Below are 94373 nucleotides of genomic sequence, written 5' to 3' on the forward strand. Positions count from 1 at the left end.
CCCGACACCTGAGCCTCTCAGTGGGCGCGGAAGCCTTCTCGTGGGGGCGCGTCGACGTGGACGGTCGCGTGGCGGTTCAGCTCTTCGAGCGTGCCCTGGAAGTGGCCGTGAAGGGCCTCGCCGTCGGTGCGGGCAAGCCGGGGGCGCGTTACCTCGGGTCGGCGGAGGTTCGCTGGAGGTTCCTGGGCGGCAAGCTCTACGCGATGGGGACGGGTGGCACGCTGCTGTTCCCCACGGCGGACGGAACGTTGCGACCGGGTGCGTTCGCCTCGGTGGGCCTGGGGGTGGACAATGCGCGCTGACGCCTTGCTCTTGGCCGTGGCGTTGCTGGCCACTGGATGCGCCTCGATGACGCCAGCCTCGGGTCGTCGGGGGCTGGTGCGCCACCTGCCGGGCGTTGCTCGTGGGGAGCTGCCGCACGACCCCCGACTTCTGGGGCAGCTCCATGCGCTGGCCGGGTCTTCGGACGGCGACCGGAATCGTCACCACCAAACGTTTCGCTCGGACACGTCGAACAGCGCCACGGGCGGGAGCGTCCGGAGCGGGGACGTGTGGGAAGAGCTGCTGACGAACGCCGGGCTGGAGGACCGGGACGAGCGACCGATTCCAGGCGCCTCGCTCACGCCTGCACAGGCCGCGCGATTGATGTCGGAGCTGCTGCGCAAGCCCGTGACGTTGGGGCAGTTCCCTGCGCGGCTCGCGGTGGGCCGTGTGCTTCGCGTCGTGCTGGAGCGCGGGGAACTGTCGCGGCCTGAGTTGGTGCGCCAGGTCGAGCGCTTCTCTCAACTGGCGGTGCTCCGTCCTGACGGCTGCATGGCGTGGGTACTGAGTGGGAGGACGCAGCAACGGGTCGCGCCCGTCGAGTGGAAGGACGGTGCCTTCCGCGCGCACCGCTTCGAGCTGGGGCGCTTCTACTCGGGACACTCGGGCGTCTACCGGCTGCTGGATGACGAGCTGCGGGAAGTGGATGGGCGCCCAGTGGCGGAGGTCTACGACGACGCGGATTACGTGGGCCGCGCGTTGGATGGGGCCGAGTCGGCGGTCGTGAAGCTGGCGCTCTCCATCGGCCACTTCTTCACCTACCCGCTGGACAGCATCGCCTCCCTGAAGAACCTGCCGGCAGGCGTGGCCGCGCTCATCGAGTCGTCGCCCGCCTACTTCGAGCGCTTCCGGTACATGACGCGCGGGGAGCAAATCGAGGCGGTCGCCGAACTGACGACGAACCTTCTCCTCACGACAGGGACGGCCGGGGCCACGACACGAGCGGTGACGGGAGCCCTCGCGGGAGCGGAAGTCTCGGTGCCCGCGCTGGCTCTATCCGCCCAGGGGGCCCTGACCATCGAACGTGTGGCGGTGCCCGTGGGGCGGGCGGCTGCGGTGCTCGGGGGCGGTCCCGGAGCAGCCAGCATCCTCCAGCGGGCGAGTACGGCAGCTAACGAGGGAGCACCGCAAGAGGAGCCCGGCAAGTGGGGGCCTGCTAACGAGAAGATGTCCCCTCGTGCACGGCGCTACCAGGAACAGATCTCCGGGCACTCGGCGGACGAGGCATACTGGGTTAGAGGCGTAAAGTTCGATGGGTTCGAGAGGGGCGTGCTGCTTGAGGCGAAGGGGCCGGGCTACGCCAAGTTCTTCGAGGGGCTCGACCCGAAATCCTGGTTCAATAACTCAGGGGCGAGGTCGCTCGTTGCGCAGGCCGACCGCCAGTTTCGCGCGGCGAGGGGAGCGACCATCAGGTGGCATGTCGCTGAAGAGAGTGCCGCCAGAGCCATTCAGAAGTTGCTGAGCGATAACGATCTTCGGGGTGTAGAGGTCGTCTTCACTCCGCCCAAGCCGTGAAGGTGAATGTTCGTGAGTGAGACTTATTACGCTGGTGGTTACTGGGGGCCACGAAAGGAAGGCCCAGAGGACTGCGCACAACGGTTGGAGCGCTTTCTAAAGGGGCTCCCGACCGCAGATCCATCTTTGGCGCGCTGGTACGAGACGGCAAAGACCATGGAAGCGTCGTTGAAGCGTCCACTTCGGCCGGCTCATGACGAGCTGACCCGGTTCATCCGGAAGAACAGGGACCCTGTCTTCGAGGACATTGGGTTCCACATCGGTGGATGGAACGGCGAAGCCAAGGCCCATGAGGATTGTGGATTCCTAATTAGGTGCGGGAGCTACGATGCTCGAACGGTCAATCGATGCGTGTTCAATCTGCCTCGTCCCGGCACGAGTGCGGCCCACGTTCTGAGCGCGTCCGTCTTGTCGAACATGCTGCGAGAAACCGCCGCGGCATGGGAGCCTGATTGGGGCGTGGCGATGTCCCACGAACACCGCGACAAGGTCGAAGCTGGGCGTATCGCGAGGTCGCCCTACGTCGGCTGGGTGACCTATCTCGCCCAACACCGGGGCACCGTGCCCCCCCTACCCGCCCCGGTGCGCATCGAGAAGGTGGAGGACAAGGGCACGCTGATTGTCCTCACCCCCGAGCGCTTCACGGCCAGCAACCCGGAGCATCTGGCGCTAGCTGAGCGAGTGCGGGAGCTGCTGGACGGAGCAGGGCTGTTGAATCCGCTCCACGTCGAACCGTAGGAACGAAGAGGGGCCGGGTTACCGTCGCTCGGCCCCTCGCTCCGTAACAACGAAATGACAACGACAAGTGGCCGGGGGCGAACTTGGGTGAACACTTGGGGCGTTGTAACCCCGCGAACACTCAGGAGTTCGACGGAGCGAATCTCCTTTACATCGCATATTTGAAGCGGTGGATGGCGCGCGCCACCGGCCCCTCGTGGACGAAGGGCGCCCAGGCCCGGGTGAACGGAGGGGGCGCGGCGCGGCACCGCGGGCACGTGTCCCCCGGGAACCGTCCCGGCTCCGAACAGCCGCGGCAGCGGACCGGCGGCAGTCGCTCCAGCGCGGTGTCACAGGTTTCACAGAAGGAGGCGGCGCCTGGCAGCACCCGCGCGCACGCGACGCAGGCGGGGGGATACAGCAGCTCGAGGAGGGCTTGCAGCACGCGTCCGGGCCTGATGCATCCGACGGGCCGCCTGGGATGGGCGCGGGTCTCACCTCGGCGCGCAGCGTCCGACCGGCGTCCACGGGGTGGGATGCGTGTCGCGCCATGAGACACACAACGCAGGCGCGGGCTTCCCGTCGCATTTCCCGGGCCCGGAGCGCGCTGCGGGCAAGTGTCTGGTGTCCGGGGAGGGATTTGTCAGGGGCGCTTCAGCAACTTGTTTACAGTAGATTCGCCGTCCACACTTCTTTGGGCGGCGCCCCCCGAATGCGGGATTCACCGCAGGAGCAACCACCATGAAGAAGCACTTCCTCCTCATCGCCGCGCTGTCCATGCCCTTCCTCGCGGGCGCCTCCGAGCAGTCCGCCTCCGCCGAGGCGAGCTACGAGGCACAGCTCGTCAGCGAGGACCCGGCTGCCAGCGCGCGGCTCATCCCGCCGCTGCTCCAGTACTGCTGGGACCTGGACCAGGACGCGTGCACCAGCGTGGGCTCCACGCAGAACTGCACGGACGGCATCTGGACGGACTACGTCTGCACCTGTCGCTCGTACTCGGTGTTCCCCACCGGGACCAAGCGCATCTGGGACTGCCCCGAGGTCCGCTAGTCGAGCGGATGCCAGGGCGGGCTCGCGAAGTGGCCTCCCGCCCTCGTCGCTCCAAGGCCACCCGCGCCGCGTGTCGGCGCGGGGGCCTGTCTCGTCAGGGCAGCACGCCCTGCCGGTTCATCTCCTTCGACTGGGGCAGGTTCATCACCTTGCACAGCGTGGGCGCGATGTCCGCGAGGATGCCGGGCCGCAGCTTCTGTCCCCGGAAGGCCGGGTGGATGAGGTGGAAGGGCACCGGGTTGAGCGTGTGCGCGGTGTGCGGCTCGCCCGTCACCGGGTCCACCATCTGCTCGCAGTTGCCGTGGTCGGCGGAGATGGCCATCACCCAGCCGTTGCGCTCGCACGCCTTGCCGAGCACGCCCAGGCACTCGTCCACCACGCGCACCGCCTGCATCGCCGCGTCCAGCCGGCCGCTGTGGCCCACCATGTCCGGGTTGGCGAAGTTCACCAGCGCGAAGTCGTAGGCGCCGGAGTCCAGCCGCCGCACCAGCTCCGCCGTCACCTCGCGCGCGGACATCTCCGGCTTCAGGTCGTACGTCTTCACGTCGCGCGGGCTCTGGACCAGGTGCCGGTCCTCGCCCGGGTAGACGACCTCGCGGCCGCCGTTGAAGAAGAACGTGACGTGCGCGTACTTCTCCGTCTCCGCGGTGCGGAGCTGGCGCAGCCCCTGGCGCGACAGCAGCTCCGGGAAGATGTCCTGCGGCTGGTCCGGCGCGAAGGCCACCGGCAGGTCGAACGTCTCGTCGTACCGGGTCATGCAGACGTAGCGGCCCAGCCGCAGCCCGCCCCGGTCGAACTCCTTGAACTCCGGGTGCGCCAGCGCCTGCGTCATCTCCCGCGCGCGGTCCGCGCGGAAGTTGAAGAAGAGGACGGTGTCGCCATCCTGGATGCGGCCCACCGGCGTGCCGTCGCCGCTGGCAATCACCGTGGGCTTCACGAACTCGTCCGTCACCTTCTCCGCGTAGGACGCGCGGATGGCGGACAGCGCGTCCGGCGCCCGGGGGCCCTTGCCGAACACCAGGGCCTCGTAGGCCAGCTGCACGCGGTCCCACCGCTTGTCGCGGTCCATGGCGTAGTAGCGCCCGCCCACCGTGGCGATGCGGCCCGCGTGGGTCTCGTGGAGGAAGCGCTCCAGCTCCTCCACGTAGCCCAGCGCGCTCTGCGGCGGCGTGTCGCGCCCGTCGAGGAAGGCGTGGACGTAGACGTGCGGCAGGCCCTTCTCGCGCGCGGCGCGCAGCAGGGCGAACAGGTGCTCCATGGACGAGTGCACGCCGCCGGGCGACACCAGCCCCAACAGGTGCAGCGCCTTGCCGTCCGCCTTCACGCCCTCCATGGCGGCGCGCAGCACCGGGTTCTGCGCCAGCTCACCGGACTCGGCCGCGCGGTTGATGCGCACCAGGTCCTGGTAGACGATGCGGCCCGCGCCGATGTTGGTGTGCCCCACCTCCGAGTTGCCCATCTGCCCCTCGGGCAGGCCCACGGCCAGGCCCGCGGTCTGCAACTCGGTGAACGGGTAGGGGCCCGTCAGCTTGTCGAGGTTCGGGGTGCCGGCCAGGAGGATGGCGTTGGACTCACGCTCCTGGCGGAGACCCCAGCCATCCAGGATGCACAGCAGGACCTTGTGCGCGGGTTTCATGCCCGAACCCTAACCACGCGGGCGTCGGACGGGAGAGCACAAAAAGCAGGGCGGGGACCCCTGGTTCCCGGGGTGGGGAGCGCGTCATTCCTCGTGGGAGCGCGTCTTGTACGTCAGCACCGGCGCCAGCGTGGCCACCACCCGCGCCAGCCCCGCCTCGACCAGGTCCGTCACCACGCGGTCGATGGGCTTGTACGCCGGGGGGGCCTCCTCGAAGAGCAGGTCCTTGTTCTCGCAGACCACGTGGCTCTTGAAGGACGTGCGCGTCAGGGACTCCGCGGTGAAGCGCTCCCGCATGCGCTCGCGGGCGGAGGTGCGCGTCCATTTGCGCCCCGCGCCGTGCGCCAGGCTGTGCGCGCTGCCGGCGCCGTCCCCCTGGGGGAGCACCAGGTAGCTGAGCGCGCCGCGGCTGCCGGGAATCACCACCGGGCCCTCGTCCGCGGGGGCCGCGCCCTTGCGGTGCAGCCACTGCCGCGCGCCGGGGCCGTGTCTGGGGGTGACGCTGTTGTGGCAGACATCCAACACCCGGCGGCCCGGCGCCCCGATTCCGTCCAGGACCCGACGCGCCACCAGCGCCCGGTTGGCGCGGGCCCACGCCACCGCGTGGTCGTGACGCGTGAGGTACTCCCGCGCCTCGTCCGAGTCCTCCACCAGCCCGCCCGCCGCGTGGCGGTCCACGTGGGCCCGGAGGACGGCCTCGCCCAGCCCGCGCGAGCCCGAGTGGACCAGGAGGAGCATCCGGTCCGCCGCCAGGCCCAGTGACGCGAAGGCCTCCGCGTCGTGGACCGCCTCCACCCGCTGCACCTCCGCGAAGTGGTTGCCGCCGCCCACCGTGCCCAGCGCCGCCTCGAAGCCGGTGGGCTTCACCCCGTGCTCGTCGAGGAATCCGTCGACGTCGCCGTGCCAGCTCCCCTCGATGTCCAGCTTCGCCGCCCACCGCTCCGCCCGCGCCTTGCGCGCCGGCAACCCCACGTCCCACAGCCCCATCCCACAGCCGATGTCGTTGCCCACCAGGTAGGGATAGAAGCGGCCCTCGGAGGTGAAGGCCGCGCCCACCGGCGCGCCCTTGCCGGGGTGCAGGTCCGGCAGTCCCACCGCCAGGCGCATGCCGGGCAGCCGCGCCACGGCCTCGAGTTGTCGTACCGCCTCTCCCTCCATCCACGACTGGGACGACGCGATGATGCGCACCTGGGCGTGCGCGGCGGGGGCGGTGGACTCGGAGGAGGGGGCGGTGCTCATGATTTTTGCGCAGACGCCCCCTGTGCGCGGCGCCTGACGCCCCACCCCGGTGCCCGCCGCGGCGAGGCCGCCTACTTGTGGTACGGCTCGCCCTTCAGGATGGTGAACGCGCGGTAGAGCTGCTCCACGAGCACCACGCGCGCCAGCCGGTGGGGCAGCGTCATCTTCGACAGCGACAGCGTCAGGTTCGCCGCGTCGCGCACGCGCGTGTCCAGGCCCTCGTCGCCGCCGATGACGAACAGCAGGTCCTTGGCGCCCACCTGGGCCTTGGCGACGTAGCGGCTGAGCTCCACGGAGTCGAGCAGCGCGCCGCGCTCGTCCAGCGCCACCACCAGGTCCTGGGGCTTGCGCTTGTCGAGGATGGCGTCGGCCTCGGCGGACTTCGCGTCACCGGGCTTGAGCTTGCGACCGCTCGCCTCCGACAGCTCCACCAGCTCGAAGCGGGTGTAGTGCGAGAGGCGGCGGGCGTACTCCTGGACCGCCGGCTCGTACAGGCCCGAGCGGTCCTTGCCGATGGAGAGCAGGCGGACCTTCAGGAGAGCTTCTCCCGCGCCGCGTCCGCCCAGAGCCCCTCGAAGTCGTAGTGGGAGCGCATGTCCGTGAGGAACAGGTGCGCCACCACCTCGCCGTAGTCGAGCAGCACCCAGCGGCCCGTCTCCAGGCCCTCCGTGCTGATGGCGCGCACCGGCGCGTCGCCCTTCTTGAGCTCCACCTGGACGTTGTCCGCCATGGCGAGCACCTGACGGTCCGTCTCCGCCGACGTGACGACGATGTAGTCCGTGTAGGACGTCTTGCCCCGCACGTCGAGGACGACGACCTCCTCGCCCTTCTTGTCCACCAGCAGCTGGCCGATGCGGTGCGCCAGCGCCTTCGCCTGCGGATTCTCCTCCGGGCCCGCCTTCTGCTGCGGGACGACCGGGAGCTTCGCCTTCTTGCGCGCCGGAGCCCGGCCCGCCGTCTTCTTCCTCGCCGGGGCCTTCGCGGCCGGCGCCTTGCCCTTGCCCTTGCCCTTGCCCTTGGGGGCGGGGGACTTCTTGGCGCGGGGGCTGCTCGTCTTCCGGGTGCCTGTCTTCTTCTTCGTGGCCATGTGCGGCGCACCCTACCGCACCCTTGGCAACGCGCCATGGGTCCTCTAAGGGGGTGTCCATGAGCGACGCCCGGCTGGAACAGTTCAAGAAGATGGTGGCGGACTTCCCGGACTCCCCCATGAGCCATTTCTCGTTGGGGAAGCTCTACCTGGAGCGCAAGCAGTACGCCGAGGCGGCCGCCGCCCTGGAGAGCGCGGTGCGCCTGGATGCGACCTACGCCGCCGCGCTGGTGGCGTTCGGGGACGCGCTGGCGGGGGCCGGGCGCCCGGAGCGGGCGCGCGAGGTGCTCACCCAGGCGCGCGAGCACGCGCTCGCCCAGAACCACCCCGGGCTCGCCGAGGAGATCGACGAGCGCATCGCCGACCTGGGCTGAAGGGCCCTCAGTCGCGCCAGGTGAAGCCCACGCCGAACACCTGGCGCGTGTAGGAGAGGTCGTTGCGCGGCAGGCGGGTGCTCCACAGGCCCCACGTCACCTCCAGGTCGACGTGGTCCGACACCGGCCGGGCCAGCTTGAGGGACAGGGAGTTCTGCCCCTCGTCCTCCTCGACCAGGATGATCTCCGGCGAGAGGAAGATGCCGTCCGGGTAGCGGGTGAACCCCAGCGAGCCCTGCGCCAGCAGCGTCACCCGCCAGGGCAGGCGCACCCCCGCGTTGCCCGTGACGCGGTGGCGCAGCAGCGTCTCGCCGAAGCTGTTGGAGGACGACTCCTGGTACGAGTACGTCAGCCCCAGCGACACCGGGCCCCGGTAGGCGTACGTGACGCCCGCGGTGAGCGCGCCGTCCTCGCGCCGTCCGACCCGGGAGCCCAGGGCCCCTGGCCGGGCGCGCGCCTCGATGCCGAAGCGGCGCGTGCCGAAGTCCCCGAAGAGCGACAGGCTGTGGCGCCGGTCGAAGCGGTAGCGCCCCAGCACCCCCAGCTCCGGGCCGCCGAAGTTGGCCGTGGCGTCCGGGCGGTACACGAAGCGCCGGGCCCCCGCGCGCAGCCGCAGCGCCAGGCGCACGTCCGGCGCGTACTCGGCGAAGACGCTCGTCCCCAGGTCGGAGTAGTCCCGGGAGCCGCCGCGGCGGTCCTTGGCGTGGCCCTCCACGCCCACGCCGAACTCGGTGCCCAGGGCCAGCGAGCCCTCCAGCGCGCCGGCCTGGATGAGCGTGTCCTCGTCCGCGAAGTCCAGGTACTTGCGCGCCCCCAGCTCGTAGCGGCCCACCACCTGGGTGCGCTCGAAGGTGGCGCGGCCCTCGGCGGAGCCCAGCACGCTGAGCGCCGTGTCCGCGCCGGGCGCGCGGTTGCTGGTGTCGACGAAGTCCCGGGGCGCGTTGGTGTCCACCATCAACCGCGCGGTGCCCTTGAGGGTGCCCTCCCATTCGACCGCGGACGCACCCCGGGCCGCGAGGAGCAGCGCGAGCAGCAGCGGCAGTGGGGGGCGGGAGCGATGCACGACGGTCGGACCATAGCCGGCCTCGTGCCTGCATGCCCCACTCGCGGGAGGGCGGGCCCGGCCGCCCGCCAGGCGACGGTGACGCGGCGGCGTCCTCCCGGTACATTGGTGGAATGCGCCCTGCCTTCCTGCTCGCGGCGGTGGTCGGCCTCGGGCTGGCCGCCTGCGCCCAGTCCTCGTTCACCACGGAGGTGACGGGCGAGACGACCATCCCGGCCAGCCAGCCGGGCGGCAGCACCGAGCTCAACGCCTTCCCCGCCATCAGCAGCCTGGCGGGCATGGACTTCGACCAGAACCAGGACTTCAAGAACCAGGGCATCACCAAGGGCGAGGTGACGTCCGCCCGGGTCGACTCGCTGACGCTCCAGGTCCTCTCCCCCAACGACCAGGACTTCACCTTCCTGGACACCGTGGAGTTCTACATCCGCGCGGGGGACCGGGAGACGCGCATCGCCTGGAAGCAGGACGTCGCGCGCGCCAGCCCCAGGCCGCCCCACCCCACGCTGTCCCTGAACGTGGCGGACACGGAGCTGCAGCCCTACGTGGCCACGCCCTCGGTGAGCATCATCATCCGCGGCAAGGGCCGCACGCCGGAGCGCGAGGTGCGCCTGCGCGCGGTGGTGCGGCTGGAAGTGGAGACGGGCCTGCTCTGAGGCGCCGCGGCGCTCAGGGCGCCGTCAGCTCCTTCGCGCGGCGCTCCAGGGCGCCCGCCCGTCCGTCCAGCTCGCCCGCCAGCGACTCCAGCCGCTTCGCCTCCGCCTCCATCTGCGCCAGGTCCGCCGGGCCACCCGCCGCCAGCGCCTGGGCCCGCACGCCGTCGAACTGGGGCCGCCGGTCCGTGGCGCGGGCGGGAGGAGGCGGGGACGGGAGGGAGGGCTCCGACGGGTTGCCGCCGACGCCCGGGCTGGTGGGGTTGGGGCCGCCCGACATGGGGGGCGAATCGTCCGACATCACCTCGCCGCCGAACATGCCGCCGGAGCGCTGGGTGGGCTCCACCTGGAGCGTCGCGTCCGAGCTCAGCCGCAGCCGCAGCCGCCGGTCCTGCTCGTCGAACATCGACTCCTCGCCGAGGAAGTCGTTCATCCGGCGATCCAGGTCCTTCTCCTCGCGCGCCTCGGTGATTCGCGAGCGCAGGAGCTTGAGCCGCTCGCGCACCTTGTCCTCGGCGTCGCGCAGCGTGTCCGCCTGCTCCAGCAGGTCCTCCGGGTCGTCGCCGCCGGGGGCCGCCCGCTCCAGCGTGGGCAGGCGCGAGGCCGGCAGCGCCGCGCGCACCGCGTCGCGCTCCTCGCGCGTGGCGCGCATCACCTCCAGCAGCCGCGCGCGCGCCTGTCGCTCCTGGGTGTCGTCCCACGCGGCGCGCAGCCGCGCCAGCTCCTCCGACAGGGCCTGGTGCAGCGCCAGGTGCGCGCGCTCCGACTCGCCCTCCGCCGTCGCCACCGCCTGGGCCAGCCCGGTGAGCTTGCCGGACAGCTCCTGCGAGCGCCGCAGCGCCGTCTCCAGCTCGGAGCCCGTCGTCAGCCGCCCCTGTCGCTCCGCCTTCAGCGTCTCGATGCGCGACGCCAGCGCGTTCAGCTCGTCGCGCAGCGCCTGCTGCTGACCCCGCAGGCCCCGCGCCTCCGTCCGGACCGCCTGCGCCCGCACCCGCGCGGCCTCCACCCCGGACGCACCCCATGCGGGTGCGCCCAGCACCACGCACAGCAGGAGGATGGCGGAGCGGAGGTTCATCAGCGGCGCTCCCGGAGCAAGGCGGATGCCAGCCCGCTCGCCGCTCCACTCCGCCCCGTCGCCGGAAAAGCACTGCGATTCCGGGCCCCTGCGGTCAGGAGGTGGGACAAGGTGCGTGGCCGAGGGTGTTGGAAAGTCATGGGAGCGGGGAGGGGATCACGAATTTCCGAGGCTACCCCTCCTCGGGTGGCGTGCCCTTGGGGAGGAAGCCGTACTTCTCCAGCTTGTAGTACAGCGCGGAGGTCTTGATGCCCAGCAGGCGGGCGGTCTCCGTCTTGACCCCGGCGGCCTTCTCGTAGGCGCGGGCGATGAGCTGCCGCTCCAGGTCCTCGAGGATGTCGGGGAGCGGACGGTCGCCGTGGGGCACGGGCAGGCCCGCGTCCATGCGCGGCGCGGCGCCGGTGAGGTGGGGGGGCAGGTCGGCGGTGGTGAGCACGTCGCCCTCGGCGAAGACGAGCGCCTGCTCCACCACGTTCTCCAGCTCGCGCACGTTGCCGGGCCAGGCGTGGCGGGTGAGGGCGCGCAGGGCCTCGTCGTCCAGCCCCGTCACGCGGCGGTTGACCCGGGGGGCGTGCTTGGCGACGAAGTGGCGGGCCAGCAGGGTGAGGTCCTCCGGGCGCTCGCGCAGGGGCGGCAGCAGGAGCGGGACGATGTGCAGCCGGTAGTAGAGGTCCTCGCGGAACCGCCCGGCCTTCACCTCCGCGGCGAGGTCGCGGTGGGTGGCGCTCACCACGCGCACGTCCACCTTGAGCGTCTCCTCGCCGCCCACGCGTTGGATCTCCTTCTCCTGGAGCACGCGCAACAGCTTGGTCTGCACCGACGGGGGAATCTCCCCGATTTCGTCGAGGAAGAGGGTGCCGCCGTCGGCCAGCTCGAAGCGGCCCAGCTTGCGCTTCACCGCGCCGGTGAAGGCGCCGCGCTCGTGGCCGAACAGCTCGCTCTCCAGCAGCGTCTCCGCCAGCGCCGCGCAGTGCACCACGACGAAGGGCCCGTCCTTCCGGGGGGACTGCTGGTGCAGCATGCGCGCGACCAGCTCCTTGCCGGTGCCGCTCTCGCCGCGCACCAGCACGGTGGCGTCGCTCTGGGCGGCGCGGCGCGTCTGGGACAGGAGCTTCTGCATGGGCTCGCTGTCGCCCACCAGGCTCGTGCCGTGGGAGCGCGCCGCGTCCGCGTCGTGCGCCGCGGTGCGCGCCTCCAGCTTCTCCACCCGCTTGCGCGTGCTGGCCAGCTCCAGCCCCTTGTCCACCTTGGCGCGCAGCACGTCCGGGGTGAAGGGCTTGGTGATGAAGTCGAAGGCGCCCTCCTGCATGGCGCGCACCGCCGTCTCGATGGTGCCGAACGCCGTCACCACCAGGACCACGGCGCCGGCGTCCAGCGCCTTGAGCGCCTGGGTGACGGCGATGCCGTCCATCCCGTCCATCTTCAGGTCCGTCACCACCAGGTCGAAGGGCGCCTTGCGGTACGCGGCCAGGGCGTCCTGGCCGCCCCGCACCGCCGACACGGCGTGGCCGGCGCGCGTGAGGGTGACGGTCATTCCCTCGCGCAGGGTGTCGTGGTCGTCGATGACGAGGATGCGCGCCATGGTGGGCCCGGGTCTCCATGCGCCACCTCGGGGCCGGCCGCCCCGGGTGGGCGGCGGGAGTGTACACCCGGGACGAAACCGTACACGTCCCCGCGGGCGCGAAGTCGCTGGCGCCCCGGGGGGCTCCGGGGATACGTGGGCACGCATGCACTCCCCTCCCGCCGCCGCCCTCCAGGCCCTCCTGTCGCGCCACGTCCCCGCGGACGACAAGGAGCGCGAGGACCTGGCGCGCATGCGGCACCACGCCGGGACGCTCGCCGAACCCTTCTCCCGCGCGCAGGCCGGGGCGCACTTCACCGGCAGTGCCGTGGTGGTGGACCCCACGGGCGCGCGCGTGGTGATGGTGTTGCACGGCAAGCTGCGCCGCTGGCTGCAGCCGGGCGGGCACGCGGACGCGGCGGACGGCGGCGACATGGGGGCCACCGCGCTGCGCGAGGCGCGCGAGGAGACCGGCTGCCGTGTCGCGCCGCACCCCTCCGCGCCCCTGCCGCTGGACGTGGACATCCACACCATCCCCGCGCGCAAGGACGAGCCCGAGCACCAGCACCTCGACGTGCGCTTCCTGGTGGTGGCCGAGGACCCGGAGTCGCTCGCCTTCGACCCCGCGGAGTCCACCGGGGCACAGTGGCTGTCCTGGGACGACGCGCTCGCGCGCGCGGACGAGGCGCCCCTGCGGCGGCTGTTGGAGAAGGCGCGGGACGTGGCGGTGCGCGCGGGGGCGTGAAGGCGTCGTGTCGTCAACGGCGCGGCGCTCGTGTCGCGCCCGAGGTGGCCTTCCGGACGCAAGCCGCACAGCGTGGTGAGAAAAATGTCTCACCCTTGCGGACAGCCTGCCGGGCAGTGGCCCCGCCATCAGCTTGGGCGGGCTCCGTGCGGGTGGCATGGCTGGGCCCCGTCGGGTCCACCGCCGCCGGAGCGGAAAGCGAGCCATGTCGACGCCCGGCAATGTCGTGAGTGGTCCGAGGTTCGAGTCCCGTGTCCGCCGTTACGCGCCCCCGCCGCTCGTCGTCACGCCCCATCCTCCCTGGGTGGAGGCGATGCGGGCCTCCCTGCGCGAGGACTGGGAGGTGGCGTGCTGGCCGCGCCTGTTCCGCGACACCGCGGACGGCCGCCGGCCGCCGTTGAGACACTGGCGCCGCGTGCTGTCGGGCTTCTTCGCCATCGTCGAGGCGTTCCCCAAGTACATGGGGCTGTCGCTGGCGAAGACGACGTACGGCCTGCGCCGGGGGGACGCCAGCATCCGCCGGTGGCTCCTGCAGAACATGGCGGTCGAGGCGAAGCACGCCGAGTGGTACCTCGACTGGGTGCGGGGAATCGGCGTCGAGCCGGAGGCCGTCTTCGCGCGGCCCCTGTCTCCACACCTGCGCGCCCTGCACGCGCACCTCCTGCGCACCTGCGCGCAAGGGTCGCTGGCGGAGGGCGTCGCCGCGTCCAACTGGGCCATCGAGGGCATCACCGGCGTGTGGACCCGGGACGTGGTGGAGCCCTTCCGCGCGTACGCCGCCGAGGGCGCGCGCATCGACGCCGCGTCGATGATGTGGCTCAAGGCCCACGCGCGGTACGACGACGCCCACCCACACGAGGCGCTCGAAATCATCAAGCTGGCCACCGCCCCGGACGGCGACGCACCCGCACGCGTGGAGGCCGCCGCGCGCACCTCGCTGCGCCTGTATTCGGCCGCCATCCGCGCGTGTTGTGAAGATTGAGACACACGCCGCTCGCCCGCTCGCCCAGGTCTTCTGGATGTCTTTGTTTTGCTGGGTTTGTATGTCTTTCGACAGGGGCGGGTGTGTCTTGTGTCGTATCGGCGGGAAGAGGTCGGGGGTGACTCGCTTTCCCAGCGCGGCCGTGCGGAAATCAGCGGCTCAGGTCCCAGTGACCGAGATGTGTCTGATACGTGGCCGCACGGCACGGGAAGGCGACCCGCATGCATTCCGAGGACCTGGTTGTTCGTGAATACCGCTGGCGCGCGCTCGGGGTCTTCATGGCCTGGGTGGTGCCGGCGGCGCCCATCGCCGCGTACCTCAATGGCATGTCCATGGGCGTCTCCGGGTGGGAAGGGGTGCGCGCGGTGGCGTGGGTGCTGCCGCCCATCCTCATCGGGTTGGGGGTCCTGTATCCGTGGCTGTTCTTGCGCTGGCTGGTGCGGGACGCGTTGCGGGTGGACGCGGAGGACCGGCCGGGGGCGCGGCTGGAGCGCATCCTCCGGTTGCCGTGGCGGGCCGCGGTGGGGACGTCGTGTGTCGGGTGGACGCTGGGGGGCTTCTGGTTCAGCCTCCACGTGTGCCTGACGTGGCAGAAGGACGTGTCGCAGGTGGTGCTGGGCACCGTCATCGGCGTGTGCTGCGGCGTGCTGCTGGGCTTCCCCATCGGCGTGTCCCTGGAGCGGCTGTTCCTGCCGCTGGCGCTGGAGGAGCGGCGTCGCCATCCGGACACGGCGCTCGTGGGGCGGGGGCCCACCTGGCCCCGGCAGGCCTGGTTCCTGCCGTTCACCTTCGGCAGCTCCATCGTCTCCGCGCTCGTGCTCAGCGGGTGCGTGGTGATGGTGAAGCTGACCTCGCTGCGCGACGAGCTGCACGGGGAGCTGGTGGGGGAAGGGGCGCTGCGGTCGGCGCGGCTGTTGATGGACCTGGGCGGGGTGCTCGCGGGGGACCTGGCCTTCAGCCTGATGTGGGTGGGCGGGCTGCTGCTGCTGCCGGGCATCACCACGTGGATGCTGGCGCGCCGTCAGGCCCGCGCGGCGCGGGCGGTGGGTGAGGCCATCGAGGCGCTGGCGGCGGGGCGCGTGACGGCGCCCGCGTGGGTGTCCACGGACGAGATGGGAGACCTGGCGGCGGGGATGGACGCGGTGCTGGCGCGGCTGCGGCAACTGCCCCTGGCGTTGCAGGCGGCCGCGGCGCGGCTGGGCGAGGCGAGCGAGCAGCTCCGCACGGCCCAGGTCGAGCAGCAGCAGAGCCTGGAGCGGCAGGCCGCGGCGCTGCACGAGGCGCAGACGACGTCGGAGGAGATTCGCCGCACCTCGCTGCTGGCGGCGGAGCGGGCGGAGGCGGTGCTGCAGGTGGCGCGGCGCTCGGAGGAGCTGGGCGTGGCGGGCGAGGCGTCCGTGGGGCACAGCATGGCGGGGCTGGCGGACATCCGGGGCGCGGTGGACGGCATCCAGCAGCGGCTGGCGCGGCTGGCCGAGCGCGCGTCGCAGATTGGCGACATCACCCAGACGGTGAAGGACCTGGCGTCGCAGTCCCACCTGCTCGCCATCAACGCGGCCATCGAGGCGGCGCGCTCCGGGGAGCACGGCAAGGGCTTCGCGGTGGTGGCGCGAGAGGTGCGCGCGCTGTCGGACCAGTCCCTCCAGTCCACGCGCCGCATCCACCTCATCCTCCAGGACGTCACGGAGGGCATCCGCGACGCGGCCTCCATGGGCGAGCAGGGCGTGCGCATCATCGGCACGGGGCTGGAGCAGATGCGCGCGTCGGGCGAGTCGCTGCGGGGGCTGTCCGTCATGTCGCGGGAGAACTCGTCGGCGGCCCGGCAGATCGCCGCGGCGGTGACGCAGCAGAACGCGGGCATCTCGCAGATCTCCACCGCCATCGTGGACCTGGCGTACGTCATGGACGTGACGATGAAGCACCTGGAGTCCACCCAGGAGGCCACCCGGACGCTGACCCACGTCTCCGGCGAGGTGGGGCAGATGTCGCGCCAGTTCAACGTGGGGGCGGAGGGTGCCCCAGAGGCAGCGTGAGGGTGAAGGTGGTGTCGCCCGGCGTGGAGTCCAGGCGCAGCTCGCCGCCGTGCGCGCGGGCGATCTTCCGCGCCAGGGGCAGCCCCAGCCCGGTGCCCTTCTCGCGGGTGGTGAAGAAGGGCTCGAAGACGCGCTCGTGCTCGGCGGGAGGGACGCCGCCGCCCGTGTCGTGCACGCGGATGGCGTAGCCACCGTCCTGGGGCAGGCCCCGGACGTGTACGCGCCCGCCCCGGGGCGAGGCCTGCACGGCGTTCTTCACCAGGTTGAGCACGGCGGCGGTGAGCAGGCTGCCGTCCGCCTCCAGCACCGCGGGGGCGGCCTCCACGTCCACCGCCACGTCGCGGGCGCTGGCGTCCGCGGACAGCAGCTCCCGCACGGTGGACAGCAGCGCGGGGGCCTCCACCGGCGCCCGGGCCAGGGGCTGCTCGCGGGCGAAGGCGAGGAAGTCCTCGACGATGCGCTGGAGGAAGGCCACCTCGCGCTGGATGCGCTGGACGTGTTCGCCCGCCTCCGCGTGCGCGCCGGCCTTCAGGTCCTCGTCGAGGAGGCCGGAGAACAGGGCGATGCCGCCCAGGGGGTTGCGCACCTCGTGGGCCACGCCCGCGAGCATCATCTTCAACTGCCGGTCGCGGCTCTCCAGCGCGCCACGCATCACCTCCAGCTCGCCCGCGAGCACGCCGATTTCACGCGTGGGCTCCGGCGGCACCGGCGTGGTGAGGTCCCCCCGGCCGATGCGCAGCGCGGAGTCCATCAACCGGCGCAGCGGACGGGCGAGCCCGCGCGCGGTGAGCAGGGCGATGACGGCGAGCGCCGCGAGCGCGAGCGCGCCCAGGAGCAGGAACGTGTGCCACAACTGCTGGAGCGGGCCGAAGAAGGCCGCGCTGCCCTCCACGCCCACCGCGCCCACCACGCGCCCCGCGTCGAGGATGGGGGCGTAGCCCGTCTTGTACAGCTGGCCGTCGGAGCCGGCGAAGAGCACCTGGCTGGCCGCGCGCTCGCCTGCGAAGACGCGCGCCAGCTCCAGCCGGTCCCGGGCCAGCTCCGGCACCTCCGCGCCCACGGGCAGCCCTCCACCCACGTCCAGGCGCACGCGGCCGTTCACGTCCACCGCGTAGACGCGGCGCACGCCGCTGGCCTCGCGCATCGCCTCGAACAGCCGCACCCCGTTGCGCCACGTGCGGGTGGCGTCCACGTCGTCCCCCGGTTCGATGGTGAGCATGCGCTCGCCGTTGACCTGGCTGGCCACCGCGGCGGCGATGGCGGACAGGCTGGTGCCCAGCTCCTCCTCGAGGATGGCGTGCGCCCGCTGGTACACGGCGGTGCCCGTCACCGCCAGGAAGAGCAGGGTGGGCAGGAGGAACGCCGCCAGCAGCCGCGCCGACAGCAGGCTGGGAACCTCCCTCCACCGGAAGCTGGGTCGTCGCGCCTCGGCCATGCGTGGCGCGGACTGTAGACCACGCCCGCGCGCGCCGTCAGGCGGCGTCGGGGGCGAGCAGCCGGGGCAGGACGTCCTCGGCGCGCCCCAGCAGCTCCGTGTCGAAGTCCGGGTGTCGGGGCTCCATGGGCGTGAGGTTCACCATCACCGTCCACGCCCCCGCGTACTTCGCGCCCCGGACGAAGTTCGCCGCCGGCGTCACCTGTCCGGACGTCCCCACGGCGAGGAAGAGGTCGCAGTCGCGCAGCGCCCGCTTCGCCGTGTGCTCGGCGTCCACCGGCAGGGGCTCCCCGAAGAGGACGACGTCCGGCCGCAGGGGGGACTCGCAGCGAGGACAGCCGGGCGCGTGCTCCGGCGTGGTGGTGTCCACGTAGGCCTCCAGCGCGCAGTCCGGGGCGCCGCAGCGGGTGTGTCGCAGCGAGCCGTGCAGCTCCACGACCCGCCGGCTGCCGGCGCGTGAGTGCAGCCCGTCCACGTTCTGGGTGAGCAGCGTGAAGCGCGCCTCCGGCGACAGCCGCCGCTCCCAGTCCGCCAGCGCCACGTGCGCGGCGTTGGGGCGCGCCGCCTCCACCTGGCGGCGCAGCGGCCCGAACAGGGACCAGAGGCGGGACGGGGCGTTGGCGAACGTCTCCGCGTCCGGCACGGCCCGCGTCCCCGGGAGCGTCCACAGGCCGCCGGGGCCCCGGTAGGTGGGCAGTCCAGAGGCCACGGAGATGCCCGCGCCGGTCAGCACCACGATGTCCCGCCACGTCCCGCCGTGGAGCCGGCGTCGGCACTCCTCCAGTCGCGCCTCGGGGCTCACGCTCGGCATGCCCGACAGCCTACCGCGGCGGGCGCATCCCGGATATTCCAGCCAACCCCGTTCCACCGCGCGGGCGCGACCCGGTGAAACGCACCGGGCCGCGAGTTCGGGTGACGACCTCCGGGGGGGATGTCCTCTAGCATCCAGTGCATCCCCGCCGCTGAAAGCCGACTCCGCTGAACACCACCGAACCGCGTCACCTCGCCGGCCTGGACCTGCTCCGGGGGCTGGCCATCTTCATCGTCGTCCTCTTCCACTACCCGCGTCCCGAAGGGCACGAGGCGTACCGGACGCTCGCCAACTTCGGATGGACGGGCGTGGAGCTGTTCTTCGTGCTGAGCGGCTTCCTCATCGGCTCGCAGCTCCTGGAGCAGGTGGCCCGGGGCGAGGAGCCGTCCTTCAAGCGCTTCTACCTGCGGCGCTCGCTGCGCATCCTGCCGCCCTACCTCATCGTGGTGGCCCTGTACGTCTTCGTCCCCGCGTGGAGCGAGAGTCCCCTGGAGACGCCCGCGTGGCGCTTCCTCACCTTCACGCAGAACTTCGGACTGCGCCGCAACGGCTTCTCCCACGCGTGGTCGCTGTGCGTGGAGGAGCACTTCTACCTGGCGCTGCCGCTCCTGGTGCTCGCGCTGCGCGGACGCGTCCGGGCTGCGCACCTCCTCGTGGGCGCGGCGGGACTGGTGGCGGCGGGCATGCTCCTGCGGGGTGTCCTGTGGCAGCGCCACTTTTCGATGTTCGGACCGGATGACATCGGGTGGCGCGGCTACGACACGCTCCTGTACTACCCGACGTATGCGCGGCTCGACGGGTTGACGTTCGGCGTGCTGCTCGCGGCGCTGCGTGTCTTCCGGCCCGCGGTCTGGGAGCGCTGGACGCGAGGGCCGCGCGCGGGCGCCCTGGCGGTGGTGGGGCTCGCGTGTCTGGGCGGGGTGCTCTGGCTGAACGAGGCGTACTTCCGGAACCTGCCCTACACGATGATTGCCTTCCCCCTGACGTCGCTGGGCTACGGGGCGCTGCTCGTGGCCGTGTCGGGCCCCACCGCCTCGCGCGTGTGCGCCCGCGTCCCCGGCGCGAAGACCTTCGCGCTGCTGAGCTTCACCCTCTACCTCACCCACAAGGCCGTGCAGCACAACGTCCGCGTCGCGCTGGAGCCGTATGGCCTGGACGCCTTCCACCCCGTCACGCTGCTGGGAGGCGCGGTGGCGGTGCTGCTCGCGTCGCTCGCGCTGCACCACGGCGTGGAGCGGCCCGCGCTGAAGTGGCGCTCGCGACTGGAGGCGCGGCTCGTCCGCGCGCCTTCGCCCCGGCCCTCCGTCGCCGGCTGAGCCGGGCTCGGGCTCGGGCCCGTGTCCGGGCCCGAGGGGAGGCGTGAGCGGTGGTCCACCCGCGCGGCCGGTGTCGCGCGGGGGCTCATGCCGGAGCTACTGGCACGCGAAGGTGTACGTGCCCGGCGTGCTCCAGGTGCCATCCGGGTTGATGTTGCGCACGGTGTAGCCGCTGACCGGATAGGCGGTGCTCCAGCAGTCGCGGGCGCGCACGTCGTTGCGCACGGCGGCGGACAGGTCCCAGTTGCCCTTGCGGCGCAGCTTCTCGTAGGCGGCCACGCGGTCGATGGCGTCGACCCAGGTGGAGTCCGCGGCCAGCACGTCGCGGCGCTTCTCCAGGAACCGCTGGAGCCAGGCCGTCTCCGTGATGCCGTTGTAGCCCACCACCGGCGCCACCTGGCCGCTGTTGCCCACGGCGGTGTTGGCCGCGCGAATCATGCTCTTCGCGCCGGACTCGCCGTGGTTGATGTACGCGTCGTAGAGCGCCATGCGCGACAGCGCGGTGGCCAGGCCCCACTTGCGCGCCTCCGCCATGGCCGGCGCGTAGTACAGCGCGTCGCTCACCTGGTCCTGGCATGCCTTGAAGTCCGCGCGCGTGGTCGTGTTCGTGTCACTGGCCGCCCAGTCCGCCCGCCAGTCGCCGAGCACGTCCAGCTCCGACGTGGACGCCTGCGACTGGCCCGTGGACAGGAAGCGGTTGTTGATGGTGGTGAGCCCCGGCATGTATTTGGCCAGCAGGTTGCCGTTGCCCGCGCTGCGCAGGTTCACATAGCACTGCACCACCTGGATGGCGTCCCCGGTGCCCGTGCAGAACCCCGCGCGCCCGTTGGTGTAGCCGCGCCCGTCCTGGATGTTCTCCGAGTAGGCGTAGTCGAGCGTGGGCGTGTCGTTCTCCCAGATGCTGGTGAGCGCCTCGGCCACCTTCTTCTGGTTCGCCGTCAGCCCCGGCTCGGGCGTGGTGCCGCCACAGCTCGGGTCGGTGATTCCCACGTTGCCCGCCGTCCACGACGTGTTCGAGTTCGTCGAGTAATAGAACGTGTACGACGCGTTGACCGCCACCGTCAGGCCCGACGTGCGCGAGTAGACACACGTGCTGCCCGTCTGCGTGTGCGTCCAGCCCGGCTCGTCGTGGTCGCACGTCACGCCGCCCGGCACGCCGAACGAAATCGTCGGCGACGTCATCGCGCTCGTCCCCGTGTTCTTGAACACCAGCGTGCCCCAGTAGTCCGGGCCGTCGTACGTGTTCGTCGTCACCGTGTACGAACAGGCGGCCAGCGCCCGCGGGCCCTCCACCTCCGCCGCCGGCTCCTCGCTCGCGTCCGCCGCACAGCCGGTGAACGCGGCTGTGAGCCCCGCCAGCACCCATGCGCGATATTTCATTCCGGATGCATCATTCCGACCGTATTCCATGCGTGTCCTCCCGCGGGATGGCTGTCATTGCTATAGTGGAAAAACGAGGAAAAGCAGTCGAATCTTCCGATGCCTGCCTGCCCGCCGTTCGGACGTGGCGGCTTCCGGCCGGGCGTGAACCGGAGTGCATACCCTTCGTCGAGAACACATCGCGCCGAGGAGGGATGAGATGTCATTGGAAACGATTCTGGTCTGGGCGGTCATCGGCCTCATCGCCGGGTGGTTGGCGTCGGCCGTGGTCGGCGGAGGCTATGGCCTGATTGGCGACATCGTGGTGGGCGTGGTGGGCGCCTTCCTGGGTGGCTTCATCTTCCGGGCGCTGGGGGCGGGGCAGCCCTTCGGTGGACTGGCGGGGACCATCTTCGTGGCCTTCATCGGGGCGGTGGTGTTGCTCCTCCTCTTGAGAGCCATCCACTCGGCATCCGCCAGGCGGGTCTGAGTGACGGCCGGAGGAGGGCTCAGGCGCCGCGCCAGCCCTCCACGGCCGTCACGAGCGCGGCGAGCATCATGAGCGCGCCCACCACGCGGGCCGCGTGCAGGCTGGCGGAGGGTCGAGCCTCCAGCCAGCCGCGCGCGCGGGCCGCGGCCAGGGCGATGGCGCCGTACACCGCCACCTGGGTCACCGCGATGATGGCCCCCATCACCAGCGCCTGGAGCCACAGCGGGCCGTACTCCTCGCGCAGGAACTGGGGGAACACGGCCAGCATGAAGACGTAGGCCTTGGGGTTGAGCAGGTTGGTGACGGCTCCCCGCCGGAAGGTCGACAGGGAGGAGCGGGGGGCCTCCAGCGGCGAGGGCTGGAACGCGGCCCCGCCGCGCCACAGCGACAGCCCCATCCACGCCACGTACAGCGCGCCCGCCCACAGGAGCGCGTTGAAGGCCAGGGGCAGGACGGTGAGCAGCACCGCCACGCCCGTGGCGCCCACGACGACGTGGCAGGCGCCCCCCGCGACGATGCCGCCCACCGCGCACAAGCCCGCGCGCCGCCCTCCGACCAGCGAGCTGGCCAGCACGAAGGCCATGTCCAGCCCGGGCAGGAGGACGATGCCGAACACCAGGACGAAGAACAGCCAGAGGTGGGGGGTGTGAGTCATGGGGCTCCGTGTGCCTTCCGCCCGGAAAGGGCCATGGGCCCCGGCGCGTCTTCACCGGAGCACGTGGCGGACCCTACGGAGCATCTAGGGCGGAACCGGTCCTCATTCGGACGTGGGCGCCGCGTGGCCTCCCGGCCCGCTCAGGCCTCCGGCAGGCCGCACGTCGCGTAGGACTGCTGCGAGTAGTAGCCGCCGCGCGAGCCGGACGCGGTCTCCACGCCGTCGCAGCAGAAGTCCCACCCGGTGACGAGGGTCTTCGCCGCGTTGGAATACCAGGTGCGCACCCAGCGGTCGTTCGGTTCGCACAACCAGATGATGCGCTGCTCGGACGACTCCAGCGCGTCCGGCGCCGTCTCGTCCTGTGTTCCCCCACCACACCCGACCCCGAGCCATGCCGCTGCGACACACGCCACTGCCAGGAGCTTCTGGAGCATGCGAGCCTCAATCACGACGGGTGGTGTACGGCGCGAGGGATTGTACGCGAAGCGGCGCGCCACGCATTAGGCTGCGCGCCATGTCCCGCCCCACGACGCGTGTGCTCACCGTGCTCGAGCTGCTCCAGACGCACGGGCGGATGACCGGCTCGGAGCTGGCGCGGCGGCTCGACGTGGACCGGCGCACGGTGCGCCGCTACATCGTCCAGCTGGAGGAGCTGGGCATCCCCGTCACCGCGGAGCGGGGGCGCGACGGCGCCTACCTGTTGGTCGCGGGCTTCAAGCTGCCGCCCATGGTGTTCACGGACGACGAGGCGCTGGCGCTGTCGGTGGGCCTGCTGGCCGCGCGGGGCCTGGGCCTGTCGGAGGCCGCGCCCGCGGTGGCCAGCGCCCAGGCCAAGCTGGAGCGGGTGATGCCCGCGCCGCTCAAGCGCCGGGTGCGCGCGGTGGACGAGACGGTGACGCTGGACTTCTCCCGCTCGCGCGAGACGCTCGACAACACCGCCCTCGTCTCCTTGAGCGCGGCGGCCCAGGCCCGCCAGCGCGTGCGGATGCGCTACCAGGCGGCCCGCGACGAGGTGAGCGAGCGCGACTTCGACCCGTACGGGCTCGCCTGGCGCGCGGGGCGCTGGTACGTGGTGGGCGTGTGCCACCTGCGCCACGGGCTGCGCACCTTCCGGTTGGACCGGGTGCGCGCGGTGGCGCCGCTCGACCTCCACTTCGAGCGCCCCGAGGACTTCGACGCGCTGGCCCACGTGACGCTGTCGGTGGCCACGCTGCCGCGCGCCTTCGCGGTGGAGGTGCTGCTCCACACGCGGCTCGACGTCGCCCGGCGGGAGCTGTTCGCCACGCTGGGGGTGCTGGAGGTCGTGCCGGAGGGCGTGGTGCTGCGCGGCCAGACGGACGACCTGGACTGGTTCGCCCGCGAGCTGGCGCGGCTGCCCTTCGCCTTCCAGGTGCGTCGGCCAGACGCGCTGCGCGAGGCGCTGGACGCCCACGCCCGGAAGCTGCTGGAGCGGGCGCGGTCGTGAACGGCGGGGACGCGCCCGCGGTCCGCCCGGCGGTGGCGGGACGCTAGCGCGTGCGCTTGCGCTGGGGCGCGGGGGGCGCCTTCGGCGCCTGCTTCCTCGCGGTCTTGTTCGCGCAGGCCGTCTTTCCGCAGAAGCGGCGCTTGCCCGCGGTCGACGTGTCCAGGAAGACGGTGCCGCAGCCGTCCTGGGGACACGCGCGCACGCGCTCGGAGCGCGGTCCACCCAACAGCTCCGCGGCCTCGCGCGCCACCGCCGAGAGCTGTCCGCGCACGCCCGCGCCGGCCCACATCAAGCCCCGGGGGCCGAGCTGCGGCGCGGGAGGCGGCTCCGCCGCCCAGCGGTTGACGATGGCGCGGTCCCTCGCGGAGAAGCTCTCCCCGCGCGTGCGCGCCACCGCGAGCCGGTAGATGCCCTCGCGCAGCTCGCGCGCCGCGACCAGCTCCTCCGGCGACGCCTGCTGCGGCTGCTCCGTCAGGCCCGCGGCCACCAGCCAACGACTCAGGTCGTTCGTCGTCTGGAGCTGGTCCGCGGGGGAGGTGAAGCGCCCCGGGAGCGTCGCCGCCAGGTCCAGCGCCAGCCGCCCCGCGCCGAACTTGAAGCCATCTCGGAGCTCTCCCTTGGGAGCAGGGGATTGGGGGGATGCGGCGCGGTGTCGGACGGGCATGAAGGCTCTCTGAGGGGGATTGGTGGTACGCAAAACAAGGTACCTCGGACCGGTCTCCTTGTCCGGGGAATGTCGGTGACGACATGTTGCGACACACCCGACCTCACGGGTTCCAGACCACGTCGAACAACACCGCGTAGTGCGCCGTGGCCGCGGCGATGACCATGAGATGGAAGACCTCGTGGTAACCGAAGAATGCGGGGATCGGGTCCGGCCACCGTCGCGCGTAGACGACGGCGCCGAGCGCGTAGCAGAGCCCGCCGGCCAGCAGCCACGCGGCGCGTGCGGCGCCAATCACTTCTGGCAGTCGCAGCATCACGGGCGCGGCCAGCGCGCCCAGCAGGACGTAGAGCACGGAGCGCACGCCGCGCGACCCGGAGATGCCCGCCAGCGACAGCCCCGCCCCCGTGAGGGCGCAGGGCCACATGAGCCACAGCAGATGTCGCGTCCAGGCGCCCGCCGCGTCCAGCGTGGCCAGGGGTGTGAAGGTCCCCGCGATGAGCAGGTAGATGGCTGCGTGGTCCAGCCGGCGCAGGCGCTGGTGCGCCGCGGGGCTCCAGTCCGGGCAGTGATACGTCGCGCTCGTCCCGAACATCAGCACCAGCGCCGCGCCGAAGACGCCGTCCGCCCAGCGCTGCGTCCCCTGCACCGGCGCCGCCAGCAACACCCCGCTCCCGGCGAGCGCCGCCAGGAAGGCGAGCGCATGGGAGAGTCCTCGCAGCCGGGGTTTCACCTCGGCGTCGAGCGCGGGGGACGGGAGCGGGGCAGGGGACGGCATGCCCCCGTGGTAGCCCCGGCGCGTCACGGCCGCGTCAGCGACGCGGACTCCCCGTCCGACCGTGGACGTCTACGCGCCGCGGCATCATCGGCCGGACGACAGCGGCGTGTCTCCCGTGTCACATCCGTGACGGCGTGAAATTCCAGACACGGCGGCCGGATGGCTGTCTGGATTTATCGCGCCCGCCTGCCCCCGCTGTGAGTCTTTGACGCTGCGTCCGGGGCTGGCAAAGCTTCCAGATGTATCACGGTTCCCACGGGGAGCGGTGTATCATCCGGGTCTCGTCCCACCCATTTGAAGCGGTGTGAGGGTTTGGGCATATCGTCTCCCATCCCGGTCTGGACGCCTCTTCCCCTGTCACCCCTGTTTCAGCGTCCGGCCCGTGCGCGCCCATGACTCAGCCGCAGACGCAGTCCCAGGTCATCGAAGTCAACCTCGAGCGCCTCGAGCGCATCCGTGACGTGCTGGCCATGATTTCCCTGGGGGAGTTCGACCCGGACCAGCACCTCATCCCGGTGGAGGGGCACGACACGTTCGCGTCCTTCGAGGACACCATCAACCTCTTCGCGCGCCAGCTCCACGCCTCCGTGAAGGAGAACGAGCAGTCCATCCGCAAGCTGGACTCCACGCGCCGCGAGCTGGAGGAGAAGCTCTCCACCATCGAGAAGCAGCGGCTGGCCATCCGCGACCTGTCCACGCCCATCATCGAGCTGTGGGAGGACGTGCTCACGCTGCCCATCGTCGGCGTGGTGGACACGCAGCGCTCGCTGGAGATGACGGAGCGGCTCCTGCACCGCATCTCCCAGGGGAAGGCCCGCTGCGTCATCATCGACATCACGGGCGTGGAGGTGGTGGACACCTCCACCGCGAACCACTTCGTGAAGATGGTGAACGCGGCCCGGCTCCTGGGCACCTACTGCGTCGTCACCGGCATCAGCCCGGTCATCGCGCAGACGCTGACCCAGATCGGCGTGGACCTGCGCGACGTGAAGACGCTGGGCAGCCTGCGCGACGGCCTGAAGGAGTGCTTCCTGTACCTGCGCAACCACACCGCCTACCGCGCCTTCGACTCCAACGGTCGTCAGGGCTGAGACCGCTCTTCCGGCGGCTCCAGGAGAGCCGCCCCCAGGACCTTCGAGCAATGAGCCAGTCGTCCCAGTTCCCCATCGAGCCCGGCGTCACCGTGACGGGCGCCAGCGTCTACTCCATCGTGGAGGCCATCCAGTCCTTCTCCGTCCTGGTCGACGCGCTGCTGGACGTGATGAAGGTCGTGCCCCGCGCGGACGGCACGCGCACCATCGACCAGAGCCACTGGTACCCCATCGAGGACTACCTGTTGGCGTACAAGAAGATCGACACCCTGCTGGGCGGCCGTGGCCTGGAGAAGGTGGGGTCGATGATTCCGAAGAACGCGGTGTTCCCGCCCAACGTCGCGGACATCCACGCCGCGCTCGGCTCCATCGACGTGGCCTTCCACATGAACCACCGGAAGCACGGCAAGGAGATGTTCAACCCGGCCACCGGGGAGATGGTGGAGGGCATCGGTCACTACTCCTACACGCCCACCGCCGGGAAGAAGGAGGGCGTCCTGGTGGCGGCCAACCCGTACCCGTGCCGGTTCGACCAGGGCCTCATCAAGGGCATGGCGCAGCGCTTCGCGCCGGACGCCGCCGTGACCCATGACCCGGCCCACGGCTGCCGTCAGAAGGGCGGCGGCTCCTGCACCTACGTCATCACCTGGTAGTCCTCCCGCCGCGCGCATCGCGCCCCCGCCGAGCCGCACGGGGCGCGATGTGCCGCGACGGAGGGCGTCCGTCAGCGCAGCTTGCGCAGCGGCAGCAGCGCGCGCAGGCGCGGGTCGCGCAGGAACAGGCTGCCCCAGGCGAGCACGCCCAGGAGGACGGGGAACACGAAGCTGTCGCCCTGGCGCACGTGCGTCTCCGTGGCGCCGCCCAGGTAGCCGGTGACCAGGATGGCGCCGAGCACCGCCGTCTGGGGGATGGCGAAGAGCACCGCGGAGACGACCTCCGCCACGCCGATGCCGATGATGGTCGAGGACGAGAAGCCGCCCTTCTGCATGCCCTCCAGCACCTGGGGCGACAGGGTGAGCTTCATCGACGCGCTGAAGCCCAGCATGGCCACGACGACGAACGCGAAGACGCGGCCCACCCACAGCATCCAGGGCTTGGGGGCGGCGGGGGACTGCTCCACGGGGAGCGAGGCGGGGGACGGGGAGGCCGACATGGGGGGCACCTGCGGGGGCTGCGATGGGGTGGGTTCTGCGGGGGTCCTCGGTTACAACCCGGAACCGGCGCACCTGTAACGAGCTGGTGCCGCGCGCACAAGGAGGCACACCCATGACACCAGCCCTCAGCCGGGTCCCCTCCGCCACGTCCGAGTCCTGTCTGGCCGTGCGGGACGTGCTGGACCGGGTGGGAGACACCTGGAGCGTCAACGTGGTGGGCCACCTGGGGGCGGGCCCCCGGCGCTTCAACGACCTGAGGCGCTCCATCGAGGGCATCAGCCAGCGCATGCTCACCCTCACCCTGCGGGGGCTGGAGCGGGACGGGCTGGTGAGCCGCACCGTCCACGCCACGCTCCCGCCCCAGGTGGAGTACGCGCTGACGCCGCTGGGCCAGACGCTGCTGGAGCCCGTCAGCGCCCTGTTCCAGTGGGCATCGCGCCACCGCCCGGCCATCCAGGAGGCGCGCCGGCGCTACGACGCGCGCACCCCGGCCGAGCCGGCGACGGCCGACAAGCGGGCCCGGTAGGCCCGCCCGCCTCAGTCGAACATCGCGGCGAGGGCCTCGCCCAGGGTCTCCACGCCCACCACGCGCAGCTTCGTGGCCTCCATGCGCCGGGCGCTGCCCGCGGGCATCACCACGCGCTGGAAGCCCATCTTCGCGGCCTCCGCCAGCCGGGGCTCCACCTGGCCCACCGCGCGCACCTCGCCCGCGAGGCCCACCTCGCCCAGCACCAGCGTGTGCGGGTCCAACGGGCGGTTCTGGAGGCTGCTCACCAGCGCCGCGCAGACGGCCAGGTCGCAGGCGGGCTCGTTGAGCTGCATGCCGCCCGCCACGTTGACGAACAGGTCGCAGCCCACCAGCGGAATCTCCTCCTTCTTCTCCAGCACCGCGGCCAGCAGCGCCACGCGGTTGCCGTCCACGCCGATGGCGGTGCGCCGCGCGGTGCCGTAGCCGGTGGGCGCCACCAGCGCCTGCACCTCCACCAGCAGGGGGCGGGTGCCGTTGAGGGTGCTGGTGACGACGCTGCCGGACTTGCCCACCGGGCGCTCGGACAGGAAGAGGGCGGAGGGGTCCGTGACCTCCACCAGCCCCGCGCCCTTCATCTCGAAGACGCCGATTTCATTGGTGGAGCCGAAGCGGTTCTTGTGCGCGCGGAGGATGCGGAAGGGGTGGCCGCGCTCGCCCTCGAAGTAGAGGACGGTGTCCACCATGTGCTCGAGCACGCGCGGGCCCGCGATGGAGCCCTCCTTCGTGACGTGGCCCACGATGAAGGTGGGCACGCCCGTGCGCTTGGCGTACGCCATCATCCGCCCGGCCACCTCGCGCACCTGGGTGATGCTGCCCGGCGCGTTGCCCAGCTCCGGCAGGTACATGGTCTGGATGGAGTCCACCACCAGCGCCTGGGGCTTGAGCGCCTCCGCCGCGGCCAGCACCCGCTCCGCGTCCGTCTCCGCGAACAGGTGGATGGCGTCCGCCTCCACGCGCAGCCGCTCCGCCCGCATCTTCGTCTGCCGCAGGCTCTCCTCGCCGGAGACGTAGAGCACCGGCCCGTGCCGCGCCAGCCGGTCCAGCGCCGCCAGCAGCAGCGTGGACTTGCCGATGCCCGGGTCGCCGCCCAGCAGCACCACGCTGCCGGCCACCACGCCGCCGCCCAGCACCCGGTCGAACTCCGCGATGCCCGTGCGCCGCCGCGCCTCCGCGTCGCCGCTGACGTCCCTGAGCAGCGTGGGCTTCGCCGCGCCCCCGGACGCGCCCCACGCCGGGCGCTTCTCGTCGTCCTTCGCCCCCGCCTCCTCCAGCAGCGAGCTCCACGCCCCGCAGTCCGGGCACTTCCCCAGCCACTTCGCCGTCTGGTACCCGCACGCCTGGCAGGTGTAGTGCGTCTTCGCCTTCGCCATGGGTCGGGTGTGTATCGCGGAACCCTGACGTCGCGGCGCCTGGTCGCGAAGGGATGTCCGCAGGGCAGGCAGGCTGGGTGTCAACCCCCGGGGCGTCGAGTTGTACGCCGGGGTGGGGGGACCCAGCTTCATTCCCACGGGCGGCACGGCGGCGTGCCGCCTCCCGCACCAGACAGGTGGGCGCCGCGTCGGGCGTCCGCCCCAACACTCACAGTGAGGTCGTCATGGGTATCATCGCCTTCCTCGTCATTGGCCTTCTCGCGGGTCTGCTGGCGCGCGCCATCATGCCGGGCAACCAGTCCATGGGGCTGCTGGCCACCACGCTCCTGGGCATCGTCGGCTCGTTCGTGGGCGGCTTCATCGGGTCGCTGCTCAGCAGCAACGGCCGCGTCTTCGACCTGCAGCCGTCCGGTCTGCTGTTCTCCGTGCTCGGCGCCCTCCTCGTCCTCTTCCTGGTCGGCTTCGCGGGCCGGCGCCGCGTCCACGTCTGACGCGCCGTTCCCCTCCTGACTCCGGGCGGGCGCCCACGGGGCGCCGCCGGGCCTTCCGCCGGGCGGTGGGAAGTCGTCAACCTGTTCGCGCGACAGCGTTGACAACTTCCCGCCGCCCGCGCACCTTGGCGCTCCCGAGTCTCCCGAGGAGCCCATGTCCGACACCGCCTCCAGTGAGTCCTTCCACGGCCACGCGCACCACGCCTCGCCTCCGCCCGCGGGCGTCGAGGTCCGGCACGACTGGGCGCTGGCGGAGGTCCGCGCGCTCTACGGGATGCCGCTGCTGGACCTGGTGCACCGCGCGCAGACGGTCCACCGCGCCGTGTTCCAGGACAACAAGGTGCAGTTGTGCTCGCTGCTCTCCATCAAGACGGGGGGCTGTTCGGAGGACTGCGCGTACTGCCCGCAGGCGGCCCGCTACAAGACGGGCGTGAAGGCGGAGAAGCTGATGGCGGTGGCGGACGTGCTGTCCGCGGCGTCCAAGGCCCGCTCGGCGGGGGCCACGCGCTTCTGCATGGGCGCGGCGTGGCGCGAGGTGAAGGACGGGCCGCAGTTCGACAGCGTGCTGGAGATGGTGCGCGGGGTGCGCGCGCTGGGCATGGAGGCGTGCGCCACGCTGGGCATGCTGACGGAGGGCCAGGCGAAGCGGCTGAAGGAGGCCGGCCTGGACGCGTACAACCACAACCTGGACACGTCCCCGGAGCACTACGGCGACATCATCTCCACGCGCCTGTACGAGGACCGGCTGCGCACGTTGGACCGCGTGCGCGGCGCGGGCATCTCCGTGTGCTGCGGCGGCATCATCGGCCTGGGCGAGTCCGTGGACGACCGGTGCAACCTGCTGCGCACGCTGGCCAACCAGGACCACCACCCGGAGTCGGTGCCCATCAACGCGCTGGTCGCCGTGGAGGGCACGCCGCTGGAGGACCAGCCCCGCGTGGAGACGGTGGACATGGTGCGCACCATCGCCACCGCGCGCATCCTCATGCCCCAGTCCATGGTGCGCCTGTCCGCGGGCCGCCAGCAGATGAACGAGGAGGCGCAGCTGCTGTGCATGATGGCGGGCGCCAACTCGCTCTTCTTCGGGGAGAAGCTGCTGACCACCGGCAACCCGGAGTACACCCAGGACATGGCGCTGTTGGAGAAGGCCGGCATCCGCCCGCTGGAGCCCCGGCGGGAGCGGTAGGGAGTCCATCGTGAGCGAGGTGACGGAGGCGGGAGCGCCCCCGCCGGGAACGCCGGAGGGGCGCGTCGCCTCCGGCTGGGCCGCGGAGGAGCTGGCCGCGCTGCAGGCGAGGGGCTTGCGCCGGTACCTGGAGCCGCTCGACTCGCCGCAGGGCCCGGTGGTGCGCATCGGCGGCGAGACGCTCGTCAACTTCTCGTCCAACGACTACCTGGGGCTGGCGGCGTCCGCGCCCGTGCTCGCCGCCGCCGTGGCCGCGGTGGAGCGTCACGGGCTGGGCTCCGGCGCCAGCCGGCTGGTGGTGGGCGACACGACGGCGCACCACCGGCTGGAGGCGCGGCTGGCGGCCTTCGAGCGCGCGGAGGCGGTGCTGCTGTTCAACAGCGGCTACGCGGCCAACACCGGCGTCATCCCCGCGCTGGTGGGCGCCGGCGACGCCGTCTTCTCCGACGCGCTCAACCACGCCTCGCTGGTGGACGGCTGCCGCCTGTCGCGCGCGCGCGTCGTCGTCTACCCGCACGCGGACGTGGAGACGCTCGCGCTCGAGCTCGAGCGCACGCCCGCGCGGCGCAAGCTGGTCGTCACGGACACGGTGTTCTCCATGGACGGGGACGTGGCGCCGCTCGGGGCCATCGTCGACGTGTGCCGGGCGCACGGGGCCGCGCTGATGGTGGACGAGGCCCACGCCACGGGCGTGCTGGGCCCGCGCGGCGCGGGGCTGTGCGAGGAGCTGGGGCTGGAGGCGCGGGTGGACGTGCGCATGGGCACGCTGAGCAAGGCGCTGGGCGGCCTGGGCGCGTACGTGGCCACGTCGCGGGCGGTGGCGGACCTGCTGGTCAGCCGGGCGCGGCCGTTCGTGTTCTCCACGGCGCTGCCGGCGGCGGTGTGCGCGGCGGCGGAGGCCGCGGTGGACGCGGTGGAGCGGGACGTGGAGCTGCGCGAGCGACTGTGGCGCAACATCCGCCGCTTCGCGCGGGGGCTCCAGGCGCTGGGCCTGCGCGCGGAGGCCCGCAGCGCGGTGTTCCCCGTGGTGCTCGGCGAGCCCGAGCGGGCGCTGGAGGCCGCCGGGCGCCTGCGCGAGGCGGGGGTTTTGGTGAAGGCCATCCGCCCGCCCACCGTGCCGGAGGGCACCAGCCGGCTGCGCTTCTGCCTCTCCGCCGGCCACACCCTGGGACACGTGGACCTGGCGCTGGACGCGCTGTCCCGCGTGGGAGTGCATCGCCGTGACTGACTCCAGGCCCTTCCAGGTCTTCGTCACCGGCACCGACACGGGCGTGGGCAAGACGCAGGTGTCGCGCGCGCTCGTGTCGCTGCTGGCCGACGCGGGCCTGTCCCCCCAGGGCTTCAAGCCCTACGAGAGCGGCTGCCCGACCCTGAAGGCCCCGGCGGACGCGCTGGCGCTGCGGGAGGCGGCGCGCAGCACGCTGCCGCTGGACGTGCTGTGCCCGCACCGCTTCCGCGCGCCCGTGGCGCCGGGGGTGGCCGCCGCGCGCCTGGGGCGGGAGCCGGACTTCCGCGTCACGCTGGCCGCCTGGGAGGAGTTGCGCCACGGCCCGGTGGTGGTGGAGGGGGCGGGCGGGCTGTTCGTGCCCCTGGACTCGCGGCGCGACGTCATCGACCTCATCCAGGCGCTGCGGCTGCCGGTGGTGCTGGTGGCGCGCGCGGGCCTGGGGACCCTCAACCACACGGCGCTGTCGCTGGAGGCGCTCGCCGCGCGCCGCATCCCCGTGAAGGCCGTGGTGCTCTCTCGCGGCGTGCCCCAGAAGGACGCGTCCGAGCGCGACAACCGCGCGCGGCTGGAGGCGCGGCACGGCGTGCGGGTGCTCGGGCCGGTGCCGTTCGAGGCCGACGCGCGCCGCCGCCACGCCGCGTTCCGGCGGGCCCTGCGCCCTCTGGTGCCGTGAGCGCTGAGGCCGGAAATTCGGCCTCCGGCGCGTTCGCGGCGCAGGGCGGGTGCTACAGGTCGCGCAAGTTTTCGGGTGTCGCGGCCGTGAAATGGACGGGCCGATTTTTCCGCGCGAGAAAGCCGTCACGAATGGCGGACATCATCGACCTCACGTTCCTCGCGGACGTCCGACGCTTCTTCAACAAGCTCATCGATCAGAGGGGGCTGTCCTACTTCCTGCAGAAGGAAGGGGCCCGGCTTTTCCACATCGAGCCGTCCAAGGTGGAGCTTGTGTTGCGGACGGCCCTGCGTGCCCGTAACCCCGAGCTGCCCCGACCCCACGAGCAGGCCATCGAGCACTGTCGTCGGGAGGTGCGCCGCGAGCTCATCCGCCGCGTCGCCAACGCCATGCTGCAGACGGGGCTGTGAGCCGCTTCTCCCCGCGCTCCGACTTCTCCCGCACGCCCAACGCTCTGGCGGAGGCGCTCACCCGGCGCCGCGCCAGCCAGCTCCCCCTGCTGGACCTCACCGACTCCAACCCCACCCGCGTGGGGCTCCCCTCTCCGGACGTCGGCCTCCTCCGGACTCCTGGCGCCATGGGCTATGCGCCAGAGCCCGCGGGGCTGTCCTCCGCCCGCGAGGCGCTCGCCGCCCACCTCTCCCGGCGCGGCGGGGCCCTGCTCCCGGAGCACCTGGTGCTGTCGGCCAGCACCAGCGAGGCCTACGGGTGGCTCTTCAAGCTCCTGTGCGAGCCCGGGGACGACGTCCTCGTCCCCGCCCCCTGCTACCCCCTCTTCGAGCACCTGGCGCGCCTGGAGGGTGTCCAGACGCGTCCCTATCGCCTCCCGCTCGCGCATGGCTTCGGCCTGGACGTGGCGGAGGTGGAGGCCACGCTCGGCCCGCGCACCCGCGCCGTGCTGGTGGTGAACCCCGGCAACCCCACCGGCCACTTCCTGCACGAGGGTGAGCTCGCGGCGCTCGCGGACGTGTGCGCGCGGCGCGAGGTGGCGCTCGTCGTCGACGAGGTGTTCTCCGACTTCCCCTGGGACGTGGAGGAGGGGCGGGTGGACACGGTGGCGGGGCGCGCGCTGCCCGCGCTCACCTTCACCCTCTCCGGCCTCTCCAAGGTGGTGGGGCTGCCCGGCCTGAAGCTGGGCTGGACGCACGTGGGCGGACCGGCCGCGGCGCGCGACGAGGCCCTGGCGCGCCTGGAGTGGGTGGCGGACGCGTACCTGTCCGTGGGCACGCCGGTGCAACTGGCGCTGCCGTCGCTCCTCGCGCACGCGGCGGACTTCCAGGCGGCGGCGGTGGCGCGCGTGCGGGAGAACAGAAAGCGCCTGTCGGCCGCGCGTCCCGCGGGCGCGTGCTGGGACGTGGTGCCGGCGCACGGCGGGTGGAGCACGGTGCTGCGGATTCCGAGGGAGCCGGGTGAGGAGGCGACGTGCCTGGCGCTGCTCGACGCGGGCGTGCTCGTCCAACCGGGCTACTTCTACGACTTCACGGGTGGCGCGTTCCTGGTGCTGTCGCTGCTGACGCCACCCGGAGACTTCGCCGCCGCCCTGGCGCCGCTCACGCGGGTGCTCGGGGCGGCGGGGGAGGGCGGCCCGGGCCCCTCCGTGTGACGGGAGGCCCGGGTGCGCGCGAGGACGTCAGTCCTCCGTCGGGGTGATGAGCTCCACCGTCTTGAACGCACCACCCTCGATGCGGAACAGCTCGTACTCGGACGGGGCCTCGCCGTTGGCGTCGAAGTCCAGCTCGCCGCTGGCGCCCCGCACGTTGATGTACTTGCCGGCGCTGATCTCACCCCGGGCCTGGGAGAAGCCCGCGATGCCCAGCGCGAAGATGGTGGCCGCCTCGCCCTCCGGCGGCGTCACGTGCGCCAGGCCCTTGGCGATGCCCGCGCCGTCGATGGTCCGGGGCGCGTTGGCGTCCGGTCCCGCCGCGTACGCGGCACCGAGCGCCACCAGGTACATGGCGTCGTACGCGTGAGCGGTGAAGGAGTACTGGCCGGGGTCCGTGTTGTTGTAGGTGGACCGGAAGCGCTGGTTGAACGTGTTGTACACCGGGTCGCCAGGGCGGGCCTGCGCGGGCGCGGTGCCGTAGGCTCCCTCCACCAGCGGGCTGTTGGTCTTCAGCGTGGTGATGAGGGTCGGGTCCTTGCTGGCGTCGGTGAAGAACCACTTCTGGGTGGTGTTCCCGCGCGAGGCCACCTGCTCGATGAGCCGCGCGTTGTCCTCGGAGAAGCCCGCCAGCACGCCCACGCTCGGCGGCGCCCCCGTCTGCGGGACGAAGAGATCCCGCGCGGAGGAGATGTCGCCGTTGCGCGGGTACTTCGCGGAGGTCACCGTGCGGTCGGTCCCGATGCGGGTGAGGAGCTGGTCGAAGAGGCCCTGGCCGTAGACGTCGTCCACGTACGCGATGCCCACCGACGTCGCCGTCGCGTAGGGGCGCGAGGTGTCCGCCAGCGGCCGGGCGTTGCGCACCAGGTCGCCGATGATGCGGCCCTGCAGCGTGTCCGAGGGCGCCGTGCGCCACACCGTGCCCACGGTGGGGTCGTCCGGCAGCTTGTCGCTCAGGTTGGCGATGTCCGGGCTGGTCGCCGTATGGGAGATGAGCAGCACCTTGGCCTTGATGGTCTCGCTGCTGATGGCCACCGTCTGGCCGCTGCCGGACGAGAAGATGGCGGGCACCTTCTTGTCGTTCACCAGCCACGCGGCCTGCGTGCGCGCGCGGTCCGGGTTGGAGGCCGTGTCACAGATGAGCAGGTTGAACAGCCGTCCGCCCACGCCCTGGCGGTCGTTGATCTCGCTCAGGGCCATCTTGATGGCGTTGAGCGCCTGCTCCTCCGACGCGTCCTGCCCGGCGGACGTCGACAGCGGCAGCGCCGCGCCCAGGACGATGGGGTTGCTCGCCGTGGGGCCGTAGACCTCGCCGCAGCCCTCCGGCTGGGGCAGGCAGTAGCCCTGCGTACAGACCTGGTTGGAGCTGCAGTCGGAGCTGGTCTCACACTCGGTGAGCCCGCCCGCGGTGGTGAAGCTGCAGCCGGTCATCGTCAGCACCGCGCAGCACGTCAGGAATCCGAGCGTTTTCATCAGAAGCTCACCTCGGCGCCGGCGCCCACGCCACGCGGAGCCAGCGTCATTCGGACCTCGCCCTCCACCGGGGGGCCGTCCTTGGGATAGAGGATGATGGCGGTGATGGCGCCGGCCAGGCCCACGCCGAAGCCGATGTCCGCGAGCAGCGCCTTGCTCTTCGTGTCGTCGGAGAAGGACTGCTTGGTCTCCAGCGTCGTCGCCGCGTCGAACTTGTCGCGCGAGTCCTTGGCCTGCATGCCGAAGAGGATGCCGGCGCCCACGCCCAGCACGCCCACGCCGCCGACGGCGAAGGCCGCGATGCGCTGCGTCTTGTAGGACTTGAGCGCGCGGTCGAACTCGGCCTTCTTCTGCCGCTGGTTCTCCTCCTCGGCGCGCCGCGTGGCCAGCTGCTCCTCGTCCGCGCGCTTCTTCGCGACCTCGGCCTCCTCCTGGAGCTTCTGCTTCTCCGCGTCCGCGCTGGCCTGGGCCTGCGTCTCCTTGTCCAGGAGCAGCCGCAGCTTGTCGATGCTGCGCGCGCTGCGCTTGAGCAGCGTCGGGTCCGTGCCCTCCGTGGCGCCGACGTACTGTTGATACCAGGACAGCGCCTCGCGCAGGTCGCCCGCGTTCTCCAGCGCCACCGCGATGTTGAAGATGAGCCGCGGGTTGGGCTGGGCCTCGTGGGCCTTCTTCAGCACGTCCGCGGACTCCCGGAACTTGCCCGCCTGGTACAGCCGCTCGCCCTCCTTGATGAGGGCCTGTGGATTCTTGGCGCGCTGGGCGAGCGCCACCTGGGGCGACAGCACGAGTGCCGCCGACAAAACGAGGACCAGTCTCATGGTGGACGGAGACTAGCGCGGAGCCGGCCGTGTGGCGAAGAGGGCCACCTCACTCCTCGTGAACGGCGTCGGGGCCGCCTCCCACCCGGCGCGCGGGTGGGGCGACGGCCCCGACGGTGTTCCAGGCTGCTACAGCCGGTGGACTACCCGCCCAGCCGCGAAATCAGGAGCTTGCGCTGGAGCATCAGGGCCTCCGGGGCCTTGGTGCCCAGCTGCTCGAAGAAGACCTCCTGGCTCTTGAGCTCGCTCTTCCACTCGTCCTCCTTGATGGAGGTGGCCTCGGCCACGGCGTCCGCGGGGACGTCCAGGCCCTTGAGGTTGAGGCCCTCGTCCTGGCGCGGCACCCAGCCCAGCAGCGTCTCCTGCGTGGGGACGCGGCCGTGCACGCGGTTCACGATCCACTCGAGCACGCGCATGTTGTCGCCGAAGCCCGGCCACAGGAACTTGCCGTTCTTGTCCTGCCGGAACCAGTTCACCTGGAAGATCTTCGGGAGCTGGCCGATGGACTTCTGCATGTCCAGCCAGTGCTGGAGGTAGTCGCCCATGTGGTAGCCGCAGAAGGGCAGCATGGCCATGGGGTCGCGGCGCACCACGCCCACCTTGCCGGTGGCGGCGGCCGTCGTCTCACTGCCCATGGTGGCGCCCAGGAACACGCCGTGGGTCCAGTTGAAGGCCTGGATGACCAGCGGGACGGTGGTGGAGCGGCGACCGCCGAAGATGAGGGCGGAGATGGGCACGCCCATGGGGTCGTTGGCCTTGGGGCTGAGCACCGGGTTGTTGCTCATGGGCGCGGTGAAGCGGCTGTTGGGGTGCGCCGCCTTCTCCGCGCTGCCCTTCTTCCAGGGCCGGCCCTGCCAGTCCGTGAGCTCCTCGGGGACCTCGCCGTCCTTGCCCTCCCACCACACGTCGCCGTCCGGCGTCAGGGCCACGTTCGTGAAGAGCGTGTCCTTGGCGATGGTCTCCATCGCGTTGGGGTTGGTCTTGTAGTTGGTGCCCGGCACCACGCCGAAGTAGCCGGCCTCCGGGTTGATGGCGTACAGCCGGCCATCCGGACCGGGGCGCATCCAGGCGATGTCGTCGCCCACCGTCTCGACCTTCCAGCCCTTGTACTCGGCCGGAGGGATCATCATCGCGAAGTTCGTCTTGCCGCACGCGGACGGGAAGGCGGCGGCGACGTAGGTCGTCTCACCCTTGGGGCTCGTCACGCCGAGGATGAGCATGTGCTCGGCGAGCCAGCCCTCCTCGCGGCCCAGGTAGCTGCCGATGCGCAGCGCGAGGCATTTCTTCCCGAGCAGCACGTTGCCGCCATATCCCGAGCCGAAGCTCCAGATGGTGTTGTCCTGCGGGAAGTGGCAGATGTAGCGGCGGTCCGGGTTGACGTCGCCGGTGCTGTGCAGGCCGCGGTTGAAGTCGTCGCTGTCGCCCAGCATGTCCAGGGCCTGCTTCCCCATGCGCGCCATGATGCGCATGTTGAGCACCACGTAGACGCTGTCGGTCAGCTCCACGCCGATCTTCGTGAAGGGGCTGCCGATGGGGCCCATGGCGTAGGGCACCACGTACATCGTCCGGCCCTTCATGCTGCCGGTGAACAGCTGCTCCAGCTTGGTGTACGCCTCCTCCGGCTCCATCCAGTTGTTGGTGGGGCCCGCGTCCGTCTTGTTCGGCGTGCAGATGAACGTGAGGTGCTCGACGCGCGCCACGTCGTTCGGGTTGGAGCGGTGCAGGTAGCAGCCCGGGCGCTTCTGCTGGTTGAGGGGGATGAGGATGCCCTCGTCCACCGCCTGCTGCGTCAGCCGCTTCTTCTCCTCCTCGGAACCGTCACACCAAACGATGCGGTCCGGCTGGGTCATCTGGGCCATCTGGGCGACCCAGGCCAGCAGCGTGGGGTTCTTGGTGGGGGCGTCCGTGCCCACCGCCGCCACTTGCGTCGAAGCCATGGAAGTATCCTCGTGTCGTCTCAAGGTAGGGATGTTCGAGTCCGCCAAGAAGGGCGAGCACCCTACCTGCGGGAAGGACGACAAAACTTCTGGAAGGGGCGTCCAAAAGCAACTGGCGTCCGGCAGTCAACCGGCCCTCCAGCCGGGGCGCTCCTAATTCCTCTTATCAGCGACCGGGCATCCAGTAGTTGACGGCGCGGTGCGGCAGGGGCTCACCCCATCCTCGGAGTGACAACAAGTTGGAGGCCCTCCGGGTTTCCATGACCATCGCCATCGTCCTGGGCATCGTCGTCGTCGCGTTGGTGCTGTTCTCCATCGACGCCATCCCCCTCGAAGTCGCGTCCTTGAGCATCGTGTGCCTCCTGGCGTTGACGGGCGTGTTGACGCCCGCGCGCGCGTTCGAGGGGTTCAGCAACGACACCGTCATCTTCATCTTCACGCTGTTGGCGATGACCCAGGGGCTCGCCGCCACGGGCGTGGTGCAGTGGGTGGGGCAGCGGCTGGCCTTCTTCGCGCGCTTCGGCCACCAGACGTTCGTGCTGGCGATGATGGTGTCGGTGGCGGCGTTCTCCGCGTTCATCTCCAACACGGTGACGACGGCGGCCTTCCTGCCGGTGGCGGTGGGGGCGGCGAACCGGGCGAAGGTGCCCACGAGCAAGGTGCTGCTGCCGCTGGCGTACGCGTCGATGCTGGGCGGCATGGTGCTCTTGTACGGCACGTCCACCAACCTGGTCATGTCCGCGGCGCTGGAGCGGCTGGGGCAGCGGGGCATCGGCGTGGTGGAGCTGGCGCCGGTGGGGTTGCCGGTGGTGGTGCTGGGCATCGTGCTGGTGGTGGCGCTGGGGCCGTGGCTCCTGCCCGCGCGGGAGGGCACGGAGGGCGCGGAGGCGTGGACGCTGCGCGACTACCTCACGGAGGCGGTGCTGCCGGAGGGCTCGCGCTACATCGGCAAGCCGCTGGCGGAGATTTCGGAGGGGCTGGGCGTGCGCGTCATCGGCCTGGTGTGTGACGGGCACGCGGTGTCGGCGGTGCCCACGCACGTGCTCACCGGCGAGGAGCGGCTGCTGGTGGAGGGCCCGCGCGAGGACATCCTGCGGGTGAAGGACCTGCGCGGCATCGAGCTGCGCCCGGACGTGCGGCTGTCGGACGCGGAGCTGCGCGACGAGGACACGGCGCTGGTGGAGGCGACGGTGCCGCCGGGCAGCCCGCTGGTGGGGCGGAGCCTGAAGGAGTCGCTGTTCCTGGAGCGCCACGGCCTGGTGGTCCTGGCGCTGCACCGCCACCCCGCCATCCGCCGCGTCACCAAGCTCCAGCTCCTGGGCCGCATCTTCGGCGAGCGGCGCATGTCGCTGCTGCCGCTGGCGGTGGGGGACGTGCTGCTCCTGCGCGGGCCGCGGGAGAAGGTGGCGGAGCTGGCGGAAGGGGGCACCCTGGTGGTGCTCGGCGGACACGACTACCAGCCGCCGCGCCACGGCAAGGCGCTGCTGGCGGTGGGGCTGTTCCTGGGCGCGCTGGGGGTGGGCTCGCTGGGGGTGTTGCCGCTGTCGGTGGCGGGGCTCACGGGCATGCTGGCGATGATCGCCACCGGCTGCGTGGACGCGCGCGTCGCGTTCCGCGTGGACTGGCGGGTGGTGGTGCTCATCGGGTCGATGATGGCGCTGGGGCTCGCCATGGAGGAGAGCGGGGCGGGGCGCTTCCTCGGCGAGCGCGTGGCGACGCTGGGCACCTACGGCGGCCCCCGCGCGGTGCTGGGGGTGCTGATGGTGCTGACCATCGTCCTGTCGGCGCCCATGAGCAACCAGGCCGCGGCGCTGGTGGTGCTGCCGGTGGCGCTCAACGCCGCCCAGCAACTGGGCGTGGACGCCCGGCCCTTCGCCATGGGCGTGACGCTGGCGGCCAGCTGCTCCTTCATCACCCCGCTGGAGCCCAGCTGCGTGCTCGTCTACGGCCCCGGCCACTACCGCTTCACGGACTTCTTCCGGCTGGGCACGCCGCTGACGGCCGCGCTGCTCGTCGTGCTGACGGTGATGGTGCCGTGGGTGTGGCCCTTCGAGGCGGGCCGGAAGCCGCGGCCCTCAGTGGATGGCGGCGCGCAGGCCCACGTCGTCGAGCACCCGCGCCTCGTGCGCGAGCAGCGTCTCCAGCCGCTCCCGCACCCGGGCCTCGTCGTCGCCGGAGGCGGTGACGGCCAGCCGGAAGAAGAGTGACTGGTGCCCGTCCTCGGACTGGGCCAGCTCCCCGTAGAAGCGGGCGAGCGCCGGGTCCGTGAGGCCCTCGGCCAGCAGGGACAGCCGCTCACAGGAGCGCGCCTCGATGATGGCGGCCACGAGCAGCCGGTCCACCCGCCGCTCCAGCGCCGGGGTGCGCACCAGCTTCTGGAGGCCCTGGGCGTACGGGTCCCCCGCGTCCTTCGTCAGCGTCAGGCCGCGCGCGGCCATCAGGTCCAGCACGCGGGCCAGGTGCGCGGACTCCTCGCGCGCCAGCCGCGCCATCTGCGCCGGCAGGTCCGGCAGGTCCGGGTACGCCTGGAGCATGGACAGGGCGTTGGCCGCGGCCTTCTTCTCGCAGTGGGCGTGGTCCACCAACACCGCGTCGAAGTGCTCGAGCGCCAGGGGCAGCCAGCGGGGGTCCGTGGCGCGGTGGAGGATGACGGGGCCCTCTCCGGAGAGGGGACGGCGGGACGGCGTGGGACGGCTGCTCATGGGCGGCGCGGACTGTAGGGCATTCCCGTCCGGGCCGGCGAACTACTCCACCAGCACCAGCCGCCACGTCCGGCCGGCCAGGTAGCCCACCTTGCGGGCGATGCGCGCGGTGCTCTCGTCGCGCTCGTCGATGCGCAGCGTGAGCCGGGGCAGCGACGACAGCAGGTGCCGGGAGATCTGCCCCAGGCACAGCAGGGCATGGCCCTTCCCGCGCTCGGCGGGGAGCGTGTACAGGCCCTCCAGCTCCGCGCCGTACTGGGAGCGGCTGCCGATGTCGACCTTGAACACCAGCGCGCCGTTCTCCTCCAGCACGTAGGTGCGGCGCTGGCGCACGCGCTGGACGACGCGCGCCTCGTACCCGCGCGGGTCCTCCGACAGCGGGTCGCGCTCCAGCGCCTCGCGCACGTAGCCCTGCGCCAGCGGCAGGAGCCGGGGCAGGTCCTCCTCGCGCGCCAGGCGCAGCAGCGGGTTGGTGAAGGGCCCCAGGTCGTCCGCGGACACGGCGAACAGCCGCTGCGTGCGCGACAGGCGGGGCTTGCCCGGGGACAGGCTGCGCAGGAGCGCGTCCACCGACGCCTTGTCGCCCACCGTGGCGCGCAGGCGCAGCGACGAGGCGAGCGCGTCCGCGATGACGCTGGTGGCGCTGGCGTCGCTGGCGCTGGGCACCACGAGCCCGCCCTCGCCGCCCACGAACACGGCCGCGGTGAGCGCCTTGTTGTCGAAGCGGCCGTAGTAGGCGAAGGGCACCCGCCCCCGGGCGTGGATGCCGAACTCCTCCAGCAGGCCCAGCAGGTAGAGGTTGTGGACCGGGTCCTTCGCAAGCAACGCCCGCAGGGCATCCGCGTCCTGAGGGCCAAGCTGTTCGACGGAGACGGGCATGAACGGTGGGGGGCTCGCGAAACCTTACGCAAAACCGGCCGTCACCGGCCAGTCTCCTCCGGTACGCGGAACTCGAAGGGGTACACCACCGTCGCCTTCCCCCCCCGGGAGGGGGTGGAAAACCGGACGTCCAGCAGGGAGTCCTGCACACACGCCTGGACCATCGGGTCCGGGATGGTGCTCGACAGCACCTCCCCACCCCCCAGGTCCCCCTTCCCGTCCTCGCCCCGGGCCTCCACCTGGAAGCGCAGCTTCACCGTCTGTGACCCCCGGTTCCGCTGTGCGGAATCCTGGAAACATTGCTGCACGAGCGGAGTCACGGCGCGCAGGGCGGCCCGGACGTCCTCCGGGCGCAGGTCCCCCTGGGTGGACTCGATGACGGGCTCCACCTCCACCACGCGCCGGGGGTCGGGCTTCCCGGGGCCGGGCAGCACCGGGACGGCGGACTGGGGGGAGGGGAAGGCGGGGGGCGGCACGACGGGCGCGGACGGGGACTCCGGCGGAGAGGGCTCGGAGGGCACCGGTTCCGACGGGGGCGGGGGGGACGGCGTCCGCTCGGGCGGCGCGGTGGGTTCGGAAGGGGGGACGCGGGAGGGCTCCAGCAGCCAGGAGGACACGGCCGCGACGAGCACGAGGAGGCCCAGGCAGGCCAGGGGGAGGACGAGCCAGCGGATGGTGGAGCGGTGGGACATGGACGCGCGCGCGGGACGCCTGGGGGCGCCCCTCCCGCGAAGGTATGCCTCAGTCCTCGGGGGGATGCACCCACTCCGGAGCGCGCGCGGCCCGTGCCTCGCTGGAAGTCGGCGGGCCCCGGCGGGAGGAACGCGCGGAGTGCGAGCCTAGCACGCTTTCGCGAAGGGCCCTGGCGCGGGCCCGCCTGGGAAACGGACTCTCTCGTTTCGTTGGAACAGTAGCAACTCCGTCACGGGAAACGCGGGCGCGTGCTTCAATCGCCCGCGGAGGGAGCGCGCGTCGACGCGGGGCTCCCCGTGAAAGCGAGAGAACGTCATGAAGCGGTATTCCGGAGTCCTGGTGGCATGGGGGGTGTTGGTCCTGGCGGCGTGTGGTGGGGCGGGGCCGGCCGAGTCGGCGGAGGGGCTGGCGCAGTCGGAGGCCGCCATCGTGTCGTGTTCGGCGGAGTGCGCGTCGGGGTTCCAGTTGTCGTGTCTGGGGGAGACGTGCTCGGCCTCCAACGGCGCCTATGTGGAGTGCGACGGCGCGTACCAGTTCTGCGAGCCGTCGCAGCCGGAGCCGGCGTGCCTGCTGCTGTCCAACCACTGCGGGAACATCGCGGGCACGGCGTGCTCGCGCAACGCCACGCGCGAGTGCTGCCTCGACGGGCAGCTCACGGGGGACTGCTTCTGCTCGTTCAACAAGTGGGCCTGCTCGGTGCAGCGCCCGTAGTCGCGGTCGCGCCGGCCCCGGCGTCTCGAGTCGCCGGGGCTGGTGGTCGCCTCAATCGCAGGAGCGCTGCTCGGGCTTGCCCTGGGTGCACTGGCCCTCGGGTGGGAAGCTCGCCTCGGCCTCGGCCACCGCCGCGTCCGCGGCCTTCGCGCACTCCGCCTGGGCGATGCCGCCGCGGATCTCGAACAAGCGGAGCACCTCCTGGCAACGGGCCTGGAACGTCCTCACGCCCTCCTTGAAGAGGGGCCGCATCACCTTCGGGGAGAAGGCATAGCCGTTGGCGGTCGCCAGGGCGGACTCGGGGCGGAACATCCACGACGTGCGCCAGCTCGACGCCACCTGCTCGAAGCGCGCCGGGCCCAGCCACATGCTGGTCGCGGCGGGCAGCGCCCGGGCCTCCGGTGGCACGAAGCCCGTGCCCGCGCGGCGGCAGAAGGACTCGGCGCCGGGGCGGGACTCCACGGCCTGCAGCCGCGCCTCGCAGACGTTGTACTCGGCGAAGCGCCGGCCCACCGCGGCCAGCTCTCCCTGCTGCACCTCGCCCACGCGCGGCTGGGCCACGAACAGGTCGATGGTGCGCATCAGCGTGTCGACGGCGTTGCCCGGGGGCCCCTCGGGCGAGGGGTCCACCCCGCCCGTCGAGATGACCAGCACGCGCTCGGCGCCGCGCTGGACGGCCTGGAGCAGCGGCAGCCCGGAGCGCACGCCGCCGTCGAGGAACGTGCCCGGGTGGCGGCCGGTGCGGGAGGGCACCCAGCCGACGGGCTCCGCGAGCACGGGCTCGACGATGGAGGCCACCGCCGCGTTGATGACGCCCTCCACGCGCTGGGCCTCCGTGGCGTTGGGGGCGAAGTCCTCCGGGTCCTGGTCGCTGATGCCGTAGACGTCACCGGTGTCGAAGTCCACGCTGACCGTCACCAGCTCCGTGCCGTTGGTGAGCTGGGCGGGCACCATCGCCGAGCGCAGCTTCTGGTAGACGCCGTCGAAGCGGACGAGGCCGCGCACGTCCGTGGCGATCTTCCAGATCCACGTCGAGTTGACGCAGTACAGGTCCGACTCCACCGAGCACGTGTAGTTGTCGAGCAGGACCTTGCGCGCGCGCGCCTCCTGGCCGGGCGTGTGGAACAGGTCGACCAGGGCGCTGATGAGCGCGCCGGTGCTGGTGCCCGCGGCCAGGTCGATGCGCGCGTCGCCGCAGCCCTGGGGCGCGGGCTTGCCCCGGCACTGCTCCAGCACGCCGAGCAGCCGCCACATGATGCCCGCGCTGAACGCGCCGTTGGCGCCGCCGCCGCTGAGGACCACCGCGTTGGACGGGCGCCCGAGCGTGCGGCCCCACTTGCGCGCGCTCACGGACCGCGCGGCGGACTCCGCGCCCTCGAGGATGCCGCGCTCGGTGGGGAACGGCTCCAGGGGCGCGGCGAGCGCGTCGCCCAGCACCATGAGCGACGGGGCGATGCCCAGGGTGTTGGCGAGGAAGCGCTGCGCGTCGACCTCGAGCGCGTCCGGGGTGTTGGGGTCCACGGCCTTGGGCGCGGAGGGCAGGCCCCAGGGGGCCTCGCGCGCCACGCGGGTGAGGAAGGTGTCGTAGCAGGCGCGGTTGTCGCCGCCCGCGGTGTCGCGCAGGCAGGCCAGCTGCTCGAGGACGAGCTGGGGGGAGCGGCCCAGCTCGGACATCCACTTCGCCACCTCCGCGGGGTTCGCGTAGGCGTCCACCAGGTGCGAGCGCGTCAGCCGCGCCACGCGCTCGCGGATGGGGATGGGCAGCGGCGGGTTCTTCACCTCCGAGGGCTTGTTCAGCTCCGAGAGGATGTAGTCCGTCCGCAGGAAGCAGCCGCTCGACACAACCGCCAGCGCCGAGAGGCACAGCAGGTACGTGGTACGCCGGTTCAAGATGGCCCCCGTCGGGAGTGAGGGGCGGAAGGCGGGACGAAGGTGTCCGGAGGGCCTCCGCGTCACAGGTGCAATCCCGACGTTATCGCATGCGGCTCCCATGCGCGGGCCCCGAGTTCCGGGCGCGGCGACGCCCCGCTCACGGGCGACCGGCAGGTCCGGCCGCGCGCGTGGCGGGGCGTGGAGCCCGCGGGGAAGGCCCTACGGGTAGACCTCGCGGCGCGTCGTCGTGGTGCGCGTGCCGCCGATGACGCCCTCCGCGTGGACGCGCTGGCGCTTGCTGACGCCCAGGCCCGCGCCGAGCACCGACGCGATGAGCCCCAGCAGGAGCGAACCGAAGATGCCCCAGAAGACGTGCCCCGTCGTGCCCGCGGCCTGGAGCGCGCCGTGCTGCACCTGCTGACCCACCTGGCCCGCCTTCTCCTTGGCCTGGTCGATCTGCGTCTGGACGCGGTTGGCCACGTCCTCCGCGTCCGCGCGCGACAGGCGCGTGTTCTGGGCGATGGAGGTGACGAGCACCTCGCGGTCCACGTTCCCCGTGCGCACCCCGGTGGTGACGATGTCCTTGGTCGCCGCCTCCAACTGGTTGGCGGTGATGGTGGGCTTGCCTTCCTCGCGCAGGCGCTGGTTGATGGGGCCGAGCGCGTCGTTGGCGTCGATGCCGAAGCTCTGCGCGACGTTGCCGCCCTCGGAGACCGCGCCCGCCGCCGCCGCGCCCGTGGCGCCGACGATGCCCGTGGTCGCCTTGAAGGCGGTGCCGAGCACCGTGGAGACCACCATGCCCATGAGCAGGACGCCCGCGATGGTGGTGAGCCCCCACATCACCGCGCCATGCATGGCGCCGCCGCCCTTGTCCACGACGCCCGCGGTGCGCGCGGCCACGAAGCCGCCCACGAACAGCGAGATGAGCGGCGCGATGATTCCCCAGATGCCGGTGCCGACGCCGGCCGACTTCGCGCTGGCCGGGTTGTTCGGGTCCACCGACGACAGCCCCAGCGCGAGCCCCAGGGAGTACAGCAGGATGAGTACGCCGAGCGCGACGAAGGCGCCGCCGAGGATGGCTCCCCAGCTCAGCTTGAACGGCGTGCCCGCGCTGGCGGGGATGACGCCGGGTTTCTCGTTCTCCACGATGGTCGTTGCCATAGGCCGGGCCCTCCTGCCACGGCGAGCCCTCCACGCGTGGGAGTGGCTCGGGTCCGCGGGAAAGATGGGCATCGTCACGCAGCCGACGATTTTTCTCCGCCGTCCGCCCGCCCGGCGAGAAGGGGACGGCGAGGCCTCACTCCAGGCCGAGTGCCTCCGCGATGACGGCCTCGTGGGCCACGACGGGCACCCGGGGGAGCGCGTCCACCGAGAAGGCCCGCGCCAGCGCGTCGAGCGTGCGCGGGCTTCCATCCCCCAGGCCGCTCCACGCGGCGAGCAGGCCGAGCACGCGCTCGGGGGCGACGCCGCGCTCCCTCAACTCCGCGAGCGCGAAGGCGCCCTCGCGCTTGGCGAGCCGCTTGCCGTCCTCTCCGAACACGAGCGGCACGTGGAGGAAGGCGGGCGCGGGCCTGCCCAGCGCGGCGTAGAGCTGCAACTGCCGGGGCGTGGAGGAGAGCAGGTCGTCGCCGCGCAGCACGTGGGTGATGTCGCTGGCCGCGTCGTCCACGACGACGGCGAGCTGGTAGCTGGCCACCCCGTCGTTGCGGCGCACCACGAAGTCCCCCACCACCGCGTCGACGTCCTGCGTGTACGGCCCCATCAAGCCGTCCACGAACGTCACCTCGCCGGGGCGCGCGCGGAAACGCCAGGCCGGCACGCGCGTGCGGGCGCGCTCGGAGCTCTGCGCGGCGGTGAGGTGGGCGCAGGTGCCGGGGTAGCGCGGGCCCTCCTCGGACAGGCCGTGGGGCGCGCTGGCGGCGCGGGCAATCTCCGCGCGCGTGCAGAAGCACGGATAGACGAGCCCCTGGCGCTCCAGCGTGGACAGCGTGTCGCGGTACAGGTCGTCGCGCTGGCTCTGGAACAGGGGCGTCTCGTCCCAGTCGAGCCCGAGCCAGCGCAGGTCGCGCATCAGGTCCTCGACGTACTGGGGCTTGCAGCGCGCCCGGTCCAGGTCCTCGATGCGCAGGAGGAAGCGTCCTCCCGCCGCGCGTGCCTGGAGCCAGCCCAGGAGCGCGCTGCGGATGTTGCCCAGGTGCATGCGCCCCGTGGGGCTGGGCGCGAAGCGTCCGCGGAAGGTGCTCATGGGCGGACCAGCGGCTTGCGGATGGGCTGCTCCGGCCTGCGCTCCGGCGTCGCGGCGGGGCGGGCCCTCTCGGGTGACGGCGGGGTGTACGTGGCCTGGGTGGGACGGGCCGGGCGGGAGAAGCCGGGCGTGGGCGACAGGGGCACGCTCTCCGCGAGCCCCGCCTCCAGGCCCCGCGTGGCCACGGCGGCGACGAGCGTGCGCAGCGGCGCGCCGGCGTCGAGCAGCTCCAGGTCCATGGCCATGCGCGGCAGCCTGCGCGGGGCCGCGTCTCCCGGGGCGACGAGGAAGGTGTCCACCGCGAGCCCCGGGCCCGCGCGGGACAGGGTGCCCACGATGACCAGGTCCGCGCCCGCCGCGCGCCCCAGCTCGGCGGCGGCCTGGAGCGCGGCGGTGTCCAGGCGGTTGTCCGCGAGGGCATGGGCGAGCGTGGCGGAGGGGCCGGTGCCGGAGGGCTGGATGGTGACGGTGGCTTCCGCGCCGGAGCGCGCCTCCACGATGCCGCCCACGGTGTCGCCGGAGGGGAGGGCGGCGCGCCACAGGTGCGCGCCGGGTGGCACCTGGGTGACGCGCACGGGCGCCGGGCCCACTGGGACGCCGTCGAGCGTCACGGCGATGCCGGGCGGCATGGCGTCGAAGCGGACGGTGCCCGGCGGTTGGGCGCCGAGGGTGGTGCGCACGCGCTCGACGGTATGGGTGAAGAGGGGCGAGGTGGCGGCGAGCGGGAGGTCCCGGTCGGGCGCGACGGCGAGCGCGTTCGAGAGGTCGAGCGTGGCCTCGTCATCGCGGCCGGTGGCGAAGCGCACGGCGGCGCGGAGCGCGTAGGTGTCGGCGAGCTCGGCGGCTTCGGGCAGGCCCTGGGCGTAGGCGTCCAGCGCGCGGCTCAGCGCGGCGTCGGCCCGGGCGAAGTCGCGCGTGTCGCGTGCGGCGGTGGCCTCGCGGACGGCGGCGCGGGCGGTGGTGAGCACGTCGGGCGTGGGGGCCGGCTCGGCTCCGGAGGAGGGTGGTGTGGCTTCGACGAGGGCGAGGCCCTGCGCGCCATGGACCTCCGACGCGAGCCTCGCGGCGAGCCGTGGCCCGGCGCGCGCGGGGACATCCCCGGAGACGGCCTGGAACGGGAGGACGACCACCTTCTTCCGGGACGGGTCCGGGCGCGCGGCCAGGGCCGTGGTGCCGGACAGGAGGATGAGCAGGAGCGCGAGTCGCTTCATGGTCGGAGGGGGCCGGACCGGTTTCCTAGCATGGGGCCACGCGTCGCGCTCGACGGGCCCGGTGGCGCCGGACGTGTCCTACTGGGCGGCGGGTTGGAGGTTGTGCCGCTGCTTGAAGCGTTGCCACTGCTGCGCCAGGGAGTCTTCGGGGGGCTCGTCCAGGGGGGTGGGCGTCCCGCGCGGGTCGTGCGGACTCGCGAGCAGGCGGGTCCGCTGGACGGGGCGCTCGCCGTAGCGCTCACGCAGCAGGTCGAAGGCGAGGCGCGCCCAGTAGGGAGGGTCCTCGGGTTCCTTCTGGAGCAGCGCCTCCAGGGCGTTCGTGGCGGCGCGGTCCACGTCCCGGCTCGCGAAGCCTCGCAGGGCGGTGAGCATCATGGGCAGTTCGTCGTCGACGAGCGGGTGCTTCGCGGTGCTCGCCGCGAGCAGCGCGCGGTGCTCCGTCGTCAGGTAGGGCTCCACTTGGAGGAAGGCGCGGGGCCGCGCGTGCGCCGGGGCGCCGTCGGAGGGCAGGCCGGCGAGGCCATCCCGACGGGTCGCGGGCAGGGTGGCGGCGAAGACCTGCCAGTTGAGGCGCGTCACGCCCAGGTCGTAGGTCCTGCCGGCGATGCGTGAGTGGATCCACTCCTCCTGCGTCATCCGGGCGAGCCGGACCACCTGTCGGTAGGCCGCGGTCGCCAGCGCGTCGGGCAGGGTGCGCGTCCCGTCCGCGAGGGCGGGGGTGCGCCACTGGCCGCGCTCGCGCACGAGGAACACGAGGACGGAGAACCCGGGCTCGTAGCTCGCGTCATCGGGGCCGTTCAGCTCGGGCTGGAAGTGCACCTCGATGCGCTCGCCGTCATGCTCGGAGCCCTTCCACGTCTCGCGGACATGGAGCCGGGCGATGGCATCCGTGGGGGACCGGACGCCGCTGGGCGGCGGCGCGGACTCCTCCACCTCCTCGACGTCCGCCCACACCACGAGCTGCGCTTCGGCCGTCAGGTCCCAGAGCGTCCGCGGGGGCCTGGCCTCCGCTCCCCGCACGGGAGCGAGGGCCATGAAGCACAACAGGGTCAACGGGAGCAGTCGCGTCCCCAGGCGTCCAGTGGACGAGCCGCCATGGGGAACGGGGCTGTGCTCTCGCATGCAGCGCTCCTCGTCGAACTGGGAGTCCGGAAGTCCTCGCGGCCCGCCCGGTCAACGTCGCGCATTCTTCCATGGATGCCTCGCGATGGCGACCCGGCGAGGGATGACGCGGGGAGCCGCGGAGCCACACTCAGGGGGTGGACCGAGGCTGGGGGAGCACGAGGCGAGGGTTCAGGCGATGGCGCTGCCTGAAGCTCTGCCATCGCTGGGGCAGGGGGGCTTGGGAAGTGAGGCCCATGAGCGACGACACGCGACCCAGCCAGGTCGGGGCGAGCTCGAAGGAGTGCTCCCCCAGGCGCTCGAGCAGCAGCTCGAACGCGGTCACCTCGAAGTCGGTGTCGCCACGCTCGGGAGCGGACTGGAGTCGAGCGTCGAGGACGTCCACGGCGAGTTGGTCCAGATGCGGGTTCTTGAAGCCTCGCATGGCGAAGAGCAGGTTCGTCAAATCGCGGATGGGCGGCGGGGGTGGCACCGCGCTGGCCTCCATGAGACGACGATGCGCCGCCGTCATCCCGGCGCGGGGTGAGTCGCCCGATTCGTCCGCGCGTGACCAGGGCCAGGAGGTGACCCGTGCGGTCCACTCCAGGTCCTCGCATGCGGAGTCAGCCACGGCGGGGATGAACCCGCGTGACGACCAGCGCTCCTGGAGGCGTCGCTCCTGGTGGTACCATTGGCGCCTGCGGTCGATCTTGGCTGGGTCGTCCGGATAGGCAATTCCTCCAAAGGAGGCGTCGGGCACGATCCACGTTCCATTCCACCGGTCGAGAAAGAGGATGACTGTGCGTCCTGTCTCGAAGCGCGGGGGCGTGGGGCATATCTGGTCGGCGTCGAAGTGGATCTCGATGAATTCGTTGTCGATCCGGCGGCCCTTCCAGGTCTCGAGCACCTGAAGGCGGGCAATGTCCCGCTCGATGAAGCCCGTCTTGCAGCCGAGCGATATCGCGAGTGGGGCCTGGGGCCGCCTCGTCCACGGCAACGGCTTCACTCGAACCTGCTGGACCTCCGCCAAGACCAGCCATGTCGTGCTCTCCAACCTGTCTTCGGGAGAGAGGGGCGCGCGCGGGTCTGCGTCGGCGCGTGAGCCGTGAGTGAGCACTCCGAGCAGAGGCATGAGCCACGGCCACGAGCGCCGCGGGAGCGGCGACGTTCGCCTCGGCAAACCTCGCGGAATGGACCCTTGCGTTCGGGACACGGAGTCCTCCTCGTCGAGACGGAGAGACTCCCGCGATGCGCGATGGACGTGGCCGTCCGGTGCCCATGATGACGTCATCGTTTCGTCATGAGCGCCGTGGACTCGCTTCAGGGAGGTGTATCGCCTCCCGTTCCCGAGACGAGCGGCTTGCGTTGGAGCGGGGGATGGGGCGCTGGCTTCAGGTGATGGCGTTGTTTGAATTGCTCCCACTGCCGCGCGAGGTGGTGCAGCTCCTCCTGGGGCATTGTCGTCAGCGTCCGGTCTTCGAGGAGGTCGGATGGCCTTTCGACCTTTTCGCCAAGCCGCTCTCGCAGGAGGTCGAACGCGAGTCGGGTCCAGAGGGGGATGTCTTTCCCGGGTGGGTTGAACAGGGTCTCGAGCGCGCTCGTCGCCGCTGCGTCGACCTCGTCGTTCGCGAAGCCGCGCAGGGCGGCGAGCAGCATCGGCAGCGCTTCCTCGGTGGGCGGGTCCTTCACGAAGCCGTCCGCCAACTGCTTCCGGTGGGCCTGCGTCAGGTTCGGCGCCGTCTTGGCGGGGCGCTGGTCATAGAAGAAGTGATTCGTGTCGGATTGAGGGAGGAGGTCGTAGAGCGCATCCCAGCGGAGCGCGGGCTGCGTGGCCGCGAACACCGACCAGTCCAGATGCAACCGTGCGAGGTCCGCCGGCGGGCTCCCCTCCTTCGTCGAGGTGGCGTGGACCTGGGCCCGATGGGCCCGCGTCACGGCTTGTCGATAGGACTCTGTCTCGACCGCGTCCGCTGGGTACCGGGTCCCATGGGACAGCGCCACCGTCCGCCATCTTCCCTGGTCCTGCTCGAGGAACGCGACCACGGCGAGCCCGGGCTCGTACCGGGGTGGCGCGGGGCAGATGACCGTGGGCGAGAAAGACACGCCGATGCGCTCGCCCACTTGTGCCGTGCCCTTCCAGACCTCGCGGATGCGCAGCGTCGCCACGGACTCGTCCAAGAACGCGAACTTGTTGTCCTTGTCTTCGGCTGAGCGCGGGACTTCCTCGACGCCCTCGACGTCGGCCCACACCACCAGCCCCGCGCGCTCCGTCAGTTCCCAGAGTGGGACGGGGGAGATGGGGTAGGCCTCCGCCCGGCGCATGGGCACGACCAACAGCAGGCACAGGGTCAGCACCCACGGGCCTGATGCGAGACTGCCTTGGATGGGATGGGGGCCCGGGGCTCGTCGACGCATGTGACCTCCTCTGGAAGACGTGGACAGCCTGGGCCATCCCCGGCAGCCGAGGCTCATCGCGTGCCCATTCGTTCGTCATGGTTCCGTCACGCTGCCCACCCGGTCGCAATGGGGCTTCCCTCCACGGCGACTCCGGAGAGAATGTCCAGCCCCGGTCACCGGTTGTCCGGGCCGGAACTCCGATGCGCATCGTTCACTGCTCCGACGTCCACATCACCGACGACTACTTCGCGCTCCCGTTGCACCGGCTGGGGTGGCGCCGCTGGGTGGCCCTGGCGGAGCTGACCGTGGGAGGCCGGGCGAAGCGCTATGCCCAGGCACCCCGCGCGCTGTCCGCCATCGCCCGCGCGGCGGAGGCCCACGCGGCCGACCACTTCATCCTCTCCGGGGACCTCACGGCGTACGCGCTCGACAGCGAGTTCCGGGGCGCCCGCGAGGCGCTGGGGCCGCTCGCCGGAGACCCTCGTCGCTGCACCATCATCCCCGGCAACCACGACGTCTACACGCCCGGCAGCTTCCAGAAGGACCGCTTCGCGCGCCACTTCGGCCACCTGCTGGAGAGCGACCTGCCCCAGTACCGGCGCGAGGGGGCCTTCCCCTTCGTGCGGCTCGTGGGCGACGGGCTCGCGGTGGTGGGGCTGCGCTCCGCGCGCGTGCCGCCGTCGCCCGGTCTCTCCTTCGGCGTCATCGGAGACGCCCAGCTCGCCGGGCTGGAGGCCCTGCTGAAGGACCCCCGGCTGGAGGGGCGCGCGGTGCTCGTCATCGTCCACCACGCCCCCCTGAACCGGAAGGGTGCTCCGGACCACTGGCACCACGGCCTGCGTGACGGCGAGGCCCTCCTGCGGCTGTTGCCCGGCCCCCGCTACGCGGTGCTGCACGGCCACATCCACCAGCGCTACCACCACCCCGCCACGGCGGAGCGCCCGCACCTCTTCGGCGCGGGGTCCTCCACCGAGGCGGGGCGCGAGGGCTACTGGCTCATCGACGTGGCCCACGGCCAGGTGGTGGGCGGGCAGGCGCTCGCTCCGAGCTTGTGACAGCAGGCGCACACGGCGGTAGAACCCGCCCATGTCGCGTCCGTCGCAACCCCAACCGTCGTCCCTGGACCTGTCGCTGGAGGAGTACAAGTCGCTCCGCGCCCTCCAGCGCGCCGTGGACGACCTCCTGGAGGAGAGCCTCCGGGAGCGTGAGACCCTCACCCGGACCTTCCGACGTTGCTTCCCGCCCATCCTCGCGATGACGGGCACGCGCGCCGTGGCCGTCTCCACGCGGGACGAGGACCTGGTGGAGCAGACGTGGTCCGAGGGCGATTGGGGCGAGGACTATCCCGGCCCGCTCCTCGACGCCGTTCCCGGTGTGCGGCGCCTGGGCAGCCGCACGCTCGTCACCCAGCCGTTGGACGTCGCCGGCAGCCGCGTGGGCACCATGGGCCTGCTGTTCGCCGGGGACCACACCGCGCCCGCCGCGTCCGCGCGCGCCCTGCGCGTGCTGGACACCATCGCCGAGCAGCTCGACACCGTGCTGTGCCTGGTGCACACGGCGTCGGAGAAGCACCAGCTCATCCTCCAGTGCAACACGCACCTGGCCAACCCCGTCTTCGAGGTGGGCATGGACCAGGCGGTGCTGACGCTGGCCCAGCGCGTGCGCCTGCCGGGCTTCCTCCTGCTGTACCGCGACGCGGTGCGACCGCAGTTGCTGCACTACCGCTCGTACCGCAACGGCCACCTGGAGTTCGAGAGCGGCGAGCAGCCCAGCCCCGTGCTGGAGCAGGCGCTGCGCCAGCACGGCACGCGGCTGTTGTCCGCGGAGGAGGCCACGCTGCGGCAGTTGCTCTCCGGACGCACCACGGAGGCGGTGCTCATCTCCGGCGCGGCCGTCAACGAGCCCCTGGGGAAGCTCGCCGTCTCCAGCGACGAGGGCTTCTCCGCCTACTCCATGGACCTCATCCGCGTGCTGGCCTCCACGCTCAGCCAGCGGCTGCAGGACTACAACCGCGAGCGCGTCCACCTGTCGCAGTTCTTCCCCACGTCCATCATCGACGCGCTCCTGCAGGACCCCAACTACGCGCAGCACCTGCGCGCGCAGGACCAGGAGGTGGGCATCCTGTTCGCGGACATCAACGGCTTCACGCGCATCTGCGAGCAGGGCTTCGACAGCCCGCGCAACATCGGCCGCTTCGTGGACGAGTGGAGCGCGCGCGCCGTGGACTGCATCTGGGAGCACGGCGGCGTGTTCGACAAGATGGTGGGCGACTGCGTCATCGGCCTGTTCGGTCCGCCCTTCTTCCAGTCCTCCCGCCAGGAGCGCGCGCTCGCCGCGGTGCGCGCCGCGTGCGACATCCAGACGCTCACCGCGACGCTCGGCGCGCGCGAGGAGGTGGCCGCGCTGTGTCAGCGCGTCAAGCTGCCCGGGCTGGGCGTGGCCGTGGGCGTCAACCTGGCCCACGCCAACTGCGGCCTGTTCGGCCCCAACCGCCAGTACACCGCCTTCTCCAGCGGGATGAACCAGACCGCCCGGCTCCAGTCGCTGGCCGGCTTCCGCGAGACGCTGGTGATGGCGGGCGCGAGGGACGCGCTCACGGACGCGGCGGACCCCTTCGCGCGGGCGCTGCGCTTCGGCGCGCTGACCGAGACCCCGGTGAAGAACGTCGCGCAGCCGTTGCGGCACTACCGGCTGGAGACGCTCACGCCGTGAGGTGCGGGGCCGCGTAGCGGCGCGAGAAGTGGATCCACCGCCGCTCGTCCACCTCCACCTGCCACTCGGAGTTGGGCGTCAGCGGCAGCCGCTGCTTGAGGAAGCTCTCCAGGTGGTCCGCCGCCTTCACCGGTGTCAGCCCCGGCGCGCGGAAGGCGATGTGCAGCGACACCTCCAGCGATTCGGCGACGTCGACCGAGGCGCAGATGCGCAAGGGTCCCACGCGTCGCTGGTAGAGCGTGTTCTGCCCGGGCCATGTCGCCGGGTCCAGCTCACGTCGCACGGCCGAGAGCCAGTTGGACGGCTGGAGGATGAAGTCGAGCAGGTCCATGCTCGCCTCCTCCGTCGTCGCGTGCTCCTGGATGGAAAGCATCGCCCACCTCCCCGGGAAGCCGATGGAAAGAATGTGCCCACGGCCATGGGGCGTGCAAGAGGCCGCGCGCGGAAACCGCGAAGGTGTCCGCCAGCGACCTGCGCGTGACTCAGGTGTGGGGCCGGGACCGCACCTGCCGGCGGCGCACGTTACCGGGAGCGGCTGACACGGGCGCGCCCATCCACCACGCGACTCACGGGCTGGTGGGAAGTGAACGGCGCGTGCGCCGCTCCACCGTGGACTTGAGCTGGCCGCAGCCCGCGTCGATGTCGATGCCCCGGCGTTGACGCACGGTGCTGGGGACGCCGTGCGACATGAGCACGTCCTGGAACGCGCGCACCGATGCGGGCTGGCTCGGGCCGCCGTCGTAACCCACCGTGGGGTTGAGGGGGATGACGTTGACGTGCGCGTCCATGCCGCCGAGCAGCCGCCCCAGCGTCTGGGCGTGCTCCACCGTGTCGTTGCGACCGGCGATGAGCGTCCATTCGAAGAAGATGCGCCGTCCGCGTTTCTCCGTGTAGTAGCGACAGGCGTCCATCAACTCGTCGAGCGGCCAGCGCCGGCCCGCGGGCACCAGCGCCGCGCGCTCCGCGTCCGTCGCGCCGTGCAGGCTCACCGCGAGCTGCACGGGACGCTCCTCGTCCGCCAGGCGGCGGATGCCGGGCACCACGCCCACCGTGCTCAGCGTGATGAAGCGCGGCCCCAGCGCCAGCCCGAGCGGGTCCACCAGGACATCCACCGCGGCCATGGTGTGCTCGTAGTTGTGGAGGGGCTCGCCCATGCCCATGAGGACGACGTTGCGCAGCGCCTCGCCGGACTCGCGCAGGAGCCGCTGCACGTGCAGCACCTGGCCCACGATTTCGCCTGGCGAGAGGTGGCGTGAAAGACCCATCTGCCCGGTGGCGCAGAAGACGCAGCCCATCGCACACCCGGCCTGGGTGCTGATGCACACCGTCGCGCGGCCCTTGAAGCGCATGAGGACGGTCTCGATGGTCTGCCCGTCCTCCAGGCGCAGGAGCAGCTTGTGGGTGTGGCCGTCGGAGCTGAAGGTCTCGTGGTGGGTGGCCAGGTGGCCCAGCCGCGTGTGCGCGTCCAGCCGCGAGCGCAGGTCGGGGCGCAGGTCCGCCACCTCGTCCAGCGCGCGTGCCTGCTGACGATACAAGCCCGTCCACAGCACGTCGCGGTGGTGGGGACGGTAGCCCCAGCCGGAGAGCAGCTCGCCCAGTGCGGGCCGCGTCAGGTCGTAGAGGTTGATGGGTGTGTCGGACGGCATGGCCGGGACCTGGATAACACACCCGGGCCGGGGGCACCTGGGCCCGGGGGGCCGGCGGCTCGGCGGGCCCCCGGGGCTCCCTGCCAGGGCGTGCGGCCATGCACATGCTGTCCGGGTATGGGACAGGCCATCGAGCAGGAGACGTTCGCCCCGGAGGACTTCGAGCGCTTCTCGCGGCGGCTGGAGGAGAACCTGGAGGCGCTGCGCGCGGTGCTGGCGCGGCCGGGCTTCGGCGTGGGGGCGCCCACCATCGGCGCGGAGCTGGAGCTGTTCCTGGTGGACGCCGCGGGCTTCCCGCTCCCCATCAACCGGCAGGTGCTGGCGCGCACGGTGGACACGCGGGTGACGCTGGAGCTGGACCGGTTCAACCTGGAGCTGAACCTGCGGCCGGGGCCGCTGGCGGGGCGGCCCTTCCAGGCGTTCCGCGCGGAGCTGGAGGACTCGCTGGCGGAGGTGCGCCGCGCGGCGGCGACGCAGGGCGCGCGGGTGGCGGCCATCGGCATCCTGCCCACGCTGCGCGAGGCGGACCTGGGCCGCGGGGCGCTGACGAACCAGCCGCGCTACCACGCGCTGTCCCACGAATTGCGCAAGCGGCGCACGCGGCCGTTCGAGGTGGCCATCTCCGGTGAGGAGGCGGTGGCGCTGCGCGCGGACGACGTGACGCTGGAGGGGGCGAACACGTCGCTCCAGTTCCACCTGCGGGTGGCGCCCGCGGACTTCGCGCGCCTGTACAACGCCGCGCAGCTGGCCACCGCGCCGGCGCTGGCGGTGGCGGCCAACTCGCCCCTGTTCCTGGGCCGCAAGCTCTGGGACGAGACGCGCGTGGCGCTGTTCCGCCAGGCGTTCGACGACCGGGGCGAGCCGGGGGAGGGCGGCCTCCATCCGCCCGCGCGCGTGTCGTTCGGCCACGGGTGGGCGCGCGAGGGGCCCTACGAGCTGTTCGCGGAGTCGGTGGCGCTGCACGCGCCGCTGCTCCCCGTGGTGGGCAAGGAGCCGCCGTTGGAGCGCGTGGCGGTGGGCGCGCTGCCGGGGCTCACCGAGCTGCGGCTGCACCAGGGCACCGTCTGGTCCTGGAACCGCGCCATCTACGACCCGAAGGAGGACGGCCACCTGCGCATCGAGATGCGCGCGCTGCCCGCGGGTCCCTCCGTGGTGGACATGGTGGCCAACGGCGCCTTCCTGCTGGGGCTGACGCTGGGGCTGGCGTCGCGGCTGGAGGCGCTCCTGCCGGCGATGCCCTTCGTGCACGCGGCGGGCAACTTCACCCGCGCGGCGCGCCTGGGGCTGGACGCGGAGCTCCTGTGGCCGGCGGACGCCGCGCCCAGCCCGCGCGCCGTCCCGATGGTGGACCTGCTCCCCCGGCTGCTGCCCGTGGCGCGGGAGGGGCTGCTGGGCGCGGGCGTGGACGCCGCGGACGCGGACCCGATGCTGGACGTCATCGCCCGGCGCGGGGAGCGGCGGCTGACCGGGGCCCGCTGGCAGCGGCGGATGCTCGAGAAGCTGGAGGAGGGCATGCCACGGCACGACGCCCTGGCGGCGATGCTGGAGCGCTACCTCGGGCACGCCGCGTCCGGCGCGCCCGTGCATGCCTGGCCGGTGGAGTAGGGCGCTTGCAGGCCGGGGGGGAGCGCGGGGCCGTTGCGAGCGCGGGCATCCCGGGTTGAATATCCGCCCGCCCGCCGCGTCAGCGGCCTGGCTCTCCGCCCACGCCCGCCATGGTCCGACTCCTCGCGACGCTGCTGCTCTCGTTGTCCCTCGGCGCCTGTACCACCCTGCGCGGCCGCGCCGACGCGCTGGCCCGGAACGGCCAGTTCGTGGAGGCCGCCGGAATCTACGACGAGCTCGTCGCCAAGAGCCCCTACGAGAAGGAGCTGGTCGTCGAGCGCGACGACCTGCGGGGCAAGGCGCTCAGCCAGCTCCTGGGCAACGCGCGCCGGCTGCGGCTGGAGGGCCAGGACGAGAAGGCCGAGGACCACCTGTTGGGCTTCCTCGACCGGCGCGTGGCGTGGAACGCCAGGCTGAGCGGCGGGCTGGAGAGCTCGCTGCTGGAGGAGATGGGCGGCACCGACCAGCACCTGCAGCGCCTCATCACCGAGCCCGCGCGACAGGGCTTCGCGTTGACGGCGGAGGAGGCGCTCGTGCGCAAGCGCCCGCTGCTCGCGCACGAGGAGATGGTCCACATCCGCAAGCGGATGGAGGACGCGGTGCTCCAGGGGGGCCAGGGCACCTGCGAGCGGCTCAAGGGCCTGTCGTCCGAGGGCGGCTCGCACTGGCGCGAGCTGGTGGCGCGCTACTGTCACCACTGGGGCGGGTTCGCGCCGGAGCCGCCGCCGGGCCCCGAGCTGACGCGCGTGCCCTCCTGGACCGGCGCCGTCGTCGGCCTGGACGCCGCGCAGGAGGAGCTGCTGCGCGGCCGGCTCACCCGCGTCTACGAGTCGTCGCCCTGGTTCTCCAACGCCGCGCGCGCCGCGCCGGAGCTGTCGCTCGCCGGCCGCTTCACCACCGAGCGCGACAGCCACACCGTGGAGCTGACCGCGCCCTACTACGAGCAGGTCCCCTACACCGACCACGAGGACCGCACGGAGACCATCGAGGAGCCGTACGACGAGGTGGAGGAGTACACGGACAAGGACGGCAACAAGAAGACGCGGACCGTCACCAAGGTGCGCAAGTACACGCGCACCTTCACCGTCCCCGTGACGCGCTACAGGGATGTGGCTCGCACCTTCGAATACCGCGCGCTGCGTCGCTCCGTGGACTACCAGCTCACGCTGTCCTCGTCCGGTGTGTTGGATGGTCGACGCGGCCCGCTCTCCACCGTGCTCCAGGACCACTATTCGCAGTTCGGCTACGAACACGACGTGCGCTTCGGCCCCGGTGACGTGCAGCCCCAGCGCGCCGTCTTCTCCGCGCCCGACGCGTGGCTCACGCAGCGCGTGGAGCAGATGGCCGCCATCTTCGCGCAGCAGCTCGTCGAGCACTGGCGGCAGTCCTACTGTGGGGCGTCAATCCTCACCTTGGACGATGCCGCGCGTTGTGCCCGCGCCGGCACCGCGCTCCCTACTCCTGCATACCAGGTCCTCTCTGGAATCCTCGGTGACGACGCGGCGCGTGTACCGTCGCTCTTCGTGGCGCGGTGACGCACCGCGAGACACGCGTTCGCTACATGGCGGGGTCAAACGAGACCATGTGGATTGTTCAAGCCTTCTGACGTGAAATACCTGGGAGTGCGGGTCAGACCCCGCTGTCAGGATTCGTACTTGGCAGTTCATTTCACACAGAGGACCGTATGCATCCGAATGAAGCCCGAAGCTTCGCCCGACGTCGAACCCTCGTGATGTGGATGGCTTCGTCCCTGGCCCTCGCCGCGTGCGGTGACGGGGCGCAGGACGCCGCCGACAGCCTGGACACGCAGACGGTGGTCCAGCAGGTCATCATCCCGGACGACTCGCAGGGCGCGACCTCCGACCGTCGCATCATCGTCTACCTGACGGGTGACCAGTCGCTGTACGCGGTGCAGAACGGCGAGACGACGCTGGTCTCCAAGCGCAGCGGCGCGCCCTCCGTCTCCCCGGATGGTCGCGAGGTGGTCTACGCCAAGCTGCCCGACTCGTGGCGCGCCGGTGACGCCGTGCGGAACACCGAGCTGCACGTCTACAACGTCCGCAACGGCAAGGACGAGAAGCTGACCTCCGGCCACGACGACTCGGACCCCACGTGGGCGCCGGACGGCAAGTACGTGTTGTTCCAGTCGCAGCGCCGCACCGGCGTGGCGTCCTTCTGGAAGGTGAAGGCCAACGGCAAGGACCTGGAGCAGGTGACCAACGTGTCGTGCAGCCGCGACTCGGACCGCGCCTACGTGCCGGCGGCGCTCACGGGCAGCCCGGTGCAGTGGGCCCCCGCGGACCGCCGCATCATCGTCTACTTCACGTCGCAGACGAGCGACAGCGAGGTGCGCGTCATCGAGTTCGACAAGGGCTACGACGTCGCGTCCGCCTACAGCCTGGGCAAGGGCTTCTCGCCCGCGTGGACCGACGACGGCACGGTCCGCTTCAAGCGCCAGGTGGGCGCCCGCGTGGTCGACGTCGAGGTGGGCCTGTAGGGGTTCGCACGCGGCGCGGGAAGGCACCTCGCGCGGCGGCTGGCGGTGACGGCCGTGAACGGCGGCCGGTGTGGTGACGACGTCGATGTCCAGGTGAAGCAGGCCGCAGGCGGGCCGGCGCGGAGGTTTCGGAGCGCAGGCGCCCGAGGAGAGGGGCAGTGGAGGCCCTCTCTCGCCGCGGCGGGCTTCACGGCCCCGTGACGACGGGGCCCTTCCTCCTTCAACCCTCCTCTTCGGACGCGCGGCGCAGGCCGAGCATCCGCCGCAGTTCGCGCGCGGACTGGCGGCTGACCTCCACGGCGTGGCCCCGGTGCGTCCGGGCCAGGTAGCCGCCCGTCTCCAGCGGCTCCAGCCGCGCGACGTGGGAGAGGTTGAGCAGGGCGCGGCGGTGGACGCGCTGGAAGCGCTCCGCGGGCAGCTTGTCGGCCAGCTCGTTGAGGGTGAAGTCGGTGAGGAAGTCTCCCTGCGCGGTGAACACCGTCACCAGCTCGTCGTCCAGCGCGGCGTGCGAAATCGTCTCCGGGTCCACCAGGACGATGCCCTGGCGCGTGGGGATGGGCAGGCGCGCCAGCGCGCGCGGGGCGCCCGTGGCCACACCGGGCTTCTCCGCGGGCTCGGAGGGGCGCGTGTCCGCGTCCAGCCGCGCGCGGGCGCGCTCCAGGGCCTTCTGCAGGCGCGCGGGCTCCACGGGCTTGAGGACGTAGTCCACGGCGCCGTGCTCGAAGGCGTCCACCGCGTGCTCGGCGTGGGCGGTGCAGAGCACGACGCGGGGCCGCCCCTCCGGCATGAGGGCCAGCGCGTCCAGGCCGGTGAGGCCCGGCATGTGGATGTCGAGCAGCACCACGTCGACGCCGCCCTCGCGCACGCGGGCGAGCACGCCGTCCCCGTCGGAGGCCTCGCCGCACACCTCCACGTCCGGCAGCGCGGCCAGCAGGCGCGAGAGCCGCTTGCGGGCGATGAGCTCGTCGTCGGCGATGAGGACACGCAGGGGCGGACTCACGTGAGGACTCCGGGGAGCGGCCCCGTGCGGGGCAGGGTGACGGTGACGCGGGTGCGGCCCTCCGCGCTGGTGAGCGCGAGCCGGGCCTTGCCGCCGTACGCGAGCGCGAGGCGGCGCTCCACGGTGGGCAGGCCCGCGCTGCCCTCGCGGGGGCCCTTGGAGGCGCCGGGGTTCTCCAGGGCCACCTCCACCTCCGCGTCGCGCGCGTGGACGCGCAGGGACACGGGGCCCCGGTGGCCCGCGGCGGGGCCGTGCTTCACCGCGTTCTCCGCCAGGGGCAGCAGCACCAGCGGGGGCACGGGCAGGTCGACGGCGCGCGCCTCGTCCGGGAGGTCCAGCGTGAGCTGGAACAGCTCCGGGTCGCGCAGCAGGTGCAGGTCGAAGAGCGTGCGCATCAGCTCCAGCTCCTGCGCCAGGGGCCAGGTGGCCTTGCGCACGCCGGCGAGCACCGAGCGCAGCATGGTGGACAGCCGCAGCACCGCGGCCTCCGCGACGGCGCCGTCCTCGCGGCACCACTCGGCGATGGCGTTGAGCGTGTTGAAGAGGAAGTGCGGGTCCAGGTGGCTGCGCAGCGCGAGCAGCTGTGCCTGCTCCGCCTCCAGGGCGAAGCGCGCCGCGCGCGCCCGCTCGCGGGCCAGCGTCTCCTCGAAGCCGATGTCCCGCCCCAGCCCCCAGCCGCTGACGAGGAACAGCGCGTTGCACACCGCCAGGTTGGTGGGCTGGGTGAGGAAGGTGGGGCCCATGCCCAGGAGCTTCGGCAGCACGAAGCCGGACATGAGCACCACGCCGCTGCCCACCGTGCCGTAGAGCAGCAGGCGCACGCCGCCGTGGCTCAGGTCCAGGCCCTCCGGGAACAGCACCCGGTAGGAGACGGGCGCCACGCCCACGGCGAGCAGGCACATCAGCACGCCCAGGTGCGGGGCGAGCGGCTCGTGGCTGAAGCGCGTCTGCGCGGCGACCAGGGGCGCGGACACCAGGAGGATGGGCAACAACCTCCGGGGCTCCGCGAGGGCCCGCAGCGTGGCGCGGACGATGGACCCTTCCGGCTGCTCCGACATGTTCGGGTCGCAGCCTACACCCTCGGGCGGCTCAGCGCGCGGGCCGCGCCTCCAGGTCCACCTCGAGCGCGTCGAGCGCGATGCTGCCGACGAGGACGAGGGGGAAGAGGACGATGGCGCCGAGGACCAGCAGCGGGGTGGGGACGGTGAGCATCGCGAGCTCCTGGGGCCTGGAAGCATGCCCGCGGAGTCTGACGCCTCCCTGTCCCCACCGCTGACCGCGCCGGGCGGACGGTCGCCCGCCCGGCCCGAGCGGTCGCTCAGCGCGCGGAGCCGTCCACCAGCGCGTCCGCGAGCTGGAGCCCGTTGCGGATGCAGTCGTTGAGGCCCACGCCCTTGTAGGCGTTGCCCGTCAGGTGCAGCCCGGGCCAGCGCGCCAGCGCCGCGTCGATGGCGTCCATGCGGGCCAGGTGCCCCACCTGGTACTGGGGGATGCCCCGGGGCCAGCGGAAGACCTGGGTGAAGGACGGCGCGGCGTCCACGCCCGCCAGGGCCGCGAGCTCCTCGCGCGCAAGCGTCACCAACTGCGCCTCGTCCAACGCCACCAGCTCCGGCCGGCGGGCCCCGCCCACCATGCAGGTGTAGAGCACGCCGCCGCCCTCCACGCGGAAGGGGAACACGGTGGAGGCGTGGATGGCGCCCAGGAGCCTGCGCCCCTCGCGCGGCGGCACGAGGAAGCCGAAGCCGTCCGGTGCGGGCGTCGTCCCCGCGGCGAAGCCCAGGTGGACGGCGGCGATGGGCGCGTAGTCGATGCCGCCCAGCAGTCCCGCCAGCGCGTCGTCCAGCGGACGCACCAGGTGCTGGGCCACGTACGCGGGCGCGGCCAGCACCACCCGCGTCGCGTCCAGCTCCGCGCGCTGGCCCTGCGTGTTCACGGACAGCCGCCAGCCTCCGCCCTCCGCGCGCGTCAGGCCCTCCACGGCCGCGCCCACGCGGGCCGCGTCTCCCAGCGCCGTGGCCAGCGCGCCGGTGAGCGTGCCCAGGCCGCCCTCGAAGGTGGACAGCGCGCCGCCGAGCTTCGCGGGGGCGCCGGGGCCCGGAGGCAGCGCCTTGCGCTGGGCGCGCTGCGCGCGGATGGCGCCCAGGATGAGGCTGCGGTGCTCACGCTCCAGCTTCACGAGCTGCGGGAAGGTGGCGCCCACGCTCAGCCGCTCCACGTCCCCGGCGAAGATGCCCGTCTGCACCGCGTCCAGCAGCACCTCCGTCGCCGTGCGCCCCAGGTGCCGCCGGCCGAAGTCCGCCAGCGACTCGTCCACGCCCTCGGGCCCCCGGGCGCTGAACAGCTCGCCCAGCACCCGCAGCTTCGCGCCCGCGGGCAGCACGTCCGACTTGAGGAACGCGGGAGGTGAGGCGGGCACCGAGCGCATCCGGCCCCGCGTGTAGACATAGCGACGCTTCGCCGACACATCCGCCGCGCGAATCCTGTCTTCCAATCCCAGGGCCGCCGCCAGCTCGCGCGTCGCGGGCTCGCGGTCCAGGAAGCTGTTGGGCCCCGTCTCCACCGCGAAACCCTGTCTCACGTGTGTCCCGACCACGCCCCCGAGCCGGGACGTCGCCTCCAGGACGACGGCATCCATACCGCGTGAGCGCAATCTCCAGGCGACGACCAGACCTGAAATCCCACCTCCTACGACGGCGACAGTCATCGGCTGTCCCTCCTGAATCAAATTTTCCGGTGAGCAGCGTGCACTCGGAAACCTTCAACACGTCGCGTTTTGCCAAGGACAGCCATTCGGCGCGTTAATGATGTACATGCGCTACGTCATCACTGGAGCCAGCCGAGGCATTGGGTTCGAGTTCGTCCAACAGCTTCTCCTGCGCGGCGATGTGGTCGACGCGGGGGTGCGTTCCGAGGAGGGCCTGCGGCGCCTGCAGCCGCTGATACATGACTTCGGAGGTCGCCTGCGCGCGCGCGTGCTGGACGTGTCGGACGAGTCCAGCGTGCGGGCGTTCGCGGCGGAGGTCGGAGAGCGTCCGGTGGACGTGCTCATCAACAACGCGGGCGTGGCCGGCCTGTGGTGCTCGCTGACGGACGTGGACTACGCGGACGTGGCGCGCACCTTCGCCATCAACGCGCTGGGGCCGCTGCGGGTCACCACCGCGCTGCTCCCCGCGCTGCTGCGCGGCGCCGCGCGCAAGGTCGCGTACGTCACCTCGCGCATGGGCTCGCTCTCCGCCAACGAGGAGGGCGGCGCGTACGCGTACCGCATGTCCAAGGTCGCGCTGAACATGGGCGTGCGCAACATGTCGCGGGACCTGCGCGGCGAGCGCGTCGTCTCCGTGCTGCTGCACCCCGGCTGGGTGAAGACGGACATGGGGGGCCCGGACGCGCCGCTGCCGCCGAGCGACTCGGTGCGCGGGATGCTCCACATCATCGACGAGCTGCGCTTCGAGCACAGTGGCCGCTTCTTCGACTACCAGGGCGAGGAGGTGCCCTGGTAGCCGGCGAAGCCTCCGGCTACGGGTAGAGCATCTGCGTGCGCCAGCCGTCGCCGTCGCGCAGGTACACGTGCCGGTCGTGCAGGCGGCTGGGGCGGGCGTGCCAGAACTCGATGCGGTCGGGCACCACGCGGAAGCCGGACCAGTGCGGCGGGCGGGGCACCTCGACGCCCGCGTAGCGCCGCTCCACCTCCTCCACGCGGGCCTCCAGCGTCTCGCGCGCCGGCAGGGGTTGGCTCTGGAGGCTGGCCCACGCGCCCACCTGGCTGCCCCGGGCGCGGGAATGGAAGTAGGCGTCCGCCTCCGCGGCGTCCACCACCTGGACGCGCCCCTCCACCCGGACCTGGGTGTCGAGTGGCTGCCAGAAGAAGCACAGCGCGGCGAACGGATGCGCCAGCAGCTCGTGGCCCTTGCGGCTGTCGTGGTTGGTGAAGAACACGAACCCACGCGCATCGACGTCCTTGAGCAACACCACGCGCGCGCTCGGACGGCCGTCCGGGCCCACGCTGGCGACCACCATGGCGTTGGGGTCGACCGGAATCACCTGCTTCGCCCGCTCGAGGAGCTCCGCGAAGCGCTGGAAGGGGTCGGGAGGTATCAACACGCCGCGCAACATACGGGACGGGTGCCCGCCGCGCACGTTCACGGTTGACTCGCTGTGAGCAACCGTCATGGTTGCCCCATGAAGATTCTCTTCATCTCCTCGGAGGTGGCTCCGTTCTCGAAGACGGGGGGGCTGGGGGACGTCGCGGGCGCGCTGCCCGCCGCGCTCGCCGCGCTCGGGCACGACGTCAAGGTCGTCACCCCGCGCTACCGCGACGTGCGCGACACGGGCCGGCTGTCGCCCACGGGACACTCGCTCCAGCTTCGCTTCCCCTTCGGCGAGCAGGGGGGCCCCATCCTGTCCGCCCGCCTGTCGGAGAAGCTGGAGGTGCTCTTCCTGGAGAACGCGGCGTTCTACGGCGACCGGCCGGGGCTGTACGGAGACGCGTTCGGCGAGTTCGGCGACAACGCCCGGCGCTTCGCCTACCTCTCCGTGGGCGCGCTCCAGGCGGCGCAGCGGCTGGGCTTCATCCCGGACATCGTCCACGCCAACGACTGGCAGACGGGGCTGGTCCCCGTGGCGCTGCGCCGCGGCTTCCAGTCCACCGCGCTGTCCCGGGCGAAGAGCGTCTTCACCATCCACAACCTGGCCTACCAGGGGCACTTCTCCAAGCACGTCATGGCGGAGCTGGGGCTGCCGTGGGACCTGTTCACCGCGGACGGGGGCCTGGAGTTCTACGACACGGTGAACCTGCTCAAGGGCGGGCTCGTGTTCTCCGACGCCATCACCACCGTGTCACCCACGTACGCGCGTGAAATCCAGACGCCGGAGCAGGGCTACGGGCTGGACGGCCTCCTACGCCACCGCGCCCACCGCCTCACCGGCATCCTCAACGGCATCGACACCCAGGAGTGGAACCCCGTCACCGACCCGCACCTGCCGGCGCGCTACAGCGCCCGGGAGCTGGACGGCAAGGACCGCTGCAAGCGCGAGCTCCTGTCGCGCTTCGGCCTGGCGTGGAGCGACGCGCCGGTGTTCGGCATCGTCAGCCGGCTGGCGTGGCAGAAGGGCGTGGACCTGCTGCTGGAGGCCCTGCCGGTGGCGCTCCAGGCGGACATCCGCTTCGTCGCGGTGGGCAGCGGCGAGGCCCCGCTGGAGGAGGGCCTGCGCGCGCTCCAGGCCCGCTTCCCCAAGCAGGTCTCCGTCCACCTGGGCTTCGACACGGCGCTGTCGCACCTGGTGGAGGCCGGGGCGGACTTCTTCCTCATGCCCAGCCGCTATGAGCCGTGCGGCCTCAACCAGATGTACTCCCTGCGTTACGGGACGGTGCCGGTGGTGCGCGCCACCGGCGGGCTGGTGGACACGGTGGAGGGGGGGCTGGGCGGCAACGGCATCCTCTTCGAGGCCTTCCACAAGGCGGCCCTGGTGGCGGCCTTCCGACGGGCGCTGGCCCTCTACGCGGACCCCCCTCGGCTCACGGAGTTCCGCCGCCGGGGCATGGACAAGGACTTCTCCTGGGACGCCTCGGCCAGCCGCTACGTGGCCCTCTACCAATCCCTGGTCGGCGGATGAGATGAATAAATGGGTGCCGACGGAAAATCGCAGTAGGATTGTGTCGTGGCGGATGCTCCGGACCTGGGTGGTTATGAGGTAGTCGGCCGGTTGGCTGTGGGCGGCATGGCGGAGGTGTATCAGGCGAGAGCCCGGTCCACCACGCAGCGCTCTCCCGGTGAGCCGGATGAAATCGTCATCAAGCGGCTGCACCCGTCGTTTCGCAACGACACCGCCTACGTGAAGGCGTTCGTCGACGAAGCGAAGCTGACGGTGCGGCTGCGGCACGCGCACATCGTCCGGACGTTCCGCCTGTTCAAGGCGGGGCCGGACTACCTCATGGTGCAGGAGCTCGTGAGTGGCCGGACGCTGGGCTACATGCAGGAGCTGCTGCTCAAGGCCGGCGCGGCGATGCCGCCCGAGTCCGCCTGCTACATCGCCTGGTGCCTGCTCAAGGCGCTCGACTACATCCACCGCGCGAAGGTGGGGGAGAACGGCGCCACCATCGTCCACCGCGACGTGAACCCGGCCAACGTGCTGCTGGGCATCAACGGCGACGTGAAGCTGACGGACTTCGGCGTGGCGGAGGTGGAGGGGATGATGCGCGGCGACTCCGGCGCGCTGCGCGGCACGCTGCCGTACATGAGCCCGGAGCAGGTGCTGGGGCAGGCGGTGGACGCGCGCACGGACCTGTTCGCGGTGGGCGTCATCCTCTGGGAGCTGTTCGGCGGCCGGAAGCTGCACGCCGGAGAGAACGAGGCGGACCTGATGCACCAGGTGCGCGACGCGCGCGCGCCGCTGTTGTCCACGGTGGCGCCGGACCTGCCGGACTACGCGGTGCAGGTGGTGCGCAAGGCGCTGTTCGCGGACCGGGTGCGCCGCTTCCAGACGGCGGCGGAGTTCATCAAGGCGTTGGAGGCGCTGTCCCGGCGCGCGGGCTGGCCGCTCACGGTGGAGGCGCTCCAGCCGTTGCTGGGGGGCTGATGCGGACGCGACGGGCCCTGCTGGCGCTCCTCGCCTCCGTCGCGCTGCCCGGCTGCCTGGGCGCGGTGCCGCTCACGCCCCGCGCCTATGACGAGGCGGTGCGCGTGGAGGCGCTGGCGGTGGACTTCCGGCAGGACACCTCCGGCGTGCTGGACCTGGACCTGTCGGTGACGAACCCCTCGTCGGACGCGGCCTCGCTCACCTCGGTGGACTTCGAGCTGTGGGTGGAGGGCCGGCGCGTGGCCACGGGCGCCCAGTTGGTGGACGCGGCGCTGCCGCCCCGGGGGCACGTGCCGCTGCGCGTGCTGTTCCCGCTGGCGGCCGAGCGCGTGGTGCCCGTCACGGCGTCCCATCCGCTCGAGGTGCGCGTGCGCGGGGGCGTGGTGCTGCGCTTCGGCGGCACGGAGCGGCGGGCCCCGTTCCGCGTCCAGGGCTCGCGCAAGCTGACGTTCGTGCCGCCGGGGCTCGCGGACGACTGAGGCGGCCCCTCAGGGCTTGGCCGCGGACGACGGCTCCGGCCGGGACTCCTTGGCGCGCGGCTCCTTGCCGTCCTTGGTGCCCGCGGTGCTCTTGAGCCGGGACATGCGCACCCGGTCGATGCGCGCGCCCGCCTTGTTGGCGATGACGAACTGCCAGCCGTTGAACGTGAAGCGCTCGCCCACGTCCGGCAGGTGGCCCGCCAGCGACGACAGGAAGCCGCCGAGCGTGTCGAAGTCGCCCTCGGGCAGCGGGAAGCCGAAGGCCTGGGTGAAGCCGTCCACCTCCATGGCGGCGTCCACCACGAAGCTGCCGTCCGCCAGCTTCTCCACCTGCTTCTCCTCCACCTCGAACTCGTCGCCGATGTCGCCGACGATTTCGCGCAGGATGTCCTCCAGCGTCACCACGCCCATGAAGCCGCCGTACTCGTCGACGACGATGGCCATGTGGATCTTGCGCTTCTGCATGTCGCGCAGGAGGTCGCCGATGGGCTTCATCCACGGCACGAAGTGCGCGGGGCGGATGATGTCCTGCAGGACGATGAGCTCCGGGTGCTGGAGCAGGGGGATGATGTCGCGCGCGTGCAGCACGCCGATGATGTGGTCCACGTCGTCCCGGTAGACCGGGATGCGGGAGTGGTTCTCCTCGGCCAGCAGGCGCAGCAGCTCCTCGGAGCTGATGGTGCTGTCCACCGTCACCACCTCCGTGCGCGGCACCATGACGTCGCGGCAGCGCTTGTCGGACAGCTCGAAGATGGAGCGGATGAGCTGCGGGGCGCTCTTGTCGACCTCGTTCTTCGCCGCCTGCGCGGCGAGCAGCTTCTCCAGCTCCTCCAGCGGCGGCGGCGGCGGCTCGAAGCGCAGCGTGCGGCCGAAGGTGCGCGCCACCAGGTTGAGCACGCCCAGCACGAAGCGCATGGGCGGGTAGAGCACCGCCACCAGCAGCGAGACGAGCCCGGACAGCCGGAGCGCCCAGCGCTCCGGGTTGGCGTTGGCCAGGCCGCGCATGGTGACTTCCATGAGGCTGGCGAGCACGCCGACGAAGAGGGCGCCCGCGGCCACGGTGGCCACGGGCAGGTAGGCGGCCTCACCGAAGCGGGTGAGGTCGAGCATGCGCGGGGGCACGAACGCGCCGATGGCGGCCGCGAGGAAGCCGCTGAGCAGCGTGCCCAGGCGCAAGGCGGTGGCGGTGGCTTCGCGCTCCGTCTTGTGACGGAGCACCCGGCGGCTGGCGGCGCCCTTGTGCGACTCCGCCAGCTCCTGGGCACGCAGGTCCGACGTGCCGTAGAGCGCGGACTCCGCCGCGGCGACCAGGGACCTGACGAAGCACAGCGCCAGGCAGGCGACCCAGAGGGCCCAGGTAGGCATAGAGGCCTGTTCTTATCCCGTGCTAAGGGTCCGTTCCACCCCGCCGGAGCCTCAATGCACGCTCGCATGTATTCTGTTGGAGCACTCCTGGCCTTCCTCGTCCCCTCCCTGGCCGGGGCCTGGCCGGTGGACGTGGCCGTCTCCCTGGAGAGCGGGAAGGAGCGGTTCCAGAAGCTGTCGGCGCTGGACTGGGTGGAGGTGGAGGACCCCGCCGTGGTCACCGCCGAGGTCCTGTCCGGGAGCAACGAACTGTTGCTCACCGGTCAGAAGGAGGGGCGGACGCTGCTCCTGCTGTACGCGGAGGGGCGCTTCGCGGTGTGGCGCCTGACGGTGGGCAACCCGCCCGCGGAGGACGTGGCGCCCCGGCTGGCCGCCGCGCGCAAGGCGTGCCCGGACCTGAAGGCGACCCAGGGCGCGGAGCGCTCGTTGACGGCCACGGTGAAGGACGCCCCGTGCCGCGCGGCGCTGCTGGAGGTGCTGCGCACGGACGCGTTCACGGCGCGGGACCTGGAGCTCACCTTCGAGCTGCCCGCGCTGCAGGATCAACTGAGGTCGATGGGCGAGGCGCTCCAGCCGCTGGGCCTGGAGGCCCGCTACAGCGGCGCGGGGCTGGTGATGTCCGGCACCACGGACCGCGAGGGCTGGCGCAAGGCGTTGTGGGAGTTGTTCCGCCGCTCCACGGGCCGCGTGCCGCTGGAGGACCGGGTGGAGGTGAAGGAGGCGCCGGAGCCTCCCGCGGCCGCGCCGGATGCCGGCCCCGCCGTCGTCGCCGAGCCGCCGGTGCCGGTGGAGATCCTCAAGCCCGCCCCGGTGAAGCGCCCGCGCAACAAGTCGCGCTGACGCCTCCCCGCGTCGCGCGGGCCTCACGGCTCGCGCAGGACGAGCAGCCCGCGCGAGGTGTCCACGACGTAGATGAAGCCGTCGCCCGGCACGCGCATGCCGATGGCGCCGTCGTAGAAGCTCGAGCCCCGCCCCGGGTCTCCCGGCCGGAAGGTGTTGTAGTAGGCCACCTCGCGGGGCGTCTCCGGCGTCGACACGTCCAGCACGCGCACGCCCTCGTGGTACCACGCGACGTAGAGCCGCGTGCCCACCAGCACCATGTTGTGGAGCGAGAGGTGCTCGCGCAGCCGGTGCTCGCCGATGCGGCGGACCGACGTGGGGTCCGTCACGTCGAGCACGCGCAGGTGCGCGCCCCAGTCCTCGCCGCCCTCGAAGGCGATGACGCGCTCGCCGAAGCGGCCCACCGCGCTGGCGTGGCTGGTGGAGTGTTCATAGCGGTAGCTGCCCAGTTGCCGGGGCGCGTCCGGCCGCTCCAGCGAGGCGATGACGTAGCCCGCGCGCCAGAAGTTCACGTACAGCCGCCCCTCGAAGGCGAACATGTCGTGGGGCCCGTAGGAGGTGGAGACGTCGAAGCCCGAGGCCTGGAACGTCCCCGTCAACTGGGGGGCGAAGGGGTCGCTCAGGTCGTAGACGAGCACCTCGCCGGTGGGCGAGGGGGACGCGGCGAACAGCAGGTGGCCGTCGACGAACACGGTGTGGACGTTGGTCCGCTGGCGGCCCGTCGCGAACACCTCCACCGGGTGGCCCGGGTCGGCCAGGTCGAAGACGATGACGCCGCGCGCGGCGCTCGCGACGTAGAGCGCGTCGCGATGGGCCCAGACGCCGTTCCAGGAGTTGTCGTTGGTGCGCAGGACGTGCTCGGTCAGCACCGGCCGCGCCGGGTCCGCCAGGTCGTAGACGTACAGCCCGCCTCCCAGCGCGACGACGTAGGCGTGGCCGTGCGTCACGTAGACGTCCACGGGCAAGCCGTCCGGGACCGCCGTCTCGGAGATGCGCTCCAGGCCGGAGGCCTCGCCCTCGCCGGGACGCGGCGTCACCTTCCGCGCCTCGAAGGTGCCCTCCACCTCCAGCGCCCCGTCCACGCATTCCACGTAGCAGCCCTGGAGCCGGTCGGGCTCGGGGGACTGGCAGCCCAGGTACGAGCGGCGGCGCGTGCCCCCGGTGGAGGGCTCCGTGCGCGAACTGGAGAGGAAGACGTTGCCCCCGGCGGCGACCTGGCGCGTATCCAGCGCGAGGCCCCCGGCGTACTGCTCGCCGGACGCGTCGAGCCGCAGGGCCTGCGAAGCGAAGCCGTAGTTGTTTCCGTAGCGCGGGTTCCGGCCTCGCACGTGCACCGTGTAGACGCCCTCGAGCTCCAGCGTCGCGAGCCCACCGGGCGTGCACCCCGTGGTGTCGAACGCGCCCAGGCTTCCGCAGGCGGTGGCGGCGGTGTCCACCGCGCAGCCCGCGAAGGGTCCCGTGTCGCGCCAGTCGCCTTCCTCGACGTCGCCCCCGTGAGGACCGGTGTCGGGGCGGGGGCCGTCGTCGGAGCAGGACAGGGACGTCAACGTCAGCGCGACCAGGAGGGGGAGGGGACGCATGCGATCTTCCGGGGGCCCGTGCGCGGAAGGGACGACGTCGCGGGCGGGACGTTCATATCGCGACGTCGCGGACGCCGCCCGCCACGGCGCGTCGCGAGGAGGCGGCCTCACCGAACGGTGCCGGGCGGGAGGTCGCTTGAGGTATGACGACGGCCCACCGGCCCGACAGGGGGCTTCGTGCCGCCGCGTCGTGGCCTCCAACGGGGAGGATGTCGATGCGCGGCGCAATGCGGACGCGGTGGCTGGCGCTGGGGCTGATGTCGTTCGGGCCGCTCGGGGCCCACGCCCAGTCGGCTGGCGAGGCCACCATCACCCTGCCGGAGGAGAAGGAGCGGGGCTGTCCGAATCCGAAGAAGCTGGACCTGGTGCCCTTCACGCCGCGCTCGCAGGTGGGGTTGGGTGGGGCCGGTTGGCTCATGCACCAGGCCGTCATCCCGGACGCGAAGGACGTCTACTTCACGGACCGCGAGCGGGAGCGGTCCGGCGTGAAGCAGGTCGCGCCGGAGGACGCGCGCAAGCTGGGCGCGCCGGACCCGACGCTCCCCGTGTGGGTGTTCGGCAAGGCGGACGCGGCGCCCTGTCGCGCGGAGCCCGTGCTGTGGTGGGCCGCCCGCATGGGGACGGACGGGGACCGCAAGACGTTCCTCCTGGCGGAGGTGAAGGCGGACTGCGACCTGTTGCCCCCGGGCCGGCTGTCCGGCACTCCCGTCGCGGTGCGCCAGAAGGACGCGCCCACCGGCTGCAAGCTGCGTCGACCCAACGAGCGTGAGACGGGCAAGGTGGGGGAGGGGCTCCCCTCGGACGCGCTGGAGTTCGTCCCCGCGCGCGACTGCGAGGCCCCGGAGTGTTCCCGCGTCTGGGAGCGCTTCGGCGCGAGCTGGGACGACAGCAGCGCGGCGAGCGACCTGACGGTGGCGTGGATGTCGCACGAGGGGAAGAAGGACCCGTGCGACTGGAGCCTCGAGCACTTCTCCCTGCTGCTCTACCGCCCCACGGGCGCGCTGTCCCCCGTGCAGCTTCGCGGTGGCGGCACCCACCTCTTCGGCGGGCTCTACGACAGCTCGGGCCCGCGGGTCGTGCTCAGCCGGGACCTGGGCACGCTGTACGCGCATGACGCGGCCAGGCCCAAGGCCCCGCCGAAGGCCGTGCGCTACGGCAGTCCTTCCGAGGAGGACCTGGCGAACGCGAGGCGCTCGCTGTCGACCTGCAAGTCGAAGCGCTGAAGGGGCTGTCAGCCAGCCAGGGGCCCACCGTAGGAGGACCTCCATGGACTCCTCTCGCTTCCCCGTCGTCACGTCCGCCAACGCCGCGCGGTTGAAGCGCGTGGGAACCCTGCGTCCGCACGTGGAGATGACCGCCCACGACTTCCGTGTCGCCTTCGACCCCGGGGGGACCCGCGTGGCGTCGATGGAGGCGGCGGGCATGTGGGCTTGCTGGTGGTCGCTGGAGGCCGGGCACGCCGGAGCCACCGCGCCGCGCGAGCCGCTCGAGCTGGGCGGTCCGTGCTGTCTCCTTCCCGACGCGGACCATGCCGTCTGCGTCGGGCGCGCGAACCTGTCACCGGAAGGCGCGTGGCGTCCCCGGCTGATGCTCCTGTCCGCGCGCGATGGCGTGTCGTCGAAGCAGGTGCACCTGCCGCATGCCGTCAAGGCGCTGGCCCGCTCGCGGGAGGGCCGCCTGCTGGCGGTGATGATGGACGAGGGAGAGGTCCTGCTCTGGGATGTCCAGGCATGGCGGCTCGTGCGCGCGCTGGAGGGATTGCCGGGGACGCCCGGGTTCCCCGCCGAGGCCGTCGTGTCCCGGTGCGCGTTCTCCCCGGACGGTCGTTACCTGGCGGCGGTGTCCACGCGCTGGTCCGACACGGGGTCGCAGGGGCTGGTGTGGCTCTGGGAGGTCGCGACCGGCGGCGGCCCCTGGTGCGTGCCGCTCGAGACCCATGTCTCGCACGGGCTCGCGTTCCATCCCACCCGGCCCTGGCTCGTCGTGAGCGGCGGCACGAACTACGCCGCGCTCGTGGACGTCGAGGCGCGACGGCTCCTCCGGCGACTGCCGGGCTTCTATGGGTACGGTTGCCACCTGGACTTCGACGCCTCGGGGGCGCTGGTGCTCGTGTCGAGCGACGGCTTCGGCTTCTGCCTGCGCGACCTCGAGACGGGCGAGACGCGGTTCGAGGTCCAGCAGGAGGGGAACGTGAGCGACGCGTGCTTCTCTCCCGACGGCCGGTGCATCGCCTTGGGCGAGTGGGGCGGCGGCGTCTCGCTGTGGGCCGTCGTGGACTGACGGCCCCGTGTCAGGGCCCGGGGGCTTGCGTCCACGCGCCCTGGCGCGTCGGCTCGCGCAGGGCCTTCTGGAGCGCGCCCAGGAAGCGCTTGCGTGGCCAGGCCTCCGCGCCGAACCGGGCCAGGTGCTCCGTCTCCACCTGGCAGTCGATGAGCTGGAAGCCCCAGTCCCTGAAGCGCTCCACCGCCGTCGCGAACGCCACCTTCGACGCGTCCGGCGCCAGCGCGAACATGCTCTCCCCGAAGAAGGCCGAGCCGAGCGACACCCCGTACAGCCCGCCCTTCAGCTCGCCGTCCGCCCACGCCTCCACCGAGTGCGCGAAGCCCTGCTCGTGCAGCGCGACGTAGGCCCTCAGCATGTCGTCGGTGATCCAGGTCCCCGTCTGCCCGGGACGCGGCACCCGGCCGCACTCGGCGATGACGCGGGCGAAGGCCGTGTCGTAGCGCACCTCGTACGCGCCCCGCGCCATCGTCTTGCGCAGGCTGCGGCCCACGTGGAGCTTGTCCGGCTCCAGCACGAAGCGCGGGTCCGGCGAGTGCCAGAGGATGGGGTCGCCTTCGCTGAACCACGGGAAGATGCCGCGCGAGTACGCCGCCAGCAGCCGCTGCGGACTCAGGTCTCCGCCGACGGCGAGCACTCCGCTCTTGTCCGCGCGCTCCGGAGGGGGAAACAGCTCCGGGTGCTCGTCACTCAACAAATAGATGGGCACGCGGCGCCCATCCTACCGGGTCACGTTGAGCTTCACCTCGCCCGACAGCGAATACGGCACGCGCATCAGCGGTCCCGTCAGCTCGCCCGTCACCCCGTAGGGGAGGATGCCCCTCGAGATGAGGGCCTTCACCTCCGGGCCCCACGAGGACTTCGTCACCGACACCTCCACCGGGTAGACGCCCGTCGCGGACGCATCCACGCTGTCCGATTCGGCCAGCGTCCCGCTGTCCAGCGCCTTGCCCGCCACCGCCACCTGCCACGTCAGCCCGCTGAGCTTCAGGGGGAACGGGTTGGGGTTGCGGATACCCAGCCGGAGGTTGAGCTGCACCTCCTCCGAGGAGTAGCGCGCCCCGTCCAGCTCCTCCACCACCACCGTGGGCAGCCGGGGCACGCGCACCGCGCGGCTGGCGGCGAACGGCACCTTCTCCTCGGCGTCGCCCTGGCGCACCACGAGCACCCCGCGCAACGCCAGGAGCACCGTGCCGCCCTGGGCGCTCAGCCGCGCCAGGTCCTCCGGGCCCTGCACGTAGGCGGCGCGCTCCTCGAAGGAGACGTCCGTCCCGTCGCTCCCGGACAGGGGCGTGCCCAGCTTCGCCGAGCCGTGCTTCATCACCTGGCCGTCCGACACGAGCTCGTACTCGGCGCGCTCCACCACGGCGCCGGTGGGGCCGGTCACCCGGGCATTGAAGCGCAGGGCGGCCTCGGTGAGCCCCTGGGACACCACGGCGGTGTCCTGGGCGGCGAGGACGGTCTGGGCGGACGGTCGGGTCGGGGCCGAGGCACACCCCACCCCGAGCGCGAGCAGTGCCGCCAGCCGGACGACGGGCGAAGTCGAGCGCATCACGCTAGACATTGTGTGCATCCCCCCCGCCGCCCCCAAGGGCTTTTCAGCTAGACTGTCAACCACTCGTGGTCCCAAGCCGCCCCAACTTCAACAAGACGGTCCGCGCCCTCATCCGCGACATCGCGGCGAAACTCCCGGAGTTCGCCCACGTGAAGGCGGGCCGCATCCTGGTCGTGGCGGGCGAGGCGCGCAGGGCGTCGCGGGGCACGGTGAAGCCCCTGTGCTTCCGCGGCGGCAAATGCACCGACCGCACCGGGCGCCGCAAGCCGGTCATCCGCATCCGCGGCCGGCGCATGCTCTACTGCATCACCCTGCGGCCCCTGTTCTTCCGCGGCTCCAGCGCCCAGGCCCGCGTGGAGACGCTCCTCCACGAGCTGTTCCACATGTCGCGCCGCTTCGACGGCACGCTGCACTCGGGCCGGCGCCACGCGGTGCTCGGCAAGGACTTCGCCCGCAAGCTGCGCCCGCTCCTGCGCCGCTACCTCAAGCTGTGCCCGCCGGAGCTGCTCGCCGCCCTCGCCCACACAGGCGAGGTCCGCGTCCTCCAGTGGCTCGAGCGTCCCGGCCCCGCCTACGTCCCCGGTACCCACCGGCGCGCGCGCAAGGTCTACACCGAGGACCAGCTCTACTACGGCATCTCACGCATGGTGACGCCCAAGGCCACCCGCGCCCCGCGTGAGTCCTCCGCCCGCGCCAAGGTCCACTGAGCGTCCCACCTGTCTCCTCCTGGACGTGCCCGTGGATTCTAGGGTTGACTTTGATAATGAGTATCAATATCGTCCCTTGCAATTCAGCCGGTGGAGTAGCGATGCGCGACGAATGCCAGCACGAGGGCGGGGCCAGTGAGCTCCGGTGCCTGTGCGGGAGCCTTCTGGCGAGGCTGGTGCCGGGCGGGGTGGAGCTCAAGTGCCGGCGGTGTCACCGGACGCGGGTGATTCCGTTGGAGGGTTCGCCGCCGCGGGGGTCGGAGCCGGGGGCAGGGCCGGCGCGCTGAAGCGAAGCGGTTCGAAGGACCCGGGCGGAGGGCCTGGGGCGGTAACGAGAGATTTTCCTGAGGCCCGAGGCCCTTGAGCCCAGCGCCCGACAGGGTCCTCCCCGGCGGAGGCCCACCGGCCACGTGCCGGAGGACGCGGAATGCGCGGGCGTTGGTGTCTGCTGGTGCTGGCTTGGGCCGCACCCCCGGTCGTGTGGGGGCAGGTGTCGCCCCCGCATGCGCAAGAGGCGTCGGTGGAGGCGGCCGGGTCCGCCCCTGTCGAGACGCAGGACGAGAACGATTCATCAGTTGTGGTGACGAAGCAGGCCGAGGTCGTCGCGGATCCAGGGGTCGCGACGACTTCGGCATCTTCGTCTCCCGTCACGCCCGCGCCGGCCGCTGACGACGACGTGCCGGTGGCGCGCACGGTGGTGACGGCGTCGCGCACGCAGGAGCGGCTCGGCGACACGCCGGTGGCCACGGAGGTCATCACCCGCGCGGAGATCGTCGCGAGCGGCTCGCGCGACGCGTCCGAGCTGCTGGCGGCGCACCCGGGCCTGGAGATCGTCCAGAACTTCACCGGCGCGTCGCTGCGCGTGCAGGGCCTGGGGCCCGAGTACGTGCTGGTGCTGGTGGACGGCGAGCGCGTGGGTGGGCGCGTGGCCGGCAGCGTGGACCTGTCCCGCCTGTCGCTCGAGGACGTCGAGCAGGTGGAGATCGTCAAGGGGCCCTCGTCGGTGCTCTACGGCAGCGACGCGGTGGGCGGCGTGGTGAACTTCATCACGCGGCGCGCGCGCAAGCCGCTGGGCGCGGAGCTGCGCGTCTCCTACGGGAACCTGGAGCGGCTGGACCTGGATGGCACGGGCGAGGCCCGGGGCGAGAACTGGGGCCTGCGGCTGACGGGTGGACTGCAGCGGCGCGCGTCATACGACCTGGACACCGCGGACGTGGGCACCACGGGCAGCACGCTGGACGGCTTCGACCTGTCCGCCAGCGGCGACCTGAAGACGCAGGGCCCGATGACGCTGGAGGGCTCGGCGTCCTTCTCGCGCCGCACGCAGCGCGGCGTGGACATGGGCGTCGCGGGGGCCGTGTTCGACCGGGCCAGCCGCGACAACAACCTCACCGGGCGGCTCGCGCCCTCGTGGCGGCTGGGTGATGGCGCGACGTTGCGCGTGGAGGGGTCGTACGCCCATTTCCAGCGCACGTACGCGCGCGACCAGCGCCGCTCCTCCGCGCTGGACACGGTGGAGCGCACGAAGGAGCACCAGGGCCGGGTGGGCGCGCAGCTCGACGCGCGCGTGGGCGAGCGGCACGCGTTCGTGGTGGGCACGGAGGCGCTGGGCGAGTGGCTCACCGCGGACCGGCTCGGGGGCTCCGGCAAGGGCGACCGCGGGCGCTTCTCCGCGTACGCGCAGGACAGCTGGACGCTGCTGACGGGGCTGAAGCTGGTGGCCGTCCCCGGCGCGCGCGTGGACGTGGACACGCAGTTCGGCACGGCGGTGACGCCGCGGCTCGCGGCCAAGGTGGACCCGCTGTCGTGGCTCACCGTGCGCGGCAGCTACGGCTGGGGCTACCGCGCGCCGGGTTTCCAGCAACTGCTGCTCGACTTCGAGAACCCCACCGTCGGCTACACCGTGCGCGGCAACCCGGACCTGAAGCCGGAGCGCTCGCGCAGCCTGAGCTTCTCCGCCGAGGCGCGGCCCGCGGACGAGTCGCTCCTGTGGGCCAGCGTGTACCAGCACTCGCTGCGCGACATGATCGGCACCTCGCTCGAGATGGACGGCGACGTGCAGCGCTTCACCTACGTCAACGTGTCCCGCGCGCGTGTCCGGGGCGGCGAGCTGGGCGTGCGCCAGCGGCTGCCGTGGCGCCTGTCCCTGGAGGTGGCGTATTCGCTCACCGACGGGTGGGACGAGGAGCTGGACCGGGCGCTGGAGGGCCAGCCCAAGCACCGGTGGACCGCGCAGGCCACGTGGCGCCACCGCGAGTGGGGCCTGGAGACCTGGGCCCGCGCGGCGGTGGTGGGCAAGCGCCCCTTCTATCCGGACACGGACGGCGACGGCGTGGCCAACCCGTACGAGGCCGACCCCTACGTCACCCTCGACGCGCGCGTGGCGTGGCGGGTGCGCGAGGAGCTCCAGGTGTTCGTGCTCGGGACCAACCTCGCCGACGCCGGCAACGCCACCGACCTCCCCATTCCCCCCCGAACCTTCCAGGCCGGCATCGCCGTCCGGCTGTGAAGCCTTCCTTCCACCCGACCCAGGAGACCTCCATGTCCCTTCCGACCTTCCGTCCCGCGTCCCGTCTGGGCCGCGTCGCAGCCGCGCTGCTGCTGTCCGGCCTGCTGACCGCGTGTGGTGACGACGACCTGATTCCTGGGGGCAACGACCCGGACCCCGAGCTGCCGGAACAGCCGGAGCAGCCCGAGCTGCCCCCGAACGGCACGCACATCCGCCACTCGCTCAACGCGGACGGCTCCATCACCACCGTGGTCGACGCGTCCGGCCGCGACGCGTGGATCGGCTTCGACCTGGACACGGGCACGCAGGTGGCCGCGGACACGGACGCGGTCTGGGACCTGTCCTTCCAGCGCTTCGGCATCCGCTCGCGCGGCGGCGTCAACGGCACCGGTGGCGTGGAGGTGGCGCTGGTGAAGGGACAGACCTTCGCGCAAATCACCCAGGCACCGGCCACCGGCTACGCGGTGGACGCGGCGGACGGTGACGACGAGGGGACCGACCCCGACACCGTCTTCCAGGCGGGCGAGGGCTGGTACGTCTACGACCTCGCGACGCACAAGCTGAGCGCGCGCGACCAGGTCTACATCGTGCGCACGGACTCGAAGGCGTACTTCAAGGTCCAGCTGCTGTCGTACTACGACGACGCGGGGACCCCGGCCATCCTCAAGCTGCAGTGGGCCAAGGTGACCGCGCCGGAGGCGCCGCAGCAGCCCGAGCTGCCTCCGAACGGCACGCACATCACCCACTCGGCGAACGCGGACGGCTCCATCACCACCGTCGTCGACGCGCAGAGCCGCGAGACGTGGGTGGGCTTCGACCTGGACACGGGCACGCAGGTGGCCGCGGACACGGACGCGGCGTGGGACCTGGCGTTCCAGCGCTTCGGCATCCGCTCGCGTGGCGGCGTCAACGGCACCGGTGGCGTCAAGGTGGCCGTGGTGACGGGGCAGTCGTTCGCCCAGATTACGCAGGCGCCGGCCACCGGCTACGCGGAGGACGCGGCGGATGGTGACGACGAGGGGACCGACCCCGACACCGTCTTCCAGGCCAACGGCGGCTGGTACGTCTACGACCTCGCCACGCACAAGCTGGCCGCGCGCGACCAGGTCTACGTCGTCCGCACCGACTCGAACGCGTACTTCAAGGTCCAGATGCTGTCGTACTACGACGACGCGGGGACGCCCTCCGTCCTCGTGCTGAAGTGGGCCAAGGTGGCGGCGCCGGTGGCGCCCCAGTTGCCCGCGAACGGCGCGCAGCTCACCCACTCGCTCAACGCCGACAACTCCATCACCACGGTCGTCGACGCGCAGAGCCGCGAGACGTGGATCGGCTTCGACCTGGACACGGGCGCGCAGGTGGCCGCGGACACGGACGCGGTCTGGGACCTGTCCTTCCAGCGCTTCGGCATCCGTTCGCGCGGCGGCATCAGCGGCACGGGGGGCGTGGAGGTGGCGGTGGTGACGGGGAAGACGTTCGCGCAAATCACCTACGCGCCGGCCACGGGCTATGCGGTGGACGCGGCGGACGGTGACGACGAGGGTACGGATCCGGACACTGTCTTCCAGGCCAACGGCGGTTGGTATGTCTACGACATGACGACGCACAAGCTGGCCGCGCGCGACCAGGTGTACGTCGTCCGCACGGACGCTGGCGCGTACTTCAAGGTCCAGATGTTGTCCTACTACGACGATGCGGGGACGGCCTCCGTCCTCAAGCTGCAGTGGGCGAAGGTGAACGCGCCAGTGTCCGCTGGGGCACTCGCCGCCGAAGTCTCCGCCCAAGACGTGTCCGTCAGCGCTACCCGCTGATGCATCCTTCTCCAGAGGTTCCAACGATGAACTCCCAGCCTGTTTCCTCGGGTACGTCCTACGATCCCTCCCTCCTGCGCCAGCGCTGGACCGCGCTGCGCGAGGCCCAGCCGCGCACCCGCATCCGTGACGCGGCGGAACAGCTCGGCGTGAGCGAGGCGCAACTGCTCGCCACGGGTGTCGGTGACGACGTCGTCCGGTTGGAGCTCCGCCCGGAGCTGTTGCTGCCCCGGCTGGAGGCGCTCGGGAAGGTGATGACGCTCACCCGCAACGAGTCCGCCGTGCACGAGAAGCGCGGCGTGTACCGCAAGGTGGAGGTGAACGGCGCGGTGGCGCTGGCGCTGGACGAGGACATCGACCTGCGCCTGTTCCTGTCGCGCTGGCGCTTCGCCTTCGCGGTGCGCGAGGCGCGGCCGGAGGGCACGCGGCGCAGCCTGCACATCTTCGACGCGGCGGGCACCGCGGTGCACAAGGTCTACCTGGAGGACGAGGCCGGGGTCGACGCGTTCGAGAAGCTGGTGGCGGACTTCTCCCTCGCCGAGCAGGCCCGCGAGGTGCCGGTGGAGCCCGTGTCTCCCCCGGAGGCGCCGCGTCCGGACTCGGACATCGACGCGGTGGGCCTGGTGGAGGGCTGGCGCGGCCTCAAGGACACGCATGACTTCTTCCCGCTGCTGCGCCGCTTCAAGGTGGCGCGCACGCAGGCGCTGCGGCTGGCGGGCCCGGAGCTGGCCTCGCCCGTGGCACCGGCCTCGCTGACGTGGGTGCTGGAGAAGGTGGCGGCCTCCGGGCTGCCCATCATGGTGTTCGTGGGCAACCCCGGCGCCATCCAGATCCACACCGGCCCGGTGAAGACGGTGAAGGCGATGGGCCCGTGGATGAACGTGCTCGACCCGAGCTTCAACCTCCACCTGCGCACGGACCACATCCACACCGCGTGGGTGGTGCGCAAGCCCACGAGCGACGGGGTCGTCACCTCGCTGGAGCTGTTCGACGCGGCGGGCGAGAACATCGCCCTGCTGTTCGGCAAGCGGAAGCCCGGCGTCCCCGAGTCCCACGACTGGCGGGCGCTGATGGCGGAGCTGGTGGCCGCTCTTCCCCTCACGGAGGTGGCGTGATGAACCGCGTGCTGCGTGCGTCGCTGGTCGCCCTGTCGCTGTCGGCGCTCCCCGCGCTGGCGGCGGAGGCCCCCGCGGCGAAGGTCCCCGCCAAGGCGGCGGAGAAGGCGGCGGAGCCCCGGCTGGTGCTGGTGGGGCCCACCATCACCGAGACGGTCTTCGCGCTCGGCGCGGGCGCGCAGGTGGTGGGCGTGGACGACATCAGCCTGATGCTGCCCGGCGTGGCGGGGACGCCGAAGGTGGGCTACCAGCGCGCGCTGTCGGCGGAGACGGTGCTCGCGCTGCGCCCCACGCGCCTGCTGGCGACCGAGGAGGCCGGTCCTCCCGGCGTGCTCGAGCAGCTGCGCACGGCCGGCACGGACGTGGTGCTGTTCCCCAACCACCCCACGTTGGACGAGGCCCGGAAGCGCATCCGCGAGGTGGCCAGCCGCCTGGGGCGCGAGGCCCAGGGCGAGGCGCTGGTGACGGAGCTGGACAAGGACCTGAAGGTCGCGGCGGAGCGCTCGGCGGCGGCCAAGGGGCGCAAGCCCGTGAAGGTCCTGGCCATCTACGCGCGCGGCGCCAACACGCTGATGGTGGCGGGCACGCAGACGGCGTCGGACGAGCTCATCCGTCTGGCTGGCGCCGTCAACGCGGTGCCGGGCTTCGCGGGGCACCGCCCGCTCACCGCCGAGGAGGTCGTCGCGGCGGCCCCGGACCTCATCCTGATTCCCTCCGGTTCGCTGCACGCGGTGGGTGGGGCGGAGGGGCTGCAGAAGGTCCCCGGCCTGGCGCAGGTGAAGGGCTGGAAGCTCACCACCGTGGATGACGTCAACTTCATGGGGCTGGGCCCCCGCCTGGGCAAGGCCGTGGGCCTCATCCAGGACGGGATGCAGCTGCCGGTGCGGAGCGGGACATGAGCGCATCGGACGTGGCGCCCGTCCGCGCCGCGTATCCGAGCCAGGAGCAGCCTCGGACGGCCGGGACGCGGCCGCGTCCCTGGGGTGTGCTGGCCGCGCTCGTGGTCGTCGCGGTGGTGACGGCGCTGTCGGCGGGCTCGGTGCGCGTGCCGCCCCTGGCCCTGCTGGGCAGCGTGCTGGAGTCGCTGGGCTGGGAGACCGGACACCGGCTGGAGCCGATGCAGGAGGCGGTGCTGCTCTCCATCCGCCTGCCTCGCGTGGTGCTGGGCCTCATGGTGGGCGCGGTGCTGGCGACGAGCGGCGCCGCGCTCCAGGCGCTGTTCCGCAACCCGCTCGTGGAGCCGGGGCTGCTGGGCACGTCGAGCGGCGCGGCCCTGGGCGCGGTGGCGGCCATCGTCCTGGACGTGGCGCTCAGCTCCCGGCTGGGGCCGTTCCGGCTGCTGGCGGTGCCGGGCGCGGCCTTCCTGGGCGCGCTGGGCGCCACGCTGCTCGCGCAGCGGCTGGGCACGGGTGGTGGACGCACGGAGACCGCGCGCATCCTCCTGGCGGGCGTGGCCGTCAGCGCGGGCGCGAGCGCCGGCATCGGCCTGCTCATGCAGGTGGCCACCGACGCGCAGCTGCGCTCCATCACCTTCTGGACCTGGGGCAGCCTGGGCGGCACGTCGTGGCAGGTGGTGGGCGTGGCGGCGGTGCCGCTGGTGGTGGCGCTGGGCCTCCTCCTGCGCAACGCGCGGGTGCTCAACCTGCTGCTCCTGGGTGAGCGCGAGGCGTGGCACCTGGGCGTGGACGTGGAGAAGCTCAAGCGCCAGCTCGTCCTCGTCGCCGCGCTCGGCGTGGGGGCGGCGGTGTCCGTCACGGGGATGATCGGCTTCGTGGGGTTGCTGGTGCCCGCGCTGCTGCGGCTCGCGCTGGGGCCGGACCACCGGCGTTTGATGGGGGCCGCGGCCCTGCTGGGCGCGGCGCTGCTCGTCACGGCGGACACGCTGGCGCGCACGCTGGCGACGTCGGAGATGCCCGTGGGCGCGCTGACGTCCGTGCTGGGGGTCCCCGTGTTCATCTCGCTGCTCGCGCGCCGGGGGCTGACATGAGCCTGGAGGTGCGGGGCATCGAGGTGTGGCGGGGCAGGGGACGCGCGCTGGGGCCCGTGTCGCTGGAGCTGAGGCCCGGGGAGGTGCTCGCCGTGGTGGGGCCCAACGGCGCGGGCAAGTCCACCCTGCTGTCCGCGGTGTGCGGAGAGCTGCCGTGCTCGGTGGGCGAGGTCCTGCTCGACGGCAGGCCCTTCGAGAAGTGGCCACACCGCGAGCGGGCGCTGCGTCTGGGGGTGTTGCCCCAGGAGTCCTCGCTGGGCTTCGGCTTCACCGTGCTGGAGGTGGCGCTGCTGGGGCGCAGTCCCCACGTCTCGCGCGGCGACGGCGCCGCGGACCAGGAGGCGGCGCTCGGGGCCCTGGACGCCGTGGACATGCGGCACCTGGCGTCGCGGCCCTACACCGCGCTGTCGGGCGGCGAGCGGCAGCGCACGCAACTGGCGCGGGTGCTCGCCCAGCTCTGGGACGCGCCGGCGCATGGCCACCGCTACCTGCTGCTGGACGAGCCGACGTCGAGCCTGGACCTCGCGCACCAGCACCTGGTGCTGGAGAAGGCGACGCGCTTCGCGCGCGAGGGCGGCGCGGTGATGGCCGTGCTCCACGATTTGAACCTCGCCGCGCGGTACGCGGACCGCATCGCCGTGCTGGCGGCGGGGCGGCTCGTGGAGCTGGCCGCCCCGGCGCAGGTGCTGCGCGCGGACCTCATCGCGCAGGTCTTCGGCCTCCAGGTGGAGGTCGTCGAGTGGCCGTCCGTTCCCGGCCCGTTCGTCATTCCCTCGGGGCGCGCGTCCGCGTCGCCTTGAGGCTTCGGTTGTCTGCTCCTCGCGGGGGCCGCCGGCGCACCCGGTATCCCTCCATGTCGCAATCCGCCGGGCGCTCGCCCCCGCGGGGAGCTTTTTTCGAGTCCCGTCTCACGCGGCGTCGCGCGGCGGGGTGGGGTGGTCCGGGGTAGAAGGGGCCCACCCGCCACCGTCGAGGAGCCTCGTTGGAGACCGTTGCCCTGGTCCTGGTGCTGTCGTCCGCGTTCCTGCACGCCACCTGGAACGCGATGCTCAAGCGGCACCCGAACCCCGAGGCGGGCGTGGTGGCGGTCATCGCCGTGGCCACGGTGGGCGGCGCGCTGTGGGCGTCCGGCATGCACGGCGCGGCGCTCTCCTCGAAGGGGCTGGGGTGGGCGGTGTTCGCCGGGGCCTGCGAGAGCGTCTACCTGGCGGCCCTCTCCCGCGCGCTGCACCGCGCGCCGCTGGGGCTCGTGTATACGGTGTCCCGGGGCGGGGCCATGTTGCTGGTGTGGCCCGTCTCCGTGCTCGCGTTGGCCGAGGGCGTCTCCGGGTGGACCGCCTCCGGGGCGGTGGTGCTCGGCGTGGGGCTGGGGGTGATGCAGTTGGCGCGGCCCGCCGGGCGCGTGGCCTCCGGGCTCGCCTGGGCCGCGCTGTCCGCCGTGGCCATCGCGGGCTACCACCTGAGCTACAAGCTGGCCCTGGCCCAGGGCGCGCTGCCCCCGGTGCTCTTCACGGTGGGCATGTTCGTCGCCCTGCCGGTGCTCGTGGTGGAGCGCGGCCGTCGGATGGGGTGGAGGACCCTCCAGCGCGAGGCGTGGAGCCGCCCCGTGTCCGTCCTCGTCGCGGGTGTCCTCTGCATGCTGTCCTTCGCGCTGATGCTGTCGGCGCTGGGGACGAGCGGCGCGGGCGTGGTGCTGACGCTGCGCAACACCTCCATCGCCTTCGCGCTGGGGCTCGCCGCGCTCCAGGGCGAGCGCCTGGGACGGCGGCAGCTCGCGGGCGCGGGGCTCGTCTGCGTGGGGGCGATGCTGCTGGGGCTGCCCGGCTGAGCGCGTGGGCAGCCCCGACGAAGCCCGGGGACTACGGCGCCTTGGCGGAGGCGCCCAGGCGCTTGAGCGCCGCCTTCGCGTCCGGGTGGTCCGGCTGCAGCTTCACCGCCGTCTCGTAGGCCTGCTTCGCCTCGTCGACGCGGTTGGTGGCCTCCAGCAGCTGGCCCAGCGCGTTGTGCGGCTCACCGAAGGTCGGGTCCACCTGGATGGCGCCACGGAAGGACTTCTCCGCGTCCTTCGTGTTGCCCTGCCGGTACAGCGTGTGCCCCAGGTAGAGCAGGGCGAACGCGTTGCGCGGCTCCACGGCGAGCACGTCGTTGAGCGTCTTGCGCGCCTTGGGCAGGTCGCCGCCACGCATGTAGATGAAGCCCAGCTCCGCGCGGGCCTCCAACTGCGCCGGGTCCTTCTCCACCACGGCCTCCAGCTCCGGCAGCGCCAGGTCCGGCCGCTCGCGCCGCGAGTGGACGATGCCCAGCCGCGCCAGCGCCGCCGTGTCCGGCTCCTCGCCTGACTTCGCCGCCAGCAGCGTCTCCGCGTCCACGTAGGCGCCCATGGCCAGCAGCAGGTCCGCGAGGGCCAGCTTCGCCGCGCGGTTGTTCGGGTCCTCCTTCAGCAGCGCCTCGTACATGGGCCGCGCCTTCGCGCTCACGCGCTTCTTCGCGTACGTGTCCGCCAGGGCCAGCCGGGCCTCGGGCGTGGGCGTCAGGCCCACCGCCTCCTCGTACTGGGCGATGGCGCCGTCCAGGTCTCCCTTGGCCCGGAGCGCCTCGGCGTAGCCCAGGCGCGCGGCGGCGTCCTTGGGGAACGCCTCCACGGCCGTCTTCAGCGTGGCCACGGCCTCGTCCGCCTTGCCCAGCGACAGGTAGGCGCGGGCGAGCCCCTGGTAGGCCTCCGTCGTCTTCCGCCCGTCCTCGGTGCTCTTCTCGATGGCCTTCTTGAAGGCCTCCACCGCCTGCTTCTTCTTGCCCTGCTCCAGGTACAGGTGGCCCAGCTGGGTGTACGGCCCGCTGGCGCGGCGCGGCTCCAGCACCAGCGCCTTCTCGAAGGACTTGGTGGCGCGCACGTTGTCGCCCAGCTGGAAGTACGCCAGGCCCAGGTTGAAGTGCGCCTCCGCGTACTTGGGGTCCGCGGCGATGGCCTTGAGGAACGCCTCCGTCGCCTTGCGCGGGTCGCCCTTCTCGTTGAGGGCCACGCCCAGGTTGTTGTGGGCGCGCGCGTGCTTGGGCTCCGCGGCGATGGCGCGCTGGTACTCCGCGATGGCGCCGTCCAGGTCGTTCTCCCGCATCAGCAGGACGCCCAGGTTGTAGTGCGCCTCCACGTCACCCAGCTTCTCGCGGGTGGCCTCGCGCAGCATCTCCTTGGCCTCGCCGTTGAGGCCCTTCTCCGCCAGCGCCTTGCCCAGGTTGATGCGCGCGACGTTGAGCTTGCCGTCGAGCTTGAGCGCCTCGCGGTAGGCCTCGATGGCGTCGTCCGTCTTGCCCGCGCGCTGGAGCGCCTCTCCCAGGTTGAAGCGCAGCTCCGCGTCCTGCGGCGACAGCTCCGCCGCCACCGAGTACTGGCTGATGGCGACGTCCGTCTCCTCCAGCACCCGCGCCAGCAGGCCCCGCTCGGAGCGCAGCGACGCGTCCTCGGGGAACGCGGCGATGGACTGGTCCAGCAGCGTGCGGGCCTTCTCCGCGTCGCCCGACAGGCGCAGCGCGCGCGCCAGCGCCAGCCGCGAGGGGACCAGCCCCGGCTCCAGCTCCACCAGCTTCGTCAGGGGCTCCACGGCCTTCTTCGGCTTGTTCAGCGCGAGGAAGGCCGTGCCCAGGCGGTAGAGCGCGTCGGCGTCGTCCGGGGAGGCGCGCAGGCGGGCCGCCTCCACCGCCGCGGTGCGCTCGAGCGCCGCCGCGTCCGGCTCGGCGGTCTGCGCGGTGAGGAGCTGGAGTACCAGGACGCCGGTCTTCGTCATCATAGGTTCTCCACGTACGGGCTGGCGCGAGCGTCGAACGTCTTCTTGGCGAGAGCGCTCTTCTTGGCCTCCCAGGCCTCACGGGTGGCCTTCTCTTCCTTCTCTTCCTCGGCCAGGTCCGCCCGCTCCTCCTTCACCTCCGCCTCGCACTCGGTGACCTGGGCCTCGAACTCCTTGGGGTCCAGCTTCTCGCTGCCCTCGACCTTCGCCTTGCGCGCCGCCGTCAGCCGGGCGAGCTCGAACTTCGCGAAGGCGCAGCGCAGCGACAGCTCCGCCACGTCGCGCAGGCCCACCGTCAGCCGCTGCTTGGCGCGCAGGTAGTCGACGCGCGCCTTGGCCTCCTCGATGGCCAGCTTCGCCACCTCGCGCGACACCTCGTCGGTGGCCCGGTCCACCTCGTCCTCCGCGGCCTCCTGGCGGGAGCGGGCGCGGCGGATGTTGTCGCGGGCGCGGTCGATTTCGTTGCGGCTCTCGTCGACCTTGTCGACGGCGAGCGCCAGGTCGTTCTCCGCCTCCAGCAGCTCGATGCGGACTTCGAACGGGAGCTTCTTCTCCAGGGAGCCCGGCACCTTCATGCCGTAGCGCGGGCCACAGCCGGCCAGGAGGGAGAAGAGGGTGAACAGGACGAATCGCTTCATGGAACGGTCGCCTCGAAGCTGCCGAAGATGGTGCGGCCGGAATAGATGTGGGTGCCGTTGGCGAAGGTGACGTGGAACTCGCCGTCGACCTTCTGCCCCTGCTGCAGGGGGAGCTGCTGGACGATGAGCGCGCCCACCTGCAGCGGCGGGAAGGTGCGCTCGGGTTCGTCCAGCACGGTGCGACCGATGGCGCCACGCTGCGCGCCGTTGGACAGCACCTCCGCCAGGTTGATGTTCAACCCGCCGGTGTAGCCCTCCGGAATCATGTCGCCCACCTGGGCGCTGACCTTCAACACCGTGTTGGCCCCCGCCCCCTGCGGGACGAGGAAGTTGATGGACAGCTCACCCTCGGCGAGCAGCGCCTCGACGCGCTGGTACTTCAGGTCGAGCAGCGTCGACACGCTGCCCTCCAGCTCCCCGTCCTTCGCGCCACAGGCGCAGAGCACGGGGAGCAGGGCGGTCCAGAGCAGCCACCGGTGGTGGGTGGGACGCGGGCTCACTTGCACGCCTTCCACCCCGCCGTGTCCACGTCCGGCCCGGTGAGGGACCCGACGTCCTTGAGCACGGCGAGCTCGCGCCGGGCCCCGTCCACGTCGCCGAAGCGGCAGCGCAGCGCGGCCAGGTTGAGGCGGGCCTTGTCGTAGGTGGGGTCGGAGTCCATGGCCTTGGCGTAGGCGGCGCGCGCGCCCATGGCGTCACCCATGTTGAGCAGCGCCCAGCCCAGCGCGGAGTGCGCCGACGCCTTGGTGTCCTGCAGCTCCGTCACCCGGCCGAACGTCAACTGCGCGATGCCGTACTGGCGCGCGTCCAGGTAGGCCATGCCCAGCGTCTCCAGGGACTCGATGCTGAGCGTGCGCTCGGCCTTCTTGCGCAGCTCGTCCAGCGCGGCCGGCTGCATGGGCGCGCCCGGCTGCGGCACCGGCAGCGCGGCCTGCTCGGAGCGGGCGCGGCAGCCCACCACCGCGGCGTTGAACACCTCCAGCGACTCCGCGCGGGACAGACACGCCTTGAAGGCCTCCTCGGAGCGGGCCTTGAGCGGGCCCACCTGCTCCTTCACGGCCGCCTGGAACTGCTGCGTCTCCGCGCCGGACAGGCCCGCGGGCACCGGCGTCGCCTCCACCACGTCCGCGATGTGGCCGTATGCCAGCGCCAGCCGCCACAGCGAGGCCACCGCCCACTCGGGGTAGCCCAGCGACGCGGCCTGCGTGTAGATGCCCTCCAGGCTCTGCAGCGCGGCGACCTTCTCCTCCACCTTGTCCGCCGGCAGGTCCTTGTAGCCCCGGTAGAGGATCTCCCCGAGGTACCACAGGCCCTTGGCCGCCTCCTCCGTCTGGCCGTTGGGGCCCTGCACCGCGGTGGTGAGCGTGGACACGAGCGCGTCCGCGTTGGACGTGGGCGCCGTGGTGGCCTGCACCTCGGCGAGCACCGCCGCCGCGCCCGCGTTGCGCGGGTCGAGCTTCAGCGCGGCGTCCGCCGCCAGCTTCGCGCGCGGGTAGTCCTTCGCCTTCAGCCGCGCCTCGGCCAGGAGCACCAGCACCTCCGCCTTGCGCGCGCCGGCGACCTCGGACGCCGTCTCCAGGTTGCGCGCGGCCTCCTTGTACTCGCCCAGCGCCATGCGCAGCCGGGCGCCGGCCAGCCACCCGTCCACGCCGGCGATGTCGCCGCCCAGCTTCTGGCCCACCTGCTCGAACCAGGTGGCCGCCTCGCCGAACGCCGCGGCCTCCGCCGCGTGCCGGCCCAGCGACAGGAGCACGTCCGACAGGTACTGGCTCTTGGGGTAGTCCTGCACCAGCTTGCCGCCCAGGTCGCGCTCGGCCTGCAGGTCGCGCTTCTCGCGCGCGGCGGCGAAGGCCCCGTAGAGCGCCTTCTCGCCGATGTCCGTGTTCTTGTTCTCGTCCGCGACCTTCACGAGGCCCTGGATGACGTCGCCCGTCTCCTGGGCGCTCTGCAGCGCCAGCTCGTCCAGCGCCTCCGCGCGGCTCTCCGTGAGGATCTTCTGCACGTCCGCGCGGAAGTTGGCCGGCAGCGGCGCGCCGAGGAACTTCTTGCCCGTCTCGTCCAGGCCCTTGAAGTCGTTCACCTGCCGGAGGCTGTCGAGCGCCAGGTTGCCGGCGACGGTGGCCTCCTTGTGCTGCGGGTGGGTGAGGGCGAAGGCGGTGAACAGCTCCGCCGCCTTGGGGTACTCACCGTCCTCGTAGTAGGCGCGCGCGATGTTGAACTTCACGTCCAGCGCGTTGGGGCTCTTGGGGTAGCGCGACACGTACTCCGCGCCCAGCAGCTTCATGGCCTGGCGCGCGTCCGCCACCTCGAAGGCGTTGCGCTTGAGCGCCTCCTCCTGCTTGAGGGTGGTGAAGTGCGCCAGGAGCGCCGCGTAGATGGCGTCCTCCTCGCCCTTGGCGTTCTTGGCCTTGGCCTCGTAGCGGGCCAGCTCCTCGAACTGGCGCGCCGCCTCCGGGAACTCCTTGCCGGAGTACAGCGCGTCCGCGCGGTTCTTCATCATCGTCCGCACGTACTGCTCCGGGCGGAAGAGGCTCAGGTACGCCTCGTACGCCTCCGCGGTGCGCAGGTAGAGGTCCCGCTCGTCCTTCTTCTGCGCCGCCAGGTGCAGCTGGGTGGCCAGGTCGCGGCCCATCTCCTCCAGCTCCGCCAGCTGCTTCTTGCGGTCGGCCTCCACCAGCTCCGGGTCCGTCTTGCTCTGCACCGCGGCGCGCACCAGCACGCGCAGGTCCTCGGGGTCCGGGAGCACCTTGCCCTTGGACGCCTTGAGCGCGTCGTAGAGCTTCTGGCTGCGCTCCAGGTCCATCTCCGGGTCGTGCTGGATCTCCATCAGCTTGCGCAGCGCGGGGATGGCCCACTCGTACTGCTGCTTGATGAAGTAGCGGTTGCCCAGCTTGTCCAGCGCGAGCGAGTACGTGGCCCGGCTGTCGCTGAGCTTCTCGAAGTAGTTGAGCGCGCCCTTGGCGGGGCGGGCCTCCGTGTAGCTGTAGACCAGGTCCAGCAGCGCCTCGCGCTTGACGTTGAGCGCCTTCTTCACGTCCACGCCCGGCAGGGGCGCGCTGGCCGCGGCGGCCTCGAAGAAGGTGACGGCCTCCGCGTGCTTGGCCTGGTTCACGCGAATCCAGCCCATCTTGTAGCGGGCCAGGTCGTGCACGGGGGACGGCGGCGCCTCGAGGATGGCCTGGTAGTGCTTCTCCGCCTCGACCAGGTCCGCCTTGTCGAAGAAGTGGTCGCCGAGGATCTGCTCCGCCTCCAGCCGCAGCGGGCTGTGCGCGTACTTGCGCGTCAGGTCGCCGAGCGTCTTGAGCATCTCGTCGAACTGGCCCAGCTCGCGCTGCTCGTGCGCCAGGTAGAACGTCACCTGGTCGCTGTCCTTGAAGTCCGGGAACTCACGCAGCAGGCGGTAGTAGAGCTGCACCGCCTTCTGCTTCATGAGCCGCGTCTCCGGGGAGACGATGGCGCCGGTGGCGCCCTCCGGCCGCGACTCGGCCTGGAGGTAGTACACGTAGCGGCTCTTCTCGACGAAGAGCTCGGCCAGCCGGAACTGCAGGTCCGGCAGATATGGCGCGTTGCGGCTCTTGGAGATGAGCTTCTCCGTCTCGCCGATGGCGCGGTCCACCTTGAAGATGTCGCGCTTGAGCTTGGTGATGAGCTCCTCGCGCTCCTTGGCCTTGGAGACGATGGGGTTGAGGCCCGGGCCAGCGCGGCCCGCTCCTCCGGGAGCAGCCGCCAGCAGGGCGGCGGTGATCAGGCCGGTCAGGTGGCCGGTCATGGCGTTTCCTCGATGCAGCGGCTCTCGATGCGGACGCGGTACGACTTGAGCTCGTCGTTCCAGTATTCGTTGTCGAAGCGGAAGGCGACGCTGGTGGGCGACATGAGCTGCTCGTCCTCCGGAGCCACCACCTTCGCGCCCTTCTTCACGCGCTCGTACAGCTTCAGGCCCACCTCGTACTCCATCAGGCGGACCTGCTCGGCGGCGCGCAGGAGCGTGTCGGCCTCCTGCCGCACCGCCTCCGCCAGCCGGGCGTCGTACACGCGCACGGCCTCCGCGCGGGACAGGTCATAGAGCTTGGTCAGGTGGGTGAAGAGCCGGTCGCCGAAGCTGCCGGCGTAGCGGCCCAGCCGCTCGCCCTCCAGGTCCAGCGTCTCCACGAAGCGCGCGGCGCGCTGGGTGCCGCCGTGCGAGTTGGCGGCGCGGCGCAGGCGCATGTCCTGGGTCAGGTCGTCGCGGTTGCGCACGGCCTCCAGCGAGTCCGCGAACCGGCGCGTCAGCTCCTTCGCCGCGCGCTTGGCGGGCAGGTAGTGGCACAGGTCGCGGTAGATGAGGGCGCGCAGGAGGTACTTGTCCGGCAGGAACTCGTCGCGGAAGGACGGCGCGTCCAGCGTGGTGAGGATGCCCAGCGACGCGCGCAGCTCGCCCAGCTTGTAGCGCGTCCACGCCTCCTCCAGGTAGAGGCTGGCGCGGCCCGGGTCCAGCTCCGGCAGCTTCACCAGTGAGTACGCCTCCAGCGCGCCGGTGAAGTCCGTGCGCTCGTAGCGCAGGCGCGCCACCGCGAGCGCGGACTCGTTGCGCGCCTCGCGGGTGAGCTTCTCGTCCTTCGTCAGGGAGAGGAAGTCGCTGATGAGGTCGTCGGTGGGCTCCTTCACCTGCTTGAGCCGCGTGACGAGCAGCGCGAACTTCGCGTGGCTGGCCTCCGCGCTCGTCTCGGAGAGCTTGGCGAAGTGCGTGTTGGCCCAGCGCTCGTTGCCCACGCGCAGGTCCACCAGGCCCTGCTGGTAGTGGGCATAGGCGCCGGTGTCCTCCGGCAGGAAGCCCAGGTCCAGCGCGCCGAAGACCTGCTCGTCGACCATCACCTCGTCGTGAGGGCGGTCCGTGAGCTGCTTGAGCGCGTCCAGCGCCTTGGGGATGACGTTGGGGTTGGAGCGCTCGCGGGCGATGCGCGCCAGGTAGGACGCGCCCGCGTGCGTCAGGCCCAGGTCGATGAGGCTCTTGGCCAGGAAGTACTGGCCCCAGGCGTAGTTGTCGTCCGTCTTGGCGGCGGACTCGAGCCACGCGAAGAGGGGACCGGCGGCCTTGCGCGGGTTGCCGTCGAAGTAGTTCTTGAGCGCCTCGTCGAAGACGCCGGGCTCCACCTTCTTCGGCGCGGAGGGAGGCGGCGCCTCGGCCTTCTCCGGCTTCTTCTCCGCGGACGCGGCGGCGGGCTCGCCCGGGGCGGACGCGGCGGCCTCCGGCGTCCCGGACCTGCCCGGGGCGGGCGTGGTGGGCGCGGGCGCGGCGGCCGCCGGAGCGGGCTGGGTCGTCTTGCCGGCCGGGGC

At 72.1% G+C, this 94373-nt stretch carries 87 protein-coding genes and 2 pseudogenes; 43 read left to right on the top strand and 46 right to left on the bottom strand.

Annotated elements, in window-relative coordinates:
• The 3 genes and pseudogenes from LZ198_RS32125 to LZ198_RS43505 form a co-directional block, all read left to right on the top strand.
• Window positions 1-302: pseudogene (locus LZ198_RS32125) on the top strand (hypothetical protein); the annotation flags it as partial.
• 247 nt (window positions 303-549) lie between these two features.
• The gene (locus LZ198_RS32130; RefSeq protein ID WP_253975942.1) at window positions 550-1836 is read left to right on the top strand and encodes a Tox-REase-5 domain-containing protein; all 1287 of its coding nucleotides are present in this window, start codon (window positions 550-552) and stop codon (window positions 1834-1836) included.
• A 6-nt stretch (window positions 1837-1842) separates the two neighbouring features.
• Window positions 1843-2574: an immunity 52 family protein gene (locus LZ198_RS43505; protein WP_323383109.1), complete on the top strand. Its 732-nt coding sequence runs from the start codon at window positions 1843-1845 to the stop codon at window positions 2572-2574.
• 148 nt (window positions 2575-2722) lie between these two features.
• Here the strand turns inward: LZ198_RS43505 and LZ198_RS32140 are convergent, their stop codons facing one another.
• Window positions 2723-2998, bottom strand: a complete 276-nt coding sequence (locus tag LZ198_RS32140; protein WP_253975944.1) for a double zinc ribbon domain-containing protein — start codon at window positions 2996-2998, stop codon at window positions 2723-2725.
• Between the two features lie 296 nt (window positions 2999-3294).
• Between LZ198_RS32140 and LZ198_RS32145 the strand changes: the two genes are divergently transcribed.
• Window positions 3295-3603 (top strand): hypothetical protein, encoded by a 309-nt coding sequence (locus LZ198_RS32145; RefSeq protein WP_253975945.1) that lies wholly within the window; start codon window positions 3295-3297, stop codon window positions 3601-3603.
• Between the two features lie 94 nt (window positions 3604-3697).
• On the opposite strand, the gene gpmI is transcribed toward LZ198_RS32145, so the two are convergent.
• From gpmI to rsfS, 4 genes are all read right to left on the bottom strand, one after another.
• Window positions 3698-5239: a 2,3-bisphosphoglycerate-independent phosphoglycerate mutase gene (gene gpmI, locus LZ198_RS32150; protein WP_253975946.1), complete on the bottom strand. Its 1542-nt coding sequence runs from the start codon at window positions 5237-5239 to the stop codon at window positions 3698-3700.
• A gap of 84 nt (window positions 5240-5323) precedes the next feature.
• Window positions 5324-6478: an RNA ligase RtcB family protein gene (locus LZ198_RS32155; RefSeq protein WP_253975947.1), complete on the bottom strand. Its 1155-nt coding sequence runs from the start codon at window positions 6476-6478 to the stop codon at window positions 5324-5326.
• Window positions 6479-6549: 71 nt separating this feature from the next.
• Complete coding sequence (locus LZ198_RS32160; RefSeq protein WP_323383133.1) at window positions 6550-7014, bottom strand: 23S rRNA (pseudouridine(1915)-N(3))-methyltransferase RlmH; 465 nt, start codon at window positions 7012-7014, stop codon at window positions 6550-6552.
• On the bottom strand, window positions 7011-7565 hold the full coding sequence (gene rsfS, locus LZ198_RS32165; protein WP_253975948.1) for a ribosome silencing factor: 555 nt from the start codon (window positions 7563-7565) through the stop codon (window positions 7011-7013). Before rsfS ends, LZ198_RS32160 begins: the two co-directional genes overlap by 4 nt.
• 59 nt (window positions 7566-7624) lie before the next feature.
• On the opposite strand from rsfS, the gene LZ198_RS32170 reads away from it, so the two are divergent.
• Window positions 7625-7939, top strand: a complete 315-nt coding sequence (locus LZ198_RS32170; RefSeq protein WP_253975949.1) for a tetratricopeptide repeat protein — start codon at window positions 7625-7627, stop codon at window positions 7937-7939.
• A 7-nt stretch (window positions 7940-7946) separates the two neighbouring features.
• Here the strand turns inward: LZ198_RS32170 and LZ198_RS32175 are convergent, their stop codons facing one another.
• Window positions 7947-9002, bottom strand: a complete 1056-nt coding sequence (locus tag LZ198_RS32175; RefSeq protein WP_253975950.1) for a hypothetical protein — start codon at window positions 9000-9002, stop codon at window positions 7947-7949.
• Between the two features lie 113 nt (window positions 9003-9115).
• Here LZ198_RS32175 and LZ198_RS32180 point away from each other — a divergent pair, with 113 nt between their 5' ends.
• Window positions 9116-9655, top strand: a complete 540-nt coding sequence (locus tag LZ198_RS32180; protein ID WP_253975951.1) for a hypothetical protein — start codon at window positions 9116-9118, stop codon at window positions 9653-9655.
• A 13-nt stretch (window positions 9656-9668) separates the two neighbouring features.
• Here LZ198_RS32180 and LZ198_RS32185 read toward each other — a convergent pair whose 3' ends face one another.
• Both LZ198_RS32185 and LZ198_RS32190 read right to left on the bottom strand, forming a co-directional pair.
• Window positions 9669-10727 carry a coiled-coil domain-containing protein gene (locus tag LZ198_RS32185; RefSeq protein ID WP_253975952.1) on the bottom strand — a complete coding sequence of 353 codons (1059 nt, stop codon included), beginning with the start codon at window positions 10725-10727 and terminating at the stop codon, window positions 9669-9671.
• A 172-nt stretch (window positions 10728-10899) separates the two neighbouring features.
• Complete coding sequence (locus LZ198_RS32190) at window positions 10900-12309, bottom strand: sigma-54-dependent transcriptional regulator (protein WP_253975953.1); 1410 nt, start codon at window positions 12307-12309, stop codon at window positions 10900-10902.
• Window positions 12310-12454: 145 nt separating this feature from the next.
• Between LZ198_RS32190 and LZ198_RS32195 the strand changes: the two genes are divergently transcribed.
• From LZ198_RS32195 to LZ198_RS32205, 3 genes are all read left to right on the top strand, one after another.
• Window positions 12455-13033, top strand: coding sequence for an NUDIX hydrolase (locus LZ198_RS32195; protein ID WP_253975954.1), 579 nt, complete (start codon window positions 12455-12457; stop codon window positions 13031-13033).
• A 205-nt stretch (window positions 13034-13238) separates the two neighbouring features.
• The gene (locus tag LZ198_RS32200; RefSeq protein ID WP_253975955.1) at window positions 13239-14015 is read left to right on the top strand and encodes a TenA family transcriptional regulator; all 777 of its coding nucleotides are present in this window, start codon (window positions 13239-13241) and stop codon (window positions 14013-14015) included.
• A gap of 221 nt (window positions 14016-14236) precedes the next feature.
• Window positions 14237-16048, top strand: coding sequence for a methyl-accepting chemotaxis protein (locus tag LZ198_RS32205; protein WP_253975956.1), 1812 nt, complete (start codon window positions 14237-14239; stop codon window positions 16046-16048).
• Here the strand turns inward: LZ198_RS32205 and LZ198_RS32210 are convergent.
• Together LZ198_RS32210 and LZ198_RS32215 are read right to left on the bottom strand one after the other, a co-directional pair.
• Window positions 16011-17483 carry a sensor histidine kinase gene (locus LZ198_RS32210; protein ID WP_253975957.1) on the bottom strand — a complete coding sequence of 491 codons (1473 nt, stop codon included), beginning with the start codon at window positions 17481-17483 and terminating at the stop codon, window positions 16011-16013. The two genes, LZ198_RS32205 and LZ198_RS32210, sit on opposite strands and share 38 nt — an antisense overlap.
• Before the next feature lie 37 nt (window positions 17484-17520).
• Window positions 17521-18294: an SIR2 family NAD-dependent protein deacylase gene (locus LZ198_RS32215; protein WP_253975958.1), complete on the bottom strand. Its 774-nt coding sequence runs from the start codon at window positions 18292-18294 to the stop codon at window positions 17521-17523.
• A 206-nt stretch (window positions 18295-18500) separates the two neighbouring features.
• On the opposite strand from LZ198_RS32215, the gene LZ198_RS32220 reads away from it, so the two are divergent.
• Entirely contained in the window at window positions 18501-19610 is a 1110-nt protein-coding gene (locus tag LZ198_RS32220) for an acyltransferase family protein (RefSeq protein ID WP_323383134.1), read from the top strand.
• 96 nt (window positions 19611-19706) lie between these two features.
• Here the strand turns inward: LZ198_RS32220 and LZ198_RS32225 are convergent, their stop codons facing one another.
• On the bottom strand, window positions 19707-20990 hold the full coding sequence (locus tag LZ198_RS32225; RefSeq protein ID WP_253975959.1) for a chitosanase: 1284 nt from the start codon (window positions 20988-20990) through the stop codon (window positions 19707-19709).
• A gap of 199 nt (window positions 20991-21189) precedes the next feature.
• Here LZ198_RS32225 and LZ198_RS32230 point away from each other — a divergent pair, with 199 nt between their 5' ends.
• A complete protein-coding gene (locus LZ198_RS32230; RefSeq protein WP_253975960.1) occupies window positions 21190-21459 on the top strand; it encodes a GlsB/YeaQ/YmgE family stress response membrane protein in 270 nt (89 codons plus the stop codon).
• Window positions 21460-21478: 19 nt separating this feature from the next.
• Here the strand turns inward: LZ198_RS32230 and LZ198_RS32235 are convergent, their stop codons facing one another.
• Window positions 21479-22114, bottom strand: coding sequence for a LysE family translocator (locus LZ198_RS32235; RefSeq protein WP_253975961.1), 636 nt, complete (start codon window positions 22112-22114; stop codon window positions 21479-21481).
• 140 nt (window positions 22115-22254) lie between these two features.
• Window positions 22255-22548, bottom strand: a complete 294-nt coding sequence (locus LZ198_RS32240; protein WP_253975962.1) for a hypothetical protein — start codon at window positions 22546-22548, stop codon at window positions 22255-22257.
• An 80-nt stretch (window positions 22549-22628) separates the two neighbouring features.
• On the opposite strand from LZ198_RS32240, the gene LZ198_RS32245 reads away from it, so the two are divergent.
• The gene (locus LZ198_RS32245) at window positions 22629-23579 is read left to right on the top strand and encodes a helix-turn-helix transcriptional regulator (RefSeq protein ID WP_253975963.1); all 951 of its coding nucleotides are present in this window, start codon (window positions 22629-22631) and stop codon (window positions 23577-23579) included.
• 43 nt (window positions 23580-23622) lie between these two features.
• Here the strand turns inward: LZ198_RS32245 and LZ198_RS32250 are convergent, their stop codons facing one another.
• Window positions 23623-24243 carry a CGNR zinc finger domain-containing protein gene (locus LZ198_RS32250; protein ID WP_253975964.1) on the bottom strand — a complete coding sequence of 207 codons (621 nt, stop codon included), beginning with the start codon at window positions 24241-24243 and terminating at the stop codon, window positions 23623-23625.
• Between the two features lie 103 nt (window positions 24244-24346).
• Entirely contained in the window at window positions 24347-25021 is a 675-nt protein-coding gene (gene trhA, locus LZ198_RS32255) for a PAQR family membrane homeostasis protein TrhA (RefSeq protein ID WP_253975965.1), read from the bottom strand.
• A 392-nt stretch (window positions 25022-25413) separates the two neighbouring features.
• Between trhA and LZ198_RS32260 the strand changes: the two genes are divergently transcribed.
• The gene (locus LZ198_RS32260; RefSeq protein WP_253975966.1) at window positions 25414-26112 is read left to right on the top strand and encodes an STAS domain-containing protein; all 699 of its coding nucleotides are present in this window, start codon (window positions 25414-25416) and stop codon (window positions 26110-26112) included.
• Window positions 26113-26162: 50 nt separating this feature from the next.
• Entirely contained in the window at window positions 26163-26765 is a 603-nt protein-coding gene (locus LZ198_RS32265; RefSeq protein WP_253975967.1) for a hypothetical protein, read from the top strand.
• 71 nt (window positions 26766-26836) lie between these two features.
• On the opposite strand, the gene LZ198_RS32270 is transcribed toward LZ198_RS32265, so the two are convergent.
• Window positions 26837-27265, bottom strand: coding sequence for a DoxX family protein (locus tag LZ198_RS32270; RefSeq protein ID WP_253975968.1), 429 nt, complete (start codon window positions 27263-27265; stop codon window positions 26837-26839).
• Between the two features lie 113 nt (window positions 27266-27378).
• Here LZ198_RS32270 and LZ198_RS32275 point away from each other — a divergent pair, with 113 nt between their 5' ends.
• Complete coding sequence (locus LZ198_RS32275) at window positions 27379-27792, top strand: winged helix-turn-helix transcriptional regulator (protein WP_253975969.1); 414 nt, start codon at window positions 27379-27381, stop codon at window positions 27790-27792.
• A gap of 11 nt (window positions 27793-27803) precedes the next feature.
• Here the strand turns inward: LZ198_RS32275 and radA are convergent, their stop codons facing one another.
• Window positions 27804-29165 (bottom strand): DNA repair protein RadA, encoded by a 1362-nt coding sequence (gene radA, locus LZ198_RS32280; protein ID WP_253975970.1) that lies wholly within the window; start codon window positions 29163-29165, stop codon window positions 27804-27806.
• Window positions 29166-29389: 224 nt separating this feature from the next.
• Here radA and LZ198_RS32285 point away from each other — a divergent pair, with 224 nt between their 5' ends.
• From LZ198_RS32285 to LZ198_RS32310, 6 genes are all read left to right on the top strand, one after another.
• On the top strand, window positions 29390-29656 hold the full coding sequence (locus LZ198_RS32285; RefSeq protein ID WP_253975971.1) for a GlsB/YeaQ/YmgE family stress response membrane protein: 267 nt from the start codon (window positions 29390-29392) through the stop codon (window positions 29654-29656).
• Between the two features lie 154 nt (window positions 29657-29810).
• On the top strand, window positions 29811-30842 hold the full coding sequence (gene bioB, locus LZ198_RS32290) for a biotin synthase BioB (RefSeq protein WP_253975972.1): 1032 nt from the start codon (window positions 29811-29813) through the stop codon (window positions 30840-30842).
• Window positions 30843-30861: 19 nt separating this feature from the next.
• Window positions 30862-32070 (top strand): 8-amino-7-oxononanoate synthase, encoded by a 1209-nt coding sequence (bioF, locus tag LZ198_RS32295; protein ID WP_407667482.1) that lies wholly within the window; start codon window positions 30862-30864, stop codon window positions 32068-32070.
• The gene (gene bioD, locus LZ198_RS32300; RefSeq protein WP_253975973.1) at window positions 32063-32743 is read left to right on the top strand and encodes a dethiobiotin synthase; all 681 of its coding nucleotides are present in this window, start codon (window positions 32063-32065) and stop codon (window positions 32741-32743) included. Before bioF ends, bioD begins: the two co-directional genes overlap by 8 nt.
• Before the next feature lie 131 nt (window positions 32744-32874).
• Window positions 32875-33153: a hypothetical protein gene (locus LZ198_RS32305; protein WP_253975974.1), complete on the top strand. Its 279-nt coding sequence runs from the start codon at window positions 32875-32877 to the stop codon at window positions 33151-33153.
• A complete protein-coding gene (locus LZ198_RS32310; RefSeq protein ID WP_253975975.1) occupies window positions 33150-34346 on the top strand; it encodes a pyridoxal phosphate-dependent aminotransferase in 1197 nt (398 codons plus the stop codon). The genes LZ198_RS32305 and LZ198_RS32310 overlap by 4 nt, the downstream gene beginning before the upstream one ends.
• Window positions 34347-34373: 27 nt before the next feature.
• On the opposite strand, the gene LZ198_RS32315 is transcribed toward LZ198_RS32310, so the two are convergent.
• From LZ198_RS32315 to LZ198_RS32325, 3 genes are all read right to left on the bottom strand, one after another.
• Window positions 34374-35816: an ABC transporter substrate-binding protein gene (locus LZ198_RS32315; RefSeq protein ID WP_253975976.1), complete on the bottom strand. Its 1443-nt coding sequence runs from the start codon at window positions 35814-35816 to the stop codon at window positions 34374-34376.
• Window positions 35816-36634 carry a hypothetical protein gene (locus tag LZ198_RS32320; RefSeq protein WP_253975977.1) on the bottom strand — a complete coding sequence of 273 codons (819 nt, stop codon included), beginning with the start codon at window positions 36632-36634 and terminating at the stop codon, window positions 35816-35818. The genes LZ198_RS32315 and LZ198_RS32320 overlap by 1 nt, the downstream gene beginning before the upstream one ends.
• A gap of 143 nt (window positions 36635-36777) precedes the next feature.
• Window positions 36778-38571, bottom strand: coding sequence for a phosphoenolpyruvate carboxykinase (GTP) (locus tag LZ198_RS32325; protein ID WP_253975978.1), 1794 nt, complete (start codon window positions 38569-38571; stop codon window positions 36778-36780).
• Between the two features lie 260 nt (window positions 38572-38831).
• Between LZ198_RS32325 and LZ198_RS32330 the strand changes: the two are divergent.
• Window positions 38832-40646, top strand: a pseudogene (locus tag LZ198_RS32330) (SLC13 family permease); the annotation flags it as partial.
• On the opposite strand, the gene miaE reads toward LZ198_RS32330, so the two are convergent.
• Genes miaE through LZ198_RS32345 form a run of 3 tightly spaced genes read right to left on the bottom strand, consistent with a single transcriptional unit; the run spans window position 40647 to window position 42844 of the window.
• Window positions 40647-41273, bottom strand: coding sequence for a tRNA-(ms[2]io[6]A)-hydroxylase (gene miaE / locus LZ198_RS32335; RefSeq protein WP_323383120.1), 627 nt, complete (start codon window positions 41271-41273; stop codon window positions 40647-40649).
• A 42-nt stretch (window positions 41274-41315) separates the two neighbouring features.
• On the bottom strand, window positions 41316-42152 hold the full coding sequence (locus LZ198_RS32340) for a GNAT family N-acetyltransferase (protein ID WP_253975980.1): 837 nt from the start codon (window positions 42150-42152) through the stop codon (window positions 41316-41318).
• 41 nt (window positions 42153-42193) lie between these two features.
• Entirely contained in the window at window positions 42194-42844 is a 651-nt protein-coding gene (locus tag LZ198_RS32345) for an AgmX/PglI C-terminal domain-containing protein (RefSeq protein ID WP_253975981.1), read from the bottom strand.
• Window positions 42845-43160: 316 nt separating this feature from the next.
• On the opposite strand from LZ198_RS32345, the gene LZ198_RS32350 reads away from it, so the two are divergent.
• Window positions 43161-43556: a hypothetical protein gene (locus LZ198_RS32350; RefSeq protein ID WP_253975982.1), complete on the top strand. Its 396-nt coding sequence runs from the start codon at window positions 43161-43163 to the stop codon at window positions 43554-43556.
• 51 nt (window positions 43557-43607) lie between these two features.
• Here LZ198_RS32350 and LZ198_RS32355 read toward each other — a convergent pair whose 3' ends face one another.
• The 7 genes from LZ198_RS32355 to LZ198_RS32385 form a co-directional block, all read right to left on the bottom strand.
• Window positions 43608-45446, bottom strand: coding sequence for a patatin-like phospholipase family protein (locus LZ198_RS32355; RefSeq protein WP_253975983.1), 1839 nt, complete (start codon window positions 45444-45446; stop codon window positions 43608-43610).
• A 201-nt stretch (window positions 45447-45647) separates the two neighbouring features.
• Window positions 45648-46589 (bottom strand): hypothetical protein, encoded by a 942-nt coding sequence (locus tag LZ198_RS32360; RefSeq protein ID WP_253975984.1) that lies wholly within the window; start codon window positions 46587-46589, stop codon window positions 45648-45650.
• 136 nt (window positions 46590-46725) lie between these two features.
• Window positions 46726-47673 (bottom strand): tRNA glutamyl-Q(34) synthetase GluQRS, encoded by a 948-nt coding sequence (gene gluQRS / locus LZ198_RS32365; RefSeq protein ID WP_253975985.1) that lies wholly within the window; start codon window positions 47671-47673, stop codon window positions 46726-46728.
• The gene (locus LZ198_RS32370; protein ID WP_253975986.1) at window positions 47670-48884 is read right to left on the bottom strand and encodes a PEGA domain-containing protein; all 1215 of its coding nucleotides are present in this window, start codon (window positions 48882-48884) and stop codon (window positions 47670-47672) included. Before LZ198_RS32370 ends, gluQRS begins: the two co-directional genes overlap by 4 nt.
• A 78-nt stretch (window positions 48885-48962) precedes the next feature.
• The gene (locus tag LZ198_RS32375; protein WP_253975987.1) at window positions 48963-50006 is read right to left on the bottom strand and encodes a hypothetical protein; all 1044 of its coding nucleotides are present in this window, start codon (window positions 50004-50006) and stop codon (window positions 48963-48965) included.
• A gap of 130 nt (window positions 50007-50136) precedes the next feature.
• Window positions 50137-50991, bottom strand: coding sequence for a hypothetical protein (locus tag LZ198_RS32380; RefSeq protein ID WP_253975988.1), 855 nt, complete (start codon window positions 50989-50991; stop codon window positions 50137-50139).
• 314 nt (window positions 50992-51305) lie between these two features.
• A complete protein-coding gene (locus LZ198_RS32385) occupies window positions 51306-52400 on the bottom strand; it encodes a hypothetical protein (protein ID WP_253975989.1) in 1095 nt (364 codons plus the stop codon).
• Between the two features lie 182 nt (window positions 52401-52582).
• Between LZ198_RS32385 and LZ198_RS32390 the strand changes: the two genes are divergently transcribed.
• Both LZ198_RS32390 and LZ198_RS32395 read left to right on the top strand, forming a co-directional pair.
• Window positions 52583-53437, top strand: a complete 855-nt coding sequence (locus LZ198_RS32390) for a metallophosphoesterase family protein (RefSeq protein ID WP_253975990.1) — start codon at window positions 52583-52585, stop codon at window positions 53435-53437.
• A gap of 31 nt (window positions 53438-53468) precedes the next feature.
• Window positions 53469-55094: an adenylate/guanylate cyclase domain-containing protein gene (locus LZ198_RS32395; protein ID WP_253975991.1), complete on the top strand. Its 1626-nt coding sequence runs from the start codon at window positions 53469-53471 to the stop codon at window positions 55092-55094.
• Here LZ198_RS32395 and LZ198_RS32400 read toward each other — a convergent pair.
• Complete coding sequence (locus LZ198_RS32400) at window positions 55084-55467, bottom strand: hypothetical protein (protein ID WP_253975992.1); 384 nt, start codon at window positions 55465-55467, stop codon at window positions 55084-55086. The two genes, LZ198_RS32395 and LZ198_RS32400, sit on opposite strands and share 11 nt — an antisense overlap.
• A gap of 193 nt (window positions 55468-55660) precedes the next feature.
• Complete coding sequence (gene rlmN / locus LZ198_RS32405) at window positions 55661-56740, bottom strand: 23S rRNA (adenine(2503)-C(2))-methyltransferase RlmN (protein WP_253975993.1); 1080 nt, start codon at window positions 56738-56740, stop codon at window positions 55661-55663.
• A 117-nt stretch (window positions 56741-56857) separates the two neighbouring features.
• Here rlmN and LZ198_RS32410 point away from each other — a divergent pair, with 117 nt between their 5' ends.
• The 3 genes from LZ198_RS32410 (at window position 56858) to LZ198_RS32420 (ending at window position 60842) form a co-directional block, all read left to right on the top strand.
• Window positions 56858-58345: a glutamate--cysteine ligase family protein gene (locus LZ198_RS32410; protein ID WP_253975994.1), complete on the top strand. Its 1488-nt coding sequence runs from the start codon at window positions 56858-56860 to the stop codon at window positions 58343-58345.
• A gap of 110 nt (window positions 58346-58455) precedes the next feature.
• On the top strand, window positions 58456-59880 hold the full coding sequence (locus tag LZ198_RS32415; RefSeq protein WP_253975995.1) for a hypothetical protein: 1425 nt from the start codon (window positions 58456-58458) through the stop codon (window positions 59878-59880).
• A 203-nt stretch (window positions 59881-60083) separates the two neighbouring features.
• Window positions 60084-60842: a TolB family protein gene (locus tag LZ198_RS32420; RefSeq protein ID WP_253975996.1), complete on the top strand. Its 759-nt coding sequence runs from the start codon at window positions 60084-60086 to the stop codon at window positions 60840-60842.
• Window positions 60843-61062: 220 nt separating this feature from the next.
• Here LZ198_RS32420 and LZ198_RS32425 read toward each other — a convergent pair whose 3' ends face one another.
• The 4 genes from LZ198_RS32425 to hemG form a co-directional block, all read right to left on the bottom strand.
• On the bottom strand, window positions 61063-61842 hold the full coding sequence (locus LZ198_RS32425; protein ID WP_253975997.1) for a LytR/AlgR family response regulator transcription factor: 780 nt from the start codon (window positions 61840-61842) through the stop codon (window positions 61063-61065).
• Window positions 61839-62900 (bottom strand): sensor histidine kinase, encoded by a 1062-nt coding sequence (locus LZ198_RS32430; protein WP_253975998.1) that lies wholly within the window; start codon window positions 62898-62900, stop codon window positions 61839-61841. Before LZ198_RS32430 ends, LZ198_RS32425 begins: the two co-directional genes overlap by 4 nt.
• Window positions 62901-62931: 31 nt before the next feature.
• Entirely contained in the window at window positions 62932-63054 is a 123-nt protein-coding gene (locus LZ198_RS43010) for a hypothetical protein (RefSeq protein ID WP_256560121.1), read from the bottom strand.
• A 106-nt stretch (window positions 63055-63160) separates the two neighbouring features.
• On the bottom strand, window positions 63161-64546 hold the full coding sequence (gene hemG / locus LZ198_RS32435; protein WP_253975999.1) for a protoporphyrinogen oxidase: 1386 nt from the start codon (window positions 64544-64546) through the stop codon (window positions 63161-63163).
• A gap of 106 nt (window positions 64547-64652) precedes the next feature.
• Here hemG and LZ198_RS32440 point away from each other — a divergent pair, with 106 nt between their 5' ends.
• Window positions 64653-65342: an SDR family oxidoreductase gene (locus LZ198_RS32440; RefSeq protein WP_253976000.1), complete on the top strand. Its 690-nt coding sequence runs from the start codon at window positions 64653-64655 to the stop codon at window positions 65340-65342.
• 16 nt (window positions 65343-65358) lie between these two features.
• Here LZ198_RS32440 and pdxH read toward each other — a convergent pair whose 3' ends face one another.
• Window positions 65359-65955, bottom strand: coding sequence for a pyridoxamine 5'-phosphate oxidase (pdxH, locus tag LZ198_RS32445; RefSeq protein WP_323383136.1), 597 nt, complete (start codon window positions 65953-65955; stop codon window positions 65359-65361).
• Between the two features lie 66 nt (window positions 65956-66021).
• Between pdxH and glgA the strand changes: the two genes are divergently transcribed.
• Genes glgA through LZ198_RS32460 form a run of 3 tightly spaced genes read left to right on the top strand, consistent with a single transcriptional unit; the run spans window position 66022 to window position 68897 of the window.
• Window positions 66022-67455 (top strand): glycogen synthase GlgA, encoded by a 1434-nt coding sequence (gene glgA / locus LZ198_RS32450; RefSeq protein ID WP_253976002.1) that lies wholly within the window; start codon window positions 66022-66024, stop codon window positions 67453-67455.
• Window positions 67456-67500: 45 nt separating this feature from the next.
• Window positions 67501-68418, top strand: a complete 918-nt coding sequence (locus LZ198_RS32455) for a serine/threonine protein kinase (RefSeq protein ID WP_253976003.1) — start codon at window positions 67501-67503, stop codon at window positions 68416-68418.
• Window positions 68418-68897 (top strand): NDR1/HIN1-like protein, encoded by a 480-nt coding sequence (locus tag LZ198_RS32460; protein ID WP_253976004.1) that lies wholly within the window; start codon window positions 68418-68420, stop codon window positions 68895-68897. The genes LZ198_RS32455 and LZ198_RS32460 overlap by 1 nt, the downstream gene beginning before the upstream one ends.
• 9 nt (window positions 68898-68906) lie before the next feature.
• On the opposite strand, the gene LZ198_RS32465 is transcribed toward LZ198_RS32460, so the two are convergent.
• The gene (locus LZ198_RS32465; RefSeq protein ID WP_253976005.1) at window positions 68907-70262 is read right to left on the bottom strand and encodes a hemolysin family protein; all 1356 of its coding nucleotides are present in this window, start codon (window positions 70260-70262) and stop codon (window positions 68907-68909) included.
• Between the two features lie 54 nt (window positions 70263-70316).
• Between LZ198_RS32465 and LZ198_RS32470 the strand changes: the two genes are divergently transcribed.
• Window positions 70317-71102 carry a pilus assembly protein N-terminal domain-containing protein gene (locus LZ198_RS32470; protein ID WP_253976006.1) on the top strand — a complete coding sequence of 262 codons (786 nt, stop codon included), beginning with the start codon at window positions 70317-70319 and terminating at the stop codon, window positions 71100-71102.
• A 23-nt stretch (window positions 71103-71125) separates the two neighbouring features.
• Here the strand turns inward: LZ198_RS32470 and LZ198_RS32475 are convergent, their stop codons facing one another.
• On the bottom strand, window positions 71126-72682 hold the full coding sequence (locus tag LZ198_RS32475) for an LVIVD repeat-containing protein (RefSeq protein ID WP_253976007.1): 1557 nt from the start codon (window positions 72680-72682) through the stop codon (window positions 71126-71128).
• A gap of 215 nt (window positions 72683-72897) precedes the next feature.
• Between LZ198_RS32475 and LZ198_RS32480 the strand changes: the two genes are divergently transcribed.
• Together LZ198_RS32480 and LZ198_RS32485 are read left to right on the top strand one after the other, a co-directional pair.
• Window positions 72898-73905, top strand: a complete 1008-nt coding sequence (locus LZ198_RS32480; RefSeq protein WP_253976008.1) for a hypothetical protein — start codon at window positions 72898-72900, stop codon at window positions 73903-73905.
• Between the two features lie 43 nt (window positions 73906-73948).
• Entirely contained in the window at window positions 73949-74962 is a 1014-nt protein-coding gene (locus LZ198_RS32485) for a WD40 repeat domain-containing protein (protein WP_253976009.1), read from the top strand.
• Between the two features lie 10 nt (window positions 74963-74972).
• On the opposite strand, the gene aat is transcribed toward LZ198_RS32485, so the two are convergent.
• Complete coding sequence (gene aat, locus LZ198_RS32490) at window positions 74973-75671, bottom strand: leucyl/phenylalanyl-tRNA--protein transferase (RefSeq protein ID WP_253976010.1); 699 nt, start codon at window positions 75669-75671, stop codon at window positions 74973-74975.
• Window positions 75672-75683: 12 nt separating this feature from the next.
• Window positions 75684-76526, bottom strand: a complete 843-nt coding sequence (locus tag LZ198_RS32495) for an LEA type 2 family protein (RefSeq protein ID WP_253976011.1) — start codon at window positions 76524-76526, stop codon at window positions 75684-75686.
• Between the two features lie 56 nt (window positions 76527-76582).
• On the opposite strand from LZ198_RS32495, the gene LZ198_RS32500 reads away from it, so the two are divergent.
• The 8 genes from LZ198_RS32500 (at window position 76583) to LZ198_RS32535 (ending at window position 86471) form a co-directional block, all read left to right on the top strand.
• Window positions 76583-77224, top strand: a complete 642-nt coding sequence (locus LZ198_RS32500) for a hypothetical protein (protein WP_253976012.1) — start codon at window positions 76583-76585, stop codon at window positions 77222-77224.
• A gap of 427 nt (window positions 77225-77651) precedes the next feature.
• Complete coding sequence (locus tag LZ198_RS32505) at window positions 77652-79733, top strand: TonB-dependent receptor plug domain-containing protein (protein WP_253976013.1); 2082 nt, start codon at window positions 77652-77654, stop codon at window positions 79731-79733.
• Between the two features lie 32 nt (window positions 79734-79765).
• Window positions 79766-81541, top strand: a complete 1776-nt coding sequence (locus tag LZ198_RS32510; protein ID WP_253976014.1) for an HmuY family protein — start codon at window positions 79766-79768, stop codon at window positions 81539-81541.
• 26 nt (window positions 81542-81567) lie between these two features.
• Complete coding sequence (locus tag LZ198_RS32515; RefSeq protein ID WP_253976015.1) at window positions 81568-82656, top strand: hemin-degrading factor; 1089 nt, start codon at window positions 81568-81570, stop codon at window positions 82654-82656.
• Window positions 82656-83555: a heme/hemin ABC transporter substrate-binding protein gene (locus LZ198_RS32520; RefSeq protein WP_253976016.1), complete on the top strand. Its 900-nt coding sequence runs from the start codon at window positions 82656-82658 to the stop codon at window positions 83553-83555. The genes LZ198_RS32515 and LZ198_RS32520 overlap by 1 nt, the downstream gene beginning before the upstream one ends.
• On the top strand, window positions 83552-84643 hold the full coding sequence (locus LZ198_RS32525) for a FecCD family ABC transporter permease (protein ID WP_253976017.1): 1092 nt from the start codon (window positions 83552-83554) through the stop codon (window positions 84641-84643). Before LZ198_RS32520 ends, LZ198_RS32525 begins: the two co-directional genes overlap by 4 nt.
• The gene (locus LZ198_RS32530; protein WP_253976018.1) at window positions 84640-85443 is read left to right on the top strand and encodes a heme ABC transporter ATP-binding protein; all 804 of its coding nucleotides are present in this window, start codon (window positions 84640-84642) and stop codon (window positions 85441-85443) included. The genes LZ198_RS32525 and LZ198_RS32530 overlap by 4 nt, the downstream gene beginning before the upstream one ends.
• Before the next feature lie 182 nt (window positions 85444-85625).
• A complete protein-coding gene (locus LZ198_RS32535) occupies window positions 85626-86471 on the top strand; it encodes an EamA family transporter (RefSeq protein ID WP_253976019.1) in 846 nt (281 codons plus the stop codon).
• Between the two features lie 31 nt (window positions 86472-86502).
• Here LZ198_RS32535 and LZ198_RS32540 read toward each other — a convergent pair whose 3' ends face one another.
• From LZ198_RS32540 to LZ198_RS32560, 5 genes are all read right to left on the bottom strand, one after another.
• Window positions 86503-88422, bottom strand: a complete 1920-nt coding sequence (locus LZ198_RS32540) for a tetratricopeptide repeat protein (protein WP_323383137.1) — start codon at window positions 88420-88422, stop codon at window positions 86503-86505.
• Window positions 88422-89060 (bottom strand): hypothetical protein, encoded by a 639-nt coding sequence (locus LZ198_RS32545; protein WP_253976021.1) that lies wholly within the window; start codon window positions 89058-89060, stop codon window positions 88422-88424. Before LZ198_RS32545 ends, LZ198_RS32540 begins: the two co-directional genes overlap by 1 nt.
• On the bottom strand, window positions 89057-89560 hold the full coding sequence (locus LZ198_RS32550) for a hypothetical protein (protein WP_253976022.1): 504 nt from the start codon (window positions 89558-89560) through the stop codon (window positions 89057-89059). Before LZ198_RS32550 ends, LZ198_RS32545 begins: the two co-directional genes overlap by 4 nt.
• Window positions 89557-92829 (bottom strand): tetratricopeptide repeat protein, encoded by a 3273-nt coding sequence (locus LZ198_RS32555; RefSeq protein WP_253976023.1) that lies wholly within the window; start codon window positions 92827-92829, stop codon window positions 89557-89559. The genes LZ198_RS32550 and LZ198_RS32555 overlap by 4 nt, the downstream gene beginning before the upstream one ends.
• The coding region (locus tag LZ198_RS32560; RefSeq protein WP_253976024.1) for a hypothetical protein at window positions 92826-94373 on the bottom strand (1548 nt) is incomplete at its 5' end. The genes LZ198_RS32555 and LZ198_RS32560, both read right to left, overlap by 4 nt.

The sequence above is a fragment of the Myxococcus dinghuensis genome, assembly GCF_024198235.1.
Lineage (GTDB): Bacteria > Myxococcota > Myxococcia > Myxococcales > Myxococcaceae > Myxococcus > Myxococcus dinghuensis.

Bases quoted from the DNA above. Each gene is read 5' to 3' on its own strand.
- gpmI (WP_253975946.1), bottom strand. From the start codon at position 5,239: ATGAAACCCGCGCACAAGGTCCTGCTGTGCATCCTGGATGGCTGGGGT.
- LZ198_RS32250 (WP_253975964.1), bottom strand. From the start codon at position 24,243: ATGCCCGTCCGACACCGCGCCGCATCCCCCCAATCCCCTGCTCCCAAG.
- LZ198_RS32530 (WP_253976018.1), top strand. From the start codon at position 84,640: ATGAGCCTGGAGGTGCGGGGCATCGAGGTGTGGCGGGGCAGGGGACGC.
- glgA (WP_253976002.1), top strand. From the start codon at position 66,022: ATGAAGATTCTCTTCATCTCCTCGGAGGTGGCTCCGTTCTCGAAGACG.
- LZ198_RS32145 (WP_253975945.1), top strand. From the start codon at position 3,295: ATGAAGAAGCACTTCCTCCTCATCGCCGCGCTGTCCATGCCCTTCCTC.
- LZ198_RS43505 (WP_323383109.1), top strand. From the start codon at position 1,843: ATGTTCGTGAGTGAGACTTATTACGCTGGTGGTTACTGGGGGCCACGA.
- LZ198_RS32525 (WP_253976017.1), top strand. From the start codon at position 83,552: ATGAGCGCATCGGACGTGGCGCCCGTCCGCGCCGCGTATCCGAGCCAG.
- rlmN (WP_253975993.1), bottom strand. From the start codon at position 56,740: ATGCCGTCCGACACACCCATCAACCTCTACGACCTGACGCGGCCCGCA.
- trhA (WP_253975965.1), bottom strand. From the start codon at position 25,021: ATGCCGTCCCCTGCCCCGCTCCCGTCCCCCGCGCTCGACGCCGAGGTG.
- LZ198_RS32195 (WP_253975954.1), top strand. From the start codon at position 12,455: ATGCACTCCCCTCCCGCCGCCGCCCTCCAGGCCCTCCTGTCGCGCCAC.
- LZ198_RS32540 (WP_323383137.1), bottom strand. From the start codon at position 88,422: ATGACGAAGACCGGCGTCCTGGTACTCCAGCTCCTCACCGCGCAGACC.
- LZ198_RS32385 (WP_253975989.1), bottom strand. From the start codon at position 52,400: ATGCGTCGACGAGCCCCGGGCCCCCATCCCATCCAAGGCAGTCTCGCA.
- LZ198_RS32350 (WP_253975982.1), top strand. From the start codon at position 43,161: ATGAAGCGGTATTCCGGAGTCCTGGTGGCATGGGGGGTGTTGGTCCTG.
- LZ198_RS32285 (WP_253975971.1), top strand. From the start codon at position 29,390: ATGGGTATCATCGCCTTCCTCGTCATTGGCCTTCTCGCGGGTCTGCTG.
- LZ198_RS32155 (WP_253975947.1), bottom strand. From the start codon at position 6,478: ATGAGCACCGCCCCCTCCTCCGAGTCCACCGCCCCCGCCGCGCACGCC.
- LZ198_RS32360 (WP_253975984.1), bottom strand. From the start codon at position 46,589: ATGGCAACGACCATCGTGGAGAACGAGAAACCCGGCGTCATCCCCGCC.
- LZ198_RS32375 (WP_253975987.1), bottom strand. From the start codon at position 50,006: ATGCGAGAGCACAGCCCCGTTCCCCATGGCGGCTCGTCCACTGGACGC.
- LZ198_RS32305 (WP_253975974.1), top strand. From the start codon at position 32,875: ATGGCGGACATCATCGACCTCACGTTCCTCGCGGACGTCCGACGCTTC.
- LZ198_RS32230 (WP_253975960.1), top strand. From the start codon at position 21,190: ATGTCATTGGAAACGATTCTGGTCTGGGCGGTCATCGGCCTCATCGCC.
- LZ198_RS32270 (WP_253975968.1), bottom strand. From the start codon at position 27,265: ATGTCGGCCTCCCCGTCCCCCGCCTCGCTCCCCGTGGAGCAGTCCCCC.
- LZ198_RS32370 (WP_253975986.1), bottom strand. From the start codon at position 48,884: ATGAAGCGACTCGCGCTCCTGCTCATCCTCCTGTCCGGCACCACGGCC.
- gluQRS (WP_253975985.1), bottom strand. From the start codon at position 47,673: ATGAGCACCTTCCGCGGACGCTTCGCGCCCAGCCCCACGGGGCGCATG.
- bioB (WP_253975972.1), top strand. From the start codon at position 29,811: ATGTCCGACACCGCCTCCAGTGAGTCCTTCCACGGCCACGCGCACCAC.
- LZ198_RS32315 (WP_253975976.1), bottom strand. From the start codon at position 35,816: ATGAAAACGCTCGGATTCCTGACGTGCTGCGCGGTGCTGACGATGACC.
- LZ198_RS32260 (WP_253975966.1), top strand. From the start codon at position 25,414: ATGACTCAGCCGCAGACGCAGTCCCAGGTCATCGAAGTCAACCTCGAG.
- LZ198_RS32510 (WP_253976014.1), top strand. From the start codon at position 79,766: ATGTCCCTTCCGACCTTCCGTCCCGCGTCCCGTCTGGGCCGCGTCGCA.
- LZ198_RS32480 (WP_253976008.1), top strand. From the start codon at position 72,898: ATGCGCGGCGCAATGCGGACGCGGTGGCTGGCGCTGGGGCTGATGTCG.
- LZ198_RS32265 (WP_253975967.1), top strand. From the start codon at position 26,163: ATGAGCCAGTCGTCCCAGTTCCCCATCGAGCCCGGCGTCACCGTGACG.
- LZ198_RS32235 (WP_253975961.1), bottom strand. From the start codon at position 22,114: ATGACTCACACCCCCCACCTCTGGCTGTTCTTCGTCCTGGTGTTCGGC.
- LZ198_RS32395 (WP_253975991.1), top strand. From the start codon at position 53,469: ATGTCGCGTCCGTCGCAACCCCAACCGTCGTCCCTGGACCTGTCGCTG.
- LZ198_RS32200 (WP_253975955.1), top strand. From the start codon at position 13,239: ATGTCGACGCCCGGCAATGTCGTGAGTGGTCCGAGGTTCGAGTCCCGT.
- LZ198_RS32475 (WP_253976007.1), bottom strand. From the start codon at position 72,682: ATGCGTCCCCTCCCCCTCCTGGTCGCGCTGACGTTGACGTCCCTGTCC.
- LZ198_RS32520 (WP_253976016.1), top strand. From the start codon at position 82,656: ATGAACCGCGTGCTGCGTGCGTCGCTGGTCGCCCTGTCGCTGTCGGCG.
- LZ198_RS32485 (WP_253976009.1), top strand. From the start codon at position 73,949: ATGGACTCCTCTCGCTTCCCCGTCGTCACGTCCGCCAACGCCGCGCGG.
- LZ198_RS32470 (WP_253976006.1), top strand. From the start codon at position 70,317: ATGCACGCTCGCATGTATTCTGTTGGAGCACTCCTGGCCTTCCTCGTC.
- LZ198_RS32180 (WP_253975951.1), top strand. From the start codon at position 9,116: ATGCGCCCTGCCTTCCTGCTCGCGGCGGTGGTCGGCCTCGGGCTGGCC.
- LZ198_RS32215 (WP_253975958.1), bottom strand. From the start codon at position 18,294: ATGCCGAGCGTGAGCCCCGAGGCGCGACTGGAGGAGTGCCGACGCCGG.
- LZ198_RS32170 (WP_253975949.1), top strand. From the start codon at position 7,625: ATGAGCGACGCCCGGCTGGAACAGTTCAAGAAGATGGTGGCGGACTTC.
- LZ198_RS32345 (WP_253975981.1), bottom strand. From the start codon at position 42,844: ATGTCCCACCGCTCCACCATCCGCTGGCTCGTCCTCCCCCTGGCCTGC.
- LZ198_RS32240 (WP_253975962.1), bottom strand. From the start codon at position 22,548: ATGCTCCAGAAGCTCCTGGCAGTGGCGTGTGTCGCAGCGGCATGGCTC.
- LZ198_RS32545 (WP_253976021.1), bottom strand. From the start codon at position 89,060: ATGAAGCGATTCGTCCTGTTCACCCTCTTCTCCCTCCTGGCCGGCTGT.
- rsfS (WP_253975948.1), bottom strand. From the start codon at position 7,565: ATGGCCACGAAGAAGAAGACAGGCACCCGGAAGACGAGCAGCCCCCGC.
- LZ198_RS32190 (WP_253975953.1), bottom strand. From the start codon at position 12,309: ATGGCGCGCATCCTCGTCATCGACGACCACGACACCCTGCGCGAGGGA.
- LZ198_RS32430 (WP_253975998.1), bottom strand. From the start codon at position 62,900: ATGTCGGAGCAGCCGGAAGGGTCCATCGTCCGCGCCACGCTGCGGGCC.
- LZ198_RS32320 (WP_253975977.1), bottom strand. From the start codon at position 36,634: ATGAGACTGGTCCTCGTTTTGTCGGCGGCACTCGTGCTGTCGCCCCAG.
- LZ198_RS32465 (WP_253976005.1), bottom strand. From the start codon at position 70,262: ATGCCTACCTGGGCCCTCTGGGTCGCCTGCCTGGCGCTGTGCTTCGTC.
- pdxH (WP_323383136.1), bottom strand. From the start codon at position 65,955: ATGTTGCGCGGCGTGTTGATACCTCCCGACCCCTTCCAGCGCTTCGCG.
- LZ198_RS32505 (WP_253976013.1), top strand. From the start codon at position 77,652: ATGCGCGGGCGTTGGTGTCTGCTGGTGCTGGCTTGGGCCGCACCCCCG.
- miaE (WP_323383120.1), bottom strand. From the start codon at position 41,273: ATGAGCAGCCGTCCCACGCCGTCCCGCCGTCCCCTCTCCGGAGAGGGC.
- radA (WP_253975970.1), bottom strand. From the start codon at position 29,165: ATGGCGAAGGCGAAGACGCACTACACCTGCCAGGCGTGCGGGTACCAG.
- LZ198_RS32205 (WP_253975956.1), top strand. From the start codon at position 14,237: ATGCATTCCGAGGACCTGGTTGTTCGTGAATACCGCTGGCGCGCGCTC.
- LZ198_RS32325 (WP_253975978.1), bottom strand. From the start codon at position 38,571: ATGGCTTCGACGCAAGTGGCGGCGGTGGGCACGGACGCCCCCACCAAG.
- LZ198_RS32440 (WP_253976000.1), top strand. From the start codon at position 64,653: ATGCGCTACGTCATCACTGGAGCCAGCCGAGGCATTGGGTTCGAGTTC.
- LZ198_RS32415 (WP_253975995.1), top strand. From the start codon at position 58,456: ATGGTCCGACTCCTCGCGACGCTGCTGCTCTCGTTGTCCCTCGGCGCC.
- LZ198_RS32225 (WP_253975959.1), bottom strand. From the start codon at position 20,990: ATGAAATATCGCGCATGGGTGCTGGCGGGGCTCACAGCCGCGTTCACC.
- LZ198_RS32210 (WP_253975957.1), bottom strand. From the start codon at position 17,483: ATGGCCGAGGCGCGACGACCCAGCTTCCGGTGGAGGGAGGTTCCCAGC.
- LZ198_RS32245 (WP_253975963.1), top strand. From the start codon at position 22,629: ATGTCCCGCCCCACGACGCGTGTGCTCACCGTGCTCGAGCTGCTCCAG.
- LZ198_RS32340 (WP_253975980.1), bottom strand. From the start codon at position 42,152: ATGCCCGTCTCCGTCGAACAGCTTGGCCCTCAGGACGCGGATGCCCTG.
- LZ198_RS32555 (WP_253976023.1), bottom strand. From the start codon at position 92,829: ATGACCGGCCACCTGACCGGCCTGATCACCGCCGCCCTGCTGGCGGCT.
- LZ198_RS32495 (WP_253976011.1), bottom strand. From the start codon at position 76,526: ATGTCTAGCGTGATGCGCTCGACTTCGCCCGTCGTCCGGCTGGCGGCA.
- LZ198_RS43010 (WP_256560121.1), bottom strand. From the start codon at position 63,054: ATGCTCACCGTCCCCACCCCGCTGCTGGTCCTCGGCGCCATCGTCCTC.
- hemG (WP_253975999.1), bottom strand. From the start codon at position 64,546: ATGACTGTCGCCGTCGTAGGAGGTGGGATTTCAGGTCTGGTCGTCGCC.
- LZ198_RS32275 (WP_253975969.1), top strand. From the start codon at position 27,379: ATGACACCAGCCCTCAGCCGGGTCCCCTCCGCCACGTCCGAGTCCTGT.
- LZ198_RS32390 (WP_253975990.1), top strand. From the start codon at position 52,583: ATGCGCATCGTTCACTGCTCCGACGTCCACATCACCGACGACTACTTC.
- LZ198_RS32515 (WP_253976015.1), top strand. From the start codon at position 81,568: ATGAACTCCCAGCCTGTTTCCTCGGGTACGTCCTACGATCCCTCCCTC.
- LZ198_RS32460 (WP_253976004.1), top strand. From the start codon at position 68,418: ATGCGGACGCGACGGGCCCTGCTGGCGCTCCTCGCCTCCGTCGCGCTG.
- LZ198_RS32420 (WP_253975996.1), top strand. From the start codon at position 60,084: ATGGCTTCGTCCCTGGCCCTCGCCGCGTGCGGTGACGGGGCGCAGGAC.
- LZ198_RS32400 (WP_253975992.1), bottom strand. From the start codon at position 55,467: ATGCTTTCCATCCAGGAGCACGCGACGACGGAGGAGGCGAGCATGGAC.
- LZ198_RS32410 (WP_253975994.1), top strand. From the start codon at position 56,858: ATGGGACAGGCCATCGAGCAGGAGACGTTCGCCCCGGAGGACTTCGAG.
- LZ198_RS32185 (WP_253975952.1), bottom strand. From the start codon at position 10,727: ATGAACCTCCGCTCCGCCATCCTCCTGCTGTGCGTGGTGCTGGGCGCA.